The organism is Streptomyces flavovariabilis (assembly GCF_000725785.1).
Taxonomy (GTDB): domain Bacteria; phylum Actinomycetota; class Actinomycetes; order Streptomycetales; family Streptomycetaceae; genus Streptomyces; species Streptomyces hawaiiensis.
Window position 1 is genome coordinate 1 of record NZ_JNXD01000020.1, and the last position, 113,354, is coordinate 113,354.

The 113,354-nt window shown below is 70.8% G+C and carries 109 protein-coding genes and 2 pseudogenes (1 of these 111 running past the window's edge); 73 read left to right on the plus strand and 38 right to left on the minus strand.

Translation table 11 applies throughout. From position 1 onward, the window contains the following. Positions 1-109: 109 nt before the first annotated feature. From IO24_RS0129505 to IO24_RS0129540, 8 genes are all read left to right on the plus strand, one after another. Positions 110-754: an HAD family hydrolase gene (locus IO24_RS0129505; RefSeq protein WP_031140847.1), complete on the plus strand. Its 645-nt coding sequence runs from the start codon at positions 110-112 to the stop codon at positions 752-754. Between the two features lie 88 nt (positions 755-842). Continuing rightward, the gene (locus IO24_RS0129510) at positions 843-2,063 is read left to right on the plus strand and encodes an MFS transporter (RefSeq protein ID WP_031140850.1); all 1,221 of its coding nucleotides are present in this window, start codon (positions 843-845) and stop codon (positions 2,061-2,063) included. Then, positions 2,014-3,186 carry an acetoin utilization protein AcuC gene (locus tag IO24_RS0129515; protein ID WP_031140852.1) on the plus strand — a complete coding sequence of 391 codons (1,173 nt, stop codon included), beginning with the start codon at positions 2,014-2,016 and terminating at the stop codon, positions 3,184-3,186. The genes IO24_RS0129510 and IO24_RS0129515 overlap by 50 nt, the downstream gene beginning before the upstream one ends. A gap of 84 nt (positions 3,187-3,270) precedes the next feature. Beyond that, positions 3,271-4,086 (plus strand): phosphatase, encoded by an 816-nt coding sequence (locus IO24_RS0129520; RefSeq protein ID WP_031140854.1) that lies wholly within the window; start codon positions 3,271-3,273, stop codon positions 4,084-4,086. 129 nt (positions 4,087-4,215) lie between these two features. Then, positions 4,216-4,428: a helix-turn-helix domain-containing protein gene (locus IO24_RS0129525; protein WP_004984898.1), complete on the plus strand. Its 213-nt coding sequence runs from the start codon at positions 4,216-4,218 to the stop codon at positions 4,426-4,428. 155 nt (positions 4,429-4,583) lie between these two features. Continuing rightward, on the plus strand, positions 4,584-4,682 hold the full coding sequence (locus IO24_RS43515) for a 30S ribosomal protein bS22 (RefSeq protein WP_003948845.1): 99 nt from the start codon (positions 4,584-4,586) through the stop codon (positions 4,680-4,682). 201 nt (positions 4,683-4,883) lie between these two features. Next, positions 4,884-5,945, plus strand: coding sequence for an NAD-dependent epimerase/dehydratase family protein (locus IO24_RS0129535; protein ID WP_031140858.1), 1,062 nt, complete (start codon positions 4,884-4,886; stop codon positions 5,943-5,945). Between the two features lie 14 nt (positions 5,946-5,959). Beyond that, complete coding sequence (locus tag IO24_RS0129540; RefSeq protein WP_031140861.1) at positions 5,960-7,015, plus strand: lysophospholipid acyltransferase family protein; 1,056 nt, start codon at positions 5,960-5,962, stop codon at positions 7,013-7,015. A gap of 80 nt (positions 7,016-7,095) precedes the next feature. Here IO24_RS0129540 and IO24_RS0129545 read toward each other — a convergent pair whose 3' ends face one another. From IO24_RS0129545 to IO24_RS0129555, 3 genes are all read right to left on the minus strand, one after another. Continuing rightward, the gene (locus IO24_RS0129545; protein ID WP_031140864.1) at positions 7,096-8,340 is read right to left on the minus strand and encodes a DUF5667 domain-containing protein; all 1,245 of its coding nucleotides are present in this window, start codon (positions 8,338-8,340) and stop codon (positions 7,096-7,098) included. 236 nt (positions 8,341-8,576) lie between these two features. Beyond that, positions 8,577-9,347 carry an ECF subfamily RNA polymerase sigma factor, BldN family gene (locus IO24_RS0129550; RefSeq protein ID WP_031140866.1) on the minus strand — a complete coding sequence of 257 codons (771 nt, stop codon included), beginning with the start codon at positions 9,345-9,347 and terminating at the stop codon, positions 8,577-8,579. A 351-nt stretch (positions 9,348-9,698) separates the two neighbouring features. Beyond that, positions 9,699-10,616, minus strand: coding sequence for an HAD family hydrolase (locus IO24_RS0129555; RefSeq protein WP_078899468.1), 918 nt, complete (start codon positions 10,614-10,616; stop codon positions 9,699-9,701). A gap of 170 nt (positions 10,617-10,786) precedes the next feature. On the opposite strand from IO24_RS0129555, the gene IO24_RS0129560 reads away from it, so the two are divergent. The 5 genes from IO24_RS0129560 to IO24_RS0129580 all read left to right on the plus strand — a co-directional run bounded on the left by IO24_RS0129560 (position 10,787) and on the right by IO24_RS0129580 (position 16,588). Then, on the plus strand, positions 10,787-11,056 hold the full coding sequence (locus IO24_RS0129560; protein ID WP_031140870.1) for a glutaredoxin family protein: 270 nt from the start codon (positions 10,787-10,789) through the stop codon (positions 11,054-11,056). A gap of 312 nt (positions 11,057-11,368) precedes the next feature. After that, entirely contained in the window at positions 11,369-12,130 is a 762-nt protein-coding gene (locus IO24_RS0129565) for a redox-sensing transcriptional repressor Rex (protein WP_031140872.1), read from the plus strand. After that, positions 12,127-13,893 (plus strand): glutamyl-tRNA reductase, encoded by a 1,767-nt coding sequence (locus tag IO24_RS0129570; RefSeq protein ID WP_031140874.1) that lies wholly within the window; start codon positions 12,127-12,129, stop codon positions 13,891-13,893. Before IO24_RS0129565 ends, IO24_RS0129570 begins: the two co-directional genes overlap by 4 nt. Further along, positions 13,890-14,885, plus strand: coding sequence for a hydroxymethylbilane synthase (hemC, locus tag IO24_RS0129575; RefSeq protein WP_031140876.1), 996 nt, complete (start codon positions 13,890-13,892; stop codon positions 14,883-14,885). Before IO24_RS0129570 ends, hemC begins: the two co-directional genes overlap by 4 nt. Beyond that, a complete protein-coding gene (locus IO24_RS0129580; RefSeq protein ID WP_031140878.1) occupies positions 14,882-16,588 on the plus strand; it encodes a bifunctional uroporphyrinogen-III C-methyltransferase/uroporphyrinogen-III synthase in 1,707 nt (568 codons plus the stop codon). Before hemC ends, IO24_RS0129580 begins: the two co-directional genes overlap by 4 nt. 24 nt (positions 16,589-16,612) lie before the next feature. Here the strand turns inward: IO24_RS0129580 and IO24_RS0129585 are convergent, their stop codons facing one another. Then, on the minus strand, positions 16,613-18,001 hold the full coding sequence (locus tag IO24_RS0129585) for an FAD-binding oxidoreductase (RefSeq protein ID WP_031140880.1): 1,389 nt from the start codon (positions 17,999-18,001) through the stop codon (positions 16,613-16,615). A 269-nt stretch (positions 18,002-18,270) separates the two neighbouring features. Here IO24_RS0129585 and hemB point away from each other — a divergent pair, with 269 nt between their 5' ends. Further along, positions 18,271-19,269 (plus strand): porphobilinogen synthase, encoded by a 999-nt coding sequence (hemB, locus tag IO24_RS0129590; protein WP_031140882.1) that lies wholly within the window; start codon positions 18,271-18,273, stop codon positions 19,267-19,269. Here the strand turns inward: hemB and IO24_RS0129595 are convergent. After that, positions 19,263-19,964 (minus strand): DUF4232 domain-containing protein, encoded by a 702-nt coding sequence (locus tag IO24_RS0129595; protein ID WP_031140885.1) that lies wholly within the window; start codon positions 19,962-19,964, stop codon positions 19,263-19,265. The genes hemB and IO24_RS0129595 overlap by 7 nt on opposite strands. Before the next feature lie 228 nt (positions 19,965-20,192). Here IO24_RS0129595 and IO24_RS0129600 point away from each other — a divergent pair, with 228 nt between their 5' ends. From IO24_RS0129600 to IO24_RS0129610, 3 genes are all read left to right on the plus strand, one after another. Beyond that, positions 20,193-21,602, plus strand: coding sequence for a helix-turn-helix domain-containing protein (locus IO24_RS0129600; RefSeq protein ID WP_031140887.1), 1,410 nt, complete (start codon positions 20,193-20,195; stop codon positions 21,600-21,602). A gap of 156 nt (positions 21,603-21,758) precedes the next feature. After that, on the plus strand, positions 21,759-22,661 hold the full coding sequence (locus IO24_RS0129605; RefSeq protein ID WP_031140889.1) for an SAM-dependent methyltransferase: 903 nt from the start codon (positions 21,759-21,761) through the stop codon (positions 22,659-22,661). 133 nt (positions 22,662-22,794) lie between these two features. After that, positions 22,795-24,030, plus strand: a complete 1,236-nt coding sequence (locus IO24_RS0129610; protein ID WP_031140891.1) for an aminotransferase-like domain-containing protein — start codon at positions 22,795-22,797, stop codon at positions 24,028-24,030. Here IO24_RS0129610 and IO24_RS0129615 read toward each other — a convergent pair. Then, positions 23,996-24,781, minus strand: coding sequence for a DUF4253 domain-containing protein (locus tag IO24_RS0129615; RefSeq protein ID WP_031140893.1), 786 nt, complete (start codon positions 24,779-24,781; stop codon positions 23,996-23,998). The genes IO24_RS0129610 and IO24_RS0129615 overlap by 35 nt on opposite strands. A 96-nt stretch (positions 24,782-24,877) precedes the next feature. Between IO24_RS0129615 and IO24_RS0129620 the strand changes: the two genes are divergently transcribed. Next, a complete protein-coding gene (locus tag IO24_RS0129620) occupies positions 24,878-25,378 on the plus strand; it encodes a DinB family protein (protein ID WP_031140895.1) in 501 nt (166 codons plus the stop codon). A 130-nt stretch (positions 25,379-25,508) separates the two neighbouring features. Here IO24_RS0129620 and argS read toward each other — a convergent pair whose 3' ends face one another. After that, a complete protein-coding gene (argS, locus tag IO24_RS0129625; protein ID WP_031140897.1) occupies positions 25,509-27,281 on the minus strand; it encodes an arginine--tRNA ligase in 1,773 nt (590 codons plus the stop codon). A 149-nt stretch (positions 27,282-27,430) separates the two neighbouring features. Between argS and lysS the strand changes: the two genes are divergently transcribed. Next, the gene (gene lysS, locus IO24_RS0129630; protein WP_031140899.1) at positions 27,431-29,179 is read left to right on the plus strand and encodes a lysine--tRNA ligase; all 1,749 of its coding nucleotides are present in this window, start codon (positions 27,431-27,433) and stop codon (positions 29,177-29,179) included. Between the two features lie 77 nt (positions 29,180-29,256). On the opposite strand, the gene IO24_RS0129635 is transcribed toward lysS, so the two are convergent. From IO24_RS0129635 to IO24_RS0129645, 3 genes are all read right to left on the minus strand, one after another. Beyond that, the gene (locus tag IO24_RS0129635) at positions 29,257-30,537 is read right to left on the minus strand and encodes a DUF2637 domain-containing protein (protein WP_031140901.1); all 1,281 of its coding nucleotides are present in this window, start codon (positions 30,535-30,537) and stop codon (positions 29,257-29,259) included. Between the two features lie 115 nt (positions 30,538-30,652). Then, the gene (locus IO24_RS0129640) at positions 30,653-31,564 is read right to left on the minus strand and encodes a DUF3558 family protein (protein WP_031140902.1); all 912 of its coding nucleotides are present in this window, start codon (positions 31,562-31,564) and stop codon (positions 30,653-30,655) included. A 119-nt stretch (positions 31,565-31,683) separates the two neighbouring features. Next, positions 31,684-32,502, minus strand: coding sequence for a hypothetical protein (locus IO24_RS0129645; protein WP_031140905.1), 819 nt, complete (start codon positions 32,500-32,502; stop codon positions 31,684-31,686). Positions 32,503-32,673: 171 nt separating this feature from the next. Here IO24_RS0129645 and IO24_RS0129650 point away from each other — a divergent pair, with 171 nt between their 5' ends. Continuing rightward, the gene (locus IO24_RS0129650) at positions 32,674-33,867 is read left to right on the plus strand and encodes an RtcB family protein (RefSeq protein ID WP_031140907.1); all 1,194 of its coding nucleotides are present in this window, start codon (positions 32,674-32,676) and stop codon (positions 33,865-33,867) included. 10 nt (positions 33,868-33,877) lie between these two features. Here IO24_RS0129650 and IO24_RS0129655 read toward each other — a convergent pair whose 3' ends face one another. Further along, a complete protein-coding gene (locus IO24_RS0129655; protein ID WP_031140908.1) occupies positions 33,878-34,654 on the minus strand; it encodes an SDR family NAD(P)-dependent oxidoreductase in 777 nt (258 codons plus the stop codon). A 124-nt stretch (positions 34,655-34,778) separates the two neighbouring features. On the opposite strand from IO24_RS0129655, the gene IO24_RS0129660 reads away from it, so the two are divergent. Then, complete coding sequence (locus tag IO24_RS0129660) at positions 34,779-35,213, plus strand: ester cyclase (RefSeq protein WP_031140911.1); 435 nt, start codon at positions 34,779-34,781, stop codon at positions 35,211-35,213. A 16-nt stretch (positions 35,214-35,229) separates the two neighbouring features. Here IO24_RS0129660 and IO24_RS0129665 read toward each other — a convergent pair whose 3' ends face one another. Together IO24_RS0129665 and IO24_RS0129670 are read right to left on the minus strand one after the other, a co-directional pair. Continuing rightward, a complete protein-coding gene (locus tag IO24_RS0129665; RefSeq protein ID WP_031140913.1) occupies positions 35,230-35,565 on the minus strand; it encodes a YnfA family protein in 336 nt (111 codons plus the stop codon). Between the two features lie 111 nt (positions 35,566-35,676). Beyond that, complete coding sequence (locus IO24_RS0129670) at positions 35,677-36,501, minus strand: helix-turn-helix domain-containing protein (protein ID WP_031140915.1); 825 nt, start codon at positions 36,499-36,501, stop codon at positions 35,677-35,679. 62 nt (positions 36,502-36,563) lie between these two features. On the opposite strand from IO24_RS0129670, the gene IO24_RS0129675 reads away from it, so the two are divergent. The 5 genes from IO24_RS0129675 to IO24_RS0129695 all read left to right on the plus strand — a co-directional run bounded on the left by IO24_RS0129675 (position 36,564) and on the right by IO24_RS0129695 (position 41,847). Then, complete coding sequence (locus tag IO24_RS0129675) at positions 36,564-37,154, plus strand: TIGR03086 family metal-binding protein (protein ID WP_031140918.1); 591 nt, start codon at positions 36,564-36,566, stop codon at positions 37,152-37,154. A 64-nt stretch (positions 37,155-37,218) separates the two neighbouring features. Next, positions 37,219-38,295 carry an LLM class flavin-dependent oxidoreductase gene (locus IO24_RS0129680; RefSeq protein WP_031140921.1) on the plus strand — a complete coding sequence of 359 codons (1,077 nt, stop codon included), beginning with the start codon at positions 37,219-37,221 and terminating at the stop codon, positions 38,293-38,295. A 117-nt stretch (positions 38,296-38,412) separates the two neighbouring features. Beyond that, complete coding sequence (locus tag IO24_RS0129685; RefSeq protein WP_031140925.1) at positions 38,413-39,132, plus strand: response regulator transcription factor; 720 nt, start codon at positions 38,413-38,415, stop codon at positions 39,130-39,132. Then, entirely contained in the window at positions 39,133-40,572 is a 1,440-nt protein-coding gene (locus tag IO24_RS0129690; protein WP_031140928.1) for a sensor histidine kinase, read from the plus strand. It begins immediately after the preceding gene. Positions 40,573-41,487: 915 nt separating this feature from the next. After that, the gene (locus IO24_RS0129695; RefSeq protein WP_031140931.1) at positions 41,488-41,847 is read left to right on the plus strand and encodes a hypothetical protein; all 360 of its coding nucleotides are present in this window, start codon (positions 41,488-41,490) and stop codon (positions 41,845-41,847) included. Positions 41,848-41,952: 105 nt separating this feature from the next. Here IO24_RS0129695 and IO24_RS0129700 read toward each other — a convergent pair whose 3' ends face one another. Beyond that, entirely contained in the window at positions 41,953-42,387 is a 435-nt protein-coding gene (locus IO24_RS0129700) for an arsenate reductase ArsC (RefSeq protein ID WP_031140933.1), read from the minus strand. A gap of 75 nt (positions 42,388-42,462) precedes the next feature. Here IO24_RS0129700 and IO24_RS0129705 point away from each other — a divergent pair, with 75 nt between their 5' ends. Both IO24_RS0129705 and arsB read left to right on the plus strand, forming a co-directional pair. Next, on the plus strand, positions 42,463-42,771 hold the full coding sequence (locus IO24_RS0129705) for an ArsR/SmtB family transcription factor (RefSeq protein WP_031140935.1): 309 nt from the start codon (positions 42,463-42,465) through the stop codon (positions 42,769-42,771). Then, the gene (arsB, locus tag IO24_RS0129710; protein ID WP_031140937.1) at positions 42,768-43,856 is read left to right on the plus strand and encodes an ACR3 family arsenite efflux transporter; all 1,089 of its coding nucleotides are present in this window, start codon (positions 42,768-42,770) and stop codon (positions 43,854-43,856) included. Before IO24_RS0129705 ends, arsB begins: the two co-directional genes overlap by 4 nt. A gap of 28 nt (positions 43,857-43,884) precedes the next feature. Here the strand turns inward: arsB and IO24_RS0129715 are convergent, their stop codons facing one another. Beyond that, complete coding sequence (locus tag IO24_RS0129715; RefSeq protein WP_031140939.1) at positions 43,885-44,262, minus strand: ArsR/SmtB family transcription factor; 378 nt, start codon at positions 44,260-44,262, stop codon at positions 43,885-43,887. A 177-nt stretch (positions 44,263-44,439) separates the two neighbouring features. On the opposite strand from IO24_RS0129715, the gene IO24_RS0129720 reads away from it, so the two are divergent. After that, a complete protein-coding gene (locus IO24_RS0129720) occupies positions 44,440-45,813 on the plus strand; it encodes an FAD-dependent oxidoreductase (RefSeq protein WP_420823241.1) in 1,374 nt (457 codons plus the stop codon). A 75-nt stretch (positions 45,814-45,888) separates the two neighbouring features. Here IO24_RS0129720 and IO24_RS0129725 read toward each other — a convergent pair whose 3' ends face one another. The 7 genes from IO24_RS0129725 to IO24_RS0129755 form a co-directional block, all read right to left on the minus strand. Further along, positions 45,889-46,632 carry a cation efflux transmembrane domain-containing protein gene (locus IO24_RS0129725; RefSeq protein WP_031140942.1) on the minus strand — a complete coding sequence of 248 codons (744 nt, stop codon included), beginning with the start codon at positions 46,630-46,632 and terminating at the stop codon, positions 45,889-45,891. Next, on the minus strand, positions 46,632-46,967 hold the full coding sequence (locus IO24_RS0129730; RefSeq protein ID WP_031140944.1) for an ArsR/SmtB family transcription factor: 336 nt from the start codon (positions 46,965-46,967) through the stop codon (positions 46,632-46,634). The genes IO24_RS0129725 and IO24_RS0129730 overlap by 1 nt, the downstream gene beginning before the upstream one ends. 269 nt (positions 46,968-47,236) lie before the next feature. Further along, entirely contained in the window at positions 47,237-47,998 is a 762-nt protein-coding gene (locus tag IO24_RS0129735) for an SDR family NAD(P)-dependent oxidoreductase (RefSeq protein ID WP_031140946.1), read from the minus strand. Beyond that, entirely contained in the window at positions 47,995-48,417 is a 423-nt protein-coding gene (locus tag IO24_RS0129740; protein ID WP_031140948.1) for a VOC family protein, read from the minus strand. Before IO24_RS0129740 ends, IO24_RS0129735 begins: the two co-directional genes overlap by 4 nt. A 228-nt stretch (positions 48,418-48,645) precedes the next feature. Continuing rightward, a complete protein-coding gene (locus tag IO24_RS0129745; protein ID WP_031140950.1) occupies positions 48,646-49,107 on the minus strand; it encodes a GNAT family N-acetyltransferase in 462 nt (153 codons plus the stop codon). A gap of 52 nt (positions 49,108-49,159) precedes the next feature. After that, on the minus strand, positions 49,160-49,687 hold the full coding sequence (locus IO24_RS0129750) for a hypothetical protein (RefSeq protein ID WP_031140953.1): 528 nt from the start codon (positions 49,685-49,687) through the stop codon (positions 49,160-49,162). 135 nt (positions 49,688-49,822) lie between these two features. Next, positions 49,823-51,220 carry an MFS transporter gene (locus IO24_RS0129755; protein WP_031140955.1) on the minus strand — a complete coding sequence of 466 codons (1,398 nt, stop codon included), beginning with the start codon at positions 51,218-51,220 and terminating at the stop codon, positions 49,823-49,825. A gap of 105 nt (positions 51,221-51,325) precedes the next feature. Here IO24_RS0129755 and IO24_RS0129760 point away from each other — a divergent pair, with 105 nt between their 5' ends. The 4 genes from IO24_RS0129760 to IO24_RS0129775 all read left to right on the plus strand — a co-directional run bounded on the left by IO24_RS0129760 (position 51,326) and on the right by IO24_RS0129775 (position 53,914). Then, positions 51,326-51,940, plus strand: a complete 615-nt coding sequence (locus tag IO24_RS0129760) for a TetR/AcrR family transcriptional regulator (RefSeq protein ID WP_031140958.1) — start codon at positions 51,326-51,328, stop codon at positions 51,938-51,940. Between the two features lie 189 nt (positions 51,941-52,129). Further along, a complete protein-coding gene (locus tag IO24_RS0129765; RefSeq protein WP_031140960.1) occupies positions 52,130-52,516 on the plus strand; it encodes a DUF6153 family protein in 387 nt (128 codons plus the stop codon). A gap of 110 nt (positions 52,517-52,626) precedes the next feature. Then, positions 52,627-53,253, plus strand: coding sequence for a DUF305 domain-containing protein (locus IO24_RS0129770; RefSeq protein ID WP_031140962.1), 627 nt, complete (start codon positions 52,627-52,629; stop codon positions 53,251-53,253). 157 nt (positions 53,254-53,410) lie between these two features. Next, a complete protein-coding gene (locus IO24_RS0129775; protein WP_031140964.1) occupies positions 53,411-53,914 on the plus strand; it encodes a DUF4396 domain-containing protein in 504 nt (167 codons plus the stop codon). A 341-nt stretch (positions 53,915-54,255) separates the two neighbouring features. Here IO24_RS0129775 and IO24_RS46710 read toward each other — a convergent pair. Further along, a pseudogene (locus IO24_RS46710) lies at positions 54,256-54,501 on the minus strand (pyridine nucleotide-disulfide oxidoreductase); the annotation flags it as partial. A gap of 89 nt (positions 54,502-54,590) precedes the next feature. Beyond that, positions 54,591-55,028, minus strand: coding sequence for a hypothetical protein (locus IO24_RS0129780; RefSeq protein ID WP_003974483.1), 438 nt, complete (start codon positions 55,026-55,028; stop codon positions 54,591-54,593). Between the two features lie 508 nt (positions 55,029-55,536). Here IO24_RS0129780 and hemL point away from each other — a divergent pair. The 7 genes from hemL to ccsB all read left to right on the plus strand — a co-directional run bounded on the left by hemL (position 55,537) and on the right by ccsB (position 63,331). Further along, the gene (gene hemL / locus IO24_RS0129790; protein WP_031140969.1) at positions 55,537-56,853 is read left to right on the plus strand and encodes a glutamate-1-semialdehyde 2,1-aminomutase; all 1,317 of its coding nucleotides are present in this window, start codon (positions 55,537-55,539) and stop codon (positions 56,851-56,853) included. Next, positions 56,850-57,548, plus strand: coding sequence for a histidine phosphatase family protein (locus tag IO24_RS0129795; RefSeq protein WP_031140971.1), 699 nt, complete (start codon positions 56,850-56,852; stop codon positions 57,546-57,548). The genes hemL and IO24_RS0129795 overlap by 4 nt, the downstream gene beginning before the upstream one ends. Positions 57,549-57,721: 173 nt before the next feature. Beyond that, positions 57,722-59,020, plus strand: coding sequence for a polysaccharide deacetylase family protein (locus tag IO24_RS0129800; protein ID WP_031140972.1), 1,299 nt, complete (start codon positions 57,722-57,724; stop codon positions 59,018-59,020). A gap of 66 nt (positions 59,021-59,086) precedes the next feature. Next, positions 59,087-59,737, plus strand: coding sequence for a TlpA family protein disulfide reductase (locus tag IO24_RS0129805; RefSeq protein WP_031140973.1), 651 nt, complete (start codon positions 59,087-59,089; stop codon positions 59,735-59,737). A gap of 1 nt (position 59,738) precedes the next feature. Further along, positions 59,739-60,509, plus strand: coding sequence for a cytochrome c biogenesis CcdA family protein (locus tag IO24_RS0129810; RefSeq protein ID WP_031140974.1), 771 nt, complete (start codon positions 59,739-59,741; stop codon positions 60,507-60,509). Between the two features lie 3 nt (positions 60,510-60,512). Further along, positions 60,513-62,255, plus strand: a complete 1,743-nt coding sequence (gene resB / locus IO24_RS0129815; RefSeq protein ID WP_031140975.1) for a cytochrome c biogenesis protein ResB — start codon at positions 60,513-60,515, stop codon at positions 62,253-62,255. Next, on the plus strand, positions 62,252-63,331 hold the full coding sequence (gene ccsB, locus IO24_RS0129820) for a c-type cytochrome biogenesis protein CcsB (protein WP_031140976.1): 1,080 nt from the start codon (positions 62,252-62,254) through the stop codon (positions 63,329-63,331). Before resB ends, ccsB begins: the two co-directional genes overlap by 4 nt. Positions 63,332-63,346: 15 nt before the next feature. On the opposite strand, the gene IO24_RS0129825 is transcribed toward ccsB, so the two are convergent. After that, on the minus strand, positions 63,347-64,759 hold the full coding sequence (locus IO24_RS0129825) for a condensation domain-containing protein (RefSeq protein ID WP_031140977.1): 1,413 nt from the start codon (positions 64,757-64,759) through the stop codon (positions 63,347-63,349). Positions 64,760-64,894: 135 nt separating this feature from the next. Beyond that, on the minus strand, positions 64,895-65,347 hold the full coding sequence (locus IO24_RS0129830) for a nucleoside deaminase (RefSeq protein WP_234335335.1): 453 nt from the start codon (positions 65,345-65,347) through the stop codon (positions 64,895-64,897). Between the two features lie 94 nt (positions 65,348-65,441). On the opposite strand from IO24_RS0129830, the gene IO24_RS0129835 reads away from it, so the two are divergent. After that, entirely contained in the window at positions 65,442-66,209 is a 768-nt protein-coding gene (locus tag IO24_RS0129835; RefSeq protein ID WP_031140981.1) for a CDP-alcohol phosphatidyltransferase family protein, read from the plus strand. Positions 66,210-66,257: 48 nt separating this feature from the next. On the opposite strand, the gene IO24_RS47420 is transcribed toward IO24_RS0129835, so the two are convergent. Further along, positions 66,258-66,863 (minus strand): DUF7848 domain-containing protein, encoded by a 606-nt coding sequence (locus IO24_RS47420; RefSeq protein ID WP_031140983.1) that lies wholly within the window; start codon positions 66,861-66,863, stop codon positions 66,258-66,260. Between the two features lie 105 nt (positions 66,864-66,968). On the opposite strand from IO24_RS47420, the gene IO24_RS0129845 reads away from it, so the two are divergent. Both IO24_RS0129845 and IO24_RS46720 read left to right on the plus strand, forming a co-directional pair. Then, positions 66,969-67,928 carry a helix-turn-helix domain-containing protein gene (locus tag IO24_RS0129845; protein ID WP_031140985.1) on the plus strand — a complete coding sequence of 320 codons (960 nt, stop codon included), beginning with the start codon at positions 66,969-66,971 and terminating at the stop codon, positions 67,926-67,928. Then, the gene (locus IO24_RS46720) at positions 67,876-67,992 is read left to right on the plus strand and encodes a DUF397 domain-containing protein (RefSeq protein ID WP_244310226.1); all 117 of its coding nucleotides are present in this window, start codon (positions 67,876-67,878) and stop codon (positions 67,990-67,992) included. Before IO24_RS0129845 ends, IO24_RS46720 begins: the two co-directional genes overlap by 53 nt. A 15-nt stretch (positions 67,993-68,007) precedes the next feature. On the opposite strand, the gene IO24_RS46050 is transcribed toward IO24_RS46720, so the two are convergent. Further along, positions 68,008-68,217: a hypothetical protein gene (locus tag IO24_RS46050; protein WP_031140988.1), complete on the minus strand. Its 210-nt coding sequence runs from the start codon at positions 68,215-68,217 to the stop codon at positions 68,008-68,010. Between the two features lie 52 nt (positions 68,218-68,269). After that, complete coding sequence (locus IO24_RS0129855) at positions 68,270-68,569, minus strand: PLD nuclease N-terminal domain-containing protein (protein WP_031140991.1); 300 nt, start codon at positions 68,567-68,569, stop codon at positions 68,270-68,272. Positions 68,570-68,635: 66 nt separating this feature from the next. Here IO24_RS0129855 and IO24_RS0129860 point away from each other — a divergent pair, with 66 nt between their 5' ends. Then, complete coding sequence (locus tag IO24_RS0129860; protein WP_031140993.1) at positions 68,636-70,087, plus strand: menaquinone biosynthesis decarboxylase; 1,452 nt, start codon at positions 68,636-68,638, stop codon at positions 70,085-70,087. Continuing rightward, positions 70,084-70,986 carry a menaquinone biosynthesis prenyltransferase MqnP gene (gene mqnP, locus IO24_RS0129865; protein WP_031140995.1) on the plus strand — a complete coding sequence of 301 codons (903 nt, stop codon included), beginning with the start codon at positions 70,084-70,086 and terminating at the stop codon, positions 70,984-70,986. The genes IO24_RS0129860 and mqnP overlap by 4 nt, the downstream gene beginning before the upstream one ends. On the opposite strand, the gene IO24_RS0129870 is transcribed toward mqnP, so the two are convergent. After that, on the minus strand, positions 70,987-71,535 hold the full coding sequence (locus IO24_RS0129870) for a rhomboid family intramembrane serine protease (RefSeq protein WP_107063053.1): 549 nt from the start codon (positions 71,533-71,535) through the stop codon (positions 70,987-70,989). A gap of 175 nt (positions 71,536-71,710) precedes the next feature. On the opposite strand from IO24_RS0129870, the gene IO24_RS0129875 reads away from it, so the two are divergent. The 9 genes from IO24_RS0129875 to IO24_RS0129910 all read left to right on the plus strand — a co-directional run bounded on the left by IO24_RS0129875 (position 71,711) and on the right by IO24_RS0129910 (position 78,215). After that, entirely contained in the window at positions 71,711-72,373 is a 663-nt protein-coding gene (locus IO24_RS0129875; protein WP_031140998.1) for a UbiX family flavin prenyltransferase, read from the plus strand. A 57-nt stretch (positions 72,374-72,430) separates the two neighbouring features. Next, on the plus strand, positions 72,431-72,886 hold the full coding sequence (locus IO24_RS0129880; protein WP_031141000.1) for an Lrp/AsnC family transcriptional regulator: 456 nt from the start codon (positions 72,431-72,433) through the stop codon (positions 72,884-72,886). Between the two features lie 37 nt (positions 72,887-72,923). Continuing rightward, positions 72,924-74,087 (plus strand): aminofutalosine synthase MqnE, encoded by a 1,164-nt coding sequence (gene mqnE, locus IO24_RS0129885; RefSeq protein ID WP_031141002.1) that lies wholly within the window; start codon positions 72,924-72,926, stop codon positions 74,085-74,087. Between the two features lie 68 nt (positions 74,088-74,155). Beyond that, complete coding sequence (locus IO24_RS0129890; RefSeq protein WP_031141004.1) at positions 74,156-74,806, plus strand: UdgX family uracil-DNA binding protein; 651 nt, start codon at positions 74,156-74,158, stop codon at positions 74,804-74,806. 16 nt (positions 74,807-74,822) lie between these two features. Further along, entirely contained in the window at positions 74,823-75,347 is a 525-nt protein-coding gene (locus tag IO24_RS0129895) for a GNAT family N-acetyltransferase (protein ID WP_031141005.1), read from the plus strand. A 91-nt stretch (positions 75,348-75,438) separates the two neighbouring features. Then, positions 75,439-75,738: a DUF4229 domain-containing protein gene (locus IO24_RS0129900; protein ID WP_031141007.1), complete on the plus strand. Its 300-nt coding sequence runs from the start codon at positions 75,439-75,441 to the stop codon at positions 75,736-75,738. A 140-nt stretch (positions 75,739-75,878) separates the two neighbouring features. After that, positions 75,879-75,980, plus strand: coding sequence for a putative leader peptide (locus IO24_RS47425; RefSeq protein WP_329503596.1), 102 nt, complete (start codon positions 75,879-75,881; stop codon positions 75,978-75,980). A 68-nt stretch (positions 75,981-76,048) separates the two neighbouring features. After that, positions 76,049-77,359 (plus strand): dicarboxylate/amino acid:cation symporter, encoded by a 1,311-nt coding sequence (locus IO24_RS0129905; RefSeq protein WP_031141009.1) that lies wholly within the window; start codon positions 76,049-76,051, stop codon positions 77,357-77,359. Between the two features lie 190 nt (positions 77,360-77,549). Continuing rightward, positions 77,550-78,215, plus strand: coding sequence for a TetR/AcrR family transcriptional regulator (locus IO24_RS0129910; protein WP_031141011.1), 666 nt, complete (start codon positions 77,550-77,552; stop codon positions 78,213-78,215). Here the strand turns inward: IO24_RS0129910 and IO24_RS0129915 are convergent. Then, complete coding sequence (locus IO24_RS0129915; RefSeq protein ID WP_031141014.1) at positions 78,203-79,054, minus strand: MaoC family dehydratase; 852 nt, start codon at positions 79,052-79,054, stop codon at positions 78,203-78,205. The two genes, IO24_RS0129910 and IO24_RS0129915, sit on opposite strands and share 13 nt — an antisense overlap. Then, complete coding sequence (locus IO24_RS0129920) at positions 79,054-80,358, minus strand: 3-oxoacyl-ACP reductase (protein ID WP_031141016.1); 1,305 nt, start codon at positions 80,356-80,358, stop codon at positions 79,054-79,056. The genes IO24_RS0129915 and IO24_RS0129920 overlap by 1 nt, the downstream gene beginning before the upstream one ends. A 106-nt stretch (positions 80,359-80,464) precedes the next feature. On the opposite strand from IO24_RS0129920, the gene IO24_RS0129925 reads away from it, so the two are divergent. The 4 genes from IO24_RS0129925 (at position 80,465) to kstD (ending at position 87,011) form a co-directional block, all read left to right on the plus strand. Further along, positions 80,465-81,778, plus strand: a complete 1,314-nt coding sequence (locus IO24_RS0129925; RefSeq protein ID WP_031141018.1) for an acetyl-CoA C-acetyltransferase — start codon at positions 80,465-80,467, stop codon at positions 81,776-81,778. Between the two features lie 208 nt (positions 81,779-81,986). Continuing rightward, positions 81,987-83,906 carry an AMP-dependent synthetase/ligase gene (locus tag IO24_RS0129930; protein ID WP_031141020.1) on the plus strand — a complete coding sequence of 640 codons (1,920 nt, stop codon included), beginning with the start codon at positions 81,987-81,989 and terminating at the stop codon, positions 83,904-83,906. A gap of 107 nt (positions 83,907-84,013) precedes the next feature. Continuing rightward, positions 84,014-85,135: a sugar ABC transporter substrate-binding protein gene (locus tag IO24_RS0129935; RefSeq protein ID WP_031141022.1), complete on the plus strand. Its 1,122-nt coding sequence runs from the start codon at positions 84,014-84,016 to the stop codon at positions 85,133-85,135. A gap of 94 nt (positions 85,136-85,229) precedes the next feature. Continuing rightward, positions 85,230-87,011 (plus strand): 3-oxosteroid 1-dehydrogenase, encoded by a 1,782-nt coding sequence (kstD, locus tag IO24_RS0129940; RefSeq protein WP_045296922.1) that lies wholly within the window; start codon positions 85,230-85,232, stop codon positions 87,009-87,011. Between the two features lie 132 nt (positions 87,012-87,143). Here the strand turns inward: kstD and IO24_RS0129945 are convergent, their stop codons facing one another. The 3 genes from IO24_RS0129945 to IO24_RS0129955 all read right to left on the minus strand — a co-directional run bounded on the left by IO24_RS0129945 (position 87,144) and on the right by IO24_RS0129955 (position 88,469). Next, positions 87,144-87,806 (minus strand): class I SAM-dependent methyltransferase, encoded by a 663-nt coding sequence (locus IO24_RS0129945; RefSeq protein WP_031141026.1) that lies wholly within the window; start codon positions 87,804-87,806, stop codon positions 87,144-87,146. A gap of 97 nt (positions 87,807-87,903) precedes the next feature. Further along, positions 87,904-88,155 (minus strand): hypothetical protein, encoded by a 252-nt coding sequence (locus tag IO24_RS0129950; protein WP_031141028.1) that lies wholly within the window; start codon positions 88,153-88,155, stop codon positions 87,904-87,906. Positions 88,156-88,265: 110 nt separating this feature from the next. Next, positions 88,266-88,469, minus strand: coding sequence for a cold-shock protein (locus IO24_RS0129955; protein WP_003992177.1), 204 nt, complete (start codon positions 88,467-88,469; stop codon positions 88,266-88,268). 325 nt (positions 88,470-88,794) lie between these two features. On the opposite strand from IO24_RS0129955, the gene IO24_RS0129960 reads away from it, so the two are divergent. From IO24_RS0129960 to IO24_RS0129975, 4 genes are all read left to right on the plus strand, one after another. Then, complete coding sequence (locus IO24_RS0129960) at positions 88,795-89,643, plus strand: menaquinone biosynthetic enzyme MqnA/MqnD family protein (RefSeq protein WP_031141030.1); 849 nt, start codon at positions 88,795-88,797, stop codon at positions 89,641-89,643. A 92-nt stretch (positions 89,644-89,735) separates the two neighbouring features. Continuing rightward, entirely contained in the window at positions 89,736-91,622 is a 1,887-nt protein-coding gene (locus tag IO24_RS0129965; RefSeq protein ID WP_031141032.1) for a serine/threonine-protein kinase, read from the plus strand. A 156-nt stretch (positions 91,623-91,778) separates the two neighbouring features. Continuing rightward, on the plus strand, positions 91,779-94,178 hold the full coding sequence (locus tag IO24_RS0129970; RefSeq protein WP_031141034.1) for a serine/threonine-protein kinase: 2,400 nt from the start codon (positions 91,779-91,781) through the stop codon (positions 94,176-94,178). Positions 94,179-94,276: 98 nt separating this feature from the next. Further along, positions 94,277-98,758, plus strand: coding sequence for an FtsK/SpoIIIE domain-containing protein (locus IO24_RS0129975; protein ID WP_031141035.1), 4,482 nt, complete (start codon positions 94,277-94,279; stop codon positions 98,756-98,758). A gap of 702 nt (positions 98,759-99,460) precedes the next feature. Here IO24_RS0129975 and IO24_RS0129985 read toward each other — a convergent pair. Next, a complete protein-coding gene (locus IO24_RS0129985) occupies positions 99,461-99,721 on the minus strand; it encodes a WXG100 family type VII secretion target (protein WP_031141039.1) in 261 nt (86 codons plus the stop codon). Between the two features lie 204 nt (positions 99,722-99,925). On the opposite strand from IO24_RS0129985, the gene IO24_RS0129990 reads away from it, so the two are divergent. Beyond that, a complete protein-coding gene (locus IO24_RS0129990) occupies positions 99,926-100,186 on the plus strand; it encodes a hypothetical protein (protein ID WP_031141042.1) in 261 nt (86 codons plus the stop codon). Positions 100,187-100,225: 39 nt separating this feature from the next. Further along, complete coding sequence (locus IO24_RS0129995) at positions 100,226-101,065, plus strand: hypothetical protein (RefSeq protein ID WP_031141044.1); 840 nt, start codon at positions 100,226-100,228, stop codon at positions 101,063-101,065. A gap of 57 nt (positions 101,066-101,122) precedes the next feature. Here IO24_RS0129995 and IO24_RS0130000 read toward each other — a convergent pair whose 3' ends face one another. Next, complete coding sequence (locus IO24_RS0130000; protein WP_031141046.1) at positions 101,123-102,559, minus strand: hypothetical protein; 1,437 nt, start codon at positions 102,557-102,559, stop codon at positions 101,123-101,125. A gap of 180 nt (positions 102,560-102,739) precedes the next feature. Next, on the minus strand, positions 102,740-103,417 hold the full coding sequence (locus IO24_RS42200; RefSeq protein WP_051905981.1) for a hypothetical protein: 678 nt from the start codon (positions 103,415-103,417) through the stop codon (positions 102,740-102,742). Between the two features lie 124 nt (positions 103,418-103,541). Between IO24_RS42200 and IO24_RS43535 the strand changes: the two are divergent. From IO24_RS43535 to IO24_RS0130050, 9 genes and pseudogenes are all read left to right on the plus strand, one after another. After that, positions 103,542-103,709 (plus strand): annotated as a pseudogene (locus IO24_RS43535) (SIS domain-containing protein); the annotation flags it as partial. A gap of 432 nt (positions 103,710-104,141) precedes the next feature. Further along, positions 104,142-104,717, plus strand: coding sequence for a hypothetical protein (locus IO24_RS0130015; protein ID WP_031141050.1), 576 nt, complete (start codon positions 104,142-104,144; stop codon positions 104,715-104,717). Between the two features lie 63 nt (positions 104,718-104,780). After that, positions 104,781-105,956, plus strand: coding sequence for a hypothetical protein (locus IO24_RS0130020; protein ID WP_031141053.1), 1,176 nt, complete (start codon positions 104,781-104,783; stop codon positions 105,954-105,956). A gap of 47 nt (positions 105,957-106,003) precedes the next feature. Next, complete coding sequence (locus tag IO24_RS0130025; protein WP_031141055.1) at positions 106,004-106,582, plus strand: hypothetical protein; 579 nt, start codon at positions 106,004-106,006, stop codon at positions 106,580-106,582. Between the two features lie 59 nt (positions 106,583-106,641). Next, positions 106,642-107,481: a hypothetical protein gene (locus tag IO24_RS0130030; protein ID WP_031141057.1), complete on the plus strand. Its 840-nt coding sequence runs from the start codon at positions 106,642-106,644 to the stop codon at positions 107,479-107,481. Positions 107,482-108,025: 544 nt separating this feature from the next. Then, complete coding sequence (locus IO24_RS0130035) at positions 108,026-109,951, plus strand: bifunctional polysaccharide deacetylase/glycosyltransferase family 2 protein (protein WP_031141059.1); 1,926 nt, start codon at positions 108,026-108,028, stop codon at positions 109,949-109,951. Between the two features lie 35 nt (positions 109,952-109,986). Beyond that, complete coding sequence (locus tag IO24_RS0130040; protein ID WP_078899427.1) at positions 109,987-111,147, plus strand: LCP family protein; 1,161 nt, start codon at positions 109,987-109,989, stop codon at positions 111,145-111,147. 616 nt (positions 111,148-111,763) lie between these two features. Continuing rightward, a complete protein-coding gene (locus IO24_RS0130045; protein WP_031141062.1) occupies positions 111,764-112,492 on the plus strand; it encodes a hypothetical protein in 729 nt (242 codons plus the stop codon). A 17-nt stretch (positions 112,493-112,509) separates the two neighbouring features. Continuing rightward, positions 112,510-113,354 carry the 5' portion of a hypothetical protein gene (locus IO24_RS0130050; protein WP_031141065.1) on the plus strand. Its footprint extends 46 nt past the window's final position, so only the first 845 of its 891 coding nucleotides appear in the window; it begins with the start codon at positions 112,510-112,512; the stop codon falls past the right edge of the window.

Consider the following 113,354-nt stretch of genomic DNA (forward strand, 5'->3'; position numbering starts at 1 on the left):
ATGGTACTGCAGGGGGGACCCTGTGGGAGAGTAGGACGCCGCCGAACAATTTTTGGGAAAACCCCCGCATCTTCGGATGCGGGGGTTTTCTGCGTTTAGGCTCGAATCCATGCGCTACGACCTCGTGATCTTCGACAATGACGGTGTGCTCGTCGACAGTGAGCCCATCTCCAACCGGCTGCTCGCGGCGTACCTCACCGAACTGGGGCACCCCACCTCGTACGAGGAGTCCATCCGGGACTACATGGGATCCGCAATGCACCGGATTCATGAGCTGGTCCTCGAGCGGACCGGGCAGCGGTTGCCGGAAAGCTTCGACGACGTCTTTCACGCGCGGGTGTTCGCGGCGTTCGAGCAGGAACTGGTGGCCGTGGCCGGGGCGTCCGAAGTCCTGGAGAAGCTGGCCGCGGACGGGGTGCCGTACTGCGTGGCCTCCTCCGGGAGTCATGAGCGGATCCGGGTGGGGCATCGGACGACGGGGCTCGACCGGTGGTTCGACGACGGGCGGATCTTCAGCTCGCAGGACGTCGGTCGAGGCAAGCCGGCCCCCGATCTCTTCCTGTACGCCGCCGAGCGGATGAGGGTCCCACCGGAGCGGTGCGCCGTCGTCGAGGACAGTCCGCTGGGTGTGCAGGCCGCCGTCGCTGCGGGGATGGACGTCTACGGGTTCACCGCCATGACGCCGGCGGAGAAGCTGGCCGGGGCGGACAGGCTCTTCTCGGACATGGGGGAGCTGACCGGCCTCCTGGCGTGAGTCGCTCCCCTGGGCCCGCTGAAGCTGAGGCAAATTCATCTTTGGCTGGATCTACCCACGGGTAAGTCTGGGCCCTACGCTCGCCGCCATGACTGATGTGCTGCGGCGCGGCAGGGCCTCGCTGGCGTTCAGCTTCGTGGTGCAGGGTGTCGCCTTCGCCCTGCTCGTGACGAGGATTCCCGCCATCCAGGACCGCTACGGGGTCTCCGACGCGCTGCTGCCCGCGTTTCTGGCCGCCGTGCCGATCCTCGCCGGGGTCGGCAGCGTGACGACCGAGCGGCTGGTGAAGCGCGTGCGGCCGAGCCGCCTGCTGCGGTGGTCCCAGCCCGTGGTGCTGCTGGCGCTGCTCGGGGTCGGGGCCGGGGAGCGGATGGTGGAGCTGGGCGTCGCGCTGGCGGCGTTCGGGCTCGCCGTCGGTGTGCTGGACGCGTCGATGAACATGCTCGGGGTGAGCCTGCAACGGTCGTACGGGCGCAGCATCATGCTCAGTTTCCACGCGGCCTACAGCCTGGGTGGGATCGTCGGGGCGTCGCTGGCGTGGGTGGGTGCGCACTGGCATCTGGCGTTGTGGGTGTCGTATCTGCCGGTCGTGCTGGTGCTGCTGCCGGCTGTGCTGGTGGGCAGCCGGTGGTATGCCGACGATCGGGGCGGTGCGGCGGCCGAGGCGGAGGAGACGGCGGGGGAGGGACGGGCGGTCCGCTTCAAGTGGCTGCTGCCGCTGTGCCTGGTGATGACGGTCGCGTACATCGGTGACTCGACGGTTTCCAACTGGAGCGCCAAGTACTTGCAGGACGTGCTCGGATCCTCGGAGCAGATGGCGACGGTGCCGTACAACGTGTACATGGTCACCACGCTGCTGGGGCGGGCGATCGGGGACCTCGGGGTGCGGCGGTTCGGGGCGGTCGCCGTGGTGCGGGGCGGGGCGCTGGTGGCGGCGGGCGGGTTCGCGGTGGTGGCCGCGGCGCCCGGGGCGTGGGTGGGCATGCTGGGGTTCACTCTGCTGGGGCTGGGGTTGTGTGTGCTGGTGCCGCAGACCTTCGCTGCGGCCGGCAGGCTGTTCCCGGGGGCTTCGGATGCGGCCGTCGCGCGGCTGAATGTCTTCAACTATGTGGGGTTTTTGATCGGTTCGCCGTTGGTCGGGGCGCTCGGGGATCTGTGGAGCTATCGCGGGGCCATGCTTGTGCCGATGGTGTTGGTGCTGGTGACGCTGGTGTACGCCCGGTCGTTCGAGGCTCAACCGGACCGATACGGTGGCGGGCATGAGCGGCCGCGCACAGCTGATGTGGGACGAGGCAGTAACGGGCTATGACTTCGGTCCGGGGCATCCGATGGACCCGGTCCGGCTCGCCCTGACCCGGAAGCTGGTCGAGTCCTTCGGACTGGACCGTGAGGTGGACGTGGTCGCCGCGAAGGCGGCCGGGGAGTCGACGCTGCGGCTCGTGCACCGACAGGACTACATCGGGGCGGTGAAGGCCGCGTCGGTGGATCCGGCGGCGGCAGACCAGTCGTACGGGCTGGGGACGATGGACGATCCGGCGTTCGCCGGGATGCACGAGGTGTCGTCGCTGATCGCCGGGCAGTCGGTCGGGGCGGCGGAGGCGGTGTGGCGCGGTGGGGCGCTGCACGCGGTGAATTTCGCGGGCGGGCTGCACCACGCGATGCCGGGCGGTGCGTCCGGTTTCTGCATCTACAACGACGCCTCGCTGGCCATCGCGCGACTGCTGGAGCTCGGGGCGGAGCGGGTCGCGTACGTCGACGTCGACGTGCATCACGGGGACGGGGTCCAGGCGGCGTTCTGGGAGGACCCGCGGGTGCTGACGATCTCGCTGCACGAGCATCCCCGGACGCTGTTCCCGCAGACCGGGTGGCCGGAGGAGACCGGGGCGGACTGCGCGGAGGGCTCCGCGGTGAACGTGGCGCTGCCGGCCGGGACCGGGGACGCGGGATGGCTGCGGGCGTTCCACGCGGTGGTGCCGGAGCTGATCGCGGACTTCCGGCCGCAGGTGCTGGTGACGCAGCACGGGGCCGACACGCACTTCGAGGATCCGCTGGCGCATCTGGCGGTGTCGCTGGACGCGCAGCGGGCGGTGCAGGTGGCCTGTCACGACCTGGCGCACGAGTACGCCGACGGGCGGTGGATCGCCCTCGGCGGGGGTGGCTACGCGGTGGTCGACGTCGTGCCGCGCTCGTGGACGCATCTGGTCGCGATCGCGGCGGGCCGGGCCGTGGAGCCCGAGGCGATGATCCCCGAAAGCTGGCGGCAGGAAGTGTTCGCGAAGACGCGGCAGTTGGCCCCGGCCCGGATGACGGACGGGCGCTGGCCCGTCGCCTGGAGCGGCTGGGAGGAGGGCTACGACCCGGCGGACCGGCTGGACCAGGCGGTGCTGGCGGCCCGGCGGGCGGTGTTCCCGCTGCGGGGTCTGCTGGCGTGAGGGGATGTCGTCGGGCGTAGGCCGACCGTGCGGTGTTCGCCGGTTCCCGGGACAGGCGGAGTGCCGATCACGCACGATCTGCGTGTGCTGACCACCGAAGCCCTCCGTGCGCACCTGGTGGGCGCGCGGCTCGCCGGGACCGTCGCGACCTCTCGTGAGGTCAGCCTGCGCAGTTACCGGCTCTTCGCCGCCCGGGACCCCCGCGTGCTGCTCGGCATCGATCCGGAAGGTGCGTGGAAGCAGCGGGAGTTGATCGAGCTGATGGCGGACCGGTGTGGTGTTTCAGCCGATTCCCGGCAGGTTTCCGGTCAGGACGTGATCGATCCAGAGCGGACCCTGGCGGCGCTGGACGCCTTCGCGGAACGCCTCGCCGAGGCCGCCGGACGCTGTGCTCCGGTGCTTCTCGGCACCGGGCATCCACACCGGCTGCTCGGTTTCTACGGCGCTCTGGCAGACGCGCTGTCGGCGGCGGGATGTGCCGTCCTCACCCCCGCGCAGGGTCGTCGTATCGACATAACGACCCGGTTCGGCCTACGCACGTACAACCTCGACTACGTACGAGGAGTCGCGCTGGTGCGGACCCCGGGCACGGAACGCCCCGGTTGTGAGCCCGGCGCACATACGCACTCACCTCTCCCGGTTCGTACCGTACTGGCCGCTTGTGCGGAGGCCGGCGGGCCCCTCCCCGAGCTGGTGATCGGGGACCACGGATGGGTCTGCGGGGCAGGTCAGCTGGGGTTCGAGGCGATCGGGCCGGCCGACACGGACGACCCGGCGCTGTTCGTGGGGGAGGCCGAGGGGTCCGTGTCCGTCGTCGTTCCACTTGATGACGGCGTGCGGTCTGATTACTACCTGCCGCTTACCCGCTACGTACTCAATCGGGCGTGTCTGTCACAGTAGGCCGCCGATGGGTGCACCTCTTCCCCACTCGCATCACTGGCCCCTACATTGGGGAGTGAGCACGCAACGACGAAGAGTCACCGGAAGGGGAAGCCGGTGGCCGTCGAGTGCGGAAGGTTCAGGTGTGTCATGGCTGCAGCTGGCGAGAGGCCTCTGAACGAGGTTCAGTTCCTTACCGTGGCGGAAGTCGCCTCGGTGATGCGAGTGTCGAAGATGACCGTGTACCGGTTGGTGCACAGCGGTCATCTGCCCGCGATCCGTGTGGGGCGGTCCTTCCGCGTCCCGGAGCAAGCGGTGCACGAGTACCTCCGCGAGAGCTATGTGGGGGTGGAAACCGCCTGACGGCAGGGTCGGGGCGATCCCCACAGGGCACTTCCGGATCTCCCCGGCCTCCTCGATTACGACCTCAGCGCTCGGACGGGTAGGCTGGCCCCTCGTAGGTCGTATGGGCCCATGGCGCCCAAACACCGAGTGATGAGAAGTGAGCGAGGGTAGTCGTGGGCTCTGTTATCAAGAAGCGGCGCAAGCGGATGGCGAAGAAGAAGCACCGCAAGCTGCTCAAGCGCACGCGCGTTCAGCGTCGCAACAAGAAGTAAGTTCGCGACGCGGACGCCGCGAGAGCGTTGCTGTGGCCCCCCACCCACCGGTGGGGGGCCACACGCATATCCGCTCCTGCGTCCGGCCGGCTTCGGTCACTTCGCGCTCCGGGCGGTCATCACAGCGCAACGACAACCCGCTAAGTTGGCCCCACGGGGGAACGCGGCGGGGCAAGAGGTTCTGGAAGGAAGGCGCTGATCTTGGGCAAGGTCGTGCTCGTGACCGGAGTGGCCCGCCAGCTGGGGGGCCGGTTCGTCAGGCGGATCCAGCGGGACCCCGAGGTGGATCGGGTCGTCGCCGTGGACGCGGTGCCGCCCGAGCACCATCTGGGCGGTGCGGACTTCGTCCAGGCCGACATCCGGCAGCCCGGAATCGCGCGGGTGCTCGCCGAGACGGGCGCCGACACGATCGTCCACCTGGACGTGACGGGCACGCCGCTGGGCAGCGGCAACCGGACCTCCCTGAAGGAGACCAACGTCATCGGCACCATGCAGCTGCTCGGTGCCTGCCAGAAATCCCCGTCCGTGCAGCGGCTGGTCGTGAAGTCCAGCACCAACGTCTACGGCTCCGCGCCCCGTGACCCGGCCGTGTTCACCGAGACGACCCCGCCCAAGTCCCTGCCCAGCGGCGGCTTCGCCAAGGACACCGTCGAGGTCGAGGGCTACGTCCGCGGCTTCGCGCGCCGCCGGCCCGATGTCGCCGTCTGCGTGCTGCGGTTCGCCAACATCCTCGGCCCGACCGCGGACACGCCGCTCGCCTCGTACTTCGCGCTGCCGGTCCTGCCGACCGTGTTCGGCTACGACCCGCGGCTGCAGTTCGTGCACGAGGACGACGTGATCGAGGTGCTGCGGATCGGCTCCCACGAACCCCGGCGGGGCACGCTCAACAGCGGCACCTTCAACATCGCCGGCGACGGCGTGCTGCTGCTCTCCCAGTGCTCCCGGCGCCTGGGGCGGCCCACCGTGCCCCTGCTGCTCCCGGCCGTCACCTGGGCGGGCTCGCTGGTGCGTACGCTGGGGATGACGGACTTCTCGCCCGAGCAGATCCGGCTGCTCACCCACGGCCGGGTGGTGGCCACGGGCCAGATGCGCGAGACGCTGGGATTCCAGCCCAAGTACACGACCGCGGAGACGTTCGCCGACTTCGCCCGCAGTCAGGGTCCCGGACTTCTTCCGCCGCAGGCCCTTGCGGGGGCCGTCGACAGGATCGCCGACCTGCCCCTCGCGGGCGGCGGACACTCCCCGACGCAGAGCGCCAACTGAGGAGCGCATCAACGATGGCGGACGCCAAGGTCATTCCGTTCGACGACGACCGGTCCCGGGGGAGCGCCGCTCAGCGTCCCCAGCGGCGCCGGAGCGCCGGGAACCGCCGCCCGGGCACGGAGTCCGTGCCGGTCCGTGAGGTGCAGCCCCTGCCCACCAGGGCTGCTGCGCAGGATGATGTTCCTGTGACTTCTGAGGAACAGCCGCCGGAGCCTTCCCGGGACGGCGAGGGCGGGCTCGAACGGCGGATCGCGGGCGGCCTGGCCTTCCTGCGCCGCCGCCTCACCGGGGACTACGAGGTCGACGACTTCGGCTACGACGAGGAGCTCACCGACCAGGTCCTGATGTCCCTGCTGCGCCCGCTGTACGACACGTACTTCCGGGTCGAGGTGAAGGGCGTCGAGAACATCCCGTCCGAGGGCGGCGCGCTGATCGTCGCCAACCACTCCGGCACGCTGCCGATGGACGGCCTGATGATGCAGGTCGCCGTGCACGACAACCATCCGGCGGGCCGGCATCTGCGGCTGCTCGCCGCGGATCTGGTGTTCATGCTGCCGGTGGTCAACGAGCTGGCCCGCAAGCTCGGTCACACCCTGGCGTGCGCCGAGGACGCGTCCCGGCTGCTGGAGCAGGGCGAACTGGTCGGGGTGATGCCGGAGGGCTTCAAGGGCCTCGGCAAGCCCTTCTCGGACCGCTACAAGCTGCAGCGCTTCGGCCGCGGCGGTTTCGTCTCGACGGCTCTGCGCGCGGGGACGCCGATCGTGCCCTGCTCGATCGTCGGGGCGGAGGAGATCTATCCGATGATCGGCAACGCCAAGACCGTCGCGCGGCTGCTGGGCTTCCCGTACTTCCCGATCACGCCCACGTTCCCGTGGCTCGGGCCGCTCGGGGCGATTCCGCTGCCGACCAAGTGGACGATCCAGTTCGGCGAGCCGATCCCCACGGACGGCTATCCGCCGGAGGCGGCCGAGGACCCGATGCTGATGTTCAACCTGACCGACCAGGTCAGGGAGCAGATCCAGCACACCCTGTACAAGCTGCTGGTGCAGCGGCGGTCGGTGTTCTTCTGACGCCGACGTTCGCAACAGCCCGCCGGTCGCGTACGACGATGGGGGCGCCCCTTGTCCGGAGGCGCCCCCATCGTCGCCTTCTAGTCCGCGTCCTCGCTGTCGATGCCCAGCCCGGGCAGCAGACCGGGCAGGAGCGGCGGGAGCGTCACGTCCGGCTCGGGGAACGGCGTGTTGCCCTCTGCCGACGGGGAGGTGCTCGCCTCGCTGTCCTTGTCCTTCGGCGGGTCGAGCAGGCCGCCGGTGTTGCCGCCGAGCAGGCCGTCGCCGTCGATGCCGGAGCCGGCCGAGCGGCTGGGGCTGCCACTGCCGGTGCTGCCTTCGTCGCTGTGCCTGCCGCCGCTGTCGCTGGGGCGGGTCGAGCGGTCGGTGCCGGAGGAGCCGCTGGGAGCCGACTCGGTAGCGCCCTGCCGCTTGCCGTCGCGGCCGCTGGTGGCCGGAGGCTCGGGCAGCAGGGACCGCAGCGGGGCGACGTCCTCCTCTATGGCGTCGAACACCGAGGAGACCTCCTCGCTGACGTCCCCCAGCTGGACGGGCAGTCGCTCGCGCAGTTCGCCCCAGGCCTCGCGGTGGGAGCGGGAGAACGCGGACAGGGCCTGGATGGGGCCGAGTGAGTCCGGATCGCGCTTGTACGCCTCGCTCAGCAACCGATGGCCCTCGGACGCGTCGTGCCGCATGCCGGACAGGGCGCGGCGGACCTCGCCGAGGGACTCGTGGTCCAGGGGGCCGCTGCGGCCGCGCTCCATCAGGCGGCGGGCTTCGCTGAGCCGGGTGGAGGCGTGGTCCAGGTAGACCCGGCCGCGCTCGTCCGCCCCGTCGGCGAGGCCGAGCTTGACGTCCTCGATGCCGCGTTTGAGGCCGTAGAGCGAGTCGCCGGGCAGGGCGTCCGAGCTGGCGGCGGAGACTCCGCCGAAGGCGCTCGCGGCCACCCCGACACTGAGTCCGCCCGCGGTGAGGCCCTTGGCGAGCCGGGAACGCGGTCGGAACTTCTTCAGCGAACTCGCGCGGTGCGCGCCGCGGGCCCGCTGCTCGGGGACCGCACGGTCCGTCGCCCCGCCGCCCGCGGTGCCCTCCTGCAGCATGGCCTCGAACGCGGCCACCAGCTGGGCCCGCTGGACGACCTTGACCTCCGGGTCGAGCTCCGGCTTGGGCAGCGCGCCGAGACCCGAGGCGAGCGCCAGATGGCGGGCCTGTTCGCTCGGTTCCGCGACTGCCGGGGCCGGTGCCGATCCTTCGGGCTGCTCGGCCGCCGTGCCCTGCTCGGACTGCTCCTCCAGGGCCTGGGCGAAGGCGTTCGCCCGCCGGTGCGCCGATACGTTCGCGATCACTGGCGGCACCTCCTCTCGTCATGACGGTCGACTCCCCAGGGGGTCCTGAGGGTTGCACACCCTGACCACGACCACACGATCGAGTGATCGGAGACGGTCAGGGGGTGACCACAGGGAGCCTGCATCCCGCACAACGAGTGGCGTGGCACTTGGGTTACGGACGCCGGATGATCGGATGCCGAAGTCAACGGACTTTCACGGACAGTGAGTTGGGTGTCGCCGAGCGTGCGGGGCGGTCAGCGGGCGTCTTCCGGGAGGAGCCGGGCGAGGGTGCGGACGGCCCGGTACTGGAGGGTCTTGATGGCGCCCTCGTTCTTGCCCATCACCCGGGCGGTCTCGGCGACGGAGAGGCCTTGGAGGAAGCGGAGCGTCACACACTCCTGCTGCTGGGGGTTGAGCCGCCGTACGGCCTCGAGCAGGGCGGCGTTGGAGAGGGACTCCAGGACGGAGTCCTCGGGGGAGCGCTCGACCTCGTTGGCGTCGAGCATCTCGCCGGTGGTGACCTCGAGGCGGAAGCGGCTGGACTTGAAGTGGTCCGCGACGAGGTTGCGGGCGATGGTGACGAGCCAGGCGCCGAAGTCTCGGCCCTGCCAGGTGAAGGTGCCGATGCGGCGCAGGGCACGCAGAAAGGTCTCGCTGGTGAGGTCCTCGGCTGTGGCCTTTCCTCCGACCCGGTAGTAGATGTACCGGTAGACGGTGTCGCTGTACTGGTCGTAGAGGCGGCCGAAGGCATCGGACTCGCCGGCCTGGGCACGCTCCACGAGGTCCATCATCCGGGCGCTGTCGCTGTCCGCCGCCGGTCGGCGGGCGGTGGCCGCCCCGGACGGGCGGCCTCGTCTGCCGACCGCAGCGCTGCCGTCGGCCAGTGCGTAGCACGGGCCGACGGGCGCGGCGGTGGCGAATGCGGGGACGGCGTACGCGGTGGGGACGAAGCCGCGCAACAGGTCTTGGACCGTTGCGCGCAGCGTAGCCAGGCCCGAGGCGTCAACCCCGACGTGTGGGTACACGGGACTCCCAGAGGCAGAGCTTCCATCACGTGCAGTGCGGGACCTTTCACCCGTCGTAGCGACGGAGGGGTACCGGATTGCGTCTGAGGAGAATAACGCTTCGTGCAGGCACTGCTACACCGAGTTGCTCAAATCATCGATTACGTCGCTTCCGTAACCGATTGGCGCCCTATCAAGTGCCAGAGTGTGAACGGTTGTTGATCAGAATGGTTCGGATTGCGGCCGGGTCCGGGGCGTGTTGTGGCCGTGTCCAGCCAAGAGGACTGGATACGAGGTTGTGGGGGTACGCCAGTTGGATTTACGGGGGTTGTCATCCCGCAAGCGAAGGTGTCCCGGATTGATCAGGTGAGGTCAGCGGCGCCGGCGGTGCAGGGCGATGGCCGCTGCCGTGCCGCCCGCCACCGCGCCCACTCCGGCCGCCGCCGGGATGCCGACCTTGGCCGCCTTGCGGCCGGTGCGGTAGTCGCGCAGGCGCCAGTCCAGCTTGCGGGCGTGCTTGCGCAGCTTGGAGTCCGGGTTGATGGCGTAGGGGTGGCCGACCAGCGAGAGCATCGGGATGTCGTTGTGCGAGTCGCTGTAGGCGGCACAGCGGCCGAGGTCCAGGCCCTCGGCGGCGGCCAGGGCGCGGACCGCCTCGGCCTTCGCGGGGCCGTGCAGCGGTTCGCCGACGAGTTTGCCGGTGTAGACGCCGTCGACGGACTCGGCGACCGTGCCGAGGGCGCCGGTCAGGCCGAGGCGGCGGGCGATGACCGTGGCGATCTCGACGGGGGCGGCCGTCACCAGCCAGACCTTCTGGCCCGCGTCCAGGTGGGCCTGGGCGAGGGCGCGGGTACCGGGCCAGATGCGCTCGGCCATGTACTCGTCGTAGATCTCCTCGCCGATCGACTGCAGTTCGGCGACGCGGTGGCCCTGGACGATCGACAGGGCCGACTCGCGGGCCTCCTGCATGTGCTCGGGATCCTCGACCCCGGCGAGCCGGAACCACGCCTGCTGCCAGGCGAACTTCGCGAGGTCGCGCGTCTCGAAGAACTTCCGCTTGTACAGGCCCCGCCCGAAGTGGAAGATCGCGGCACCCTGCATGACGGTGTTGTCCAGGTCGAAGAAGGCGGCGGCCTGGTCGTCGCCGTGCACCGGGAACTGCGGTTCCTCGGTCGTGCCGGCGGCTTCCTGGGTGGATTTGCGCGCTGCCTCCGCCGAGGCCTCGCCTGCCAAAACGCTCCGCGCCGTGGCGGAGCGCCTACGGGGAGTGAGCCATCCTAGAGCGGCCATGGCGTGAGCATAGCCAGTTTGTTCGGGGGTTCCGGAGTCGAGAGGTCGGGACGCTGTGAACTCTCGGCGAGCGTTCGTCGAAGATGCCGCGCGGGACGGACGCGGCCGGCGTGTCTCCCTGGCGCTTTCGCGAGCGTTCCCCTGCCGGCGGGCGCGCGACAATGGCCGACATGAGTCCCCTATTCCGTCGCAGGCCCCCTCAGGACCGGCTCGTCACCCTGATCCGGAAGCCCGGCTGTCATCTGTGTGATGACGCACAGGTCGTTGTGGAGAAGGTGTGCGGTGATCTCGGAGTCCCCTGGGAGCAGAAGGACATCACCGAGGATCGGGAACTGCACGACCAGTACTGGGAGCAGATCCCGGTCGTGCTGGTGGACGGCGTGCAGCACACGTTCTGGCGCGTGAACGAGGACCGCCTGCGCAAGGCGCTGACCGACTGATCCCGCCCGGTGAGCGACTGACCGACCAGTCCAAAGTGCCCGCCGGGTCGCTTAGGATCGACGGTGACTTGGTCTCGGGGGCGGGATTCACTGAGGAGAGTGTGCGTTTTGCCCCCAGAAGACAAGGGACGGCGGCGCCTGTGCGCCGGTTCCCTGGGCGTGCGCCGGGGGCGCGTGAGCCCGGTCACGTTGGGCGGGCAAAACGGACACCATCTTTGTGCACGCGTTCACAAAGACATAGCCTGCATTCGACGGGGCGGTCATGTAGGGACGTATGACCGCCTACAGCCCCGCTCTACCCGCAGGAGCACCGTGGCAACTGGCCGAACTCACCGACCGGCGACCCGCAGCCGAGGGATTCCCGAGGCCACCGTCGCCCGGCTTCCGCTGTACCTCCGCGCTCTGACCGCGTTGTCGGAGCGCTCGGTTCCCACGGTCTCCTCCGAGGAGCTCGCGGCCGCGGCGGGGGTCAACTCCGCGAAGCTGCGCAAGGACTTCTCCTACCTCGGGTCGTACGGGACCAGGGGCGTCGGCTACGACGTCGAGTATCTCGTGTACCAGATCTCCCGCGAACTGGGGCTCACCCAGGACTGGCCGGTCGTGATCGTCGGTATCGGCAACCTCGGCGCCGCCCTCGCCAACTACGGCGGTTTCGCCTCCCGCGGGTTCCGGGTCGCCGCGCTGATCGACGCCGACCCGGCCATGGCCGGCAAGCCCGTCGCCGGGATCCCGGTGCAGCACTCCGACGACCTGGAGAAGATCATCCAGGACAACGGCGTGTCCATCGGTGTCATCGCCACCCCGGCCGGTGCCGCCCAGGCCGTCTGCGAGCGGCTCGTGGCCGCCGGTGTCACCTCCATCCTGAACTTCGCGCCGACCGTGCTGTCCGTCCCCGAAGGCGTCGACGTGCGCAAGGTCGACCTCTCCATCGAGCTGCAGATCCTCGCCTTCCACGAGCAGCGCAAGGCCGGAGAGGGAGCCGCCTCCGACGGGGGCGTCCCGGCCGCCGCCGCCCGGAGCGAGTCCGCCGACCAGGGGCCTGACGGGGACATGCCCGCCGTGATGCCGGCATGAGCCTCCTCGTCGTCGGACTCAGCCACCGCAGCGCCCCGGTCAGCGTGCTGGAGCGGGCCTCGCTGAGCGCGGACGCGCAGATCAAGCTGCTCCAGGACACGGTCGCCGCCGAACCGGCCACCGAGGCCGCGGTGCTCGCCACCTGCAACCGCATCGAGCTCTACGCCGACGTGGACAAGTTCCACGCCGGTGTCGCCGAACTGTCCACGCTGCTCGCCCAGCACAGCGGGGTCGGCCTGGAGGAGCTCACTCCCTATCTCTACGTGCACTACGAGGACCGGGCCGTCCACCACCTGTTCTCGGTGGCCTGCGGACTGGACTCCATGGTCGTCGGCGAGGGGCAGATCCTCGGCCAGATCAAGGACTCCCTGGCCCGCGCGCAGGAGCTGAACTCCGCGGGCCGGCTGCTGAACGACCTGTTCCAGCAGGCCCTCAGGGTCGGCAAGCGCGCCCACTCCGAGACCGGCATCGACCGCGCCGGCCAGTCCCTGGTCACCTTCGGCCTTGAGCAGCTGGCCCGGGGCGGGGACGTACAGCAATGGGCGCGGGGCAAGAAGGCCCTGGTCATCGGGGCCGGGTCGATGTCCTCCCTGGCCGCCGCCACGCTCGCGCGGGCCGGTGTCACCGAGATCGTCGTGGCCAACCGCACCTTCGACCGCGCCGAGCGCCTCGCCCAGATCCTCATGGAGGGCGACGACACGGACGTGGCGGCCCGCGCGGTACCGATGGAGTCGGTGCCGGCCGAGCTGACACGTGCCGACGTCACCGTCTCCTGCACCGGCGCGACGGGCCTGGTCCTGACGGCCGAGTCGGTCGCCGAGGCGATCGAGGGCCGTACTCCGCCGTCGGCGGTGCACGGCGAGGACGGGCCGACGGCGCCGGGCGGCGACTCCGCCCGTACGGCCGGGGCGCAGCGCAGCGGTCCGTCGGGCACCAGCCTCGGCAGCGAGGACGGCTGCCCGCTGGAGCTGTCCTCGGTGCAGGGCACCGCCGGATTCTCCGTACTGGGCGACGCCGCCGTGGCCGGAATGGCCGCCGCCGAGCTGGAGCAGCACGCGGCGTGGGTGGACAAGGGCACGGTGGGCGACGCCCAGCGTGCGGCGGGCGCTGCGGCCCGGCCGGGAACGGCCGGCACGCTCGACCCCGCCGCGGACACCGACGCCATCGCCGCGCTCGCCGCGACCGCCGCGACCGTGGGGCGGATCCCGGAGCGGCGCCGGCCCGAGCCGGTCGAGGAGCCGCAGCGGCCCGAGCCCGTGCTCTTCCTGCTGGACCTGGCGATGCCGCGTGACATCGACGCGGCCGCGCACCGGCTGTCCGGGGTGCGGCTGGTGGACATCGAGTCGCTCGCCGAGGCCTCCGCGGGCGCTCCGATGGCTGCCGATGTGGACCAGGTCCGGCGTATCGTCTCCGACGAGGTCGCGGCTTTCGGGGCAGCACTGCGGGCCGCGCACATCACACCGACCGTGGTCGCCCTGCGCACCATGGCCGCCGATGTCGTGGCCGGCGAGATCGCCCGGCTGGACGGGCGGCTGCCCGGTCTCGACGACAAACACCGAGCGGAGATCACCCAGACCGTGCGGCGCGTGGTCGACAAACTGCTCCACGCGCCGACCGTGCGGGTCAAGCAACTCGCGGCCGAACCCGGCGGCGCCGGGTACGCGGACGCGCTGCGGACCCTGTTCGACCTCGACCCCGAGACGGTGGCCGCCGTCTCCCGGGCCGAGGACAGCACCACCGAGAAAGACCGAGGGCCGGCATGAACGACAAGGCGCTACGGCTCGGCACCCGGCGCAGCAAGCTCGCCATGGCCCAGTCCGGCCAGGTGGCCAAAGCCGTGAGCCAGGTGACCGGGCGGCCCGTCGAGCTCGTCGAGATCACCACGCACGGCGATGTCTCGCGTGAGGCGCTCACCCAGATCGGCGGCACCGGCGTGTTCGTGACCGCCCTGCGCGACGCGCTCCTCAGGGGCGAGGTCGACTTCGCGGTGCACTCGCTGAAGGACCTGCCGACCACGCAGCCCGACGAACTGGTCGTGGCCGCCGTGCCGGTGCGCGAGGACCCGCGCGACGTGATCGTCGCCCGGGACGAGCTGAAGTTGACCGACCTGCCCTCCGGGGCCCGCATCGGTACGGGTTCGCCGCGCCGCATGGCACAGCTCAACGCGTACGCCCGCAGCCACGGCCTGGACATAGCGACGGTCCCGATCCGCGGCAACGTCGACACCCGCATCGGGTTCGTGCGCAGCGGTGAGCTCGACGCCGTCGTGCTGGCCGCCGCCGGACTGAACCGGATCGGCCGGGGCGACGAAGTGACCGACTTCCTGTCGGTCGACACGGTTTTGCCCGCCCCCGGCCAGGGGGCTCTGGCGATCGAGTGTGCCGCGGTCAACGCGGACCTCATCGCCCTGCTCGCCGAACTCGACGACCCGTACACGCGGATCGCCGTAACGGCCGAGCGATCACTGCTCGCCGCCCTGGAGGCCGGTTGCAGCGCACCTGTGGGCGCGCTGGCCGACCTTCCCCCACTCTCGGCTCCGCTCGAGCGGGGGGGCTCCCAGGCCGACGGGCAGATTGTCAAGGAAATGCGCCTGCGCGGCGTCGTCGGTACGACCGACGGCACGCGCATGGTGCAGCTGTCCACCACCGGTCCCGCGCCCGAGACGCACGACGGGGCAATGGCGCTCGGTCGCGAACTCGCGGCCGAGATGCTCGCCCAGGGCGCGGCCGGTCTGATGGGGGAGCGAGCGCAGTGAGCCCCACCACCCTTTCCGCCGGTCCTGAACACGGGCACGTCACCTTCCTGGGTGCCGGACCCGGAGATCCGGGACTGCTTACTCTGCGCGCCGTGGAGGCGCTGGCGCACGCGGACGTCCTCGTCGCCGAGCACGAGGTGCTCGACGTCGTGCGTCAGCACGCCAGGCAGGGCGTCTCCGAAGTGCACACGGACCCGGATCCCTCCCAGGACCCGGCGCCGGGCACAGGAACGCCCCAGCTGACGGTAGTTGACGGCACGTCAACCGCCGCAGCCGCCCCCGCCGTGCGGGATGCCGCACATCTTGTCATGGAGGCCGCGCGGGGCGGCAGGCGGGTCGTGCGTGCGGTGTCCGGGGACCCGGGCCTCGACACGTACGCCGCCGAGGAGATGCTGGCGTGCGCCGCCGCCGGGGTGCCCTTCGAGGTCGTCCCCGGCATCGCGAGCGCCGTCGGCGTGCCCGCGTACGCCGGTGTGCCGTTGCGGGACGCGCAGGGCGCGGACGTGCGGTTCGTGGACGCGCGCACGGCGTCGGACCGGTGCTGGACGGAGGTCGGGGCGTCAGACGGCACGGTCGTCGTGTCCACGACGCTGGACTCCGTCGCCGCGGCGGCCGGTGAGCTCGTCTCCGCCGGGCGCAAGCCGGACACCCCGATGACGGTCACCGTCGCCGGTACGACCACCCGGCAGCGCACCTGGACCGCCACGCTCGGCACGATCGCGCAGACGCTGAAGCAGGCCAAGGTGCTGCCCTCGCCCGACGGCGGCCGGCCGGTGATAGCCGTGGTCGGGGAGCGTTCCTCCGCCGCCCAGCGCGACCAGCTCGCGTGGTTCGAGTCCAAGCCGCTGTTCGGCTGGAAGGTGCTCGTGCCGCGCACGAAGGAGCAGGCGGTGTCGCTCTCCGACCAGCTGCGGTCGTACGGGGCCGTGCCGCACGAGGTGCCGACGATCGCCGTCGAGCCGCCGCGCACGCCCCAGCAGATGGAGCGCGCGGTCAAGGGCCTGGTGACGGGCCGCTACGAGTGGATCGCCTTCACGTCGGTGAACGCGGTCAAGGCCGTGCGGGAGAAGTTCGAGGAGTACGGGCTCGACGCGCGTGCCTTCGCGGGCATCAAGGTCGCGGCCGTCGGCGAGCAGACGGCGAAGGCGCTGATCGCGTTCGGCGTGAAGCCGGACCTGGTGCCGAGCGGTGAGCAGTCGGCCGCCGGTCTGCTGGAGGACTGGCCGCCCTACGACCCGGTTTTCGACCCGATCGACAGAGTGTTCCTGCCGCGTGCCGACATCGCCACCGAGACGCTGGTGGCCGGGCTGATCGAGCTCGGCTGGGAGGTCGACGACGTCACGGCCTACCGGACCGTGCGGGCCTCGCCGCCGCCGGCGGAGACCCGTGAGGCGATCAAGGGCGGCGGCTTCGACGCCGTTCTCTTCACGTCGTCCTCCACGGTGCGGAACCTGGTCGGCATCGCCGGCAAGCCGCACAACGTCACCGTGATCGCCTGCATCGGCCCGGCCACGGCCAAGACCGCCGAGGAGCACGGACTCCGGGTGGACGTCATGGCTCCGGAGCCGTCCGTCCACAAGCTGGCGGAAGCCCTGGCCGACTTCGGCGCGAAGCGCCGGGCGGCGGCTGTGGAGGCCGGGGACCCGGTGACGCGGCCGAGTGAACGGCGGCCGGGGGCACGGCGCAGGCGGTCCACGACGTAATCGCGTCCGGTCCTGTCGCTGCGGCTACGCGGGAGTCACCGCGTGGCCGTAGCGCAGGAGGTTCGACGGGTCGTAGACGGCCTTGTCGTGGCGTAGCCGTTCGTAGACCTCCGGGGTCCAGGCTCGGGCGCGGTCCTGTTCGTCGCCCGGGGTGCCGTGGATGTTGACCATGGTGCGGCCCGTGCCGTACGGGGCCATGGCGGTGTAGAGGCGGCGGGTCGCCTGTTCGACGGCCTCGGCCACGGGTGGGGCGGGCATGATCCCGACCGACTCCATGAAGTAACGGGCGTCGCGGGCGCAGACGGCGTCCTCGACGGCGGACGGGCGGGACAGCGCGCCGCCCATGTGGCGCAGTGAGGCGACCAGCAGAGGGTGCTCGACGCCGGCCCCGGGGCCGACCTGCTCCAGGAACGTGCCGATGGCGTCCGGGGTCAGGTCGCGCAGCAGCATGCAGCACTCCCGTGCCGGGAGCGGGTCCTGGGGTTCCATGTGGATGCGGTCCAGGGCCGCGTGCTCCATCTCCTCGACCGTGTCGACGGCCACGGGGGCCGCCTCGCGCAGGGGCGCGATCATGGCCTGGCCCTCGGCCGGGTCGCCCGGCCAGGCGATCGCCACCCGGGCCCAGAAACCGCCGCGCAGGGGCTCCGGGATCTGGGGGATGGGCGGCAGGCGCAGGACCGAGAACATGCTGCACATCTCGTCCGGGACGGTGCGGGTCCAGTCCGTCCACGTCCGGAACAGCGTCTCCGTGTGTTCGGCGTGGCAGTGGATGCCACCGCCGTAGAGCCGGGGCAGGGGCAGCAGTTCGGTGACGAGCGAGGTGACGATGCCTACGTTGCCCTTGCCGCCGCGCAGGGCCCAGAACAGTTCCGGTTCGTGCTGGGGGTCCGCCTCGCGCAGGTGCCCGTCCGGGGTGACGAGGTGGAAGGAGCGGACCAGGTCGGCGGCGTAGCCGTAGGCACGGCCGAGGACCGGGAGTCCGCCGCCGAGGGTGTAGCCGATGACGCCCGCGTCGGTCGAGGTGCCGCAGAGGCCTGCCAGGCCGTGGGGGGCGGCAGCGGCCATGACGTGGCTCCACTTCGCGCCGGCGGCGATGGTGGCCGTGCGGGTGGTGGGATCCACCTGTACGTCCGTCATGCGGGACGTGTTGATCAGCAGCCCCTGGTCGATCGGGAAGTTCGCGCCGTGGCCGGTGGCCTGGACGGCGACGGGGGTGCGGGTGGCGCCGGCCCAGCGCATGGCGGCGACGATGTCGTCGGGGCCGGTTGCTCCTATGGCCACGTCCGGGGTGTGCAGCGCGGCCAGGTTGAAGCCGGTGACTTCGTCGGCGTAGGCGGGTTCGCCGGGGCGTACGACGGGGCCGTTGATCTCCGACAGGGCGAAGAGGTCGGGCATGTGGTGGGGGGCGGTCATCGCGTCCTCCGTGGGGGCGGGTACGGAGGGACGGCGGCGGCGGGGGGTGGGCCGTCGGGGTCCATGTCCTTGGTGTCGATTTCAGGATGGACCCGGGTGCGTGGGGGCGCATTGTGGGGCCGGTGAGCCTCCCCGCGGCTGAGCCGACCGGCTGTGGCCGGGCGGGGCGGCGGGGTGCTTCGTACGCGTGACCGACCCGGTTTCGTGCCGCGTGTGCACCGACATCGCGTCGGCATCGGAGCTTTTCGGGCGGGCGTAGCGTAGAGGGCATGACGACGTACGGATCATTTCCCGGTACTCGGCCGCGGCGGTTGCGCACCAACCCCGTGATGCGTCGGATGGTTGCCGAGACCCGGTTGCACCCTGCCAATCTCATCCTTCCGGCCTTCGTGCGGGAGGGCATCAGCGAGCCGGTGCCGATCAGCACCATGCCGGGAGTCGTGCAGCACACCCGGGACAGTCTGCGGAAGGCCGCCGCGGAAGCGGTCGCGGCGGGGGTCTCCGGGATCATGCTGTTCGGCGTGCCGGAGGAGTCGAAGAAGGACGCGCTGGGGACGCCGGGAACCGATCCGGACGGGATCCTCCAGGTCGCCCTCCGGGATGTGCGGGCCGAGGTCGGCGACGATCTGCTCGTCATGTCCGACGTGTGCCTCGACGAGACCATCGATCACGGGCACTGCGGGGTGCTGGACGCCGAGGGACGGGTCGACAACGACGCGACCCTGGAGCGGTACGCCGAGATGGCCCAGGTGCAGGCCGACGCAGGCGCCCATGTCGTGGGGCCCAGCGGGATGATGGACGGTCAGGTCGGGGTCATCCGTGACGCCCTCGATCAGATCGGGCGGGAGGACGTCGGCATCCTCGCCTACACCGTCAAGTACGCCTCCGCGTTCTACGGGCCCTTCCGGGAGGCCGTCGCCTCGTCCCTGCGGGGGGACCGGAAGACCTACCAGCAGGACCCCGCGAACGCCCGGGAGGCGCTGCGCGAGCTCGCCCTCGATCTCGAGGAGGGCGCCGACATGGTGATGGTCAAGCCCGCCGGCCCCTACCTGGACATCGTCGCCCGGGTCGCGGACGCCGCGGACGTGCCCGTCGCCGCCTATCAGATCTCCGGCGAGTACGCGATGATCGAGGCCGCCGCCGAGAAGGGCTGGATCGACCGGGACCAGGCGATCCTGGAGGCCCTGACCGGCATCCGGCGGGCCGGCGCGAGCAGCATCCTCACCTACTGGGCCACCGAAGTGGCCCTGAAGCTCAAGGATCAGTAGGTCAGCGCGGTGTCCCTGTCGCGCAGCCAGTAGGTGACCGTCAGGGTGCTGTCGTAGTACACGCCCTTGGCCGGCAGGGTCGGGATCGCCAAGGGGCCGCCGTCGCTGTTCGGCGTGCGGCCCTGGAAGCCGATCGTGAGCTTGTGGCTGGTGGTGCCCCACTCGCCGCTGCCGTCGGCCGCCGACAGTGAGACGCCCGCGTAGCCGGACTCGCCGGGGGCCAGGGTCGTCACCGCCTGCGGCTTGGAGTCCTTGATCGGCTGCGGGACCCACTGCATCTCGTCGAAGCGCAGTACGGGGTAGTAGGTGAGGTCGCACGTCTTCGAGCCGGTGTTCTTCACCGTGATCAGCATGTGGTTGACGGGGCGGCGGACCGGCTGGGCCGTGACGGTGGTGTTGGAGCCGTTACAGGAGACGCGGGTCGGGGTCGTGCCCTTCGGGGCCTCCTTGGCCTTCGCGCCCTGCGTGCCCGGCGCACTGCCCGTGCCTTGAGTGCCGCTCACGCTCGTCGCGCCGTTCGTGCCGTTGGTGTCCTTCCCGCTGTTCCCGTCCTCGGCCGGGTGCGTCGCCGTGACCGTCGCCGAGGCCTGCCCGGACTGGGCGGCGCCCTCGTCCTTCGTGCCCGTGCCGTCCTGGCACGCGGTGAGGGCGAGGGCGGCCAGGAGGGCGACGGGGAGGGAGCGGTACGTGCGCATGGCTGCGTTTCCTTTCGGACAAAGGCGGCTGGGAAGCACGCCCATGTGGGTCGCGCTGCCGGTGGGCCGGGAGCGGCGTGCTTGGATGACCAGAGCTTGTGCGGTGATCCGTCCCGGCCGCCAGACCCGGCGGACGATCAGGGACGTTGGAATGCCCGCACATGCCGTGACCAGGGAGAACAGTCATTCCCTGGAACGGGGGAACGGGACACGGGGCATGGAGGAACAGTGTCGGAAGGCACGACTGCGGCTGATTTCGCCGCGCTGCTGGGGGAGTTGAAGGAGCGCTCGGGGCTGAGCTACGGGGTGCTCGCCAAGCGGCTCCACATGAGTACGTCGACGCTGCACCGGTACTGCAACGGGGATGCCGTGCCGACCGACTACGCGCCGGTGGAGCGGCTCGCCCGGCTGTGCAAGGCGTCGCCGGGGGAGCTCGTCGAGCTGCACCGGCGGTGGGTACTGGCGGATGCCGGGCGAGTGCGCAAGGGGAGTGGCGGTACGGGAAGCGGTGGTTCGAGGGATGGGGGTACCGGGGAGGGCTCTGCGGCGGTGGCCGCTCCGGAGGTGGCCGTCCCGGGGGTGGCCGTTCCTGAGGTGAGCGCTCCAGGGGCCGGCGTTGACGCGTCGGAGGCCGGATCCGAGGATGCCGACGTTCCTGCGGCGGAGGGGCCCGTGGGCCGGCGCCCTCGCCGTGCGCTGCTCGCCGGCATCGCCGCGGCCGTGGTCCTCGGTGGGGTCGGTCTCGCCGTGGCCGTTCCGTCGGGCGGGACGGACGGCGAGGGGCGGCGCGGTGCGGCGGCGGTCTCCGGAGGTGCCGGCGGGCAGGAGGGGGCGGGCCCGGCGGCTTCCGTGTCGCCCTCGGCCGGTTCGTCCTCCGCGGGCAGCAAAGACAAGAACAAGGGGAAAGACAGGGACAAGGACGAGGGGCCTGCCTCCGCGTCCCCCACCTCGGCCTCCTCAGGCGACGGCAACGGCACCGGCACTGGCACCGGCGGCGACCGCCCCGGGCGGGTGACCGCCTCCGACGCCGCTCCCCTCACCGTGGACACGGAGCCGCACGCCTGGGACAGCCCGTGCTCCCAGCGCTATCTGGTGAATCTGCCGCCGGGCCGGGTCGGGCCGCCGCCGCCGGAGCAGGACGCGCCCGGCTGGGTGGCGGCGATGGGGGCCGTGCCGTCGGGGAACCAGTTCCTGAAGCTGACCGTGCAGGGGACGGGGGAGGAGACCGTGGTCGTCAAGAAGCTCACGGTCCGTATGGCCGGCAAGCGTGCGCCCCTCGCCTGGAACGACTACGCCATGGGCTATCCGGGCGTCGGCTGCGGCGGTGGCGTGCCGACCCGGTTCTTCACGGTCGCCCTGGACGCCGCGCGCCCCGGGCTCGTGCCCGAGGCGGGGCACGCGGACTTCCCGTTCAAGGTGAGTGAGAGCGACCCGGAGGCGTACTACATCCGGGCCGACGCCTCCGCGTACGACGTCAGCTGGTATCTGGAGCTGACCTGGTCCAGCGGCAACCGGACGGGCACCCTGACCGTGGACGATCATGGCCGGCCCTTCCGTACGAGCGGCAACAACGGGCGTCCGGCGTACGAGTTCCCGCTGGGCGGCGAGAAGTGGGTCAAGGAGGGGACCACGGTCTAGCACCAGACCCCGTTTCCCGGGGCCGGTGGGGCGGCGCCAGGGGGTGTCGTGGTCCGGTGGTCTCTCTGCGCGGGCACCATCAAATCTGTTGAACCGTTAGGTTGTTGACCGTCGTAGTGGTTGCTGATTGAACTACCTACTTTCAGGGAGACGTCGATGTCCGGTGACGCCCTCAGCCAGGACCCCGCCGAGCTGCAGAGGAGGATCGACAGCAGCAAGGCGCACCCCGCCCGGGTCTACGACGTCTTCCTCGGCGGCAAGGACCACTACCCCGCCGACAGGGACGCCGCCGCCGCCGCGCTGGCCGCCAACCCGCGCGGGTACCTCGACGTACGGCACAACCGCGACTTCCTCCGGCGCGCGGTGACCACGCTCGTGGAGCAGGACGGCATCCGGCAGTTCCTCGACATCGGGACCGGGCTGCCCACCGCCGAGAACGTGCACCAGATCGCGCAGCGCATCACGCCCGAGTCGCGGGTCGTGTACGTCGACAACGACCCCGTGGTGCTCGCGCACGCGCGCGCCCTGCTGACCAGCGGCCCCGAGGGGCGTACGGACTACATCGACGCCGACCTGCGGGACCCGGCCCGCATTCTCGAACAGGCCGCCAAGACCCTGGACTTCGACCGGCCGGTCGCGCTCTGCCTGGTCGCGATCCTGCACTTCGTCGCGGACGAGGAGGCGTATCCGCTGGTGAGCGGGCTGCTCGACGAGCTGCCCGACGGCAGCCGCCTGGTGCTGAGCCACCTCACCGAGGACCTCAACCCCGAGAACATCCGCGCGGTCCAACGCACGTACACCGAGCGCGGGTTCACCTTCGTGCTGCGCTCCCGGGCCGACGTCGAGCGGTTCTTCACCGGGAACGGGCTGGAGATCGCCGACCCGGGGGTCGTCCCCGCGCACCGCTGGCGGCCCGACCACGCCGCCCCCGTCCCCGAGCAGCCGGAGGAGTCCTTCCTCGCTGGACTGGAAGAGATCGAGAGGGTGCGGTACCGCGACATCAACGACGTCACCGACGCGGACATCAACGTGTACGCGGCGATCGGCACCAAGGGATGAACCGCGGGTCCGGGGTCCGGGGTCCGCGCCCGTACGCGCCCGGCGTCCGGATCCCGGAAACCTGCTTGTAGACGGCACCTACTTCCTTAGGCTGCGGGGCACCAGGCGTCACCGCAGTCGAAGGAGCCGTGTCATGACCGTCGCCGAGCCGCCCCTGCCCACCCACTCCCCGGTGCCGCCGCTCGCCGCACGGGCGCGGGCCGTCGGCGGCTCTCCCGTACGGGACATCCTCGCCGTCACCGCCCGCCCCGAGGTGATCAACTTCGCGGGCGGGCTCCCCGCACCGGAGCTGTTCGACGCCAAGGGCATCGCCGCCGCGTACGAGGCGGTGCTCGCCGAGGCGCCCGCGCGGGCGCTGCAGTACTCCACGACCGAGGGCGAACCCGCACTGCGGGACGCGCTCGCCGCCCGCACCACCGCGCGCGGCCTGCCGACCGGGCCCGACGACCTGCTCGTCACCACCGGCAGCCAGCAGGCCCTCTCCCTCCTGGCCACCGCGCTCCTCGAACCCGGCGACACCGTCCTCGTCGAGAACCCCTGCTATCTGGCGGCACTTCAGGCCTTCGGCTTCGCCGGGGCGCGGATCGTGGCCGTGCCCGGCGACGAGCACGGCGTCGATCCCCGGGCACTGGAGGAACTCGTCGCGCGCGAGCGGCCCAAGCTGCTCTACACCGTGCCCACCTTCCAGAACCCCACCGGACGGACACTGCCCGCCGGGCGGCGCGCCGCCGTGGCCGCCGTCGCCGCCCGGCGCGGACTGTGGATCGTCGAGGACGACCCCTACGGGGAGCTGCGCTACGACGGTGAGCGTCTGCCCTGGATCGCCGCCCACCCGGGCGCCGAGGACCGGACGGTGCTGCTCGGCAGCTTCTCCAAGGTCATGGCGCCCGGGCTGCGGCTGGGCTGGCTGCGGGCACCCGGAGAGCTGCGGCGCGCCTGCGCCGTCGCCAAGCAGGCCGCCGACCTGCACACCCCGACCGTCAACCAGCTCGCCACGGCCCGCTACCTCGCCGACAACGACCTCGACGCCCATGTCGCCCGCGTCGCCGGCGTGTACCGCGAACGCCGCGACGCGATGCTCTCCGGGCTCGCCGGTGCGCTGCCCGCGGGGTCGGTCTGGAACCGGCCCGAGGGCGGCATGTTCCTCTGGGCGCGCCTGCCGGAGCCGTACGACACGACGGCCCTGCTGCCGCAGGTGGTCCGGCAGAACGTGGCCTACGTCCCCGGCGCCCCCTTCTACGCGGGCACGCCCGACCGGACGACCCTGCGGCTGTGTTTCGTGACGCAGACCCCGACGGAGATCGAGGAGGGGCTGCGCAGGCTGGGGGAGGGGATCAGTCCCACCAGAAGTGCCAGGTCCGCTGATTGAGGACCTGGTGCTCGGCGTAGGCCCGCAAGGCCGGGTCCGTGCCCCGCCTGATGTTGTCCGGGCAGAACGCGAAGTGCTCGGCGGCGACGGCTTGCGCCGCGGACGCGGTGGTGGGCGGGGCGGCCACGGACAGCAGCAGGTGGTCGAAGCCGAGGGCGAGGAGACGTATGCCGAAGCGGTCCTCCCAGGAGCGCAGCACCGCGCTGAGGCGGGCCGTGTCGTCCTCGTGGTGCGCCGGGCCCGTCCAGCCGATCGCCGTCGGGATGTCCGCGCTGCGGCGGGCCGGGACGAGGGCGAGACGGGGATCCTTGAACGGGCCGCCGTCGTCGAGCAGGGCGTCCACGACGCCGATGGCCACGGAGTCCGGGTCCCGGCCCTCGGGAAGAGGCTCGGCCGGGCCGGGCCATGCCTCACCCCGCGCGGCGTGCTCCTCCCAGTACTCCGCCAGGACCTCTTCGGCGTCGTGGTCCCCGGCGTAGGACACCTCGCCGGGCAGCAACTCCCAGCGGTCCGGGCCGCCATGACCGTCGCCCGTCTCCAGGACGACCGGCAGGAGTCCCGCCCTGCGGGCCGGCCCCAGCGCCGCCCAGCCGCCCGGGAGGGCCCGGCCGTCCGCGCACCACAGCAACGGCTCGTGCCAGGGGCCCTCGTCGGTGATGTCGACGAGCGCCCCGGCGGGGAGTTGAAGACCGAGCGAACGGCCGCTCGGGTCTGCGGCCAGCTTCGGCAGCGGGTTGGGAAGAGTCGCCATGGTGGTGACTGTAAAGCCGGCCACTGACAAGCCGAACGGCCCGGCGGTCCTCCACAGCGGACAGCAGCTGACCTAATGGCTCCCTACCGTGCGGACATGACCACTTCCTCGGAGAAGACGGACCTGCTGGCGGCGTTCGCCGAGCAGCGCGAGTTGCTCCTGATCACCGTGCGCGGACTCACCGACGCGCAGGCCACGCGGTCCACGACCGTGAGTGAGCTGACCCTCGGCGGAATCGTGAAGCACCTGGCCCAGGGAGAAGAGGTGTGGACGCAGATCATGGTCAAGGGCGACGGCGAACTGCCCGACGGCATGCTCGACATGGGGCAGTACCGCATGGCCGGGGGCGACACCCTGCCCGCGCTGCTGGAGCGTTACGCACGGGCCGCGCGGGCCACCGAAGAGGCGGTGGCCGCGCTGGTGGACCTGGACGTCAGCGTGCCGCTGCCGAGGACGCCCTGGTCGCCGCCGGAGCCCGAGTACTGGTCCGTGCGCCGGATCCTGCTGCATCTGATCAGGGAGACCGCCCAGCACGCCGGGCACGCGGACATCATCCGGGAGGCCCTGGACGGCGCGAGCACCACCGCCCAGCGCTGATCCGGCGCGGCATCAGACACCGGCGTCGAAGCACCCGCGGCCTTCACCCCGCACGGGGCGGCGGACCGCAACGCCCGAGGGCGGCACTCGGGGGAGTGCCGCCCTCGGGCGTTGCCGGAGAAACCCGGGCTCAGAGTCGCTCAGGAGTGCGGATGCCCAGCAGGCTCATGCCCTGGTGCAGCGTGCGGGCCGTGATGTCGCAGAAGAACAGACGGTTCTCGATCTGCTCCTGCGTCTCGGCCTTCAGCACGGGGCACTTGTCGTAGAACGTCGTGTACAGCGACGCCAGCTGGTACAGGTACGCCGCCAGCTTGTGCGGGGCGTACTCCGCCGCCGCCTCCGCGACCGTCGCCGCGAACGAGTCCGCGTGCAGGCCCAGCGCGCGCTCCGCCTCGTGCAGCTCCAGCTCGGGGTGCGCGGCGGGGCGGGAGGCCCCGGCCTTGCGCAGGATCGACTGGATACGGGCGTAGGCGTACTGGAGGTAGACGGAGGTGTCACCGTTCAGCGAGACCATCTGGTCCAGGTCGAACTTGTAGTCGCGGTTCGCCGACGTCGACAGGTCGGCGTACTTCACCGCGCCGACGCCCACCTGGGTGCCCCGCTCGGCGATCTCCGCCTCGGAGAGGTCCTGGGCCTTCTCGCGGACGACCGCCGAGGCACGGTCGATCGCCTCGTCGAGGAGGTCGACCAGACGGACCGTCTCGCCCTCACGGGTCTTGAACGGCTTGCCGTCCTTGCCGAGGACCGTGCCGAAGGCGAGCTGCACCGCCTCGACGTCGTCGTTCAGCCAGCCGGCGCGGCGGGCCGTCTCGAAGACCATCTTGAAGTGCAGCGACTGGCGGGCGTCCACCACGTACAGGAGCGTGTTCGCCTTGATGGCGAAGACACGGTCGCGGATCGCCGACAGGTCGGTCGCCGCGTAGCCGTAGCCGCCGTCCGACTTCTGCACGATCAGCGGGACCGGGTTGCCGTCCGGGCCCTTGATGTCGTCGAAGAAGACGCAGAGGGCTCCCTCGGAGCGGACCGCGACGCCCGACTCCTCCAGGAGGCGGCAGGTCTCGGCGAGCATGTCGTTGTAACCCGACTCGCCGACGATGTCCTCGTCGCGGATGTCCATGTCGAGCTTCTCGAAGACGGAGAAGAAGTAGATCTTCGACTCGTCGACGAACTTCTGCCACGTGGCGAGGGTCTGCGGGTCGCCCGCCTGGAGGTCCACCACCCGGCGCCGGGCCCGGGTCTTGAACTCCTCGTCGGAGTCGAAGAACTTGCGGGCGGCCTTGTAGAGGCGGTCCAGGTTCGACATCGCCTGCTCGCCGGAGGCCTGGAGGTTCTCGCCGTCGCCGTGGTCCAGCTCGTGCGGGTGCTCCTCCAGGTACTGGATGAGCATGCCGAACTGGGTGCCCCAGTCGCCGATGTGGTGACGCCGGACCACGTTCTCGCCGGTGAACTCCAGCAGTTGCACCATCGCGTCGCCGATCACCGCGGAGCGCAGGTGGCCGACGTGCATCTCCTTCGCCACGTTCGGCTGGGCGTAGTCGATGACCGTGGTGCCCGGCTGCTGCGCGTGCGGGACGCCGAGGCGGCCGGTGTCGTCCGCGTAGCGCGCGGCGAGGTTCTGGGTGATCGCGCGGTCGGTGAGGGTGACGTTGAGGAAGCCCGGCCCGGAGACCTCGACGTCCTTGATCAGCTCACCCGACTCGACCCCGGAGACGACCTGCGCGGCCAGCTCCCGCGGGTTGGCCTTCTCCTTCTTGGCGAGGGCCAGGATCCCGTTGGCCTGGAAGTCGGCCCGGTCGCTTCGTCGCAGCAGCGGGTCCGCGGAACCGGCCTGCGGCAGAGCCGCCGACAGGGCCGCCGCGAGGCGCTGGTGGACGGAGTCGCTGAGGGACGTGACCGAGGCCATAGGTAAGGGTGCCGTTCTCCTCGAGGGAATCGATAGACACGGCCAGTATCCCATGGGGGGAAAGCCGTTTTTCCGGGCGCGAGGGGGTCTGGGACAATGGTGCGGTCAGCCGTGCGACCGTACCGGCTGCCCGATGCAGAAAGAAGGACGTGCCGATCGTGGCTCAGAGCACCGAGACCACCGACTGGGTCTCCCGTTTCGCGGATGAGGTCATCGAGGAGTCGGAGCGTCGGGCCCCGGGCAAACCCGTCGTCGTCGCGTCCGGACTCTCACCGTCCGGCCCCATCCACCTCGGGAACCTGCGCGAGGTCATGACCCCGCACCTCGTCGCCGACGAGATCCGCCGCCGGGGACACCAGGTGCGGCACCTGATCTCGTGGGACGACTACGACCGGTACCGGAAGGTGCCCGAGGGCATCGCCGGTGTCGACAAGAAGGCCTGGGAGGAGCACATCGGCAAGCCGCTGACGTCCGTCCCGGCGCCGAAGGGCTCCTCGTACCCGAACTGGGCCGAGCACTTCAAGGCCGCGATGATCGAGTCGCTGGCCGAGCTGGGCGTGGAGTTCGACGGGATCAGCCAGACCGAGCAGTACACCTCCGGCGTGTACCGCGAGCAGATCCTGCACGCCATCAAGCACCGCGGTGACATCGACGCGATCCTCGACCAGTACCGCACGAAGAAGGCCCCGGCCAAGAAGCAGCAGGGACAGAAGCCGGTCGACGAGGCCGAGCTGGTGGCCGCCGAGGGCTCCGGCGCGGCCGGTGAGGACGACGGCAGCTCCGGCACCGCCGGGTACTTCCCGTACAAGCCGTACTGCGGCAACTGCGAGAAGGACCTCACCACCGTCACGTCCTACGACGACGACTCCACCGAGCTGACGTACGCCTGCACCGCGTGCGGCTTCTCGGAGACGGTCCGGCTCAGCGAGTTCAACCGCGGCAAGCTGGTCTGGAAGGTCGACTGGCCGATGCGCTGGGCCTACGAGGGGGTCGTCTTCGAGCCGTCCGGTGTCGACCACTCCTCGCCGGGGTCCTCCTTCCAGGTCGGCGGCCAGATCGTCGGCATCTTCGGCGGCAAGCAGCCCATCGGGCCGATGTACGCCTTCGTCGGCATCTCCGGCATGGCGAAGATGTCCTCCTCGAAGGGCGGCGTGCCCACCCCGGCCGACGCCCTGCAGATCATGGAGCCGCAGCTGCTGCGCTGGCTCTACGCCCGCCGCAGGCCCAACCAGTCCTTCAAGGTCGCCTTCGACCAGGAGATCCAGCGGCTCTACGACGAGTGGGACCGGCTGGACGCCAAGGTCGCCGACGGCAGCGCCCTGCCGGCCGACGTGGCCGCGCACGCGCGTGCGGTGGGCACGGCCGCCGGTGAGCTGCCGCGCACGCCCCGGCCGCTGCCGTACCGGACACTGGCGTCCGTCGCGGACATCACCGCCGGGCACGAGGACCAGGCGCTGCGCATCCTCAGCGAGCTGGACCCGGATCAGCCGCTGACCTCGCTCGACGAGGCGCGGCCGCGGTACGACAAGGCCGAGGCCTGGATCAACACGCACGTCCCCGCCGACCAGCGGACGATCGTGCGGGACGAGCCCGACGCCGAACTGCTGAAGTCGCTCGACGAGCCGGGCCGCGAGTCGCTGCGGCTGCTGCTCGACGGGCTGGCCGACCACTGGTCGCTGGACGGTCTGACGCACCTCGTCTACGGCGTGCCGAAGGTGCAGGCCGGATTCTCCGCCGACGCCACCCCGAAGGAGCTGCCGCCGGAGATCAAGACCGCCCAGCGGTCCTTCTTCGCGCTGCTGTACCACCTGCTCGTCGGCCGGGACACCGGGCCGCGGCTGCCCACGCTGCTGCTGGCGGTGGGACAGGACCGGGTCCGGGCTCTGCTCGCGGCGTAGGAGCAGCAGCAGGGAAGCGGCTTCGCCGCGGTGAAAGGAAAGGGGCCCTCCGGTGAGGGCCCCTTTCCTTGTGCGGATCAGGCGATGTGCTCGTCCGTCAGCTCTGCGTTGAGACGGTTGGAGAAACGCTTCACCATGCGCTTCCCCTCGGCCTCGTCCAGGGAGACGCCGTACGTCGCCTCGACGTCGGAGATGAACCCGCGCGGTGTGGGCGCTCCGTTCCCGCCCTTGGTCGACTCTCGGAAGACCTGGTAGTAGTCCTCCTCCGTCGGCTCCGGCGGGCCGCCGCCGTCGCCCAGTTCACGCGTGCGGTTCGGGCCCACCGGAATGGGGAAACTGCCGGTGTCCTCCGGGGACGCCTCCCGGTCGTCCTGGAGCTGGTACCGCTCGGCCTCTTGGGGTTCCGCGATCCACCGGGCGTACCCGTCAGGGTCGTAAGCCGGGTCGTAACCGCCCTGGTACTCGACCTCGCGAGGGGTGTTGAACCAAGGACTCTGGTCGGGCTCGGGCTCGGGCTCGGGCTCCGCCTCCACGTACTCGGCGAGGGGGGCACTGTCCAGCTCCGGACGCTGCTCGCCGGAAGGGGCCGCCCGCTGCGGCACGGGCGCCGCCCCGGCGGCACGACCGCCCGCGGCCTGGGCGGGTGCGGCCGCCGTGTCCAGAGCCTGCCTGGGGGCCGGCGGGATCAGCGCGGGCTCGATGCCCGCCGCCGCCAGCCCCGCCGGAGCTGTCTCCGCCAACGGCACCCCGTACTTCGCCAGCCGCAGCGGCATCAGGGACTCCACCGGAGCCTTCCTGCGCCACGTCCGCCCGAACCGCGACCGCAGCCGCGCCCGGTAGACCAGCCGCTCCTGCTCCAGCTTGATGACCTGGTCGTAGGAGCGGAGCTCCCACAGCTTCATACGGCGCCAGAGGAGGAAGGTGGGGACCGGGGAGAGGAGCCAGCGGGTGAGGCGGACGCCCTCCATGTGCTTGTCGGCCGTGATGTCGGCGATACGGCCGATCGCGTGCCGGGCCGCCTCGACCGAGACCACGAACAGGATCGGGATCACCGCGTGCATGCCCACGCCGAGCGGATCCGGCCACGCGGCCGCGCCGTTGAAGGCGATCGTCGCCGCCGTCAGCAGCCAGGCCGTCTGACGCAGGAGGGGGAACGGGATCCTGATCCAGGTGAGGAGCAGATCCAGGGCCAGCAGCACGCAGATACCCGCGTCGATGCCGATCGGGAAGACGTAGGAGAAGTTCCCGAAGCCCTTCTTGAGGGCCAACTCGCGGACCGCCGCGTACGAACCGGCGAAGCCGATGCCGGCGATGACCACGGCACCGGCCACGACCACGCCGATGAGAACGCGGTGCATCCGAGTCAGCTGCATTGGCGCGGCCACCCGTACTCCCCTCCCCTTGCATGTTGTTGCGCGCAACAGGGTGGCACATGTGTGCGGAGAACGGGTGGCCGGTTCCGGTTGGGACGGTTCAGCTCTGCGACGCGGGCTTCTTGGTCGGCGAGGCCGAGGCGCCCTTCGAGGGCTTGTCCGACGCCCCCTTGGAAGGCGACTTGGACGACGAGTCGGAAGACGACTTCGACGGCGACTTCGACGCCGCCTCGGACGGGGCGCCGCCCGCCTTGCCGTCACCCTTGCCGTTCGCCTCGGACACGGCGGCGACCGCCTCCTTGGCGGCCTTCTCCGCGTCCTTCAGCATGTCGTCGCTGCTCGGCGTCTTGTCGCCGGCCAGGCCCGCGCCGTTGTAGTCGAGCGTGACCACGACGTTCTCGACACGCGCCACGATCGTCTGCTGCTTGAAGGTGCCTTCCTTCTTCTTCAGCTCGTAGCGCACGGCCGTCGCCTGGTCGCCCGTACCGGCCACCGGCTCCGTCTTGACGCTCTTGGCGCCCTCGACGGCCTGGGCCTCCTGAACCTGCTTGTCGAAGTACTCCCGGGCCAGCTTGTCGGCCGGGCCACGGGTGACGTCCGACTCGAAGCGCAGCATCGACACGTTCAGCCAGCGGAACTGCGAACCCTTCACGCCATTGTTGTCGAGGCTGTTCCAGGAACAGCTGCCACGCGTCGAGATGTCGTCCGACTTGCCCTCCTTGCCGGACTTGCTCTTCGGTGCGAGGTCCTTCAGCGTCTTCTTCGAGACCGCCTTGCACGGCTCCGGAAGCTTGCCGTACGCCGCCGCCTGCACGGTCGGAGACGGGCTCGCGGAGGCCGCGGCCTTCTCGGCCTTGTCCGTGCTGTCGCCGGAGCCGGAGTCCGAGGAGCAGCCGGCGGCGACCAGCATCACGGGGACGGCGGCCGCGCAGACAAGGAGGCGGTTGAGGCGCTTCGCTCGCTGGTCTCGCTCTTCTCGCTGTGCTCGTCGCTGCATGGTTCCTTCACTCATGACGCTCGTGGTTCCCTGCGGTCGGAACGGGTCCGAGTGGTCACGGTACGCGGTGAGGCAACGGTGTGTTCTTCCTTCGCGCGCTTTGCGGGCAGGCGTGAAGGGGCCGTGAAGGGGCCTCAGTCGCCCAGCGAATCCGCCAGCTGCGAGGCCAGTTTCCGCGCCCTGTCCTGCATTTCCTTGCTGTCCGGGACCGCGCCGACAGTCGTCGGCTGCTCCGCGTACTCGATGGTCACGATGACGTTGGACGTGCGGAACGCCACAGTCACCGTCCGCTGCTTGGCCGTCGAACCGGAACTGCTCAGCCCGTCGTCGAGGAAGGCCTCGTCGCCGAGGTCCTCCAGCACCCGGGGCTGCAGCTCGGTCGGGGGAGCGGACACCGACGCCGAGGGCGAGGAAGAGCCGGACGCAGTGGGCGAGCCGCTCGGGGACGCGGACGGACCGTTCGCCGGAGCACTGCCGGTGGCCGCCGCCCCGGTGACCGTCGGCTCGGGCAGATGGGCCGACGCCTCCTGCTCCGCGAAGAGCTGCTCGGCCTGATTGTCGTCGCTGACGGCGTTGTCGTAGGACACGACCCGCTCGAAGTCGATCAGCAGATGGTCGGTGGCCGCCGGGGAGTCCACCTTCCAGCGGCAGCCGACCTTGCGGTCGGTGTCGAACGTGGTCTTCGGCTCGCCCTCGTAGGCCTTCTCGCGCTGCTCCTCGTCGCGGATCTGCCGGATGCCGGGGAGCAGTTCGTCGAGCGTGCTCTCGCCGACCTCGGCGCACGGGTCGGGGAGCGTGCGGTAGCGGCCGGGCTCGGCGGCGGGCGATGCCGTGCCGGTGCCGTCCGGGTTGGAGTCGTCCGTCGAGCCCCCGTCGCCCGACCCGCCGGTGCAGCCGGCCAGTACCGCCGCGAGGAGCGCTGCGATACCGGGTACACACGCCTTCCGTTGCACGTGGCGGCTCCTCTCGAGACGGATATTGGCTTGCCGCCGTGAGGCGGGCGATGAACACAATGTGTATCGCACGCACTGCCGTGGACGCCGGTCCGATTTCCCTTTCGTCGACCTTGGCTCCGGTATTTGCTGTTGAAGACTTCTGTTCGTTCATGGGGGATTGAGGACGTTATGTCGTATGTAGAGATACCGGGCGCGAAGGTGCCGATCCGGATGTGGGCCGACCCGGCCTCGGTCGAGGGCTCGGCGCTCCAGCAGCTCCAGAACGTCGCCACGCTGCCGTGGATCAAGGGCCTGGCGGTCATGCCCGACGTGCACTACGGCAAGGGTGCGACGGTCGGCTCGGTCATCGCGATGCAGGGTGCGGTGTGCCCGGCGGCGGTGGGCGTCGACATCGGCTGCGGAATGTCGGCGGTGAAGACGTCCCTGACGGCGAACGACCTGCCCGGCGACCTGTCCCGGCTGCGGTCGAGGATCGAGCAGGTGATTCCGGTGGGGCGGGGGATGCACGACGACCCCGTGGATCCGGGGCGTTTCCACGGACTGGCCACCGCCGGCTGGGACGACTTCTGGAAGCGGTTCGGCGGGGTGGCGGAGGCGGTCAAATTCCGTCAGGAACGTGCCACCAAGCAGATGGGAACGCTCGGCGGCGGCAACCACTTCGTCGAAGTCTGCACGGACACGACCGGTTCCGTCTGGCTGATGCTGCACTCCGGTTCCCGGAACATCGGCAAGGAACTGGCCGAACATCACATCGGCGTGGCTCAGAAGCTCCCGCACAACCAGGGCCTGGTCGACCGCGACCTCGCGGTGTTCGTCGCGGACACCCCGCAGATGGCGGCGTACCGCAACGACCTGTTCTGGGCGCAGGAGTACGCGAAGCACAACCGCTCGATCATGATGGCGCTCCTGAAGGACGTGGTCCGCAAGGAGTTCAAGAAGGCCAAGCCCACCTTCGAGCCGGAGATCAGCGCACACCACAACTACGTGGCCGAGGAGCGCTACGACGGGATGGACCTGCTCGTGACCCGCAAGGGCGCGATCCGGGCCGGCTCCGGCGAGTACGGGATCATCCCCGGCTCCATGGGCACGGGTTCGTACATCGTGAAGGGCCTCGGCAACGCCAAGTCCTTCAACTCGGCCTCGCACGGCGCGGGCCGGCGCATGAGCCGCACCGCGGCCAAGCGCCGGTTCACCACGAAGGACCTGGAGCAGCAGACCCAGGGGGTGGAGTGCCGCAAGGACTCCGGTGTCGTCGACGAGATCCCCGGCGCCTACAAGCCCATCGAGCAGGTCATCGACCAGCAGCGCGACCTGGTGGAGGTCGTGGCGCAGATCAAGCAGGTCGTCTGCGTGAAGGGCTGACGGGCCGGCTCTACGCCTCCCGGTGCACCTTCGTGTTGGACGCCTGGGCGCGGGGGCGCAGGACCAGGAGGTCGACGTTGACGTGGGCGGGGCGGGTGACCGCCCACGTGATCGTCTCGGCGACGTCGTCGGCCGTGAGGGGTTCGGCGACGCCCTGGTAGACCTTGGCCGCCTTGTCCTCGTCGCCGCCGAAGCGGGTCAGGGCGAACTCGTCGGTCTTGACCATGCCGGGGGCGATCTCGATGACGCGGACCGGCTGCCCGACGATCTCCAGGCGCAGGGTCTCGGCGAGGACGTGGGCGCCGTGCTTGGCGGCGACGTAGCCTCCGCCGCCCTCGTAGGTGCCGTGGCCGGCGGTGGAGGAGACGACCACGACCGTGCCGTCGCCGCTCGCGATCAGCTGGGGCAGCAGGGCCTGGGTGAGGTTGAGGGTGCCGATGACGTTCGTCTCGTACATCTGGCGCCAGTCGGCCGGGTCGCCGGTCGCGACCGGGTCGGCGCCGAGCGCGCCGCCCGCGTTGTTGACCAGCACGCCGATCGTCTTGAACGCCGTGGCGAACTCGTCGACCGCCGCGCGGTCCGTGACGTCGAGGGCGTATGCCGTGGCCTGGTGGCCCGCCCGGCCGATCTCCTCGGCCAGGGCCTCGATGCGGTCCTTGCGGCGCGCGGTCAGGACGACGCGGTAGCCCGCCGCGGCGAGTTGCCGGGCCGTGGCGGCGCCGATTCCGCTGCTCGCACCCGTGACGACGGCGATGCGGGAGGCTGCGGGCGGGGCTGCGGTGGCCATGGGGTGCTCCTCGGGTCCTCGGGCGTGGCGGGCCGGCGCACGCGCCGGGCGTGCGGCCAGGATAGGCGGGCCCTTCGGTGGGAGAATGAGACCGGGTGGTCCCCTGTTCTCCCGGAGGTGGATCATGGGCGAGGCACGTGAGGTCATGGACCGGCTCACGGACGCGGTCACCACACACGCCGATCTGAAGGTCCTGGGCGAGCTCTACGCGGAGGACGCGGTCGCCTTCACTCCCGACGAGGGTGAGCTGCGCGGGCGCGACGCGATCGTCGAGTACTGGCGGTCGATGACCGAGGCGGTCCCCGAGGCGACGTTCGAGGTGCTGCATTCCTACGAGGCCGGTGACACGGCCATCGACGAGGGCGTATACCGCGGGCGGAACACCGGGCCGCTGGAGCTGCCCAACGGTGAGACGCTGCCGCCGACGCAGAAGGAGGTCCGGATCCGCGGGGTGGACATCGCCACCGTGCGGGAGGGGCGGATCGTCGACTACCGGCTGTATTTCGACGAGATGGACTTCCTCGGGCAGTTGGGGCTGCTGCCCGACGAGTCGTTCTGAGACCCGAGGGCCCCGGTCAGTTCCCCCGCGGGGCGTACATGATGACGGCCATGCCCGCGAGGCAGACCAGCGCGCCCGTGATGTCCCAGCGGTCCGGGCGGTAGCCGTCCGCGACCACGCCCCACAGGATCGAACCGGCGACGAAGATCCCGCCGTACGCGGCGAGGACGCGGCCGAAGTGGGCGTCGGGCTGGAACGTCGCGACGAAGCCGTAGGCGCCGAGCGCGAGGACGCCGCCGGCCGCCCAGAGCCAGCCCTTGTGCTCGCGCACGCCCTGCCAGACGAGCCAGGCGCCGCCGATCTCGAGGAGGGCGGCGAGGACGAAGAGGGCGGCGGAGCGGAGCACGGACATGGCGGTCACTTTCCCATGTCCTCGTCGTGACGCCGCCGCCAGGAGGCCGGGGCGGGGGCGGACACGACGAGCTCGCGCCGCTGGGCCGGGACGTCGCGCCCGGCTGGAGGGTCAGCGTCCGGCCCGGGTCTCCGCGGCGTACGCCGTGGGGGGTACGCCCACGGTCGCGGTGAAGTCCCGTACCAGGTGGGCCTGGTCGGCGTAGCCGAGGTCGGCGGCGAGGGCGGCCCAGTCGATGTCGTCGCGGGTGCCGGCCTGTTCCAGGGCCTCGTGGATGCGGTAGCGGAGGACGACCCATTTGGGGCTCACTCCCACGTAGGCGTTGAACAGCCGTTGCAGGGCCCGCACCGACAGGCCCTGGGTGTGGGCGAAGTCACCGACGCGGCGCACGGTGCGGTCGGCGCGGATGCGGCGGACGAGTTCGATCGCGAGGTCGGCCTGCGGGTCGGGGGCGCAGGGCAGGGAGAGCAGGAAGGCGTCGAGGGCGGCCACCCGGGCGCGGTCGCCGGCGGCGGTGACGACCGAGCGGGCCGTGTCGCCGGTGATCTGCCCGAACACTTCCCGCGCGGGCAGCGCGCGGCCCGTCCAGCGGGAGGCGGGCGCCTCGGGCGTGTACGGCCGGAAGCCGCCGGGGCGGAACTTCGCCCCGCAGACGCGGCCCCGTCCGGTCAGCTTGCGGGTGTACAGGCCCAGTGCGACGCCGGTGACCTCGGCGTACGGGGGGCCTTCGTCCTCGTCCCACTGGAAGGTGAGGTTGACGGAGGGGTGCGGGACGATGTGGGAGGCGTAGGGCGCGGGCAGGTCCCAGTCGATGAGCCAGTACCACTCGACGTACCGGCGCAGGGGCTCGGCGGGCTCGTGGCGGCGGAATCGCACGCGGTCCAGCAGCCCGGACGGGTCGACGATCCCGCGGGTGTCGTGGCGGGGTGCCTCCATGGCCGGATCGTACGTCGCGTTTCTTCAAGATGGGCGGCCTCGGGCCTGTCTACGGTCGGGGTATGGAGACGAACGCGGTGAGGACCTACGGCATCGGTGAGCTGCTGGATCTGGCGAGGGAGCGGGCGGTGCCGGTGGTGCGGGGCATTCCGGACGCGGCGCTCGCCGCTGCCACGCCCTGTGCCGAGTACGACGTGCGGGCGCTGGTCGATCACCTTTTCCAGGTGGTCGTGCAGTTCCAGCGGCTGGCGGCGAAGGAGGCGTCGGACTTCGGCGGGACGGTCGGTGTGGTCGCCGAGGACCCCGGGTGGCGTGAGCGGTTCGCGCGGGAGGCGGACCGGCTGGTGGCGGCGTGGTCCGCGCCCGGTGCCGAGGAGGGCACGACCGGGGGGATGAGCATGCCCGCGCGGCTGGTCGGCGCGATGGTGCTGCTCGATCTCACGGTGCATGTGTGGGACCTGGCGCGGGCGACGGGCCAGGATTTCCCGGGTGCCGACGAGGCTGTCGTGGCGGAGCTGGCCGGCGCGGTGGACGAGCTGGCGCCGACGGCCAGGAAGATGGGTGTGTTCGGGGAGCCGGTGCCGGAGGGGGAGGACGCGTCGGCGTTCGAGCGGCTGCTCGCGCGCACCGGCAGGGACCCGCAGTGGGAATAGCCCCCTGTGGGCCCCGGTTGTCCAGGTATGGTTGAACAGTAAACAACCTGGAGGGTGAGCGAGCATGCAGTTCGGGATCTTCAGCGTCGGCGACGTCACGCCCGACCCCACCACCGGCCGGACGCCCACGGAGCGCGAGCGGATCAAGGCCATGGTGGCCATCGCGCTGAAGGCCGAGGAGGTGGGCCTCGACGTCTTCGCGACCGGCGAGCACCACAACCCGCCGTTCGTGCCCTCGTCGCCCACCACGATGCTCGGCTACATCGCGGCCCGCACCGAGCGGCTGATCCTCTCCACGGCCACGACCCTGATCACCACCAACGACCCGGTGAAGATCGCCGAGGACTTCGCGATGCTCCAGCACCTGGCCGACGGCCGGGTGGACCTGATGCTGGGGCGCGGGAACACCGGCCCGGTCTACCCCTGGTTCGGGCAGGACATCCGGCAGGGCATCAACCTCGCCGTCGAGAACTACGCCCTGCTGCACCGCCTGTGGCGCGAGGACGTCGTCGACTGGGAGGGGAAGTTCCGTACGCCCCTGGAGGGCTTCACGGCCACGCCCCGCCCGCTGGACGGCGTGCCGCCCTTCGTCTGGCACGGCTCGATCCGCTCCCCGGAGATCGCCGAGCAGGCCGCGTTCTACGGCGACGGCTTCTTCCACAACAACATCTTCTGGCCGGCCGACCACACCAAGCGCATGGTCGAGCTGTACCGGACGCGGTACGCCCACTACGGGCACGGCACGCCCGAGCAGGCGATCGTCGGGCTCGGCGGGCATGTGTTCATGCGGAAGAACGCGCAGGACGCGGTGCGGGAGTTCCGGCCGTACTTCGACGTCGCACCGGTGTACGGGCACGGGCCCTCGCTGGAGGACTTCACGGAGCAGACGCCGCTGACCGTCGGCTCCCCGCAGCAGGTCATCGAGAAGACCCTGGCCTTCCGCGAGTACGCCGGCGACTACCAGCGCCAGCTGTTCCTCGTCGACCACGCCGGGCTGCCGCTGAAGACCGTGCTGGAGCAGATCGACCTGCTGGGCGAGGAGGTCGTGCCGGTGCTGCGCAAGGAGTTCGCCGTGGACCGCCCGGCGGACGTGCCGGACGCCCCGACCCACGCGGCCCGGCTCGCCCGGGACCGAGGGTGAGGGGACGGTAGGGCCCGCCTCCAGGGTTGCCCGGCCCCTGGTGAGAGGGCAGTAAGAAGGACGCTCCGGCGCAGCGCGGACGGTCCCGGCAGGCGGGCGGCTTGGCACACTGGACGCGTGCCCAACACCGTGCTGCTCGCCGAAGACGACCGCGCCATCCGCAACGCCCTGGAGCGTGCCCTGACCCTGGAGGGCTACCGGGTCATGGCGGTCGCCGACGGTGTCGAGGCACTCGCGCAGGCCCACCGCAACCGTCCGGACGTGCTCGTCCTGGACGTGATGATGCCCGGCATCGACGGGCTCCAGGTGTGCCGGGTGCTGCGCGCCGAGGGCGACCGCACGCCGGTGCTCATGCTGACGGCCCTCGTGGAGACCGCCGACCGCATCGCCGGCCTGGACGCGGGCGCCGACGACTACGTGGTGAAGCCGTTCGACGTGGAGGAGGTCTTCGCCCGGCTGCGCGCCCTGCTGCGCCGCACCAGCCCGGTGAGCACCGGGAGCGCACCGGCGGCCGAGGCGCCCAGGCCGCTCCCGGAGCGGTTCGTCGAGGCCGCCGGCATCCGCATGGACCCGCAGGCGCGCCGGGCCTGGCGGGGCGCTCGTGAGCTGGAGCTGACCCGCACCGAGTTCGAGCTGCTGGAACTGCTGGTGCGCAACGCCGGCATCGTCCTCGACCACTCGACGATCTACGACCGCATCTGGGGCTACGACTTCGGGCCCGGCTCGAAGAACCTCGCCGTCTACGTCGGCTATCTGCGCCGCAAGCTCGACGAGCCGGACGCACCGCAGCTGATCCACACGGTCCGGGGCGTGGGTTACGTGCTGCGGGAGGACTGAGTGGGCCGCCTGCGCGGGCTGCTGGCCGGGCGGCGGCCGAAGCTGGTCTCGCTGCGCACCACCTTCGCGGTGTCGTTCGCGGCGGTGACGGCGGCCGTGACGATCCTCGTCGGCATCCTGTCGTACAGCGCCGCCGCGCGGCTGGTGCGGGTGGACCAGCAGACGGTGTTCGACGAGGTCGTGCAGGACCTGCGCGACGAGGTGCGGCAGAACCACATGACGCCCGGCGACTTCTCGTCCGCCGCACCGGGCCACGACCTGGTGCGCCCGGCCCGGACGGATGTGCAGGTGCTCGGCCCGGACGGGCACGTCGTCGACCGGGGCAGCCCGGGGCTGCCGGTCACCGGCGCCGACACGCGGATCGCGGCCGCCGGCCTGTCCGGGGAGGTGGCCCAGCACAAGGACGTCGACGTGGGCGACGACGTCTACCGCGTCGCCACCGTCTCCCTCGGCGGCGGCCGGGGTGCGGTGCAGGTCGCGCAGGAGTTCAGCGACGTCGAGGACCTGCTGCGGGCACTCCAGCAGCGGACGCTGCTGCTGATGGCCGCCGTGGTGCTCGGCGCCGGGCTGTTCGGCTGGTGGCTGGCCCGGCGGATCACGCGCCGCCTGGTCGTGCTGACCGACGCCGCCGAGGACGTCGCCCGCACCCGCCGGCTGGGCATCCAGGTGCCGGTGGCCGGTCATGACGAGGTGGGCCGCCTCGGCCGGGCCTTCGACCGCATGCTGGGCCGGCTCGCACAGTCCGAGGAGGACCAGCGCCGCCTGGTCCAGGACGCGGGCCACGAGCTGCGCACACCGCTGACCTCGCTGCGGACGAACATCTCCCTGCTGCGCCGGATCGGCGAACTCCCGCCGGAGGCCCGCGAGGAACTGGTCGCCGACCTGGGCCAGGAGGCCCGGGAGCTGACCGACCTGGTCAACGAGCTGGTGGATCTCGCGGCCGGGCAGTCCGACACCGAGCCGCCGCGGCGGGTGGACGTGGCGGACATCGCCGAGGAAGTGGCGGGAGTGGCCCGGCGCCGCAGCGGCCGGGAGATCCTGCTGCGCGCGAGCGGCGACACCACGACCGACGGGCGGCCCGGGATGCTGACCCGGGCGCTGTCCAACCTCGTCGAGAACGCGGTGAAGTTCGACCAGGGCGGCCGGGCCCCCATCGAGATCGTCGTCTCGGGGCCCGCACGGCCCGGCACGATCCGGGTCGAGGTCCTCGACCGCGGCCCGGGCATCACCGACAGCGACCTCACCCGGGTCTTCGACCGCTTCTACCGGGCCGCCGACGCCCGCTCCCTGCCGGGTTCCGGCCTGGGCCTGTCCATTGTCCGCGAGGTGGCCCTCGCACACGGGGGAGCGCCGTTCGCGTTCCGGCGGGACGGGGGCGGGACGGTGACCGGGTTCACGGTCGGCGGGCGGCCGGGGGGAGGCGGTCGCGAGGTGGGGTGAGGAGGCGCCGGGGGAGCCGCCGTGCACCGGCAGGCCATGCGGAATTCTGGCCGGCATCGTCCGCCGCCTCCCGGAGGCCGGCTCCTCGGCAGGCCGATCAGTCCCTGAGGGGAGTAGAGCCGCATCGGGGAGCCGAGACGTTGGGCCGGAACCCGATCCGCGGGCACACGGGCGCTCAGGCGGCCGTCGACGGCCGGGGAGAACCGCAGGCGCGGTGCTGTTCGGAGCCGGTGGCGGCAGGAGCGGCGGGGGCCGCCCGGCGCGGTGTGATCGGTCGCGTCTCGCCGATGGCACGAGTACGCGTCGAGGGGCCCCGGCGCCGTACGGCACCGGGGCCCCGAAGGAACTGCAACACCATCTGCCGGCCCTAGAACCTCGCCGGCCTTCTGTTTCCGCACTGTCGCCCGATACTCCGGCGAGGGTGCGGGGATCGCGGATGCGTGACCGGAGACCACCTGCCTATCGATGTCCTGCGGTACCCGGGCTGATGTCTTTCGCCCGGGCGATCCTGATGGCGCTCGAGTCCTCCGTTCTTCCCTCTGAACCGATCACTTGCCGAAGGGGAACTGCGTACTGCTGGTGGCAGCCCCTCATTGCGCGGGCCGCCCGGTCCGGTCGTCAGTCCCGTCGCCGTCGTGCAACCACCTGGCTTCGAAACTCCACCACCGCACCGTCATGCGGGTACTGCTGCCCGGCAGTTCGTGTCTGCCGGGCCTCGCTCGATCTCGGCTACAAGAAAGACCATAAGCACTCGAGCCGAGAATGTCTACTCCGGCAAGAGTAGATTTTGCTCTGCTCGGCGGTGAGATATCTTCTGGGGATGCGGCCGCCCACGGCATCGGGGGGCGCCCGTCCCGTCTCCTTCGGTGCCACCGCCTGGGGCACCCGGACGGGCGGTGCATAGAATCCGATCCCATGCCGAAGCCTGACGAGCTGATCGTTGACATCGCTGCCCTTGTGGAGTCCGGGCAGAGCAACCAGATGTCCCTGACCGTGGTCGCCGATGGTGCTGTCATCACCGGTCGGCTGGCTCCAGAATCCGTGTGGAGGCAGAGGGTGTCGGAGGTGCTGACGAACTCGGCCCGACTGGGAGAGTTCTCCACCGTCTTCGACTCCCCCGTGAAGAGGGACGGGCCGCCCACACATCTGCACTTCCACGTCGCCCGCATCCTGCAGGGCGCGGTGGGCATCCCGGAGACGGGTGGGATGTACCGCGTCGCCATCGAGAATGTCAGCGCCTGGACCGTGGGGGATTTCAGCTACTCCGACCACTGACCCACCGACGACGAGGGCGGGGCCCGAAGCCCCGCCACCACCCCGCAGAACAGCCGGTGCGAGAAGTCCTGCCGACGACGTCGGCCTCGCGTGTGCCGGTGTCGGTCACCGAGGTCCCGCTCCCGTCTCCTGCCTGGCGTCGATCTCGGCGATCAGGGCCTCGATGCGGGTCCTGATCTCGTCGCGGATGGGGCGGACGGCCTCGACGCCTTTGCCGGCCGGGTCTTCCAGGGCCCAGTCGAGGTACTTCTTACCGGGGAAGACGGGGCAGGCGTCGCCGCAGCCCATGGTGATGACGTAGTCGGACGCCTGGACGGCCTCGGTGGTGAGGATCTTCGGCTCGGATCCGGCGATGTCGACGCCGACCTCCTTCATCGCCTCGACGGCGGAGGGGTTGACCCGGTCGCCGGGGACGGAGCCGGCGGAGCGGACCTCGATCCGGTCGCCCGCGAGGTGGGAGAGGAATCCGGCAGCCATCTGCGAACGCCCGGCGTTGTGGACGCAGACGAACAGCACGGAGGCGAGCGGGCTGGAGGGCATCGGTTCTTCCTTCGAAGAGGGCGAGGCATCAGCCCCGGCTGGTATCAGTCTGGACTGATGTGAAAGTATCAGCCCATGCTGACGTCAGTCGACACTGATCTGATCCGGGTTCTGGCCGATCCGCTCAGGCTTCACATCGTGACCTTGCTGGCCAGAGAGACGCTGTGCACCACCCACCTGGTGGAGGAGACCGGCGCCCGGCAGACCAACCTCTCCAACCACCTGAGGGTGCTGCGCGAGGCCGGGGTCGTCGATACGGAGCCGTGCGGCCGGTACACGTACTACAGGCTGCGCCCGGACGTCATCGCCCAGCTCGCCGGCCGGTTCGCCGACCTGGCCGAGTCCGCCCGCAACGCCGCCGCCAACAAGAGGGCCTGCCCGTGACCCGCACCGAAGCGTCCGCGACCGCCGAGGAGCCCTCGGTCGTCGCGAAGCTCTCGACGCTCGACCGTTTCCTCGCCGTGTGGATCCTGCTCGCCATGGCCGTCGGCCTCGGCCTGGGCCGCGCCGTCCCGGGCCTCGGCGACGCCCTGGCGAAGGTCGAGATCGGCGGCATCTCCCTGCCGATCGCCATCGGCCTGCTGATCATGATGTACCCGGTGCTGGCCAAGGTCCGCTACGACCAACTCGACGCCGTCACCGGCGACCGGCGGCTCATGGCCTCGTCGCTGGCCGTCAACTGGATCGTCGGCCCGGCGGTCATGTTCGCGCTCGCCTGGATCTTCCTGCCGGACCTGCCCGAGTACCGCACCGGCCTGATCATCGTCGGCCTCGCCCGCTGCATCGCCATGGTCATCATCTGGAACGATCTCGCCTGCGGCGACCGCGAGGCCGCCGCCGTACTCGTGGCCCTGAACTCGGTCTTCCAGGTCCTGGCGTTCGGCCTGCTCGGCTGGTTCTACCTCGACCTGCTGCCCGGCCGGCTGGGCCTCGGCGACGGCGAACACCTCGACATCTCCATGTGGAAGATCGCCCTGAACGTCGTCGTCTTCCTCGGCGTCCCCCTGCTGGCCGGGTTCCTCACCCGCCGCATCGGCGAACAGAAGCTGGGCCGCGAGAAGTACGAGTCGCGCTTCCTGCCGAAGATCGGCCCGTGGGCGCTGTACGGCCTGCTCTTCACGATCGTCATCCTCTTCGCCCTGCAGGGGAAGACCATCACCTCGCAGCCGCTGGACGTCGCCCGTATCGCGCTTCCGCTGCTGGTGTACTTCGCCGTCATGTGGTTCGGCACGTTCGCCCTCGGCAAGGTCATCGGCCTGGCCTACGACCGCACCGCCACGCTCGCCTTCACCGCGGCGGGCAACAACTTCGAACTGGCCATCGCGGTCGCCATCGCCACCTTCGGAGTGACCTCCGGCCAAGCACTGTCGGGCGTGGTCGGCCCGCTGATCGAGGTCCCGGTGCTGGTGGCTCTGGTGTACGTCTCCCTGGCCTGGCGGCGGAAGTTCGGTGCCGGCCGGTTGAACTGACGGCCTCGCCCGGGATTCCGGAGGCGGGTCAGGCCGGGGCCGGCGCGATGGTCAGCAGCTTGCCCATCGCGGCCAGTACGGACGGCTCGACGCGGTAGTAGACCCAGGTGCCGCGCCGCTCGGAGGTCAGCAGCCCGGCCTCCTTCAGCTTCTTCAGGTGGTGGCTCACCGTGGGCTGGGAGACCCCGACATCGGAGATGTCGCACACGCACGCCTCGCCGCCCTCGTGCGAGGCCACCGCCGAGAACAGCCGCAGCCGCACCGGGTCACCCAGGGCCTTGAACATCCGCGCGGCCGTTTCGGCCTCCTCGGCCGTGAACGGACGTTCGGTGAGCGGCGGGCAGCACGGCGCCGCTGCCTCGGGGGCCTCGGCGTCCAGCAGCGGCAGCACCTTCGTATTCGACATGCATCTATGTTGACATACGTCGAACCATGCTGGGCCGGGCGGGGGTGACCGGCTGCATGCCGACATCCAGGAGAGTACTAGTTCGATAGATACCTATGTTGACGATCGTCGAATCAGGTGTCATGCTGGCAACGGAAGCCATCGACGAATGTCGAAGCAAAGGGGAATATCGTGGCCGTGTCCATCAACAGCCTGCCCGCCGCCGACCAGCTGCCCGTCGTGGTCATCGGGGCAGGTCCGGTCGGCCTGGCCGCCGCGGCCCACCTCGTCGAGCGCGGCATCGAACCGCTGGTCCTGGAAGCCGGACCGTCGGCCGGCACCGCCGTACGCGACTGGGCGCATGTGCGGCTGTTCTCCCCCTGGTCGGAGATCACCGACCCGGCCGCCGAGAAGCTGCTCGCCCCGACCGGCTGGACCCGCCCCGACGGCTCCGCGTACCCGACCGGCGGTGACTGGGCCGAGCAGTACCTGCAGCCCCTCGCCGACGTCCTCGCCGGCAAGGTCCGCTACGGGGCGACCGTGGCCGGTGTCGCCCGCGCCGGACGCGACCGCATCGTCGACTCAGGACGCGACGAGCAGCCCTTCACCGTGCACCTCGCGTCGGCCGACGGCCGCGAGGAACGGATCAGCGCCCGCGCGGTCATCGACGCCTCCGGTACCTGGTCCACCCCCGGCCCGATGGGCGCCGACGGCCTGCCCGCCCTCGGCGAGAGGTCCGCCGTCGGCCGCATCTCCTACCGCGTCCCCGACCTGGGCGACCCGGCCGTACGTGCCCGGTACGCGGGCAAGCGCACCGCCGTGGTCGGCTCCGGTGCCTCCGCCTTCACCGCCCTCGCCTCCCTCGCGGACCTGGCCGAGGACGCGCCGGGCACCCACGCGGTGTGGATCCTGCGCCGCGGTGTCACCGGCTCCACCTTCGGCGGCGGCGCGGCCGACCAGCTGCCCGCCCGCGGCGCCCTGGGTCTGCGCGCCAAGGCCGCCGTCGAAGCCGGCCACGCCGGCACGGCGACCGGATTCCGTACACAGGCTGTGGAGCGCGACGGGGACCGGCTCGTCCTCGTGGACGAGGACGGCCGCCGCCTCGAACCGGTCGACGAAGTCATCGTCCTGACCGGTTTCCGTCCGGACCTGACCTTCCTCTCCGAGATCCGCCTCGGCCTCGACGAACGCCTCCAGGCCCCGACCGCACTCGCCCCGCTCATCGACCCCAACGTCCACTCCTGCGGCACGGTCTACCCGCACGGCGTCAACGAGCTCTCCCACCCCGAACAGGGCGTCTACCTGGTCGGCATGAAGAGCTACGGCCGCGCGCCGACGTTCCTCGCCATGACCGGCTACGAGCAGGTCCGCTCCATCACCGCGGCCATCGCCGGAGACCGCGAGGCCGCCGAGCGCGTCGAGCTGACCCTCCCGGAGACCGGCGTGTGCGGTGGCGCCGGCCTGTTCGACGAGCCCGACGCCGCCCCGAACAGCGAGAGCGGTGGGTGCTGCGCCGCCCCGGCCACCCTGCAGATCGGCGCCGGCGCCCCGGCCTCGACCGGCGGCTGCTGACGCCCCCCTCACGAGGAGGTCCGGGTCGGGGAAGCCCGAGTCGCCGGTGCGGCGTTCCGGTGCCAGGCCGTCCGGTCATCGGGCGTCGGCCACCTCGGCCGGGGCGCGGCAGGCGCAGCCCTGAGCGCAGCCGCAGCCGCGCTGGCTCGCCGCCTTGTCCGTCACCGTCGCGATGGGCGCTGCGCAGCAGTTGTCGCCGCGCCATGCCGCACGCCCCTCCTTGATCGCGACGGCGGCGATCACCAGGGCGGCGATCGGGTCGGCCCAGCTCCAGCCGAACAGGGAGTTGGCGAGCAGGCCGACGAGGAGGACCGCCGAGAGGTAGGTGCACAGCAGGGTCTGCTTGGAGTCGGCGACCGCGGAGGCGGAGCCGAGTTCGCGGCCCGCGCGGCGCTGGGCGGCGGACAGGAAGGGCATGACCGCCAGGGAGAGGACGGCCAGCACGATGCCCGCAGTGGAGTGCTCGGCCTCGCCCGAACCCGTCAGCGCTCGCACGGAGTCGACGGCGACGTACGCGGCGAGGGCGAAGAAGGAGAGCGCGATGACGCGCAGGGCGGTCTTCTCTCGGGCCTCACGGGCAGCGTGCTCACGCGCCGAGAACTGCCAGGCCACCGCGGCCGCGGAGGACACCTCGATGACCGAGTCCAGGCCGAAGCCGACCAGGGCGGTGGAGGAGGCCATGGTGCCGGCGGTGATGGCGACGATTGCCTCGCCGACGTTGTAGGCGATGGTGGCAGCGACCAGCAGGCGTATGCGACGGGCCAGCCGGGCGTGTCGGGCCGACGTGGGGCCGGGTGATGTCGGGGTCGCGGTCGCCATCAGCAGCAGCCCTTCTCGTCGGCGTCCGCGCAGGTGCGGTCGGTCTCGACGGCGAGGACGGCGCCGCGCAGGTCGTCCAGGGCGTGGCCGAGTCGGGCGTCGGACAGTTCGTAGCGCATGCGCCGGCCTTCTGGGACGGCGACGACGATGCCGCAGTCGCGCAGACAGGCGAGGTGGTTCGACAGCCGCGTGCGGGAGATCTCCAGCTTGTCCGCCAGGTCGGCCGGGTGAGCGGGGGCCTCGCACAGGGCGAGCAGGATGCGGCAGCGGATCGGGTCGGCGAGCGCGCGGCCGAAACGGGCCAGGGCGTCGATGTCGGAGGCGATGCTCAGCATGCCCTGACAGTACAGAGATTCATGGATTCAGGAAAGCCTGAACAATGAGGTGGTCGGCTGTCGCCTCCCCGCACATGACAAAGGCGGGACCCGAAAGCCATCGCGTCAGGGCCGTCGGACGACGCCGGGCTGCTGCCTCCCCGCGCCGTACGGCGCCCCCCATCCGCCAGGGCCTGTCCGGTGTTCACTCCCCGCCGACCGGCCAGGCCCTGGTCCCTCCGCAGAAGCCCGACGCGGTTCGCAGGCCTGGACCCGAGGCTGCGGTGGAGTCAGGTACGCAAGTAGGACGCGCCGTTGAGGTCGACGACGGTTCCCGACGCCCATGCCGCTGCCGGGGACGCCAGGAAGTGCACGGCGGCAGCGATCTCTGCCGGGGTGCCCACCCTGCCGAACGGGCTCTCCGCCCTCAGGCGCTCGCCCTCGGGGCCGGACAGTTTGGCCGTCTGCCGCTCAGTGGCAACGAATCCCGGCGCGACGGAGGTGACCGCGATGCTGTGCGGGGCCAGTGCCACTGCCAGTGACTGGCCGAGAGCGTGCAGCGCGGCCTTGGTCGCGCCATAGGCCGGGAAGTCCGGTTCCCCGCGGAACGCGCCGCGTGAGCCGACGTTCACGATGGCGCCGCCGGCGCCTCGTTCGATGAGGTGGTGGGCCATGGCCCAGCACAGGTCGGCTGCTCCGAGGAGGTTGACGTCCACCATCCGCCGCCAGGCCCGCTGCCAGTGCGCCAGCGGCGTCTGTGCGATCGGATGCCGGGTCTCCGACGTGGGCGCCACGGCCGCGTTGTTCACCAGCACGTCCACTGTGCCGAGTGCGGCTACCGCCTCGGCCACTGCTCGCTCGGCCGCGCCGGGTTCGCCCAAGTCGGCCTGGAGCAGCGTGTGTCCGGCGCCGGGCAGTTGCCGCAGAGTCTCTTCGGCGTCCGCACGGCGGCCGGCGTACTGCACCGCGACCCGGTCACCGCCTGCGGCGAAGGCCATCGCGACGGCGCGGCCGATGCCGCGCGATCCGCCGGTGACCAGTACGCCCCTCATCGGGCGAACACCATCGACTCGTCACGGAAGGCCTTGAACTCCAGAGCGTTGCCCGCGGGGTCACGGAAGAACATGGTCCACTGCTCGCCGGGCTCGCCGGGAAAACGGCGATGCGGCTCGATGTCGAATCGCAGCCCGGCGGCTCGCAGCCGCTCGGCGAGCCGGTGAAAGTGCTGCTCGTCCAGCAGCAGGCCGAAGTGCGGGATCGGCACCGGGTGCTGTCCCACCAGGCTGGTGCCGGCCGGCTGCGGCGCGGTCGGCACCAAGTGGGTCACCAGCTGGTGACCCTCGAGGTTCCAGTCCACCCAGTGGTCGGTGCTCCGCCCCTCGGGCAGGCCCAGTACCTCTCCGTAAAAGCTGCGGGCTGCGACCAGGTCGTCGACCGGGATGGCCAGGTGAACAGCGGGTCGGCGAGACATCGGCGGTCCTTTCGAGCGGACTCGGTGACCGGAGCAGGGTGACTGAGGCGATGCCTCAATGTCAACATGAAGACATTCGTTGACTCGCACATCGGGCCCGGGCTGGCGTTCGTCCGGGTGTCGACATCGGATCCATGTCATCCGTACTGCCGAAGGCTGCCCGGCGTGGGCTGGCCGACGAAACCGGGCGCCTCGGTGGACGCGGTGTTCGCCCACATCACGTTCCGCCTATCGGCCCCCTCGTGATCCTCTGAACCCTGAGCCTGCGCCCAGCACGCGGTACATGCCGATCGAGTCGTGCGCGGCGGTGTCGGCGAAGCCGAACTTCTCGTAGAGGGAGCGGGCGGGGCCGTCGGCGATCAGGGAGACGTAGGCGGTGGCGGGTGCCCGGCGCTCCAGTTCCTCGGTGAGGGCGGCCATGATGCGCTTGCCGAGGCCGCGTCCTTGGTGTGCGGGGTGGACGCAGACGTCGACGATCTGGAACGCCGTACCGCCGTCCCCGATGACCCGCCCCATGCCGACGGGTTCTCCCTCGTGGTGGACGACCACCGCGTGCCAGGTGTTGGGCAGGGCGAGCGCGACCGCTTCCGGGCTTTTGTCCGAGAGGCCGGCATCGGTGCGCAGGCGGCGGAAGACGTGGGCGGAGGGTACGCCCACGCTCAGTTCGTACGGGTCGTACAAGTCATCCACTCCGATCGTGAGGTGTGCGCCTGATGGTCCTCCGCGGTGCTCGTGCCGTAGGTCAGTGGCCGGATTCGGCGTGATCGCCGTGGTCGCTGAGCTGTGCTTCGAACCAGGCGTGCAGGGCGTCGACCAGGGTGGGTTCTTCGGTGGTGTAGGTGAGGGTGGCGCCGTCGACACGTTCCCGGTAGTGCACCTCGATGCGTTTGTAGCCGTCTTCCAGTTCCGCCAGGCCCGGCATGCTGGCGCCGTGTATCTGGGCGGGGTCGCCGAAGTCTCCCTGGCTGAACGCCTTTGCCTCCTGCTGGAGGTGGGTGCGTATGAGGTTGACCTGCGTGGCGTCGTCGGGCTGGTCGGCGACAACGTCCTGGACGCCGCCCGCCTTGGTCGGGGTGAAGTGATGGGTGGTCTCTTCGAGGTCGAAGGGCATCACGGTCCGGCCGCGCTCGGCGACCGCTTCCTGCCGACCGGTCTTCCCGTTGTCACCCTCTTGCTGCGTGCTGCTGATCAGGAGAGCTATGCCCAGTGCCGCGCCGACGCTTGCCGCTGCGATTCCGGCTGTCAGCAGTCGGCGTTTGCCTTGCTTCATCGAGTGCCTCCATGAGCACTTTGAGGGCGTGCGGTACGCCCGTTCCGCTGTGGGTGGGATCGCTGCGGTGCCGTGGCCGACAGGGGTGCATGGGGCGGGTCTACGGCTGCGGCTGTGCCGGCCTTGGGCGTGGGCCTACTGCTGCTTGGCGGGGATCAGCCACATGACGATGACGGCGGAAACCGCAGCAATGCTGGTGGCGACGAGGAACGCGTCGTCGAAGCCGGAGGCGCTCTGTGCGCTGGCGTGGGCGGCGATGCTCGTGGCGGCGGCGCTGGAGACGGCCGCGGCGCCGGCCGAGGCGCCGAACTCGTGGAAGGTGCTGACGAGGCCCGACGCCACACCGGCCTCGTGGGGAGCGACGCTGGCGAGTGCGGTGGCGGAGGCGACGACGAACAGGGCGCCCAGTCCCGCCGCGGCGACGCTCACGCCGATGACCATCGCGGTCGTTCCGGACCACAGGACCGGAACTAGGAACCCGGCGGCCGCGATGGCCAGGGCGAGCACAGCCAGCAGCCGTGCTCCCAGACGGCCGATCACGCGGCCGGAGGCTGCTGCGGCGGCCATGGTCAGCAGCGCCACCGGCAAGAACAGCACGCCCGTGATCAGGGCACTGTGGCCCTGGCGGTTCTGGAGGTAGAAGGAGCCGAGGAAGAAGGCCCCCACCATCAGCGCCGTCGTCACAGCGATCACGAAGGTGCCCGCCACCACCGGGCGCCGGCCCAGCAGACGCAGATCCATCAGCGGTGCCGCCGCCCGGCGCTGCCAGAGGGCGAAAGCCGCGTAGGCGGCTGCCGACGCGGCGACCAGAGCAACGGTGACGATGTTCAGCCAGCCGTGGTCGCCGGCACGGATCAGCGCGTAGATGAGGGCGCCCGTCGCAGCGGCGACCAGAGCAGCGCCGGGTACGTCGAGGGAACCGCTGGCCGCGCGGGGCAGGCTCGGCAGGATCCGGGCGAGCGAGACGAGGACGCCCAGGCCGACGGGGACGTTGACGAAGAAGACCCATGCCCAGCCCGGACCTGCCGTGATCAGCCCGCCCAGCAGTACGCCGAGGGCGGCGCCCCCGCCGCCGAGCGCCGACCAGATGCCCAGCGCGCGGTTGCGCTCGTTGCCGTCGAACAGCCGCACCACCACGGACAGAGCGGCGGGTGAGAGCATCGCGGCGCCCACCCCTTGGGCGATTCGTGCGGCGAGCAGCAGCGGGGCGCCGGTGGCGAGTCCGGCGGCCAGGGACGCGGCGGTGAACACGGCGAGCCCGGCCAGGACGACCCGTTTCGGGCCGAACAGGTCTGCGGCACGGCCGCCGAGCAGCATCAGGCTGCCGAACGTGAGGGCGTATCCGCTGACCACCCAGGTCAAGGCCGCACGGCCCAGGTTCAGTTCCACGCCCATGTCAGGCAGGGCGATCGCGACGACGGTGATGTCGAGGATCAGCATCAGCTGGGCCAGCCCCAGCAGTCCCAGGGCTGTCCAGCGCAGCGGATGCGGTGCATCCGGTGCGCGTGTGGTGGTGGTCTCCGTGTCGCTCATGACGCTCACCCCTAGCTCGCTAAGTCGTACAACACTGTTCACGTTATACGCCCGGGGGGTATAAGCCAAACAGGGCTGTACGACTTGCTGGGGTATGGTGGGCGCATGGGCAGCAAGAACTCCACGGCGACCAAGCGCGCCGACGCTCTGCGCAGCATCGACGCGATCGTGCAGGCCGCGGCCGAATGCCTCGGACGCAACCCGGAGGCGAGCCTGAGCGAGATCGCGCGGGCCGCGGGCGTGGGCCGGGTGACGCTTTATGCGCACTTCAACTCCCGGGCAGAGGTCGTCGACGCGGCGATGAGCCGCGCCATCGACCGGGGCAACGAGGTACTGGACGCGATCGACCTGACCGGCGACCCGCTGCTCGCCCTGGCCCGGTACATCGAGGCCGGCTGGCACCTGGTGGACCAGGCGCGCGCCCTGCTCGCCGCCGCGCAACGGGAGCTGTCCGCAGGGCGCATCCGCGAGCTGCATGCCGGGCCCGCCGCCCGGGTCGAGACGCTGGTCGCCCGAGGCCGCGCCGGGGGAGCCTTCCGTACGGACCTGCCGATCGCCTGGATGGTCAATGTCCTGCACACGGTCATGCACAGCGCGGCAGAGGAAATCCGCGCCGGCCGCCTCACCTCCGAGCATGCCGCCGACCACATCACCGCCACGGTGCTCGCCGCCTTCACACCCCCGGGCGCACCGGTACCCGAGACCGGAGGCGGGGCGTAACACCGACAGCCCACGACGAAGAGTTTCGCGACGGGAGGGGCCGCAGGCGGCCGAGGCAGGGTGGCACGGGCAAGTGGGCCTACTCAGCACGGGACGCCTCACGCGATGAGTCCGTGCCCGCCAGCAGCCAGGCACGCGAGGGTCCCGTCAACGTCACGCTGTTGCGTGTGTATCCGTACGATGGCGGGCATGACCAGCAGTCGAACGAGCCGCCGCCCCGCTGGGCCGCTTTTCGCGCTGCTGGTGCTCACGGTGCTGGCCGGGCTCCTGGGCATGCACGCACTGGCTCCCGGCGGAGCGCCGGCACCCGATCACGCCATGACCATGGCCCATGCTCCTGCCACGGAGCTGGCCGGCGCAGCATGCTCGCACACCGATGGCGGCTCCGGGCACCTCGCACACGCCGACGGTACGTGCGCGGCGGCCGGTACCGGCTCCGCATACGCGCCGCCCGCCTTGGCCGGCGCCCTGTCCGACGCCCGGGCCGCTGCCGGTGTTCCGATCGCCGCGCCGACGTCGGCCGTGCAGGGCCGGGCGCCGCCCGACCTGTCCGAACTGCAACTCCTGCGGATCTAGAGCGGCCCGCACGGCGCCCCCGCACGCCCTGCGGGCGCCGTGTTTTCGCCTGCTCTCATCCCCTGATCCCGCGCGCCCGAGACGGGCGCGCGTCAAGGAGTTGCACCACCATGATCCGCAAGCGTTCCCTGATCCGCCGCGGCACCGCCGTGGCCGCCGTCGGCACGGCCGCTCTCGTCCTGGCCGCATGCGGCGGCAGCGGCGACAGCGCGGCCGGGCACAACGGCCACACCGCGACCTCTGCATCCGCTTCGGCCTCCGCCTCGCAGGGCCGGCACAACGCCGCCGACACCACCTTCGCCCAGGGGATGATCCCCCACCACCGCCAGGCAGTGGAGATGGCCGGCCTCGCCCCGTCCCGCGCCGAGTCGGCCGAGGTGAAGAAGCTCGCCGCACAGATCAAGAAGGCCCAGGCCCCGGAGATCAAAACCCTGTCCGGGTGGCTGACCTCGTGGGGCGAGGAAGTGCCCGCCGAGGGCGCCATGGACCACTCCGCCCACGGCACGGGCGGGATGATGACGGGCGAGGAGATGGACCAACTGGAGAAGGCATCCGGCAAGGCGTTCGACACCGCCTTCATGGAGATGATGATCAAGCACCACGAAGGCGCGGTGGCGATGGCCGAGACCGAGAAGACCGACGGCTCCTTCCCCGACGCGAAGAAGATGGCCGACGCCATCATCACCTCGCAGACCGCCGAGATCACCCAGATGAACGACCTCCTCGGCAAGAGCTGACCCACTCCAGCAGTGGGGGTGTCGAGCGCCGGCGCGGGCCCGCACACCCCCACTCTCGTCACGTTCCACCCCTTCCCGGAAATACCCCCTAGGGGTATATGGTTAGGACGTGGGACACGGGAACGGGTCACACTGGACGGGAATGGGGATGACGGTCATGGACCACACCGCACACCACACCAGCACCGCTCACGACCACGCCGCACACCCGACGCACGGTGGGCATGGCGGCGCGTCCTGGGGAACAGCGGCGAAGGCGACGCTGCACTGCCTGACCGGATGCGCGATCGGCGAGATCCTCGGCATGGTCATCGGCACCGCCCTGCTGTGGGGCAACGTGCCCACCATGGTCCTGGCGATCACCCTGGCGTTCGTCTTCGGCTACTCCTTCACCCTGTTCGCCCTCCGCAGGGCGGGCCTGGACTTCAAGAGCGCCGTCAAGGTGGCGCTGGCCGCGGACACCGTCTCCATCGCGATCATGGAACTCGTCGACAACGGCGTCATCGCCCTCAGCGGCGCGATGGACGCCCATTTGTCCGACACCCTGTTCTGGACCGCGCTGCTCGGAGGCTTCGCCGTCGCCTTCGTGATCACGACCCCGGTCAACAAGTGGATGATCGGCCGCGGCAAGGGCCACGCCGTCGTCCACGCCTACCACTGACCTCGCACACTCAAGCGGGCCCGGGTGCACCCCCAGAGGGTGCACCCGGGCGCCTTTGCGCTGCAGCGGTTCAACTGGCGATGCCCAGCGACCGACCGGCCCGGGAGAGATGTTCAGTGCGGCAGGAGATTCTGCTCGCGCCGGCGGCGGCGACCGTAGCGGGTCACCCTGGACGGACTGCGCCCAATTCTCTGACCTTGCAAGACGGGTGCGCCGCGCAAAGGCACTGACGCGATCAGACAGCAGGGTTGTGGGGCGCCTCGGAGCGTGGGGTGGGAACTGCGGTCGGCTCGCGTAATTGGTCCGGGAGCTCTTCGGCCTTCAGCGCGGAAGGTCATGGTCTGCTGGGCGGCTTCGCGGGCCGTCCGGCCGACGCCGATGAGGGTGGCCGAGGCGGGCCCGGTCCCAACTCCGTAGCCGAGCAGGTGCAGGCGCGGTTCGTCCACGGACCGGGTGCCGGCGGTGGCGATGTGGCCGCGTCGGCCGCGCAGTTGCAGCGGTGCGAGGTGGGAGAGGGCGGGGCGGAAGCCGGTGCACCAGATGATCGCGTCGGCCTCGGCACGGGTGCCGTCGGCCCATTCTGCTCCCCAATGTGCCCTGGCCGCGTGACGGCCCCTCCCCGGCACGCAAAAGGGCGAGGCCCGAAGACCCCGCCCGCCCCTCACGAAACCCCAGCTCAGGGCCACACCAGGCAGTAAGGCTGATGCCCCGCCTCGTGCAACCGATGCGAGAAGTCCTGCCACTCGTGCAGCAGTTGGTAGACGTTGAACGCGTCCCGGGGACCGCCGCGGTCCGGGACCGTCGACCAGATGAAGGCCGCCGCGCCCACCGCCTCCTCGCCGATGCCGCGCAGGGGGTCGACGACCGTCATGGGGAGTTTGACCACCGCGTAGTCGGGGTGCAGGACGACGAGTTCCAGGGGCGGCACCTTGTGCAGGGGGACGCCTTCGATGCCCGTGAGGACCATGGCCGCCATGGTCTCGGGCTTGATCTTCGTGAACATGCCGTTCATGCCGAGCTCGTCGCCGCCGAGCTCCTCGGGGCGCATCGAGATCGGGACGCGGGCCGCGGTCGCGCCGTCGGGCGCGCCGAAGTACTTGTACGTCACCCCCACCCGACCACCATTCCCGCTGCTCCCGGCCCGAAGATCGTCCACCCGACGTTCAGTACGTCCGGCGGCCCGCTCCGGTTCACTCGGCCGACCCTGTGTCTGACGCGGTTCCTGAGCGTCCTCCGCCTCGCGCCGGTGCCTGCCCCGCCGGGCACGTCGAGGACCCAGGTCATCAGTCCCCTCGCCCAGTCCGCCACCGCGATGCATATCTCCACCCGACTGCTTTTCTAGGACGCGTCGCCCCCGCCGCGCAACCCGATCATCGTGTCAGTGACCTCCCCCACGGCCGCCCGCCGAAACGTGCGCCGAAACATCCGGCCGCAGGATCTCCGCAGCCTGCGACCACCCCGGGCCGTTTGAGCTGTGGGTATCAGGGTCCAGTCTCGCAGACGACGGGAGCCGGGGGGCCGGTTGTCCCACGCCCCGTCACCCCACGCCCCTGGCCTACCCTGAACAGGTCACTGGCACCCGGAGCCCGACAGCGTCGGAGAAGGTCGGAGAGTCGCAGGTCATGAGTGAACTGGCATATCCGTATGAAGCCCCGGCCTCGCAGGCTCTTTTCGACCGCGCGGCGGCCGTCACGCCCGGCGGCGTGAACTCACCGGTGCGGGCCTTCCGAGCCGTCGGCGGCACGCCGCGGTTCATGGTGTCCGGCACCGGCCCCTATCTGACCGATGCCGACGGCAGGGAGTACGTCGACCTCGTGTGCTCCTGGGGGCCCATGATCCTCGGGCACTCCCACCCCGAGGTCATCGCCGCCGTGCAGGACGCCGTCTCCCACGGCACGTCCTTCGGTACGCCCGGTGAGGGCGAGGTCGCGCTCGCCGAGGAGATGACCGCCCGGGTCGCGCCGCTGGAGCAGGTGCGGCTCGTGTCCAGCGGGACCGAGGCGACCATGTCCGCGATCCGGCTCGCGCGCGGGTTCACGCAGCGCACCAAGGTGATCAAGTTCGCCGGGTGCTACCACGGGCACGTCGACTCGCTGCTCGCCGCGGCCGGCAGCGGTGTCGCCACCTTCGCGCTGCCCGACACCCCGGGCGTCACCGGCGCCCAGGCCGGTGACACCATCGTCCTGCCGTACAACGACCTCGACGCCGTGCGCGAGGCCTTCCGGGCCCACCCCGGCGAGGTCGCCTGCGTGATCACCGAGGCCTCCCCGGGCAACATGGGCGTCGTACCGCCCGCCGCCGGGTTCAACCAGGGCCTGAAGGACCTGTGCGCCGAGAACGGTGCCCTCTACGTCTCCGACGAGGTCATGACCGGCTTCCGGACCAGCCGCGCCGGTTGGTTCGGCGTCGACGGCGTGGTCCCCGACCTGATGACCTTCGGCAAGGTCATGGGCGGCGGCTTCCCCGCGGCGGCCTTCGGCGGACGCGCGGACGTCATGGCCCACCTCGCCCCCGCCGGGCCCGTCTACCAGGCAGGCACCCTCTCCGGTAACCCCGTCGCCACCGCCGCCGGGCTCGCCCAGCTGCGGCTCCTCGACGACGCCGCGTACGCCAGGGTCGACGCCGTGTCGAAGGAGATCCAGGGGCTCGTCACCGAGGCGCTGGCCAAGGAGGGCGTCGCGCACCGGCTGCAGACCGCCTCCAACATGTTCTCCGTGTTCTTCACCGACCGGCCGGTGCGGAACTACGAGGACGCCAAGGCGCAGGAGTCCTTCCGCTTCACCGCGTTCTTCCACTCGCTGCTGGCGAACGGCGTCTACCTGCCGCCGTCCTCCTTCGAGTCCTGGTTCGTGTCCACCGCGCACGACGAGCGGGCCGTGCAGCGGATCGCCGACGCCCTTCCGGCGGCGGCCCGGGCGGCCGCGGAGGCGACGGCATGAGCGGTCGGCAGGACCACGGCGCCGAGGACATCACGGTCGTCCACCTCATGCGGCACGGCGAGGTGGCCAACCCCGACGGCATCCTCTACGGCCGCCTCCCCGGCTACCACCTGTCCGACCTGGGCCGCCGCATGGCCGACCGGGTCGCCGAGCACCTGGCCGGCCGTGATGTGACGCACGTCGTCGCCTCGCCGCTGGAGCGGGCGCAGGAGACGGCCGAGCCGATCGCCAAGGCGCACGGACTCGGTCTCGCCACGGACGAGCGGCTGATCGAGGCCGACAACATCTTCCAGGGCAAGACGTTCGGCGTCGGGGACGGGGCGCTGCGCAAGCCCGGCAACTGGAAGCACCTGGTCAACCCGTTCCGGCCGTCCTGGGGCGAGCCGTACGTCGACCAGGTCGTCCGCATGATGAGCGCGCTGGGCGCGGCGAAGGACAAGGCCCGCGGGCATGAGGCGGTCGTGGTCAGCCACCAGCTGCCCATCTGGATCGTCCGGTCGTACGTCGAGCGCCGCCGCCTCTGGCACGACCCGCGCAAGCGGCAGTGCACGCTCGCCTCGCTGACGACGTTCACGTACCAGGGCGACCGCATCGTCTCCGTCGGCTACACCGAGCCGGCCCGCGACCTGGTCCCCGCCCATCTCCTCGCGGGTGCGAAGCCGGTGAAGGGCCAGGACAAGGCGTTCGGAGCGTAGGTCCGCGAACCTGGGTGAGGGGGCGCTCGGAAGGCGCGTGAGCGCCTTTCGTTCGCCCCCTTCTGATCGCTTACGACTGCTTCGTTACTGAATCTGCGCATATCAGCGGAACCTCCTCGTTCGTCACGACCTCTGACCGGGTGACCAGCACGACGTGACGAATCGGGGATGCCATGCGCGCTCTCTCCCGCAGGGGAATGCTCGGACTCGGCGCGGGAGCCGCCGCCGCTGTCTCGCTCGCCGGATGCGGCGGCCTCACGGGCTCGGACGACTCGGGCCACGCTGACGGTTCCGGCGGCGACTCCGCACAGGGTGGATCGAAGCCCAAGCCCGAGCCCACCGCCCGTCCCATCGGCGACGGCTCCACCGCCCACACCGGCAAGCAGCCCCACCAGCCCGGCAGGCCCGAGCCGCTGGAGCCGGGTCAGACCCCGCCGCAGTTCGTCGTGTTCTCCTGGGACGGCGCCGGCGAGGTCGGCAACGGGCTCTTCCCGCGCTTCCTGGACCTGGCCAAGGAGCACGGCGCGAGCATGACCTTCTTCCTGTCCGGGCTGTACCTGCTGCCCGAGTCGAAGAAGCGCCTCTACAACCCGCCGAACAACCCGCGCGGCGCCTCCGACATCGGCTACCTCACCGACGCGCACGTCCAGGACACCCTGAAGAACGTCCACCGCGCCTGGCTGGAAGGCCACGAGATCGGCACCCACTTCAACGGGCACTTCTGCGGCGAGTCCCACGGCTCGGTCAAGAACTGGACGCCGCGGCAGTGGCGCAGCGAGATCGACCAGGCGAAGTCCTTCGTCAAGGAGTGGCGCACCAACACCGGCTGGACCGACCTGCCGTCGCTGCCGTTCGACTACGACAAGGAACTCGTCGGCGGCCGTACGCCCTGCCTGCTCGGCCAGGACAACCTGCTGCCCACCGCCCGCGAGCTCGGCTGGCGCTACGACGCCTCCTCGCCGGGCGGCCTCCAGGTCTGGCCCCGCAAGCGCCAGGGCATATGGGACCTGCCCCTGCAGCAGATACCTTTCCCCGGCCGCGGCTTCGAGGTCCTGTCGATGGACTACAACATGCTGGCCAACCAGTCCCTCAACTCCACGAAGGCCCCGGCCCACAACTACCCGGGCTGGCGGAAGCAGTCGGCGCAGGCGTACATCCAGGGATTCAAGAGGGCATACGAGACAAACCGGGCACCCTTCTTCATCGGCAACCACTTCGAGCAGTGGAACGGCGGCATCTACATGGACGCCGTCGAGGAGGCCTTCCAGCACATCGCGCGCGAGAAGGAGAAGGGCGCGGATGTGCGCCTCGTCTCCTTCCGGCAGTTCACCGACTGGCTCGACGTGCAGAAGCCCGAGGTGCTCGACAGGCTCCGCACGCTCGGCGTCGGGCAGCAGCCGGCCGGTGGCTGGCGGGAGTTCACCGGCCCGGCCTCCACACCGAGCGGAGACGCCTCGCAGAACGCCGCCTGAAATGCGGTTTTCCGCCCGCAAGGGGGGTGGGCGAGATTCCCGGAACGGACATGCGAAACTTTTCACATGAGTGCCGCCAGCCGCGCCCCCCTGCGCTCGGACCGCACGACCCGTGCCGCCGAGCGCACCCGCCGTGTCCGCCGTAGCGCCGCCCTGACCGCCGCTCTCGCCGCGACCGCGCTGCTCGTCTCCGCGTGCGGTTCCGGCGGCACCTCGGGCGGGGGCGGCAACACCAACTTCGTCACCGGCACCGACGGCGTCGCCACGGTCGCCCAGGGCAAGCGCACCCCGGCGCCCGACCTGTCCGGCAAGACCATCGCCGGCAAGACCCTCGACGTCGCCGACTACAAGGGCAAGGTCGTCGTCCTCAACGTGTGGGGTTCCTGGTGCAACCCCTGCCGCGCCGAGGCCAAGTACTTCGCGAAGGTCTCCAAGGCGTACGCCGGCAAGGGCGTGCAGTTCGTCGGCATCAACACCCGGGACACCTCCACCGGCGCGGCCCTCGCCTTCGAGAAGGACTGGGGCATCACCTACCCCAGCCTCTACGACCCCACCGGCAAGCTGCTGCTGCGCTTCAAGAAGGGCACGCTCAACCCGCAGGCGATCCCCTCCACGCTCATCCTCGACCGGGACGGCAAGGTCGCGGCCCGATCGCTGTCCGCGCTCAGCGAGGAACGGCTGCTGAAGATGCTCAAGCCGGTCGTCGCGGAGAAGTGACGTGAGCGCGCTCACCCTCGCCGCGGTCGCGGACCCCAACGGCACGGTGCTCAAGGGCGCCCTGCTGGCGGCCCTTCCCATCGCGCTGCTCGGCGGACTGGTCTCCTTCTTCTCGCCGTGTGTCCTGCCGCTCGTCCCCGGTTACCTGTCCTACGTCACCGGGGTCGCCGGCACCGACCTGGCCGAGGCGCGGCGTGGCCGGATGGTCGCCGGCGCCTCCCTGTTCGTGCTCGGCTTCACCGCGGTGTTCGTCTCCTCCGGGGCGCTGTTCGGCTACTTCGGCGCCACGCTCCAGGAGCACAGCGACGTCCTGTCCAAGGTGCTCGGCGTGCTCATGATCCTCATGGGCGTCTTCTTCATGGGACTCATGCCCTGGTTCACCCAGCGCGAGTTCCGCCTCCACCGCAAGCCGGTAGCCGGGCTGGCCGGCGCGCCCCTGCTCGGCGCGCTCTTCGGCATAGGCTGGACACCCTGCATCGGCCCCACCCTCGCCTCCGTGCTCGCCCTCTCCTCCGACCAGGGCAGCGCCGGACGCGGAGCCGTCCTGACCGTCGCGTACTGTCTGGGCCTGGGCGTGCCCTTCGTGCTCGCCGCGGTCGCCTTCCGCAAGGCCCTCGGAGCCTTCGGCTGGATCAAGCGCCACTACGTCTGGGTGATGCGGGTCGGCGGCACCATGATGATCGTGACCGGTCTGCTGCTGCTGACCGGCGCGTGGGACCGCATCGTGCAGGAGATGCAGGTCTGGTCCGACGGCTTCACTGTGGGGATCTGATCGATGAGCAAGACCACCGCCTCCGACCCGGCCCCGTCCGCCGCCGAGGACCGGGAGCTGGGCGCCGCCGGATCCCAGCTGTCCACCGCCCCCAAGGAGGACGCGCCCAACCTGCCCGCCCTGGGCGTCATCGGCTGGATCCGCTGGTTCTGGCGGCAGCTGACCTCCATGCGGGTCGCCCTGCTGCTGCTCCTGCTGCTCTCCCTCGGCGCGATCCCCGGCTCGCTCATCCCGCAGTCCGGCCAGGACGAGACGAAGGTCGCCGACTTCCGCAAGGCCCACCCGGCCCTCTCGGACGTCTACGACAAGCTCGGCATGTTCCACGTCTACAGCTCGGTGTGGTTCTCGGCGATCTACATCCTGCTGTTCGTCTCCCTCATCGGCTGCATCGTGCCCCGCACCTGGCAGTTCGTCGGCCAGCTGCGCGGCCTCCCGCCCGGCGCGCCCCGGCGGCTGAACCGGCTGCCCGCCCACACCACCTGGCGCACCACGGCCGAACCCGAGCAGGTCCACCGGGCCGCCCTGGCCCTGCTGAAGAAGCGCCGCTTCCGCACCCACCTCACCGGGGACGCCGTCGCCGCCGAGAAGGGCTACCTGCGCGAGACGGGCAACCTCGTCTTCCACATCGCCCTCATCGTGATGCTGACCGCCTTCGCCTGGGGCCAGCTCTACAAGTCCGAGGGCAACAAGCTCGTCGTCGAGGGCAACGGCTTCTCCAACACCCTCACCCAGTACGACGACTTCAAGTCCGGCAACCTCTTCACGTCCGACGATCTGGTGCCGTTCAGCTTCAACCTGAAGAAGTTCACCGGCACCTACGAGCGCACCGGCCCCAACAAGGGCACCCCGCGCGTCTACCAGGCCGACATCACCTACAGCGCGGGCGCCTACGGCAAGGACGAGAACGACACCGTCGAGGTGAACCACCCGCTGGAGATCGGCGACTCCAAGGTCTACCTCGTCAGCCACGGCTACGCGCCCGTCATCACCGTCCGGGACGCCAAGGGCAAGGTCGTCTTCGACGACGCCGTGCCGCTGCTGCCGCTGGACGCCAACGTCACCTCCTCCGGTGTCGTCAAGGTCCTCGACGGCTACCGCAACGCCCAGGGCAAGAAGGAACAGCTCGGCTTCAACGCGTTCTTCGTGCCGACCTTCGGGGGCTCCGCCAGCGGCACGATGCTGTCGCAGTTCCCCGCGCTGGACAGCCCGCTGCTCGCACTGTCCGCCTACCACGGTGACCTGGGGGCCGACTCGGGCATCCCGCAGAGCGTGTACCAGATGGACCGGACCAACATGAAGGAGTTCAAGGACTCCAAGGGCAAGCTGTTCAAGAAGCTGCTGAAGCCCGGCGAGACCATGAAGCTCCCGAACGGCGCCGGTTCGGTCACCTTCGGCAAGGACATCAGGGAGTGGGCCGGCTTCCAGGTCGTCCAGCAGCCCGGCAGCGGCTGGGCCCTCGCCGGTGCCCTCGCCGCGATCGGCGGCCTCGCCGCCTCCCTGTTCATCCAGCGCCGCCGCGTCTGGGTGCGAGCGGTCAGGGACGCCGACGGCGTCACCGTCGTCGAGATGGCCGGCCTCGGCCGCAGCGAGTCCGCCAAGGTTCCCGAGGAGCTGGGGCACCTCGCCGGCGACCTCTACGAGCAGGCACCGGGCGCCCCCGGCCCCGACGACCCCGCAGATTCCCCCGACCCCGACCAGGAGCCGGGTACCGAAACCCCCGTACCTGCCGAAGGGGCTGAGAAGTGACTCTCGCCGCCGCCACCAACGAAAACCTCGCGCAGATCAGCAATGTGCTGATCTACTCCGCGATGGCCGTCTACACCCTGGCTTTCTTCGCGTACATCGCCGAATGGCTCTTCGGCAGCCGCAGCAAGGTCGCCCGGACCGCCGCCGCGCTCACCACCCGGCCCGACGCCAAGAAGGCACCGGCCGTCACCGTGAACCAGGCCGGCGGCACCGCCGTGCTGGAGCGGCCGAAGGTCACCGTGCGGGCCGCCGCCGGTCAGCGTGACGTGCCGGACGGCCCCGGGGCGCACGGCGGGGACGAGCAGGGTGACCTGTACGGCCGGATCGCCATCTCCCTCACGGTGCTCGCCTTCCTGGTCGAGTTCGGCGGTGTCCTGACCCGCGCCCTGTCGGTGGAGCGCGCCCCGTGGGGCAACATGTACGAGTTCAACATCACGTTCTCCACGGTCGCGGTCGGCGTGTACCTCGGGCTGCTGGCCCTGAAGAAGAACGTGCGCTGGCTCGGCCTGTTCCTGATCACCTCGGTCCTGCTCGACCTGGGCCTGGCGGTGACGGTCCTGTACACCGCCAGCGACCAGCTGGTCCCGGCGCTGCACTCGTACTGGCTGTACATCCACGTCTCGACGGCGATCTTCTGCGGCGCGGTCTTCTACGTCGGCGCGGTCGGCACGATCCTGTACCTCTTCAAGGACTCCTACGAGAGCAAGCTCGCGAGCGGCGGAACGCCCGGCACCTTCGCGACGTCCGTGCTGGAGCGGCTGCCCTCCTCCGCCTCCCTCGACAAGTTCTCCTACCGCGTCAACGCGGCCGTCTTCCCGCTGTGGACGTTCACGATCATCGCGGGTGCCATCTGGGCCGGTGACGCCTGGGGCCGCTACTGGGGCTGGGACCCGAAGGAGACCTGGTCCTTCATCACCTGGGTCGCCTACGCCTGCTACCTGCACGCCCGCGCCACCGCCGGCTGGAAGGGCCGCAAGGCCGCCTACCTGGCCCTCATCGCCTTCGGGTGCTGGCTGTTCAACTACTACGGCGTGAACATCTTCGTCTCCGGCAAGCACTCCTACGCGGGCGTGTAGGACCCGCCGGGGCACTCACCTCCGCGGGGCGGGGGCGTGGTCCGCGACCGACACGATGATGTCGCGCAGCCGGTCGGTGTACAGCCGCAGGTTCTTGTGCGCGACATCGGTGTCCGGGTAGCGGGCCGCGAACCACAGGCCCTCGTGGAGCCGGGTGACCCAGGCGCAGACCTGGTCGCCGTACGACACCCGGATCAGGCCGTAGGCGTTGCGCTCGGTCCAGAGCTCGGAGTCCGGGATGCCCCGGGCGTCGGCGAAGGACACGATGGAGTACATGTCAGGGGACGTGGGCCGGAAGTCCGCGCCGAGCAGCCGCAGCACCCGGGCCAGCGGCATGCGGGCCAGCGGCCGGGTGGCGTGCAGCGCGGCGCGCACGGTCTTCAGGGCGGCGGGGAAGTCGGGCGCCTCCGCCACGGGTACCTCGATCGGCGCGCCGCCGACGTACCAGCCCACCGAGTCCGAGTACGCGGACTTCGCCCGGGTGTGGAAGGGCACCACCGTCCGGTAGACCGGCTCACCGCCGATCTCGTGGACGATCAGGGCCGTGGCCGCGAGGAGCCCGACCAGGGAACCGCCGTGAGGCCGGCAGTACGCCTCGAAGGCGGCGGCGGCGTCCGCGTCCACCAGCATCTCGCGCATGAGCTTCTGGGTCGGCAGTCCGCCGCCGGGATCCAGTCCGAGGTCGATGGGGAAGCTCGGCAGCCGCCCGTCGCAGCGGTGGATGAACGTCCGCCAGCGGGCGACGATCTCGTGGTCCGCGTCGATCCGGTCCGCGTCCGCCCGCTCGGCCTCGCAGAAGTCGACGTAGCTGCTGACCGGGGGCTGATCCGGGGTGCGGCCGGTGACGTGGCCGGTGTACAGCTCGTGGATCTCGGCCGGGATGCGGTAGATGGAGAACGCGTCGACGTTGCTGTGGTCGAAGGCCATGTAGACGCTGGTGCAGTCGTCCCGGACGACGGCCGTGTAGATGAGGTTCGGCCAGCGCAGCGCGTCCGCCGTGGTGTCGAAGCGGTCCTGGAGGTGCTGGGCCAGGGCCGACGGGTCGGTGAACTCGCCGGCGTCCTCGCGGTGCAGGGCCACGGCGTCGGCGTCGAGCGTGAACCGGCGGATCGAGTCGCCGGGCCCGCCCGCCCAGCGGAAGCCGCTGCGCAGGGTCTCGTGCCGCAGGGTCCAGCCGCGCAGCGCCTCGCCGAGCGCGTCCAGGTCGACCCGCCCCGGGATGTCGAACGCCGCGCCGAGCCACGTCGGCACGAACAGACCGTCCTCGCGCACGGACCGTGCCGTCCGCAGATGGGACTCCTGGATGTAGGCGGGCGGCCTGGTGTCCTCCGGCAGGGCCTTCGCCGTCGCGACGGTCGCCGGGCTGAGCGTCCATTCGACGAGTCGCCCAGGTCGCACCTCGCAGCGCTGGATGTCAGTCATTCGCACAGGGCGTCTCCGTTCGCAGGTGGGATAGACCCGACCAAAGGAATGGCGAACCCGCTACCGGCGACACCGGGTGTCGCCACATTTCAATGGAACGGATGGCATCCCGAACGGTGATGCGAGTGCTGACAGGTGCGCTCAGTTGACGCCGATGTCCTCGTGCCACAGAGCCGGGTTGCTCGCGATGAAGCCCCGCATCAGGCTGATGCACTCGCTGTCGTCCAGCAGCACGATCTTCACACCGTGCTCGGCGAGCCAGTCGTGGCCGCCGTGGAACGTCGCCGCCTCGCCGATCAGGACGCGGGAGATGCCGAACTGCCGGACCAGGCCGGAGCAGTACCAGCAGGGGGACAGGGTCGTCACCATCGTCGTGCCCCGGTAGCTGCGCTGCCGCCCGGCCGCGCGGAAGGCCGCGGTCTCCGCGTGCAGGGACGGATCGCCGTCCTGGACGCGCCGGTTGTGGCCGCGGCCCAGCAGGGTGCCGTCGGCTCCGTACAGCGCGGCACCGATCGGGATACCGCCCTCGGCGAGCCCGGTCCGGGCCTCCTCGACGGCGGTCGTGAGCCATGAGCGTGCCTGTGCCTGGTCCATGACCTCATCCATGACCTCACCCCGCCCCTCTGTAACCTGGCCCGATCATCGCCGCGCGGGCGGCGTTCGGGTCCCCTGGTGTGGAGGAACGGTCATGGGTGCTGCCCCGGTTCTCGAGGAGCTGCGGGAGGTCTGCCAGCCGCAGGCGAAGCTGGCGAGCCGCAACGGCGAGCACTGGGCGGGCCGGCTGTACATGCGGAGCATCTCCCTGCGGTTCACCCGGCAGTTGGTGCGCACCCCCGTCACCCCGGACCAGCTCACCTGGACCATGGTGGTGTGCGGAGTGGCGTCCGGCGCCGCCCTGATGATCCCGGGCCTGACGGGTGCGGTGCTGGCCGTCGTCCTGATGCAGCTGTTCCTCCTCTTCGACTGCGTGGACGGCGAAGTCGCCCGCTGGAAGGGCCAGAACAGCGCGTCCGGCATCTACGTCGACCGTCTCGGCGCCTACCTCGCCGACGCGGCACTCATGGCCGGAGCCGGTTACCGCGCCGCCGAGTCGGGCGTCGGCGGCTGGCTGTCGGTCGGCATCGCCACCGCGCTCGGCGTGGTCCTGCTGAAGGCCTCCACCGACCTCGTGGACGTCGCCCGGGCCCGGCGCGGCCTGACGGTCGTCGACGACGAGGCGACCCGCCCGCGCTCCCAGGGCGTGGCCACGGTCCGCCGCGTCGCCGCCGCCTTCAAGATCCACCGCGTGACGAACGGCATCGAGGCGTCCCTGGTCCTCCTCGCCGCGGCCGTCGCCGACCAGCTGACCGGCGGCATCGAGCCGACCCGCTGGGCGCTGGGCGCGCTGGCCCTCATCACCTGGCTGATGGTCCCGGCCCATCTGCTGTCGATCCTGTCGTCGTCCCGGCTGCGGTGAGCCCTCCCCACCGCTCCAGTCGCTGAGAGCGCCGCCGACGCTGCCGTGTCAGCCCTGCCTCTCCAGCACCGCGTAGTCGGCGAAACTGCGGCGGTAGCGCAGGTGCCTCGTCTCCTGCGTGTGCCTGCGCTGCCACTCCTCGACCTCGCCGGGCCCCTGACACCGACCCGAACTCGCCCCGCAGTCCTCCTCCTCGCCGGAGACGCAGCACGCCTCGTACTCGGGCAGGGCCGACGCGTCCTGCACGATCGAGTACGGCACGTACCGGAAGGCCCTGCGACCGGTCGATTCCCCACCGTGCTCCGCGCGCTGGTGCTGGCGCAGCAGGACGTTCGCGTCCGTCACCGCACTCGCGTCGAACGCCGCCCGCGCCCTGTCCCGCCGGAGCGCCAGCTCCTCGCATGCCGCGCACCCCGGCACCGGGGCCGGGGGCTGGTGCGGATCGGCCGACCACGCCTGACTGGAACGGTCGTTGAGTGCGCGGACGCCCGCGCTGAGCCGTTCGTCCAGGGTCGCCTCGCGGATCCGCGCCGGGTCCGCCTGCCACTCCCGGCCGCCGCCGACCGGGCGCAGCATCACATACGGGCCGGTCCTGTCCTGGTACTCGCCGACCTTGCACGTCTGCGGGTCGTAGACGAGCGTTCCCGGTTCCATTTCGCGCACCTCCGTCACTCTGGGTGTATCGAGCGTTGCGCACGGGAACAGTCCGGATCAATGCTTGGCGTGTGACACCGGTGCACTGTCACGGAGGGGAAAGCCGTGAGCCGACGGAACGGCGGAGCGGAGTCGGGGGCGAGCACGGCCGCCGTGTTCGGGGAGGTGCTGCGGCACTTCCGCGAGGCCGCGCTGCTCACGCAGGAGGGACTGGCCAGGCAGATCCCCTGCGACCGTTCGCATGTGGCGCGGGTGGAGGCCGGTACGAGGGTTCCGCAGGACACGTTCGCCAAGACCTGTGACGAACTGTTGGGCACGGGTGGGGTGTTGGCGCGGCTGTGGGGGCGGATCGACTGGTATCCGCAGGTGGAGCATCCGGATTGGTTCCGGCGGCGGGCGGAGATGGACGAGGTGGCCATCTCCCTGCGGGAGTACCAAGAGCGTCTTATCCCAGGCTTGTTGCAGACCGGCGACTACGTCCGCGCGCTGTTCGCGCGGGTCGCCAGCGGGGATGAGGTCGAGGAACGCGCCCGCGCCCGGCTGAGTCGGCAGCGACGGTTCCTGGCGGAGGGTGGCCCGCTGTACATCGTCGTCCTCGACGAAAGCTGCCTGCGTAACGTGGTGGGCAGCCCGGCGATCATGCGGGACCAGTGCGCCCATCTGCTGAGCGTCGGGCAGCGCCCCAACGTCCGTGTCCAGGTGGCTCCGGCGAGATTCTCGGACCTCCTGCGGCCCAACGTTTCCATGTCTCTGATCGAGCTGCCAGACGGGCACCGATGGGTGTACTCGGAGTCCCTGGATCGTGGCCACTTCACGGACGATCCGACCGTCTACACACGTCATAGCCACGCCTATGATGTGCTCAGGGCAGACGCTCTGTCCGTCCGCGAGTCGGTCGCCCTGATCAGCGACGCGATGGAAGGGTACGAGCAGCATGAAGAGGCACGAACTCTGCGCGGCGATCTGGATCAAAAGCAGCTACAGCGGCGAAAACGGCGGCAACTGCATAGAAATAGCCCCCGGCTTCCCCGAAACCGTCCCCGTCCGCGACAGCAAGAACCCTGACGGACCGGTACTCCTGGTCACCCGGTCCGCCTGGTCCGCGTTCCTCTCCGGCGTTCGCCGCTGAACGAAGAGGGAGAGCTCAGGCGTTCCAGAGCCCCTGCCGGGCAGCGGCCCGGGCGTAGTCGGCGAAGTCCCGTGGGGCACGGCCCAGCGAACGCTGAACACCGTCACTGAGTGTGGCAAGGCCACCGGAGCCGACGTACTCGTACAGGCCGACGGACAGCTGTACCCACTCCTCGGGTACGCCCTGGGCGCAGGAACACGGCGTCAGCCCGAGCGAATACCGCACGCGCGCGACACGGACGCAAACCTGACGCCGCCCCCGGGACCGGCTGCGGCCCTCAGGCCTCGTCGGGCCTGGGGTCGTCGTCCTTGCGCTTGTCCTCGTCGAGGGACTTCAGAAAGTCGGGGTTGTCGTCGGGCGCCACCCACTGCCGGGGACGGCCGCCCCCTGCGGCAGCGCTCCGCTTCTTGCCGGCGATCAGCCAGGAGATCGACCCCACGAGCGGAAACAGCAGGACGAGGAGCGCCCACAGCGGCTTGGGCATGTGGCGGATCTCGTCGTCCTTCGTGCTGATGCAGTCGATGAACGCGTACACGCTGAGGGCCAGCGGCACGAGGAACATCAGTACCCGGAGCATGCGGCCTCTCAGCGAAAGCGGTGGGCGGTTCCAGGCCAGGGTAGCGGCTCGGGGATACTGGACCCCATGGCTTACGACGATCTTCGCTCCCTGCTCAGGGCGCTGGAGCGCGAGGGTGACCTCAAGCGCATCAAGGCCGAGGTCGACCCGTATCTGGAGGTCGGGGAGATCGTCGACCGGGTGCAGAAGTCCGGCGGTCCAGCCCTGCTCTTCGAGAACGTGCGCGGGTCGAGCATGCCCCTCGCGATGAACGTGTTCGGCACGGACCGGCGGCTGCTGAAGGCCCTGGGCCTGAAGTCGTACGCCGAGATCTCCGAGCGGATCGGCGGGCTGCTCAAGCCCGAACTGCCGCACGGGTTCGTCGGCGTGCGCGAGGCGTTCGGCAAGCTCGGCGCGATGACGCACGTGCCGCCGAAGAAGGTGAAGGACGGCCCCGTGCAGGAAGTCGTCCTCACCGGGGACGACGTCGACCTCGACCAGCTGCCCGCCCTCTTCACCTGGCCGAAGGACGGCGGATCGTTCTTCAACCTGGGACTGACCCACACCAAGGACCCGGAGAGCGGCATCCGCAATCTCGGGCTGTACCGGCTCCAGCGGCACGACAAGCGCACCATCGGCATGCACTGGCAGATCCACAAGGACAGCCGGAACCACTACCAGGTGGCCGCGCGCAGGGGTGAGCGGCTGCCCGTCGCGATCGCCTTCGGATGCCCGCCCGCGGTGACGTACGCCTCCACCGCCCCGCTGCCCGGGGACATCGACGAGTACCTGTTCGCCGGGTTCCTCGCGGGCAAGCGGATCGAGATGGTCGACTGCAAGACCGTGCCGCTCCAGGTGCCGGCGCAGGCCGAGGTCGTGATCGAGGGCTGGCTGGAGCCGGGCGAGATGCTGCCCGAGGGCCCCTTCGGCGACCACACCGGCTTCTACACGCCTCAGGAGCCCTTCCCCGCGCTGAAGATCGACTGCGTGACGATGCGCAAGCGGCCCCTGCTCCAGTCGATCGTCGTGGGCAGGCCCCCGACGGAGGACGGGCCCCTGGGGCGGGCGACGGAACGCTTCTTCCTGCCGCTGCTGAAGATCATCGTGCCGGACATCGTGGACTACCACCTGCCGGAGGCGGGCGGCTTCCACAACTGCGCGATCGTCTCGATCGACAAGAAGTACCCGAAGCACGCGCAGAAGGTCATGCACGCCGTCTGGGGCGCGCACATGATGTCCCTGACCAAGCTGATCGTGGTCGTCGACTCCGACTGCGACGTGCACGACCTGCACGAGGTCGCCTGGCGGGCGCTGGGCAACACGGACTACGCCCGCGACCTGTCGATCGTGGAGGGGCCGGTCGACCACCTCGACCACGCCTCCTACCAGCAGTTCTGGGGCGGCAAGGCCGGTATCGACGCGACGAAGAAGTGGCCCGAGGAGGGCTACACGCGCGACGGCGGCTGGCCCGACATGGTGGAGTCCGATCCGGAGACCGCGGCGAAGGTGGACCGCCGCTGGAAGGAGTACGGTCTGTGAGCTCCGCATCCGCCGCGATCCCGCAGCCGGGACGCACCAAGGCCTTCCTCCGGCTGGTGATGATCGAGCACTCGGTCTTCGCGCTGCCCTTCGCCTACATCGCCGCGCTCACGGCGATGTTCCAGTGGGACGAGAACATCCACTGGGGCAAGCTGCTGCTGGTCACCGTCTGCATGGTGGGCCTGCGCACCTTCGCCATGGCGGTCAACCGGATCATCGACCGGGAGATCGACGCGAGGAACCCGCGCACGGCGCAGCGCGAGCTGGTGACGGGCGCGATGTCGGTGAAGCACGCGTGGACGGGTGCGCTGATCGCCCTGGCCGTGTTCCTGGGCGCGGCGGCCCTGCTGAACCCGCTGTGCCTGGCGCTGGCCCCCATCGCGGTGATCCCGATGGTGCTGTACCCGTACGGCAAGCGGTTCACGAACTTCCCGCAGGCCATCCTCGGCCTCGCCCAGGCGATGGGCCCGGTCGGCGGCTGGCTGGCGATCTCGGGCTCCTGGTCATGGGACGCGGTCATCCTCGGTCTCGCCGTGGGCATCTGGATCGGCGGCTTCGACCTGATCTACGCCTGTCAGGACGTGGAGACCGACCGCGAGATCGGCGTCATGTCCGTCCCGGCACGCTTCGGCATCCCGGCGGCCATCTGGGGAGCGCGGGTCTGCCACACGGTGACGACGGCCCTGTTCGTCTGGTACGCCCTCGCCACGGACGCCGGCGCCTTCTTCTGGCTGGGTCTGCTGATCGTGGCGGGTGCGTTCCTGTACGAGCACTCGATCGTCCGCCCCCATGACCTGTCCCGCGTGAACCGCGCGTTCTTCAGCGTCAACGGCTTCATCGGGATCGCCCTGTTCGTGTGCGCGCTGCTCGATCTGCTGGTTCGGGGCCTGACCGTCTGATCACGGGGCGGTGAGCGCACGGCTCGGTTCCGGGCGGCGGCGGAAGACGAACGCCGCCGCCACACCCGCCGCCAGCCCTATCAGGTGGCCCTGCCAGCTCACGCCCGCCTGGGTCGGGGCCAGGCCCGTGAGGATGGAGCCGCCCCAGATCGCGGCGATCAGGACTCCGGCCAGGACACCCAGGGCGCGGCGCTCCACGAAGCCACTCACCAGGAGGAAGCCGAAGAGGCCGAAGATCACGCCGGAGGCGCCCGCGGTGTTGGTGCGGTCCGGGGCTATGAGCCAGACGCCCAGGCCGTCCACGACGATGATCAGCGCGCAGACGAGCAGGAACCGGCGCAGGCCCGTGAGCGCGGCGAGGAACCCCAGGACCAGGAGCGGCACGGTGTTCGCCGCCAGATGAGCGAAGCCGAAGTGGATGAAGGACGAGGGCACGACATCGACCAGCTCGGAGGGGGCGCGCGGGGTGACACCGAAGCCGTCCAGCGCGTGGCCCGTGGCCACGTCCACCACTTCCAGCAGCCACAGCAGCGCCACCCAGGCCAGCATCAGCTTGCCCGCGGCCAGCGCACGAGCGCTCTGTGACCATCCTGCTTCCGGACCCGACACGGCGACCCCCAGTGCTCGCTCGTCCCCTCCGTGCAACGGCCCGCACCCCTTGGCCGGTTCCCACCCTGCGACGCCGGATAGGCTCGGTGTTGTGAACCCAGCCAAGCCAGGCGAGATGCCGCGTACGCCTTGGATCGTAGGGGTGTCCGGGGCCTCCGGCACCCCGTATGCCGCTGCCGTGCTGCGGGCCCTTCTCGCCGCCGGCGAGAGCGTCGATCTCGTGGTGTCCCGGGCCTCGCGGCTCACCCTGCTGGACGAGACCGGGATCTCCTTCCGGGACGCGCACTGGCAGGCCGACCTGCGGGAATGGCTGTCCCGGGGCGCCGACGGCAAGCCGGACACGTTCTCCGTCGACATCGACGCCGTCCGGCACTGGAGCGCCGGCGACCTGGCCGCCGGGCCCTCCTCGGGGTCGTACCCCACCAGGGGCATGCTCATCGTGCCCGCTTCGACGGCGAGCGTGGCCGGGGTCGCGCTCGGTCTGTCGAAGGACCTGCTGCAGCGGGCGGCGAGCGTGACCCTCAAAGAGGGACGCAAGCTGATCGTGGCCGTGCGCGAGACCCCGCTGAACGGCCAGACCCTGCGGCACCTGGTCACCCTCGACGACGCGGGCGCGACGGTCGTGCCCGCCTCACCCGCCTTCTACGCGGGCGCGACGCACATCCAGGACCTGGTGGACTTCGTCGCCGGACGCGTACTCGACGCGGCGGGCGTGCCGCACGGCCTCTACCGCCGTTGGCAGGGTGAACTCGGCGGCGGCGCACGCCACGACGGCTGAACAGCACCCGAACCTCATCGGACTCAACGACAACTTCAGCGGAAGGCTTCGATCGCAATGGACGCGGTGGACAGGCAGCTCATCCAGGCCCTGAGGGAGAACGGCCGGGCCTCCTACGCGGAGCTGGGGCGCCTCGTCGGACTGTCGGGACCCAGCGTCACCGACCGCATCAACCGGCTGGAGGCGGCCGGTGTCATCACCGGCTACCGGGCCACCGTCGACGCCGCCTCGCTCGGCCTCGGCGTCACCGCCCTGATCGGCATCTCACTGTCCGACGCCACCGACCACGAGGACGTGGCGCAGCGCCTCAAGGACCTCTCGGAGATCGAGGACTGCTGGTTCATCGCCGGCGAGGACTCGTACATGCTCAAGGTGCGGGCGGCGGACGTGGACGGGCTGGAGAAGATGATCCGGCGGCTCAGCGGCATCGAGGGCGTCTCCCGGACGCGTACGACGATCGTGCTCTCCACGAAGTGGGAGAACCGGGTCGGAGAGCTGCCGGAAGAGGAGTAGTCGTACGGTTGGGGCGTTGTCGATGAAAGGTGTGGGCATGGATCTCGGGCTCAAGCGCGAGCTGGAGGAGAAGGTCAGGGCCGGTGAGCGCCTGACCCGTGAGGACGGCATCGCGCTGTACGAGTCGGACGACCTGGCCTGGCTCGGCGGCCTGGCGCACGAGGTGCGGACGCGTAAGAACGGCGACGTCGTGCACTTCAACGTCAACCGGCACCTCAACATGACGAACGTGTGCACGGCCTCCTGCGCGTACTGCTCCTTCCAGCGCAAGCCGGGGGAGAAGGACGCGTACACGATGCGGATCGAGGAGGCCGTGAAGCTCGCGACGGCGATGGAGTCGGAGAACCTCACCGAACTGCACATCGTCAACGGGCTGCACCCGAACCTGCCGTGGCGGTACTACCCGCGGTCGCTGCGCGAACTGAAGGCCGCGCTGCCGGACGTCTCCCTGAAGGCGTTCACGGCGACGGAGATCCACCACTTCGAGACCATCTCGGGCATGTCGGCGTCGGAGATCCTCGACGAGCTCATCGACGCGGGGCTGGAGTCCCTCACCGGTGGCGGCGCGGAGATCTTCGACTGGGAGGTCCGGCAGCACATCGTGGACCACCGCACCCACTGGGAGGACTGGTCCCGCATCCACCGGCTCGCGCACGAGAAGGGTCTGAAGACCCCGTGCACGATGCTGTACGGGCACATCGAGGAGCCCCGTCACCGGGTGGACCACGTGCTGCGGCTGCGTGAGCTGCAGGACGAGACCGGCGGCTTCCAGGTCTTCATCCCGCTGCGGTACCAGCACGACTTCGTCGACATGCAGGACGGCAAGGTGCGGAACCGGCTTCAGGCGCGGACGCAGATGGCGACGGGTGCCGAGGCGCTGAAGACCTTCGCCGTGTCGCGACTGCTCTTCGACAACGTGCCGCACGTCAAGGTCTTCTGGGTGATGCACGGGGTGCAGACCGCGCAGCTCGCGTTGCAGCACGGTGCGGATGACATGGACGGGTCCGTCGTCGAGTACAAGATCACGCATGACGCGGACAACTACGGGACGCCGAACAAGCTGACGCGTGAGGATCTGCTGGATCTGATTCGCGATGCCGGGTTCCGGCCCGTGGAGCGGAACACTCGCTACGAGATCATTCGGGAGTATGACGGGCCCGACCCCTCGCTTCGCGAATCGCCGCAGCCCATGCGGGTTTGATCGCGTCCTCCCGTCCGCGGGGTTGCTCGCGCAGTTCCCCGCGCCCCCAAGTCGGGTACCCGGGGGGCATGGGCAGGACCCAGGCACCTGAGGATGCCTATACCGCTGAACCCTTTGTTCCTGGTCGGGGTGGTCTTCCCGCTCTGCGGGAGGCCGCTGCCGGGTGCCGGGGGTGTCCGTTGCACCGGGACGCCACCCAGACCGTGTTCGGGGACGGGAGCAAGGACGCCCGGGTGATGCTCGTGGGGGAGCAGCCCGGGGACCAGGAGGACCGGCAGGGGAAGCCGTTCGTCGGGCCGGCCGGGAAGCTGCTGGACCGGGCCCTTGAGGAAGCCGGCATCGATCCCTCCGAGGCCTACGTCACCAACGCCGTGAAGCACTTCAAGTTCACCCAGGCCGAGCCCCGCAAGCGGCGGATCCACAAGGCGCCCAACCTGCGGGAGATGACCGCGTGCGGGCCGTGGCTGGCCGCGGAGCTCGCGGTCGTGGAGCCGGAGCTGATCGTCGTACTGGGGGCCACCGCCGGGAAGGCGCTGCTCGGGTCGTCCTTCCGGGTCACGCAGGTGCGGGGGACGGTGCTGGAGGAGGAGATCCACGGGCGGCCGGAACGGCTGGTGCCGACCGTGCATCCGTCGTCGGTGCTGCGGTCCGACGACCGGGAGGCTGCGTACCGGGGACTGGTGTCGGACCTCGAAGTGGCGGCGGACGCCCTGTCGTAATAGCTACAATCCCTCCATGCCCCTTACCTTCACGCTCGAACCCGCCGTCACCCCCGAGCTGCGTGACGGCCTGCTCGATCTGTGGACCGATGTCTCCAACGCCGGCGGCGCCGTCGGGTACGTGCCTCCGGTGACGCGGGAGGAGATCCGCCCCGCGCTGGTGCAGCACTTCGCGTCGATGGCGGACGGGCGGGTCAAACTCCTCGTCGGGCACGACGAGGAGGGGCGGGTCGCGGCGACCGCGTTCCTGACGTTCAACACCCACCATCTGATGACGCACTGGCTGTGGCTGTACACGGTGATGGTGCACCCTCGGCACCAGGGGAAGGGGTACGGGCGGGATCTGCTGGATGCCGCCGCGGACGCGGCCCGGAGGATGGACGGGATCGAGGCGATCCGGCTGACCTGCCGGGGCGGACTGGGCCTGGAGCGGTTCTACGCGTCCTGCGGATACAAGGAGGTCGGACGCATCCCCGGGGCGATCCGGGTGGCGCCGGGCGACGACCGGGACGACGTCATCATGCTGCTGCCGCTCGACTGACCCCCCTGCAAGATCGGCCGTTCGGCGTGCTTCACTGGACGGTGCCCCTTTGGGTGCGTTCTGGCCGTTCGAACCGGAAGAGTGGATTGAGATGCTCCGCTACACGCTGATGCGCCTCGGAATCTTCGTGGGCTGCCTCGTGGTCGTCTGGGGCGCTGTCTACTCCGGCATCGCCCCGCGCGGGCTCGGCGACAGCAACGGACTGTGGGTCGTGCTGCTCGCCCTGCTGATCTCCGCACCGATCAGCTTCGTCGTGCTGCGCAAGGAGCGGGACCGGGCGTCCGTGCAGGTCGCGCAGCGCGTCGACCGGATGAAGGCCACCATGGACGCCAACCGCAGCCAGGAGGACGTGGCCGACGACACCGCCCGCGCCCAGGGGCAGACCTCGTAAGGTCCCTCGCACGCGTTCCAGCGCCCCGTTTCCGTACATGCTCGGAAACGGGGCGCTTTGCGTTGTATGGGTGTGTGTGCGTCGTCACCTATCAAAGCCAGGCTTTGAGGTCCCCAAAGCTCAGGTGTTAAGGTCGTTGTATGAAGTCAGCAGTCGCGCCCCACTCGCCCCTGAGCGTTCCGCTCGTGGCGCGCCTGCACGTGGATCTCTGTCGGTGCGCGTCCGCTTTCTGTCGTCCCTGACGTAGCGCAACCCCCTCCGCCGTCTCCCACGTCAGTTCCCCTACGCGTCCCCCCAACGGAGTCAGTCCGTGTCCTCACACACGAAGTCCTTCAAGGTGCCCTTCTGGGCCCAGATAATCGCCGGCCTCGTTCTGGGTGTGCTGCTCGGCTGGCTCGCCCGCAGCCAGGACGTGTCCTGGCTGGTCACGACCCTGGAGAAGGTCGGTGACCTCTTCATCGGCCTGCTGAAGCTGGCCGTCGCCCCGCTCGTCTTCTTCGCGATCCTGGTCTCGATCACCAACCTGCGGAAGGTCAACAACGCGGCCCGCCTGGCCTCGCGCACCCTCCTCTGGTTCATGATCACCTCGCTGATCGCGGTCAGCATCGGCCTGATCATCGGCCTGGTCACCAACCCCGGCGCCGGAACCGGCCTCACGCCCAAGGACGGCGCGAAGCCCGAGAGCACCGGCTCCTGGATCGACTTCCTCACGGGCATCGTCCCGACCGACGTCATCACGCCGTTCACCGAGCTGAACGTGCTGCAGATCGTCTTCATGGCCGCCGTCGCCGGTATCGCCGCGCTCCAGCTCGGTGAGAAGGCCCAGCCGATCCTCACCCTGAGCGAGTCCGTGCTCAGCCTGCTCCAGAAGGCGCTGTGGTGGGTCATCCGGCTCGCCCCGATCGGCACGGTCGGCCTCATCGGCCACGCCATCGCCACCTACGGCTGGGACCTGATCGGCAAGTACGCGACGTTCACCGCCGACATCTACGTCGGCTGCCTCATGGTGCTGTTCGGCGTCTACCCGACGCTGCTCGCCACCGTCGCCAAGGTCAACCCGATCCAGTTCTTCAAGGGTGCCTGGCCCGCGATCCAGCTGGCCTTCGTCTCCCGCTCGTCCGTGGGCACCATGCCGCTGACGCAGAAGGTCACCGAGCGGCTCGGCGTGCCGAAGGAGTACGCCTCCTTCGCGGTGCCGTTCGGCGCCACGACCAAGATGGACGGCTGCGCCGCGATCTACCCGGCGATCGCCGCGATCTTCGTCGCCCAGATCTTCGACATCCAGCTGAACGTCGGCGACTACCTGCTGATCGCCTTCGTCTCCGTGGTGGGCTCCGCCGCCACGGCCGGTCTCACCGGCGCGACGGTCATGCTGACCCTCACCCTCTCCACCCTCGGCCTGCCGATGGAGGGCGTGGGTCTGCTCCTCGCGATCGACCCGATCCTGGACATGATCCGCACCGCGACCAACGTCGCCGGGCAGGCGCTGATCCCGGTGCTGGTCTCGGCCCGCGAGAACCTGCTCGACCGCGACGCGTACGCCACGGCCGACGGCTCCTCCCTGGACGAGCCGCTCGACGAGCCGCGCGACAAGGCCGAGCCGGTCCCCGCGGCCGCCTGACCGGCCGACCGGCCGCACGAGTTGACGGGCCTCCTGGGCGGTCCTTCCCCGGCTTCCGGGGCGGGGGCCGTCCAGGGCCTATCGTTTGGATCAGGTCGGCTGTGAGGCTCGGCTCCTGTCAGCCGACCCGAGCCCCGCGACGCCGGGATGATCCAAACGACGGGCCCTAGGGGCCCGTACGCTAAGCGGTATGGGTGCCGTGAAGACCAAGCGGATGCCGCGCGCGGTCCGTGAACAGCAGATGCTGGACGCCGCCGTGCAGATCTTCGGCCAACGCGGCTACATGGCCGCGTCGATGGACGAGATAGCGGAACTGGCAGGCGTGTCCAAGCCGTTGGTCTACCTGTATCTCAACTCGAAGGAAGACCTCTTCACCGCCTGCATCCGCCGGGAGGCGGGGGCCCTCGTCGAGGCGGTACGGGCCGGGGTCCGCCGCGACCTGCCCGCCGACCGGCAACTCTGGGAAGGCCTCGGAGCCTTCTTCACGCACACCGGTGAGCACCCGGACGCGTGGTCGGTCCTGCACCTCCAGGCCCGTACGCACGGCGAGCCGTTCGCCTCCGAGGTCACCGCGATGCGCGAGGAGATCGTCGCGTTCGTGACGCAGCTGATCCTCGCCGGTGCCCGTGAGGCGCACCGCGACCCCGACCTGCCGGAGCGCGAGGTGGCCGGGCTCGCCGAGGCCCTGGTCGGCGCCGCCGAGTCGCTCGCCGCCTGGGCCAACGCCACCCAGGGCGTCACGGCCCGCCAGGCCGCGGCCACCCTGATGAACTTCGCCTGGGCGGGCCTCGGCGACCTCATGGCGGGACGGCCCTGGGCGCCTCCGGAGGGGCAGCCGGGCTCTCACACCGGGTAGACGTCCCCCGTCGCATGGATCCGGTCCTCCCGGCCGCGCAGCTCGAACCGGCCGTCCCGCGCCGCGTACGTCACCGTCCCGGGCAGCAGGACCGGTGCCCTGAACTCGGCGCGCAGATGGCAGGACTCCGGGACGCCGTGCGCGGCGAGACAGCGGGCCACCGTCCACATGCCGTGGGCGATGGCCCGGGGGAAACCGAACAGCCGGGCCGTGAGCGGGTGCAGGTGGATCGGGTTGCGGTCCCCGGACGCGGCCCCGTAGCGGCGCCCGACGTCCCCGGCGAGCCGCCATTCGGCGACCTCGGGCAGCGGCTTGCGTGCCTCCGTCTCCCGGGCGGTCCCGCCCAGGTGGTGTGTGCGGTGCCGGGCCAGGTACGTGCTCCTCGACTCCCACACGACATCCCTGCCGCCGCGCACCTCGGTGACGACCGTGGCCTGCGTGCCGCGCCGGTGGGGGGCCAACCCCTCGATGTACACGGAGAGTTCGTACGCGTCGCTCGCCGGCATCCGGGCGTGACGCGTGACGGTGACCGACGTGTGGACGAGACCGAGCAGCGGCAGCGGGAAGTCCCGGCCGCTCATCAGCCGCATGGCCAGGGGGAACCCGAGCACGTGCGGATACGTCACCGGCAGCGCGTTCTCCCCGGTCGGGAACCCGCAGACCCGCTCGTACGCCGCGAGCCGCGCGAGGTCGACGCGCAGGCCGGGCAGGACGAGCCGGGTACGGGGGAACTCCGCGTCGGGGCCGGGGCGTTTGAAGGGGGACAGCAGGGCGCCGCGGGCGAGGAGCGGGGCGAGGGAGGGGGGCCGGGTGAGCGCGAGATCGGTGGGGCCGGCCATCACGCCCCCAGCAGGCTCTGGCCGCAGACGCGGACGACCTGGCCGTTGACCGCGCCGGAGGCCGGCTGGGCCAGCCAGGCGGTGGTCTCGGCGACGTCGGCCGGAAGGCCGCCCTGGGCGAGGGAGTTCATGCGGCGGCCCGCCTCGCGGATGAACAGGGGGACGGCCGCCGTCATCTTCGTCTCGATGAAGCCGGGCGCGACCGCGTTGACCGTCACGCCGTGCTCCTCGAGCGCGCGCGGCGCGAGGGAGCGGACCAGACCGACGACGCCCGCCTTGCTCGCGGCGTAGTTGGTCTGGCCGGCGTTACCGGCGATCCCCGCGATCGAGGCGGTGGCGACGATCCGGCCGCCGCGCTTCAGCGTCCCGTCCTTGAGCAGGGCGTCCGTGGTGCGCAGCACGCTCGCCAGATTCACTTCCAGGACGGAGATCCAGCGTTCGGCGGGCATGTTCACCAGGCGCCGGTCGCGGGTGATGCCCGCGTTGTGGATCAGCAGGTCCAGGCCCCCGGGCAGGGTCTCGGCGATCCGGGCGGCCGCGTCGGCGGACGTCATGTCGAGCAGCAGCGCGGTGCCGCCGAGCCGCTCGGCGACGCGCCGGGCGTCCTGCCCGGCCTGCGGCACATCGAGCACCACGACCCGGGCACCGTCCCGGGCGAGGGTCTCGGCGACCGCCTCGCCGATGCCCCGGGCGGCACCGGTGACGAGAGCGGTGCGGCCGGCCAGGGGGCGGTCCCGGTCGGCGGGAGCGGTCTCCTGGGGTGCGCCCACCTCGATCACCTGCCCGCTCACATACGCCGACTTGGGCGACAGCAGGAAGCGGAGGGTGGACTCCGCGGCGGTGGCGTCCGTGAGCCGGACCAGGTTCACGGTCCGGCCCCGGCCGATCTCCTTGCCGAGGGAGCGCGTGAACCCCTCCAGGGCCTGCTGGGCCGCGGCCTGGTGGTGGTCGGCGGGGTCGAGCGGCGCGCCGAGCACGACCACGCGTCCGCTCGCGGCCACCGGCCGCAGGACGGGGTGCAGGGCCGCGTGCATCTCCGCCAGCCCCTCGACGTCCCGCACGCCGGTCGCGTCCAGGACGACGGCGGCCGCGCGGCCGGAGCCGGCCGGGCCGATCCCGGTGCGGGCGAGGACAGGCGCCAGGTCGAGCCCGGACCGGCCGGCGGTGAGGTGCAGCAGGCCGCCGTCCAGGGCGGGCCGCCCGGGGGACCAGCGGGTCAGCGCCGCGGGCTGCGGTAGCCCCAGCCGGCGGGTGAGGAAGCGGCCGGGCGCGGTACCGGTGAAGCGCAGATAGCGGTCGGCCATGACAACTCCCAGTTCCCGACGACGGCTCACGGAAGCCCCACTCCTGCTTACTCTGGAGTAAGGTTACCGGAGGTAAGGCTACGTCACGGACGAGGAGCAGGTCGAGATGAGCCCCCAGCAACTGTCGCCGTCGGTGCGGCGCGTGGCGATCGTCGGCGGAGCGCGCATCCCCTTCGCCCGCTCCGACGGCGCCTACGCCACCGCCTCCAACCAGCAGATGCTCACCGCCGCCGTCGACGGCCTCGTCGAGCGGTACGGGCTCCAGGAGCCCGGCGCGGTCGGCGAGCTCGTCGCCGGGGCCGTGCTCAAGCACAGCCGCGACTTCAACCTCGCCCGCGAGACCGTCCTCGGCTCGAAACTGCACCCCCGCACCCCCGCCTACGACATCCAGCAGGCCTGCGGCACCGGACTCCAGGCCGTCATCGCCGCCGCCAACAAGATCGCCCTCGGCCAGACCGAGTCGGCGATCGCGGGCGGCGCCGACACGGCCAGCGACGCACCCCTCGGCGTCAACGACTCCCTGCGCCGCATCCTGCTGGAAGCCCGCAGGGCGAAGTCCCTCGGCGGGCGCGTGAAGGCCCTGGCGAAGGTGCGCCCCGCCCACCTCGTCCCCGACATCCCGCGCAACGCCGAGCCGCGCACCGGCCTGTCCATGGGCGAACACGCCGCCGTCACCGCCCGCGCCCGGGGCGTCGCCCGCGAAGCGCAGGACGAACTCGCGGCCACCAGTCACCAGCGGCTGGCGGCGGCGTACGAACGCGGCTTCTTCCAGGACCTGGTCGTCCCCTTCCGCGGCCTGGCCCGCGACCAGAACCTGCGCCCCGGCTCGACGGTGGAGAAACTCGCGTCCCTGAAGCCGGTGTTCGGGCTCGACCACCCCGACCCGACCATGACGGCCGGGAACTCCACCCCGCTGACGGACGGCGCCGCGACCGTCCTGCTGGCGAGCGAGGAGTGGGCCCGCGAGCGCGGCCTGGAGCCGCTCGCGTACCTCACCGCGTACGAGACGTCGGCCGTCGACTTCGTGGGCGGCGATGTGGCCGGCGGTGAGGACGGCCTGCTCATGGCGCCCGCCCACGCCGTCCCGCGGATGCTGGAGCGGGCCGGGCTGGGCCTGGACGACTTCGACCTCGTCGAGATCCACGAGGCGTTCGCCTCCCAGGTGCTGGCGACGCTCGCCGCCTGGGAGAAGCGGGGCCTGGGTACCGTGGACCGCGCCCGGCTGAACGTCGCCGGCTCGTCCCTCGCCACCGGCCACCCCTTCGCCGCCACCGGCGCCCGCATCGTCGCCACCCTGGCCAAGCTCCTCGCCGAACGGGACGCCCCCGCCCGCGGGCTGATCTCCGTCTGCGCGGCGGGCGGGCAGGGGGTGACGGCGATCCTGGAGCGGGCCGGAGCGTGGGGGGCCCACCGAACCTGACAGGCCCTCACGTAATCCCCGAGCATGCACAGGCCTGGCTCCGGATCATCCCCGAACCCGCACGAACTCGCCACGTCGGCACCGTACGATCCCGTTCCTACCGTCAATAACCCCTTTCTGGGGGTTCAGCCGGTTGAGCGCCTCGGCGTGCGAGGCACGTACGTCATGCAGCAAGCAGTTTCTTCGCTGCACGCCCCAGGAGCCGCCCGTGTCCACTGCGTATCCCTCCTCCGCCTACGGCGACGCCCACGGAGGACCGGTGCTGGTCGAGCCCGAGGTACGGCGGCTGGACGGGGCGGTGCGGGAAGCCTCCGTACCGCCGCTGGCCCCGCCGTGGACGCACGGGTCGCTCGCCGACCTGCCCTTCGACAACGCGAGCGCGGACCCGGGTGCCGTGGCGCTCAGCCGCAAGGACGCCGACGGGCGCTGGAGCGACGTCACGGCGGCGCGGTTCGCCGACCAGGTGAGAGCCGTGGCGAAGGGCCTGATCGCCGAGGGCCTGATGCCGGGCGACCGGGTCGCCGTGATGGCCCGCACCATCTACGAGTGGACCGTCCTGGACTTCGCCGCCTGGGCGGCCGGACTGGTCACCGTCCCCGTCTACCCCACCTCCTCCGTCTTCCAGGCCCGCTGGATCCTCCAGGACTCCGGCGCGGTCGCCCTGGTCACCGAGACCGCCGCGCAGGCCGCCGCCCTCGGCCCCGAGCGCGAACGCCTGCCCGACCTCAAGCACCTCTGGGTCGTCGAGAAGGGCCACGTGGACCGGCTCGCGGAAGCCGGGGCTCACCTGGCCGACCAGGAGGTCGAGGTGCGGCGCGGCATGCTCGGCCCGGACACCCTCGCCACCCTCGTCTACACCTCGGGCACCACCGGCCGCCCCAAGGGCTGCGCGCTCACCCACCGCAACTTCTTCGCCGAGGTCGACAACGCCATCGAGCTGCTCTACCCCGTCTTCCGGGCGAAGACCAGCGAAGAGGCCTCGGTCCTGCTGTTCCTGCCGATGTCCCACGTCTTCGGCCGCATGGTGGCCATCGCCTGCGTCCGGGCCCGGGTCCGGCTGGGCCACGCGCCCAGCATCAAGGCCGAGCGTCTGCTCCCGGACCTGGCCGGCTTCCGGCCGACCTGTCTGCTGGCCATCCCGTACATGCTGGAGAAGGTCTTCAACTCGGCCCGCGCCAAGGCCGAGGCGGGCGGCCGGGCCTCGTCGTTCGACCGCGCGGTGGCGGTGGCGCAGCGCTACGGAGAGGCCCTGGAGGCCCAGCAGACCGGCACCGGCCCCGGCCCCTCCCGCGCCCTCAGGACCGCTCGCGCCTTCTACGACCCCCTGGTCTACCGCCGCATCCGCAACGCCATGGGCGGCAGAGTCCGCTACGCCATCTGCGGCGGCTCCCCGCTCGGCCGCCGCCTCGCCGCGTTCTACGCCGGTGCCGGCATCGAGATCTTCGAGGGCTACGGCCTGACGGAGACCACCGGCGCGAGCACCGTCACCCCGCCCCTGAAACCCCGGCTGGGCACCGTCGGCTGGCCGCTGCCCGGCACCCGCGTCCGGATCGCCGCCGACGGGGAGATCCTCGTCGCCGGCGACCACGTGCTGCGCGGCTACTGGGACCCGCAGGCCGGCGGCGTCGCCCCCGCCGCCCCCGACGGCTGGCTCGCCACCGGCGACCTCGGTGAACTGGACGACGAGGGCTACCTGACGATCACCGGCCGCAAGAAGGAACTGCTCATCACCGCGGGCGGCAAGTCCGTCGCCCCGGCCCCCCTGGAGAACTGGCTGCGCTCGCACCCGCTGATCTCCCAGTGCCTCGTCCTGGGCGACGGCCGCCCCTTCGTCTCGGCGCTGATCACCCTCGACCCGGACGGCATCACCCACTGGCGCCAGATGAACGGCAAGCACCCCGTACCGCCGGGGCTCCTCGTCGACGACGAGGAACTGCGCGCCGTCCTCCAGCGCGCCGTCGACGAGGCCAACAAGATGGTCTCCCGCCCGGAGTCCATCCGCCGCTTCGCCGTCCTCCCCGAGGACTTCACGGAGGAGGCGGGCCATCTGACCCCCTCGATGAAGCTCCGCCGCGAGGCCGTGCTGCGCGCGTACGCCGCGGAAGTGGAGGGTCTGTACACGCGGTGAGCCACCTTTGCGATCTCTTCACACGTGGTTCTTGACGACGCCGGGCGTCTGCCCGTTGGCTTTCGACCACCTCGTCACGATGCTCCCCCCATCGGAAGGCACCACCAGTGATAGCGCGCAACCCCCGCCAGGCCGCCGTGCGGCGTCTCTCCATAGCCCTGGCGGTCTCCGTGTCGGCCCTGTCCCTCGCCGCCTGCGGTGACGGCGGGAGTGACGACACCGCCGCGAAGAAGGGCAACGACATCACGGTGGGCCTTCTGCTGCCCGACCGGGACACCGCACGCTTCGAGAAGTTCGACTACCCGCTGATCAAGCAGGAGGTCGCGTCCCTCACGGAGAACAAGGGCACGGTCCGCTACGCCAACGCCGAGGCCAGCGTCACCAGACAGAGCGAGCAGTTCCAGAAGATGATCGACGACAAGGTGGACGTCATCCTCGTCGACGCCCTGAACTCCAAGACCATCGCCACGGACGTGCAGAAGGCCAAGGACGCCGGCATCCCGGTCATCGCCTACGACCGGCTCGCCGAGGGCCCCATCGACGCCTACGTCTCCCACGACAACGAACTCGTCGGCCAGGTCCAGGGCCGCGCCATCGTCGGAGAACTCGGCGACAAGGCCCAGAAGAGCAAGGTCGTCATGATGAACGGCGACCCCGCCGACCCCAACACCGCACGCTTCAAGGACGGCGCGCTCAGCGAACTCCAGGGCCAGGTCGACATCGTCGAGCAGTACGACACCAAGGAGTGGAAGCCCGCGATCGCCAAGGAGCACATGAAGGAGGCGATCCAGGCCGTCGGGCTGAACAACATCGCCGCCGTCTACTCGGCCAACGACGGCATGGCGGGCGCCGTCATCGAGGCGATGCAGGAGGCGGGCGCCACCAAGATGCCGCCGGTGACCGGACAGGACGCCAACCTCGACGCGGTACAGCGGATCGTGTCCGGCGAGCAGTACATGACCGTCTACAAGTCCTTCCTGCTGGAGGCGACCAACGCCGCGAAGATCGCGGTGGCCAAGGTCCAGGGCCGCTCGATCGAGTTCGCGGCGCTGACCCAGGGGACGGTCGACAGCCCGACGCAGAAGAACATCCCGGCGATGCTGGTCCCGGTGGTCGCCCTCACCAAGGACAACATCAAGGAGACGGTGATCACGGACGGCGTGTACACCGTCAAGGACATCTGCACCGCGAAGTACAAGGCGGACTGCGCGGCCATCGGCCTCGACTAGCGGACGCGCGGTGGGCCCGCACGGGTCTTGACTTCGCAAGACCCCCGCGCGACATTCCCCACCCCCTTCGCGTTCTCCTCGGGCTGGAGCGGCCATGACCACACACACGGACACCGCGGAAACTGCCCAGGCCCCGTCCCGAAGACGACTGCTGGCCGGGGCCGCCGGTGCCGGCCTCGCGGTCGCCACGGGCGTTCACCAGGGCGCCCGGGCGGCCGACTTACCCCCGCTCGGCACGTACGACGTCGTCGTCATCGGCTCCGGCGCCGCCGGTATGACCGCCGCGCTGACCGCCGCGCGCCAGGGCCTGAGCTGTGTGGTCGTGGAGAAGGCACCGACCTTCGGCGGCTCGGCCGCCCGCTCCGGCGCCGGGATCTGGATCCCCAACAACTCCGTCATCCTCGCGGCCGGGGTCCCGGACACCCCCGCGAAGGCCGCCGCCTACCTCGCCGCGGTCGTCGGCCCGGACGTCCCCGCCGACCGGCAGCGGGCCTTCCTCACCCACGGCCCGGCGACGATCTCCTTCGTCATGGCGAACAGCCCCCTCCGGTTCCGCTGGATGGAGGGCTACAGCGACTACTACCCCGAGCTGCCCGGCGGCCTGCCGAACGGCCGCTCCATCGAGCCGGACCAGTTCGACGGCAATCTCCTGGGCGCCGAGCTGGCGCACCTGAACCCGCCGTACATGGACGTCCCCGCCGGCATGGTCGTCTTCAGCGCCGACTACAAGTGGGTCGCCCTGGCCGCCGTGAACGCCCGGGGCGCGGCCGTCGCCGCCCAGTGCCTGGCCCGCGGCGCGAAAGCGGCGACGCTCGGCCAGAAACCCCTGACGATGGGCCAGGCACTGGCGGCGGGCCTGCGCGCGGGTCTGCGCTCGGCCGGAGTCCCGGTATGGCTCAACACGCCCCTGACGGACCTGCACGTCGAGAACGGCACGGTGACGGGAGCCGTCGTCACCCGCGACGGCGCTCCCGGCCTGCTCCGCGCCCGCCGGGGCGTGATCGTCGGCTCGGGCGGCTTCGAGCACAACGCGGCGATGCGCCAGCGCTTCCAGCGGCAGCCCATCGGCACGGAGTGGACCGTCGGCGCCAAGGAGAACACCGGCGACGGCATCCGGGCGGGGGAGCGGCTGGGCGCAGCGCTCGACCTGATGGAGGACGCCTGGTGGGGCCCGGCGATCCCGATCCCCGGCGAGCCGTACTTCTGCCTCGCCGAACGCACCCTGCCCGGCGGGCTGCTGGTGAACGGCGCGGGCCGGCGCTTCGTCAACGAGGCCGCGCCCTACAGCGACGTCGTCCACACCATGTACGACGTCCACGACACCGACCCGGCCATCCCGTGCTGGCTCGTCGTCGATCAGAACTACCGCAACCGGTACCTCTTCAAGGACGTCCTGCCGACGCTGCCCTTCCCCGACGCCTGGTACGACTCCGGGGTGGTGCACAAGGAGTGGACCCTGGACGCGCTGGCCGCCTCGATCGGCGTCCCCGCGGCGGCCCTGCGCACCAGCGTCAACCGCTTCAACGCCCAGGCGCGGCAGGGCGAGGACCCCGACTTCCACCGGGGCGACAGCGCCTACGACCACTACTACACGGACCCGTCGGTCCACCCCAACCCCTGCCTCGCCCCCCTCTGGTTCCCCCCGTACCACGCCTTCCGCATCGTCCCCGGCGACCTCGGCACGAAGGGCGGCCTGCGCACGGACGCCCGGGCCCGGGTGCTGCGGGAGGACGGCTCGGTGATCCCCGGCCTGTACGCGGCGGGGAACGCCAGCGCGGCCGTGATGGGCCACAGCTACGCGGGCGCGGGGTCGACGATCGGCCCGGCGATGACGTTCGGATACATCGCGGCGAGGGATGCCGCGGGGGTGCCGTAGGGCCGCCGGCCGGTGCCGGAGGATCGCCGGTCCGGCAGCGCCACCGGGCGTCGCACGTGAGGCTGGGGCGACGCCCAGGAGGGTGGACCCCTGGGCGGCTGGTGCGATGCCCAGGGGGTGCCGCCGGGGCCCCTAGGCTGCTGCCCCGGTCGGCTTGCGGGCCACGAGGGACGCCTGGGCGACCGGCTCGCCGCCGGCCTCGTCCGGCTCGCGCACCGTCCGGGCGCGAAGGGTGAAACCGGCGGCTTCCAGCAGGGCCGCGACGCGCTCCGGCCGCCGTCGGCGGAAGGTCAGGGACACCGGGTGGCCGAAGGCCTCCTCGTAACGGCGGGGCTCGTCACCGGACTGGAAGCCGAGGAGCAGATGGCCGCCGGGGCGCAGGACGCGGTGGAAACCGGCGAAGAGGGCGGGCAGGTGCTCCTCCGGGGTGTGGATGATCGAGTACCAGGACACGACGCCGTCGAGCGAGCCGTCCGGCAGGTCCAGCTCCAGCATCGAGCCCCGCACGAACCGCAGGCCCGGGTTCTCACGGCGGGCGATCGCGAGCATCGACTCCGACAGGTCCAGCCCGAACACCGACAGCCCCCGGGACGCCAGGTACGCCGTCACCCGCCCGGGCCCGCACCCCAGGTCGGCGACCTCACCCCCCTCACCCACGAGCTCCGCGAAACCGTGCAGCACGCCCCGGTCCAGGGGCGTCCCCGGGCGCAGATCACTGAAGCGGGCGGCGTACTCCTCGGCCACGGTGTCGTAGAACACGCGGGTCTCGGTCACGAAGTCAGCGGCGTCGGTCATGGCCGGAGACCCTAGCGCGACGCTCGTTCCGTCCGGGTGCCCGTCAGCCACCTTCGAACCCCGGCACTCCGATCCGCCTCGCGCCCGTGTTTGCCGCCTAGTTTTCGCCCTGCTCCCCGTCCCCCTGATTCCCCCGTGCCCGGGCCGCGCCGATGCCCGCGCCCGCTCCGATCGCCGTGCCGAAGCCGAGACCCAGCGCCAGGCCCAGGGCGAGGTTGTCGAAGACGGTCATACCGAGCACGAGTCCTATGGCCGTGCCGAGGGACAGGCCGACCGACAGGCCTGTTGTCAGGGACGGGTCGGCGGGAGCGCCACCGGCCTCCCCACTGTTCTCCGGATCTTTCCGCATGCGCTCATCGTCCCATGGCCGGAATTCGCCGGGAATTCATCGGGCAGAGGGGCCCGGAAAGGGCAGGAGCCCCGTCGCCTTGCGGCGCGGGGCTCCTTGGGTACTACAAATCAGACCGGCGTGACGTTCTCAGCCTGCGGGCCCTTCGGACCCTGCGTGACGTCGAAAGACACCTGCTGGTTCTCCTCGAGCGAGCGGAAGCCACTCGCATTGATCGCGGAGTAGTGGACGAAGACGTCGGGGCCGCCGCCCTCTTGGGCGATGAAACCAAAGCCCTTTTCGGCGTTGAACCACTTCACGGTTCCGGTAGCCATAAGCCCTCCTTGGGCCCAAAAGGGTTGCCCTGCTCCAGAACCAGCAAGTGTGAAGATGAATTCCGCACAAGTGCATATGTCTGAGAATGACGAGAGCCCGCGGTCACATGCTCCGCAGGCTCTGTACTGCAAGGGAAACCAAACTGCAACTTGCGATGAGCCTAGCACGCAGGCTCCGGAATGCAATAGGGGTCAAGATCACGTCACCCGAATGTTTGAACATCCCCCCGCCGACTGGCCGTGGGGGGGGGGCGCCCACGGCCGGCCACGCCCCGGCGGCGGGGCCGCGCGCCGGTCCGTACGCCATGAGGGCTAGCCTCACGATGTGGACAATCCTCGCACCCGGCCGCGTGTCGGCCACATCCAGTTCCTGAACTGCCTGCCCCTGTACTGGGGGCTCGCGAGAACGGGCACGCTCCTCGACTTCGAGCTCTCCAAGGACACCCCGGAGAAGCTCAGCGAGAAGCTGGTGCAGGGCGAGCTCGACATCGGTCCGATCACCCTCGTCGAGTTCCTCCGGCACGCCGACGACCTGGTCGCCTTCCCCGACATCGCCGTCGGCTGCGACGGCCCGGTGATGTCCTGCGTGATCGTCTCGCAGGTCCCGCTGGACCGGCTCGACGGCGCCCGCGTCGCCCTCGGGTCGACCTCCCGCACCTCCGTCCGCCTCGCCCAGCTGCTCCTCGCCGAGCGCTACGGCGTCCAGCCGGACTACTACACCTGCCCGCCCGACCTGAGCCTGATGATGCGGGAGGCCGACGCCGCCGTCCTCATCGGTGACGCGGCGCTGCGCGCGTACATGCTCGACGGACCGCGCTTCGGCCTGGACGTGCACGACCTGGGCGCGCTGTGGAAGGAGTGGACGGGCCTGCCGTTCGTCTTCGCGGTCTGGGCGGCCCGCCGCGACTACCTGGAGCGCGAGCCGGTCATCACCCGCCGGGTGCACGAGGCCTTCCTCGACTCCCGCAACCTCTCCCTGGAGGAGGTCGGCAAGGTCGCCGAGCAGGCCGCCCGCTGGGAGGCCTTCGACGAGGAGACCCTCGCCCGCTACTTCACGACCCTCGACTTCCGCTTCGGCAGTCCGCAGCTGGCGGCGGTCGCCGAGTTCGCCCGGCGGGTCGGCCCGACGACCGGCTTCCCGGCGGACGTGAAGGTGGACCTGCTCCAGCCGTGAGCCGGGCGGTGCTCCCGCACTACTCTGCTGGGAGTGCAGGCGTACCGGGACCGGAGCCGTCCCCGCTTGCCTACGGGGGAGGGGTGACGCCCATGCGGCCGCTCGACGTCGACGAACCCACCGTGGTGGGGCCCTACCGGCTGCTCGGCCGGCTGGGTTCCGGCGGCATGGGCCGGGTCTACCTGGGCCGCAGCGCCGGTGGCCGTACGGTCGCCGTGAAGATCGTGCATCCGCACTTCGCTCTGGACGAGGAGTTCCGGGCGCGTTTCCGGCGCGAGGTCGAGGCCGCGCGCCGGGTGGGCGGCGCCTGGACGGCGCCCGTCCTGGACGCGGACCCCGGGGCGCGGGTGCCGTGGGTGGCGACCGCGTACGCCGCAGGTCCGTCGCTGTCGGCCGCGGTCGCCGACGGCGGGCCCCTGCCGGCCCACACCGTACGAGCCCTGGGCGCGGGACTCGCCGAGGCGCTGGCGGCGGTGCACGAGCTGGGCCTGGTGCACCGGGACGTGAAGCCGTCGAACGTCCTGCTGACCCTCGACGGCCCCCTGCTGATCGACTTCGGGATCGCCCGGGCCACGGACGGCACGGCGTCCCTCACCTCCACCGGCGTGTCCATCGGCTCGCCCGGCTACATGTCGCCCGAGCAGATCCTGGGCAAGGCCGTCTCGGGTGCGGCCGACGTCTTCTCACTGGGCGCGGTCCTCACGTACGCGGCGACCGGCCAACAGCCCTTCCCCGGGGACTCCTCCGCCGCCCTGCTCTACAAGGTCGTCCACGAGGAGCCGGAACTCGGCCTGCTGGACGGGGAGTTGCGGGGCCTGACGGCGGCCTGCCTCGCGAAGGACCCGGACGCGCGGCCCACCCCCACGGAGGTGGCCCGCCGGCTGGCCCCCGAGGGCGCGGCCCGGCTGGTCGCGGGCGGGTGGCTGCCGGGAGCACTGGTGGAGCAGGTGAGCCGCAGTGCCGTGCGGCTGCTGAATCTGGAGGCGACCGGGCCGGGGCCGGGAGCCGGGGGGCCGTCCGGGCCGGTCGGGTTCAGCAGCCCTTCGGTGGGGGTGCCGGAAGCGGCCGGGGGTGCGGGCACCGGCGCGGCGATGGGGGTGTTCGGACCGCCTCCGGTGATGCCGTCGGGGGACATGCCGCCGCCGGTCGTGCCGCCGCCGGTTCTGCCCGCGCAGAGCGGGGGGTCCGCGCAGGCCGGGGCGTCCGCGCAGACGGGGGCGTCCGCGGGGGCCGGGGCGTCCGTGCAGGCCGGAGGGACCGGGCAGGCCGATGGTTCCGCGCCGACCGGAGGGTCCGCGCCGGCCGGAGGGTCCGCGCACCTCTTCGCAGTCGCACCCGGACCCCGGGACGGCGACCGCCCGCAGGACACCGCCCCGGGGTCCGGGCGCCGCCCCGGCAGGGTCTCCGTCTCCGTGGCGGCGGCGTCCACGCCGGAGGGCGGCGGGCGGGTGCGGAGGCTGAGCTGCTCCGTGGTGCTGGCGGTCGCGGGGGCGATGGCGGCCGTGACGATCGGATCGGTGTTCGTGTTCGACCTGCTGCCGGGCCGGGGCGGCGGCCAGGACGACGCGGACTCGGGCAGCGGGTCCGACTCACCTCCGGCGGCGACCGCGAGCTCCGCTCCGTCCGGTACGGTGCCCGCCGCGTACCTCGGCACCTGGGAGGGCCAGGGTGTCGCCCTCGACGGCAGACTGCCCCTCGGCACGTTCCGCATCACCGTCCAACAGGCCGCTGTCGGCGAGGAGTTGGGCAAGCTCCGCCAGACCGACCAGATCGGCGGCGTCTGCGTCGACGTCCTCACGCTGAAGCAGGTGACGAAGAAGGAGCTCGTCGCCACGTCGGTCGGCGCGAAGACCAACCACAGCGGCTGCAACCCGGCGAAGACGACCGTCCACCTCAAGCCGGTGGGCGACGACCTCCAGTACCGGTCGGAGAGCGAGGAGTCGGGCCGGCCGCAGGCCCGGATGTCGAAGGCGGAGTAGGGGCCGCCCTGCGGCCGAGCCCGAGCGGCTGCGCCGAACCACCGCCCATGGCCCCTCACTCTCCGCCTGTTCAGGCCCTTACTACTGTGTCTGCGACAGCGAACGTCATCGGAAACGACCGACGCAGCACAAGCGTTGATGCCGGAAGGGCCCACCATGGAGACACTGCAGCCCGACGATCCGCAGGAGTTGGGCACCTACCGTCTCCTGCGACGACTCGGCGCCGGCGGCATGGGCCGCGTCTACCTGGCCCGTTCGCCCGGTGGCCGCACCGTGGCTGTGAAGGTCGTACGTCCGGACCTGGCCGCGGACGGCGACTTCCGTGACCGCTTCCGGCACGAAGTCGAGATAGCCAGGGCAGTCTCCGGACGCTTCACCGCCCCCGTCGTGGACGCCGACCCGGACGCGCCGCTGCCGTGGCTGGCGACCTCGTTCGTGCTCGGCCCGGACCTCACGGACGTGGTCGCCGCGCATGGCGCGCTGCCGGAACGTACCGTCCGAGCACTGGCCGCAGGCCTCGCCGCCGCCCTCCAGGAGGTACACGCGGCGGAGTTGATCCACCGCGACCTGAAGCCTTCGAACGTCCTGCTGGCGGCGGACGGTCCGCGCGTCATCGACTTCGGGATCGCGCGGGCGGTCGACGGAAGCCGTATGACGCAGACCGGAGTCGTGGTCGGCTCGCCCGGCTACATGTCACCGGAGCAGGCGCTCGGCAAGGATGTCGGCACGACGAGCGACGTCTTCTCGCTCGGAGCCGTGCTCGCGTTCGCGGCGACCGGCCGGGGCACCTTCGGCCACGGCGCCGTCTCGCACGCCTCGCTGCTCTACCAGGTCGTGCACGGTGAGCCCGACCTTGACGGCGTACCGCAGCAACTCCTGGGCCTCGTCCGCGCGTGTCTCGCGAAGGACCCGGCGCACCGGCCGGTGCCGTCCGAGATCGTGACGGCGCTCGCACCGCAGGGCGTCGAGGGCGTCCTCAGCGACTGGCTGCCGTCGGCGGTGGCATCGACGATCGCCACACACGCGGCCGGAATCCTGGACCTGGAGGCACCGCAGCAGCCCCAGCCACCGGCCGCCGCGTCCTTCGGGCCCGCACCGGCGATGACGGACGGGACACCGCGGCCAACGGGCACCCCCACGCCGGGCTACGGGTATCCGCAGGCCCCGGGGTACGGCGGCCCCTCTGCGGCTGCCTACGCGCCCCCGGCGCCCGGCTACGCCACACCGCCGGGCGGCGCGCCCACCCCGGGATACGGGACGCCTCCGCCAGGTCATGGCGCTCACGAACAGCCTGGCGCAGGGGGACCGGCCTCCACTGTGACCACCGCCTCCACCGCTCCCTCCTCCCGCCGCCGCGTCCTCGGTCTCGCCCTCGGCGGTGCCGCCGCCGTCGCGGCCGCGGGCGGGGGCGCCGCTTGGTGGCTCGGGCAGGACGGTGACACCTCCGGCGCGGCGAACGGCACGACCGGCGCCGGCGGTTCCGCACAGCCCGTCGAGGAGACCTTCACCACCCCGCCGGCCGGAGTCGCCCCCCAGCCCCTGTGGCACGAGACGGCGGCCGAGGACAGCACCAGCACCGGCGTACCGCTCCTCATCCATGACGGCCTGCTCCTGATCAGCGGCGACCCCCTGGTGGCGTACGACGTGAAGACCAGCGACGCCCGCTGGTCGAAGCCCGACGTCTGCGCCCCCGGCTCCCGGCTTCTGTTCCACGACGGCAAGGTGTTCCTGACCGACGGCGGCATCGAGGGAGTCCTCGTCGCGCGGGACGGGAAGACCGGCGAGGAGGTGTGGCGCAGCCGCCTCGGCAAGAAGATCGGCATCGAGGGCACCATCGCCATCGACGCCAAGAACGTCTACGTCACGGCGACCGACTACGCCCAGTCCACCAGCGCCACCAAGTACCGCACCGCCATCGCCGCCATCAGCCACAGCACCGGGAAGAAGGTGTGGCTGCAGCACCGCGACTGGGGCACGAAGGACTACGACGCCCAGGGCACGGTCTCCGGCAAGTACCTCGTCTACGCCGACTCCAACCAGAACCTCACCGTGCGCGACACCGCGACGGGTGACCAGTTGTGGACGCAGAAGATCGGCGACGACTGGGCCTGGCAGCCCACGGTCGCGAACGGCCTCGTCTTCCTGCCCGGCGAGAAGCTGACGGCGGTCGACGCGGAGACCGGTAGGACCCGCTGGACTCTCTCCCCCAAGGGCCGACGCGGCTTCAACAACCCGGCCGTCATCGACGGCGTGCTTTACGTCAGCGACTACGACCGCGGTATCTGGGCCGTCGACGTCAAGACGCACCAGCGGATCTGGCTCTGCGAGGACCAGGACCGCGGCGCGGCGGAGTCGTTCGTGCGGGTCGGCGCGACGCTGTACTGCGCCGCCGGGCCCCTGTCGGGGGGTGTCGTCGCCCTCGAGGCCAAGACGGGCACAGTGCGCTGGACCTGGACGGACGACAAGGACTCCGGAGCCCCCTGGCAGATCGCACCGGCAGGAAACCGGCTGTTGGTGACGAACGGGCCGGAGATCTACGCGCTGCCCGCGGTGTGACACCGGGGCGCCGGGGCGCCGTACCGGGGACTGCCATAGTCTCCGTTAGCTGAAGTTAATGAACGTGGCCACAGGGGCCGACGGGGAGGTTGACCAACATGCGGATGCTGGTCACGGTCGTACGCGAAGGCGGTGAGCCGGAGGACGTCGTCGTCACCACCGACGACACCGCCACGACGGCCGATGTCGCGGAAGTGCTGGCGCAGACCACCGGGCTCAGCGCCGCCGCACTTGGGGGCGGGGCGGGGAACGTCGTGGCCATGCCCGGCACCTCACTGGCTTCGCTGCCCGGCTACGGGGCGGCGGCCACCGGAACACCGGCGCTGTGGGCCGACGGTGAGCTGTGCGATCCGGCGTCACCGGCGGCCGGAGTCCTGCGGGACGGCATGCGGGTCTCCGTCGACCGTTCGATAGGGCCGCTGCTGCGCAAGGGCGAGCCCGTCGGACAGTACGAACTGCGGGTGTCCGGCGGTCCGGGGTCCGGGCGGGTGGTCCGGCTGGGCGTCGGCGCGGCGACCGCCGGATCGGCGCCGACCTGTTCGCTCCCCTTGCCGGACGCCTCACTGCCGCCGGTCGCCCTCCGGCTGACGATCGACCTCCAGAGCAACGTCACCCTCACCCCGGAAGCCGGGGCCGGCGTCCGGCTGAACGACGACGCGGTGACGGCCGGGACTCCCTGGCCGCTCGGCGGTGTCGTACGGGTCGGTGACTCGCTGCTGGTGCTCGACAAGGTCGCCGAGCCGGACGCGCACCTGTCCGCGATGAGCGAGGGCGGCCTCGCCTACAACCGTCCCCCTCGGCTGTCGCCGCTGCGGCCCCGGCGCCGGCTGGCCGTGCCGGTGCCCCCCTCCAAGGGGGAACGGGCGCGTTTCCAGTTCATCATGGCGTTCATGCCCATGCTGTTCGGGCTGTCCATGTACTTCATCACCAAGCAGATCTACATGCTGCTGTTCTGCCTGATGAGCCCGCTCATGATGCTGGGCCAGTGGATCAGTGAGAACCGCGAGGGCAAGAAGAAGCACAGGACGTCCCTCAAGCAGTACAAGAAGGACCTCGCGGCGCACGAGGCCGAACTCGTCACCCTCAGCAAGGAAGAACAGCGCGCCCGCCGCGAGGACAACCCCGACCCGGCCGAGATCCTCCTCTTCGCGACCGGCCCCCGCCGCCGCCTGTGGGAGCGCCGACTCACCGACCCGGACGCCATGCAGCTGCGCATCGGCGTCGGCGCCCTGCCGTCCGACGTGGAACTCGTCTTCGCTCGCGGGGGCACGGCACACGACGAGGAGCCCCCGGAGCCTCCGACCCTTCCGGACGTCCCCGTCACCCTGCCCCTGGCCCGGCTCGGCGTGGTCGGCATCGCGGGTGATCGTGCCCGGGCCCTCGCCACCGCGCGCTGGCTGAGCGTGCAGGCCGCCGTGTTGCACAGCCCCCGGGACCTGTCACTGGTGTCCCTCGCCGCGTCGCCCGCCGCCGGCGCCGAGTGGCACTGGGCGCACTGGCTGCCGCACACCAACCCCGACGAGGGCCAGGACTGCGTCGCCCTGGTCGGGTTCGACTCGGAGGGCATCAGCCGCAGGGTCAACGAACTCCTCAACGAGCTGGCTCGACGCAAGGCGGCCCGCGAGCAGCACAACATGACGGGCCAGCTGTATCCGGACGCCAACGTGCTCGTGATACTCGACGGGGCGCGGCTGCTGCGCCGCGTACCCGGCGTCCCGCAACTCCTGACCGAGGGCCCGCAGTACGGCATCTTCGCCCTCTGCATCGACGAGGACGAGCGGCTCCTCCCCGAGGAGTGCAAGGCCGTCGTGGCCTGGTCGCCGGACGCGGCCCACCACGTCCGGGTGCGTGGCTACGGCCTGGAGGCCGTCGGAGACGTCCTGGCCGACCAGGTCCCCTACGAATGGTGCGAGCTCCTGGCCCGCTCCCTCGCCCCCGTCCGCGACGTCAGCCGCGACGACGCCGATTCCGCCCTGCCCACCTCCGCCCGGCTGTTGAACCTGCTGAACATGCCCAACCCGGCGGGTGCCGACGTGGAACGCATCTGGCAGGCGGGCGGTTCGACGACATCCGCACCGATCGGTCTCGCCGCCGACGGCGCTTTCGTCCTGGACATCCGCCGTGACGGGCCGCACGCGCTGGTCGCCGGTACGACGGGTGCCGGTAAGTCCGAGCTCCTGCAGACGATCATCGCCTCGCTGGCGGTGGCGAACCGCCCCGACGCCCTGAACTACGTCCTCATCGACTACAAGGGCGGCAGCGCGTTCATGGACTGCGCCCGCCTGCCCCACACCGTCGGCATGGTCAGCGACCTCGACGCCCACCTGACCGAGCGTGCCCTCGCCTCACTCGCGGCAGAGCTGCACCGGCGGGAGCGGATCCTCTTCGACGCCGCCGCCAAGGACATCGAGGACTACAACGACACCCGCAAGCTTCGTCCTGAACTCGAACCGATGCCGCGGCTGGTCCTGGTCATCGACGAGTTCGCTTCCCTGGTGGCGGAACTGCCCGACTTCATCGCGGGACTTGTCGACATCGCACGCCGAGGGCGCTCCCTCGGTGTGCACCTGATCCTCGCCACGCAGCGTCCCGCAGGTGTGGTCAGCGCCGACATCCGCGCCAACACCAACCTCCGCATCGCCCTGCGGGTGACCGACGCCGCCGAGTCGATGGACGTGATCGACGCACCGGACTCCGGCGCGATCTCGAAGTCGACTCCGGGCCGCATGTACGTCCGCTCCGGCGCCCAGTCCCTGGTGGGCGTGCAGTCGGCGCGTATCGGTGGCCGTCGCCCTGCCACCGGCCAGACGGGCCCGAAGGCCACGCTCGTTCCCCTGCCCTGGAACGCCTACGCCCGCCCGCTGCCCAAGCGGGAGGAGGCCGAGGACGACGGCACGATGGTCACCGACCTGGCCGTCCTCGTCGACGCGGTACGCGACGGCGCGCAGCGGATTTGCTTCGGCGAACAGCGCAGCCCGTGGCTGCCGCCCCTGGCGGAGTCCGTCACGCTGGACGAACTGTCCAGGTACGGCGGCACACCCGCCGGCGCCCCGGGCGACGACGTGGCCCCGATCCCGTACGGCCTGGTCGACCTGCCGGCGAAGCAGAGCCGTGAGCCGGTGTCCCTGGACCTCGTGCACGGCGAGCACACACTGCTGCTCGGCGGTGCCCGTTCCGGCCGTTCGACGGCGCTGCGAACCCTGGCCGGGTCCCTGGCCCGCAACACCTCCCCGCTGGACGTGCACGTCTACGGCATCGACTGCGGCTCCAACGCCCTGCTGCCGCTGGTGCGTCTGCCGCACGTGGGCGCCATCGTGACCCGCGACGAGCCGGACCGGGTGCGCCGGCTGATCCAGCGCCTCCAGGTGGAGGTCGCCCGCCGTCAGCAGCTGCTGGCGATGGAGGGTGCCTCCAGTGCTGCGGAACAGCGCGCGGGAGCGTCCCCGGAGGAGCGCCTGCCCTGGATGGTCCTGCTCCTCGACAGCTGGGAAGGCTTCGCGTCGACCTTCGAGAACTACAACTACGGTCAGTTGCTGGAAGCGGCCCAGCGCCTCTTCCGCGAAGGTGCCGCAGCCGGTCTGAAGGTCGTCATGACGGCCGACCGCAGTGGTCTGAGCGGTCACGTCTCCTCGGCCTTCGCCGACCGCCTCGTCATGCGCTTCGCCGACCCGAACGACTACTCCACGGCCGGTCTGCAGGCCCGCGAGGTCCCGAAGAACATGCCGCCCGGGCGCGCCCTGCGCATCGCGGACACCGGTGTGGACGAGACGCAGATCGGTCTGCTGGCGCAGGACCCCGCCGGCCAGGCCCAGGTCCGGGCGCTCCGTGAGATCGCCGAGGAGGCGCGAACCCGCTACGGCCGGGTCCCGGCCGGCCGCCGCCCCCTGCGAGTCGATGCTCTGCCGACGCGCATCACGGCGTCGGAGGCGATGGCCCTGGACCCCGACTTCGCCCCGCCGTCGCCCCTGTGGGCGCTGCTCGCCGTGGGCGGCGACGAACTCCACCCCATCGGCATCGACCTGGAGGAGAACGGACCTGGCTTCGTCATCGCGGGCCCGCCGAAGTCCGGCCGCTCCACGGCACTGCTCTGCGCCGCCGAGTCCCTTCTGCGCGCAGGCACTCCTCTGGTCGTCGTGACACCTCGCCGCTCTCCGCTGCGGGAGCTGGAAGGCCGGGAAGGGGTCCTCGGAGTCCTCAACGCGGAAAGCTCCGGTGACGACCTGGAGGAGCTTCAGGACCAGCTCGGCGGGCGGCCGTACGTGGTCGTGGTCGACGACGCCGAACTCCTCTACGACACATCGCTGGACGAGCCCCTGGAAGGGGTCATCCGCAAGGGAGCCGATGGCGGTGTGGGCCTGCTCGCCGCCGGCACGACGGACTCCCTGTCCGGCCAGTACCGGGGCTTCGCGGTCGAGGCCCGCAAGTCCCGCAACGGCATGCTGCTGACACCGCAGAGCTCCTCGGACGGAGAACTGTTCGGCATCCGGCTGCCCGCGAACAGCGGGGGCGGGGCGGCGGGCAGCGGATTGTTCGTGGCCGGCGGGGCGTTCGTACCGGTGCAGGCCGTGACGCACGGCTGAACCGCGAGGGGCTCCCGCTCACTGAGCGGGAGCCCCTCGGCGCTGCTTTCCTGTTCCTGCGAGCTATGACTTCGTGTGGCGAAGGCTCTCGTCACTCGGCTCCTTGCCACCCGCCGATGAGGATGGGGACTCTTCCGGGCCGAACGTGCGAAGAATCCGGAGACGGCGCCAGACCACTGCCGTGGTGAGGCCGAGGCAGATGACCGCCAGAGCCGAAGTGCCGTAGGCCGGCAGGTTCGATGGCGGGTCCGCTACCCAGCCCTGAGTGAGGACCCGGGAGGGGGCCTCAGGGTCGTATGTGACGATCACGGAAGCGCCCGTTTCCGTTTCGGGAAGCATGCCGGCGTATTCCGAAACCGTGGCAGCGGCACTCACCCCGCGGGACCGCAGGTCCTGAACCAAGGAGCGCGAGGGGAGCAAGAAGAACAGGGCCATCCCTACGCACAACAGAAAGAGGCCGAACCCCGCCAGAATCACGCGGCGTTGCGGCAGCGGGGGGGGGGTCTATGCCTTTGCCTTGGCGACGCCCTGGCGGTCTCTTTCGACGTGAGGCGGGAGTTGATACTGCTCCGCAGGGCGTCTTCTTCTCTTCTTAGTCATGCAAGGTCCGCCGGGTCGCGCAGCCGGGGCACCCCGTTCGAGGTTCGACAACCTCGAAGGAATACCCCGGCAGGCCGCAGCGATCGTGCGTTCCGCGTCCGTTCAGGTCGCGCGCTCGATGTTGTCGGCGCTGGTGTTGGCCGACTTGCTCGCCTCGTTCAGCGTGTCGACCCACTTGTCGAACGTCGGCTTGATGTCGTGCCAGTCGTTCCGGAAGCGGTCGGCCTTGGGCCCCTTCCAGTACCCCGAGCTGTGGCTGGTGGCGGACTCCAGAGCCTTGATGAGGCCCTGGAGGTCGGTGGCCTTCTTGCCGAAGAGCTTGGACAGCTCCCGAAGCTGAGTGAGATCTGCACCGCGATCCATGGCGATCCTCCCCGTGTCACACACGTAAACGGACTATCCGTTTGCAACAAGGGACGCTACCGCACCAGACGTAGTTGCAATCCAGCACCTTCGGAGATGGGGGTTTCATGTGAACGAGTGGTGTTGGCGCGGGTCAGAAGGCTTATGAAGGTCTACACGCGGCGCCAGTATGCTGGGGCTCCTGGGACAGCGGGGGAGGCTGCTATGGCAAATCCAGACATTCAGGAACTCAACCAGCGGGCCGGCCAGCTGAGGTCGCTGGCCGACCACATCGACTCACTTGTCGATGCGGCCAAGAAGCACAGCACCATTGGTATGAAGACCTGGTCGGGTCCGAACGCGGAGGACGTGCGCGGGCGGCTCAAGACGTGGCACACGACGTGCGGCACGGTCGCCAAGGCGCTGCGCGACGAAGCGCACCAGTGCGCGCAGGACGCCAAGGACCTGAAGGACGAGAAGAAGTAGCAGGGGCTGCCCCTGTTGCGGCGAGAGGAATTCGCACCAGTGCCCTCGTACGACAGCTCCCGGGCCCGCTTCCGGCTGGCCGATCGTCACATCGCCGTGTTCGCGCACCTCTTGGACGGCGAGACGCCCCCCGAGGAGCTGTGGGAGTCGCTGGTCGAGCTCCAGCGCATCGGCCTGGTCGGTGAGGAGGGAGAACTGGCTCCCGTTCTCCGCCGGCCGCTCGGCGTCCTGGCCGACCCGATGGTCATGGTCCAGGTGGAGATCACAGGCGAGCACGGCGTGGTCAACCACGGTGTGATCGTGGGCCAGGAGGCCGTGATCTCACACGACGGCTGGCCGGGGGAGGAGGAGTCCGAGTACGTCTCCATCGAGCCGAACACCCTCGTGTGGGAACTGGCCCGCAAGGTCAACCTGCACCGGACGGAGAAGCCGGAGGAAGGCGCTCCCGAGGTCCGTGTCGAGACGACCATGGGTGCTCTGGACGCCGCGTTCGTCGCCCTGGAAGAGCCCGGCGCCGATGACGACACGACCCGCGACCTTGTTCGCAAGGCACTCGTCGAGGCGGACACCAGCCTCACGGATCCGGCCCTGGGCCGGCTCCTGGACCTGGTCGTCTCCTTGAACGCCACCTGGCGCATCACCACCGCCTGGGACGGCGAACACGAGGGTCGGCGCTCCACCATGGTCCGCGCCCTGGCCGCCTGGGACTGCGGGCCGCTCGGCTACTGGATCCGCGAGCAGCCCGAAGAACCGATCATGCCGGGCCAGGTCGGCCCGGACAGCGCACTCGTCCTGGTGAAGTCCGACTCCGCCGAAGTGTGGAAGAAGATCACGGATCTGCTGCCGGACAAGGATGAACTGCTGATCGCGGACGAGTAGCCCCTGGAGTCCCGTACGTGACCGAGGTGTCATCACCCTCAGTCCCTGAGCCGTGAGTCAGAACCAGTTCATCGGATTCGCCTTGGATTCGGCGATGCTCTTCCCCAAGTCCTTGGCCTTGTCGCCGGCCCAGCCGGCCGCCTTGCCCGCGCCCTCCTTGATGTCGTCCCAGTGCTGGACGACCTTCGCACCGCCGTAGACCAGACCCGTCCCGACCGCCAGGCCGATGGTGACCGGGTTCGGGGCGACCATGGCGGCCGTGAGAGAGGCGTTGAAACCGACCTCGGCGACGTCGGCGACGTAAGCCGCACCCTTCTTCTTGAAGGCGTCGACGGGGTTGCCCTGAGAAATGACGTTGGCGGCGCTGAAGCCGGTCGACAGGACACCGCCCACGATGCCGGCGCCGCGCAGGAACCCTGCGGTCTTGGCGGCGGCGCCGAGGCCGGTTCGGAGGGCCCCGGCGCCCCGCGCGGCGTTGGTGGCCTCCGCCACGGAGTTGGCGAACCGCTGGCTGTTCGCGGCCTTGGTGAACACCTTGATCAGGCTCGCGTTGCCGGCGCGGGCGACAGCCTGGCCGGAGTGCGTGAAACCGCCGTACATCTTGGCCGCCTGGTCGGAGCCGACCAGGAAGTCGATGACGCCGTTGGCGCGGAGGGTGTTCATCAAAGGCGTGGCGCGCGCCCAGTTGTAGCCCTGGCCGATCAGGTCTCCGCGAATGCCGCTGGTGAGGGGGATGCGGGAGAGGCTCTGATAGGTGGTGCTCCGGCCGAAGAGCGAGCCGAGCTGACCGGGCAGCCAACTGCCCGGCGCGCTCAGTGAACGCAGTTTCGGAGTCCACTTGACCAGGCCGTTGCCTGCGGACCGTATGAGCCCGCTCTCGGAGCCGCGCAGGACCACGCCGAGCCGCGTCTTCCAGGTCCGAAGGGCGCCCGCCTTCAGGGAGTTGCCCAGCAGTACCTTGGTCAGTGAGGTGCCCTGGAGGGTGACGACGGCCGTGGCGGCGGTCACCGAACCCCAGTCGCCGTACAGGCCGATCATGGAGGCGATCGTCTCTTCGTGCGGCTGGAGCCCGGGGATCCGGGCGATGGCGTGGGCCTCCAGCCGCTCGATCCAGTCCGCCAGCGACTCGTCGGGCTGTCGCTTGAACTTGTAGGCGTTCGGATCGTCGCTGGCCGCCACGGAGTTGGCCAGCACGAGGGCGTCGGGGCCGAGGCCCTGGCTCTTGTACTTCTCGATCTCCTTGGGGCTGAACCCGGCCCACATGAGTCCGGCCTGCGGGTCCCCGCTCTCCAGCCGGGCGAAGACGGCCCGCTTACGCAAGTCCGGTGCGGTGTCCTTGACCCAGCCGCGCAAGGGCTTGAGCGTGGTCAGCTTGCTCGTCACGCCGAGCCTGGACGCCCTGGTGAATGCTTCATCCACTTTGTCCTGGACCCCGCCGCGCCCGTCGAGCAGCTTCGCGAGCTGGTCAAGGTCGTCCGGATTCACATTCCGCATGCCCACGTTTCAGATCCCCAGAGCCGTGTTCCGGAACCAGCCGGTCAAGGCTGTGAAGTCGCTGACCCATTTTACGGACGAGGGTTCCCGCGAGACCGTTGGATCACCGTCTCTTTACCGTGTGCATACGCACTCTTGAGGGAGATCACAGCCTCTGCATCGCACGTTCCGGGGTCGCCCTCACCCCGTACGCAGGAGTGCGTATGCGAAGACCAGGCGTCGATCCAGCCACGCGGCCCGAACCAGGAACCTGAGGTCGCCCTCGGAGGTCAGGACGAGTTCGTCACCGGCTTTCCATTCGAGGACCCGCGACTTGGCCGGTTGGTCACCGCCTTCCGCGCCCATGTCGGCGACGGCCTGGACGACGCCCAGCAGCAGCTTGCCGGCACCGCGCTGGACCATTTCCCTGGGGCCGCCCTGCGCCCACTCCGCGCTGCTCACGATCTCGGGGTGCCCCGGTTGGGCGATGCGCCACGTCGGCTTCAGGGCGTGCTTCAGCGGAGCGATGCGCTGGATGGTTCCGATGGCCTCTCCCCGCTCGTCGCGCACCATGTGGTGGCGCCGGCCCTCGACGTCCTGCGGCTCGTCGAGCGAGCAGATCAGCCTGCCGCCCTCGGCGTCCTCGTACAGGCGCCGAGCCTCCGCAGCCGAGGACTGCGGAGGAAAGAAGGCACAGGGGGCGTTGACACGTCGGCCTCCCGAACTGTGCGGGACCCTGAACGCACGGACGCCGGGCGCGGCACGCTTGCGCTGTTCCGCGGCAGGCCGTTCCTCGTCGGTGATGGCGAACTCCCAAGCGTCCGTCCACGGGACGACAGGGACGGGAGGTTCGTCGACGTGCCTGTTCTTGCCGAACACGGTGCCTCTCCGGGGCGCTTCGGGGATGGGTTCCGACCCTAACCCCAGCCGGTGAGGTCGCTCGATGGGGAGGCCGAGCTGTGCACTCCTGCGCGTGCTACGCGCTTGTCCGCTTCATCCGCACGACCTCACCGACGTCCTCGTCGTCACCGTCAGCCAGTCGGGCGGCTCCCCGGACCTGGTCGCCTCGACCCGGGCCGCCCGCGAGGCCGGCGCGATCACGCTCGCCGTCACCAACAACCCGGACTCACCTCTCGCCGGCGTCTCCGAGTACCACATCGACATGCCCGCTTCTTCAACTCGGCTGCGTCATCGCCCGGCGTGGGCCCCACGTTCTCTTCCTCCCCGTTTGCTGCTGGTGCCTGCCGCGCTCGCGCATTGGCCCACAGCATCGCTGGGGAAGCATACGGGGGCGGTGCTCGGCCATCCGAAGGCGTTGAAAATCTCCCCGACCGTCACATGGTCGCCACAATCCATAAGGCCCTCTCATTACGAGCACCCGCTGATCGCGCCGAGAGGGACTGCGCCTGCTCTGGTCCGACAACATCCGCTATGCCCGGAAGTCCCTGCATGGTGCCGATGGTCCCCGGGTATCTTGGCTCCCGGCCTTGCGATTACCTTGGCTTTGCAGTGGCTTTGCGTGCGCCGCTTCGGTCGGCTCGCTGTCGTGGGCGGTGGGTAGCCTGACCGGATCGGAAGGCAAGCGGAACGTAAGGGGACCATCGTGGGCGGCGCGGACGGTCATGGAGCGGGTGCATCGACAGGGCCGTACGGGCAGGCGGTGGTATATGAGGAGAAGCTGCCGAGGCGCTGGACGATCGTTACCACGATGGTGATAGCCGGCTGGGTCGCTTATCAGGCCGGCATCCTGCTTCCTGAGGACAGCACGGTTTGGTTCGTCATTCTCGGTTTCTCGACGCTTATCGCGCTCGTATTCAATGCCGTTCCGATTTCAAAGCGCATCTATCATCGAGTCCATGTCCGAAGCGGGCAGCTGACCGTGGGACGGGAGACGATTCCGGTGGAGTCGTTGACAGTCGACTCACTTCGGGAGGCTCGTGATCAGCCGTCGGACACGGAGTGGGCAGCGTCCCTGGCCTCGCGGTCGCGTGAGGAGCTCGCGGAGTTGCGACGGAGGAGCCGTGCGGCCGAGCCGCCCCGGATCATGGGTGGGGGATGGTCCGTGCCGACGGGCATGGACCAGATCGTGGTCGAGACCGCACAGGGCGAGTCGTTGCTGATCGCCACCCACCACCGCGAGGCACTGCTGGACGCACTCATGCGAGCCCGGCAGACCTGAAGCCGAGGCCCGGCTCCTGGGCCCAACGACCAAGGAGCCGAATTGATCACCTGAAGGAGCTTTGTGACCGGTAAGCCGAACAGAGTGGTGAACCCGCAAGACCTGGAGCAACTGGCCAAGTTGCTCGATGGGCGGGGAGGAGTCGGGGACAAACTCGGCGAGGCGTTCACGCGGGCCTCGGCGCTCGGAGTGTCCGGCAAACTGACTGCGATACGCCCGATGCATTCCTGGCTGTCGGAAACGGCGCCCGAACTCCGCAGGAAGGCGGCCTATGCTCGCCTTGAGGACGGCGACCCGCTGGCCGGACTGTTGCTTGCCGGATTCACCCCTGAGCAGCTCAAGAACAAGGATCTGCCACCGGACGTCCTGTTGGTGGCCAATGCGACCGCGTCCGACGGCGAGGTCGACGACGGCTGGCTCAAGAAGAAGGACGGCGAGACCCTCGACGACTGGCTCGTCAGGGTGCAGGGCGACGCCGTCACTCAGCTCACCGGCAACGAGAAACTGGGTAAGGCGGTCGCGACGTACATCGAGGGGGCCGCCAACCTGTCGGCCTTCTTCACGTCGTCGACCACGGCGCTGCTGGGCGGCAAGTCCCTCATCTCGTACTTCAAGAGCTCCAAAGTGCTCAATGCGCCGGGCACCCTCACCGCCCGCCTCATCAACGGTCACTGGGACAAACTGTCCAGGATCCCCAGGGCGGGGAGCTGGCTCAGCCGAGTGCCCGTCAGCGTGCTCTCCGGCTCCGATGAGGCGGCGATGCTCGCCGGATACATGCGCAAGGGCGCCTTCTACATGCCCACCTCCACCGAGGCCAACCTGCTCCGCGTCGCTCAGCGCGGTGGTCTCGCCAACGCGGCCAAGGCCGCCGGATGGATGCGCGGCGCCGGCATCGTCGGTTCCGTCGGTGCCACCGCCTGGGGCGTCGCGAACCTGGCGACCATGGATCACGGCAAGGCGTGGAAGGAGGACAAGGCCAAGTACCTCTCCAACTGGACCGGTACGGCCTTCAACGCCTCGCTCACCGCCGCTATGGTCGCCCCCAACCCGGTCACCGTCGGTCTGGCTGTCGGCACCGGCCTGGCCTATGCCGGAACACTGGTATGGGACAACTGGGACAGCATCAGCGATGGTGCGGAGGAGGCCGCGGACTGGGTCGGTGACAAGGCCGACAAGGCCGGCGAGGCCATCTCCGACGGTGCCAAGGCACTGGGTAGCGCCCTCAACCCGTTCGACTGATGCCGACCGTGGCACAACCGCGCCGAGCGGCGCGAGGGGAAGGAACCATGCAGCAGCACACGTACACGCTCGACCACTGGGAGGACCGTTCAGGTCATCGGCTGGCCTGGAAGTTCGGGTACCGGGGCACGGCAGGGGAGTTCGGCAGGATCGAGGTGGTCTACCCGGCGAGCAGGCGCGGCGACCGTCATGTGACCGAGGTCAAAGGCGACACGGTGCCGGTCACCTCCTTCATGGGCTGGGCCTACGGACGAAAGCCCTCGCTCTACATGGCGGAGCTCAGTGTCGGCGGGGCCGGAGTCCGGCTCAAGCGCAACCGCTGGGCGCAGACCAGAGCCGGACGCGCGGTGCGGATGCAGGTTGCCGGGCGGGAGTATCGCTATCTGGCGACCAGCGCACGGCACCGCGACCGGGCCCTGACCCGGAACGGGGTGGAGGTCCGGATCCGTCGCCACGGCAGCGGTGCGCGGAAGAAGGCCACCTTCACCGTCCTGGGCCCGGCCGACGCCACCGACCTCGCCCTGGCCGCCGTGATGTGCGGCGTCAACACCCGAAACCTCACCAGAGGCGGGGCCGTTCGGGCCTTCTTCGGCAGGTCGATGCAGTGGCTGGACGTCTTCCAGTGACCCCCATGAACTCCCTGAGCCATCCCGGCAAACGTTTCCGCTGACGAAAGCGACACCCAATGCCCTCGTATGACAGCACGCGGGGTCGGTTCCGGCTTGCCGAGAACCACCTGGCCGTCCTCGGTCACCGTATCGAAGGGGAGGAGGTGTCCTCGGAGCTGGCCGAGGCCGAACGCGAACTGCGCGAGGCCGGCCTGACCGACCAGGCCGGAAACCTCGACTTCGCGCTGAGCCCGCTGGTCAGCACCTTGCGGGCTCCCACCGTCGTCCTCCACGTGGAGGCGCTCGGTGAGCATGGCACCCTCCACCACGGCGTCACCATCGGCGACGGCTACGTCTACTCCCATGAGTCCTGGCCGGGCTACGCGGAGTCGGAGTATGTCCGGCTGGAGCCGAACATGCTCGTCTGGGCGCTGGCGCGGATGGTCAACCTCCAGGGGGATGACCAGGTGGACGTGGCCACGCCCGAGATCGATGCCACGATGGCCGTCCTCGACGCGGGGCTCGCCACCCTGGACCGCCTCCAGGGTCTGACGGCCGAGGAGGGCACCGACCGGATAGCAGAGGCGCTGAAGGGCGCCGGGCTCACCCGGAAGTCACAGCTCAGCACCCTTGCCAAGTTGATCGCCGGGATGCGTTCCAGCTGGCGGATGACCGCTGCCTGGCAGGGGCACGATGAAGGGTCCCCTGCCCGGCAGGTGCGCGGATTCGCGGTGTGGGACTGCGGCCCCCTCGGCTACTGGCACCGAGAACTACCCGCCGAGCCGATCCTGCCCGGCCAGGTGGATGAGAACACTCCGCTCAGGCTGGTCCGGGTCGATGCCAAGAAGGTCTGGCAGCTGATCACCGATCTGCTCCCGGCCGCGGAGGAGTTCGCGACGGCGCCGCACCCAGGGTGAGTGGGGCCTGCCCGGAATCATGCCGGGCCGTGCCGCGCAGCGGCAAAAGTGTCCGCCGCGCGGCACGGCTTGGTCCAGTCTGTGAGAGGCCCCAGCGGCTGACGGCTTGGACTTCCTGAACGGTGACGTCCTGGGCGTTGCCGGAGGCGCCGTTCCGGCGCGCGAACCCGCCAGCCTGTGAAGGTCGCCGTTCCACCCGTACGGCCCGGCCGCCGAAACTACACTCGCGCCCCATGCGCAACTCCCGCAGCACCACGGCGAATACGGCACCCCGAGCATCCGGCGCGTTCAACCGACGCGTGTGGAGAAGACAGCCCGCCGAGGGCGCGGGAGCAGGGCGCTGGCCGGAGCCCGGGGGCGGTGACGTCCCCTGAACCCCGCCGCGTCCAAAGCCCGGGCCCGTCACAAACAATCCCGCGACCCCCGAGCCCACTGGCTCCTGCTCGCCCTCACCCTCCCCCTCGTCTTCGCCCTGCTGCTCTTCGAAGGCTGGACCTCGCACGAGGTCGACGCCGCGAAGGCGCGGTCGCCCTGTACGGCACCCGTGCCGGAGGCCGTCGCGAAGGGCGGGCCCGTGATCGGGATCAACGGGGACGGGATACGGACCGCGTCGATGCCCGCCCGGACCGTGGCGCTCACCTTCGACGGGGGGCCCGACCCCGTCTGGACACCCCGGTTGCTCGGCCTGCTGCGCAGGAACGACGCCCGGGCGACCTTCTTCGTGCACGGTGCCCAGGCCGCCCGGCATCCGGAGTTGATCCGGCGGATCCGGGCCGAGGGGCACGAGATCGGGTCGAACACGTACACCGGGGCCGTGCTGGGGGAGTCGTCCGGGCCCCGCTTCCAGGCCGAACTGGAGCTGACGCAGAGCGTCCTCGCGGGGACCACCGGCGTACGGACCAATCTGCTGCGGATGCCGCGGACCACGTCCCCCGACACCCTGTGCGGACGGGAGTGGCAGGCCGCACGGCAGGCAACCGGGTACGGGTACGTGCTCGTCGCCGCCGACAAGGGTTCGCGAAGGCCGGCACAGGGGATCGTCCGGCAGCTCAGCCAGACGGAGAGCGCCTATCAGGAGGCGCGCAGGCTTTTGAGGAATGGGACCGTCGACCGGTTCACCACCGTGTCGGAGGGGATCGGGCTCGTGCCCTACACGTCCCCGTCCCTGGTCGAGCGGTGGGCCGGGCAGGGGCTGATCCGGATCACCGGCCTCGGGCAGGTCTTCTCCACCGCCATGATCTGGATCCTCGGCGTCGCCGGTGGCCTCGGCGTGCTGCGGCTGTTGCTGCTCGCGCTCTTCGCCCGGGCCCATGTGCGGCGGCTGGAGCGTTTCCGGACCGGTGCGCCCTGGATGCGGGACACGTCCGGGCCCGTGACCGTGCTCGTCCCGGCGTACAACGAGGAGGCCGGGATCGGGTCGACCCTGCGGTCGCTGCTCGAGTCCACCCACCGGGAACTCCAGATCATCGTGATCGACGACGGGTCCTCCGACCGGACCGCCGACATCGCCGAGAACATGGGGGATGCGCGGGTGGAGGTCGTACGGCAGGCCAATGCCGGGAAGGCTGCGGCCCTCAACACCGGGCTCGCTCACGCCCGCCACGACATCGTCGTGATGGTCGACGCCGACACGGTCTTCGAGCCCGACGCCGTCGAGCGGATCGTGCAGCCGCTCGCGCACCCGGCCGTGGGCGCCGTCAGCGGCAACACCAAGGTCGGCAACCGGCGCAGCCTGCTCGCACGGTGGCAGCATCTGGAGTACGTGTTCGGGTTCAACCTCGACCGGCGCATGTTCGAGGTGCTGGAGTGCATGCCGACCGTGCCGGGTGCCATCGGGGCGTTCCGCCGGGACGCGGTGATCGGTGTCGGCGGGGTCAGCGAGGACACCCTCGCCGAGGACACCGACCTGACGATGGCCCTGTGGCGTTCCGGCTGGCGGGTGCTGTACGAGGAGTCCGCCGTCGCATGGACCGAAGTGCCCACCACCGTCCGGCAGTTGTGGCGGCAGCGGTACCGGTGGTGCTACGGCACGCTGCAGGCCATGTGGAAGCACCGCGGAGCCCTGCTCGGCACCGGTCCCGCCGGGCGGTTCGGGCGGCGCGGGCTGACGTATCTCGCGCTCTTCCAGGTCGCGCTGCCGCTGCTCGCGCCCGTCATCGACGTCTACGCCCTCTACGGCGTGCTGTTCCGCGACCCGTGGGAGTCGGCCGCCGTCTGGTTCGCGTTCCTCGGCGGGCAGATCGTCTGCTCCGGTTACGCCTTGAGGCTCGACGGCGAGCCGGTGCGGGCCCTGTGGTCGATGCCGTTCCAGATCGTCGTCTACCGGCAGTTGATGTATCTCGTCGTCATCCAGTCGCTGGTCGCGCTGCTGCTCGGCAGCCGGCTGCGGTGGCAGCGGATGCAGCGGTCCGGGACGGCCGCTGAACAGATCGGTGGGCCCGTCCCGTATAGGAGTGTGCCGATGCGCTGACCCGAGAGCCCCCCCACAGCACCTTCGAGGCGTCGATGAGCGACTGGACCGACCGCCCGGGTACATCCCCGCCGGAGTGGACCCCACGGCGGGAACCCCTGGCCCCGCCACCCTCGACCCGCACCGCCCCGCTGCCCGGCATGCCCTCGCCCGCCGCACCCGGACGCTACGACAGCGGCCCTCATCCGCGTGGCGGCCGGGGCAGCAGGAACCGGCGCCGGCCCAGCCGTCGCCGCCGGTACCTGCGGACGGCGGCCGTCCTGTCGTCCGTGCTGCTGCTCGGCGGCGCCGGTACGTACGTCTGGGCCGACACCCGGCTCGACCAGCAGGTCGACCTGGGTGCGCTCGGCGGCAGGGTGCCGCCGGGCAAGGGCACCACCTACCTGGTCGTCGGCTCCGACAGCCGCGAGGGACTGTCGGAGCAGGACCGCAAGGACCTCAACACCGGATCGGCCGAGGGCCGCCGTACCGACTCGGTGATCCTGCTGCACACCGGCGCGAACGGCACCACGATGCTCAGCCTGCCGCGCGACTCCTGGGTGACCCTCCCGCCCTACGTCGACCCGGGCACCGGCCGCGGCTACCGGGCCGCGCCGAACAAGCTGAACGCCGCGTTCTCGCTGGGCGGCCCCGGCCTGCTGGTGCGGGCCGTGGAACGCAACACCGGCCTGCGCATCGACCACTACGCGGAGATCGGCTTCGCCGGCTTCGTGGGCGTGGTGGACGCGGTCGGCGGCGTCGACCTGTGCCTGGGCCGGCCCGTGCGGGACGAGGACTCCGGAGCGAACCTGCCCGCCGGCTGCCAGACCCTCGACGGCGCCGAGGCGCTGGCCTTCGTACGGCAGCGCAAACAGGAGGACCAAGGGGACCTGGGCCGCACCCGCAACCAGCAGAAGTTCCTCGCCGCCCTCGCCCGGAAGGCGGCCGACCCGGCCACTCTCGCCGACCCGTCGAAGTCGTTCCCGACCCTGAGCGCGGGACTCGACACGCTCATCGTCGACGACGGTACCGAACTGCCCGACCTCATGGCGCTGTTCGAGGCCCTGCGCAAGGCAACGGGCGGCGGTGGCCGCCAGCTCAACGTGCCCGTGGCCGACCCGGACCTGCGCACCTCCAAGGGCAGCGCGGTGAAGTGGGACGACCGGCGGGCCCGCGCCCTGTTCAGGGCCCTGCGCGAGGACCGGCCGCCCGGCTGATCAACGAGCCCTGCCGAGCCCGGCCGACGGGGACGTCAGCGGGCCGTACCCGCTCGCCGCCCACGCGCTCCGCCCGGCCGGAACCTCGAAACAGGGCACCGTGCGGCCGTTCTCGTCCGTGCCACTCTGCTTGGATCTTCACGACCGCTACAGGCCGTACCTGTCCACGCCCTTGGACGCTGACGGTCGTCGCCCCCACGAGGGCGGAGTTGCGCGACGCCTCGGCCCGGCTTCGTGTGTGAATCGTGCAGGCATGATGGCCGAAAGGTGACGAACCCGCCGACCGACAAGGGCAGTTGGCGCCCGCGGCGATTCGCTGGTGCACAGGTGCCACCGTCATGTGGGGCTGGTCCCGGCAGGGTTGAACGGGCGCGACATTGCAGATGGATAACAGGCCGCACCCTGTGGCCGGTGGGGCCGGACGCGCCTTGAGGGGCTTATGTGCGGCTGATACGGTGCGATGGCTTGACACTCACCCCCAGTGCCGGCCATTCGCCCAGGTCGGGCGGGTACGTCCGGCTCGTCCCGTACTTCTTCGTGCGGGCCGACGCGGGTGAAGTGTCCGAATTTGAAGGCACATGACAGACATCTTCTTGGGTGTACGGGGAGCGGTTGCGTGAAGATCCAAGAGCGTACGGGGGCGGGCGCCGGTCGCTCCGCCGCTCCGGCTCAGCCGTCGGTCGGTGACCGGCTTCCCACCCCGCCTCGCGAGCGCAAACCGGCACTGGCCGCGCTCGCGGTGCTGCTGATCCTGGTGGGTGCCCTGGGCGCGACCATGCTCGTGCTCCAGGCCGGTGAGCGCATCGAGGTCGTCAAGGTCACCCAGGCGATCCCCGCGGGCGGCTCGGTCAACACGTCGAACGCGACCCCCGTCATGGTCGCCAAGGACGACAGCATCCACTACATCGAGTGGACGCAGCTGGACCAGCTGAAGAAGCTGAAGGCCGTCAACGCCATCCCCGCCGGAGTCGTCGCGGTCGGCGAGATGTTCGGCGACGAAGCGGGTGTCGCCGCCGGCAAGGCCACCGTGGGCCTGTCCCTCAAGGCCGGCCAGTACCCGACCGGCATCAAGCAGGGCGACACCGTCGCGGCCTACCGCGTCAACTCCGCCTCCGGCTCGAGCAACAGCAACTCCTCGTCGTCGGCGACCAACAGCTCCGTCATCGTCGACAACGCCCGCGTCACCTACGTTCCGGGCCCGAAGGACGGCGGCGACGAAATCGTCGGCAGCACCAACCTGGCGGTCACCCTGACCGTCGACAGCGACAAGGCCGCCGACCTGGCCCAGGCCGCCTCCAACGGCGAGGTCGCTCTCGTCCAGGTCCCCGGTAACTCCGGCAACTAGAAGGCGGCACTCGACCCATGGCGCTCATCGCTCTCGCCGCCGACAAGGGTTCCCCCGGCGTCACCACCGCGGCCGTCGCTCTCGCGGCGGTCTGGCCGCGGCGTGTCCTGCTCGCCGAGGCGGACCCGGCGGGCGGTGACCTCGTCTACCGCAGTGCCGCCGCGCACGGCGGACCGCTCAACCCCAACACCGGCATGCTGTCCATCGCCGCGACCGCGCGCCGCGGCCTCGTACCGGACCAGCTCTGGGACCACGTACAGCCGCTGAGCGGAGGACTGGAAGTCCTCGTGGGGCTCGGCATCGCCGAACAGGCCGCCGGACTCGCGGGGCTGTGGCCGACCCTCGGGCACGCCTTCAACTCCCTCGCCGACTCCCCGAACGCCGCCGCCGACGTCATCGCCGACTGCGGACGCATCAGCGGCGACACCCCCGCCGTGGAGCTGTTCCCGCACGCCGCGCTCGTGCTGCTCGTCTCGCGCACCGAACCGGAGGCCATCGCCCGCGTCCGCGACCGTGCCGCCGCCCTCGCGGGCAAGCTGCACGGCGGGCCCCGCGGCGCCGCGAGCATCGCCACCCCGATGATCGGCGTCGTCCTGATCGCCGACACCGGCACGGCCGGCAAGCTCGCCTCGCAGGTCAACGACATGCTGGTGCACGCCCAGACCGGCGCCCGCGTGGTCGGCACCATCGCCGACGACCCGGCCGGCGCCGACCAGCTGGCCGGCCGCAAGCGCGGCCGCCTCGACAAGTCGCTGCTGATCCGCTCGGCCCGCAAGGTCGCAGCCGACCTCTACCAGCAGTACGGCGCCGCCTGGGCCGCCTCCGCCCAGGCCAACCAGGCACCCCAGGCCCACCACGCCCC

Coding starts and splice junctions, on each gene's coding strand:
- IO24_RS0129505 (WP_031140847.1), top strand. CDS start 110: ATGCGCTACGACCTCGTGATCTTCGACAATGACGGTGTGCTCGTCGAC.
- IO24_RS0129510 (WP_031140850.1), top strand. CDS start 843: ATGACTGATGTGCTGCGGCGCGGCAGGGCCTCGCTGGCGTTCAGCTTC.
- IO24_RS0129515 (WP_031140852.1), top strand. CDS start 2,014: ATGAGCGGCCGCGCACAGCTGATGTGGGACGAGGCAGTAACGGGCTAT.
- IO24_RS0129525 (WP_004984898.1), top strand. CDS start 4,216: ATGGCTGCAGCTGGCGAGAGGCCTCTGAACGAGGTTCAGTTCCTTACC.
- IO24_RS0129540 (WP_031140861.1), top strand. CDS start 5,960: ATGGCGGACGCCAAGGTCATTCCGTTCGACGACGACCGGTCCCGGGGG.
- IO24_RS0129555 (WP_078899468.1), bottom strand. CDS start 10,616: ATGGCCGCTCTAGGATGGCTCACTCCCCGTAGGCGCTCCGCCACGGCG.
- IO24_RS0129560 (WP_031140870.1), top strand. CDS start 10,787: ATGAGTCCCCTATTCCGTCGCAGGCCCCCTCAGGACCGGCTCGTCACC.
- IO24_RS0129570 (WP_031140874.1), top strand. CDS start 12,127: ATGAGCCTCCTCGTCGTCGGACTCAGCCACCGCAGCGCCCCGGTCAGC.
- hemC (WP_031140876.1), top strand. CDS start 13,890: ATGAACGACAAGGCGCTACGGCTCGGCACCCGGCGCAGCAAGCTCGCC.
- IO24_RS0129585 (WP_031140880.1), bottom strand. CDS start 18,001: ATGACCGCCCCCCACCACATGCCCGACCTCTTCGCCCTGTCGGAGATC.
- hemB (WP_031140882.1), top strand. CDS start 18,271: ATGACGACGTACGGATCATTTCCCGGTACTCGGCCGCGGCGGTTGCGC.
- IO24_RS0129595 (WP_031140885.1), bottom strand. CDS start 19,964: ATGCGCACGTACCGCTCCCTCCCCGTCGCCCTCCTGGCCGCCCTCGCC.
- IO24_RS0129605 (WP_031140889.1), top strand. CDS start 21,759: ATGTCCGGTGACGCCCTCAGCCAGGACCCCGCCGAGCTGCAGAGGAGG.
- IO24_RS0129610 (WP_031140891.1), top strand. CDS start 22,795: ATGACCGTCGCCGAGCCGCCCCTGCCCACCCACTCCCCGGTGCCGCCG.
- IO24_RS0129615 (WP_031140893.1), bottom strand. CDS start 24,781: ATGGCGACTCTTCCCAACCCGCTGCCGAAGCTGGCCGCAGACCCGAGC.
- IO24_RS0129620 (WP_031140895.1), top strand. CDS start 24,878: ATGACCACTTCCTCGGAGAAGACGGACCTGCTGGCGGCGTTCGCCGAG.
- argS (WP_031140897.1), bottom strand. CDS start 27,281: ATGGCCTCGGTCACGTCCCTCAGCGACTCCGTCCACCAGCGCCTCGCG.
- IO24_RS0129635 (WP_031140901.1), bottom strand. CDS start 30,537: ATGCACCGCGTTCTCATCGGCGTGGTCGTGGCCGGTGCCGTGGTCATC.
- IO24_RS0129640 (WP_031140902.1), bottom strand. CDS start 31,564: ATGAGTGAAGGAACCATGCAGCGACGAGCACAGCGAGAAGAGCGAGAC.
- IO24_RS0129650 (WP_031140907.1), top strand. CDS start 32,674: ATGTCGTATGTAGAGATACCGGGCGCGAAGGTGCCGATCCGGATGTGG.
- IO24_RS0129655 (WP_031140908.1), bottom strand. CDS start 34,654: ATGGCCACCGCAGCCCCGCCCGCAGCCTCCCGCATCGCCGTCGTCACG.
- IO24_RS0129660 (WP_031140911.1), top strand. CDS start 34,779: ATGGGCGAGGCACGTGAGGTCATGGACCGGCTCACGGACGCGGTCACC.
- IO24_RS0129665 (WP_031140913.1), bottom strand. CDS start 35,565: ATGTCCGTGCTCCGCTCCGCCGCCCTCTTCGTCCTCGCCGCCCTCCTC.
- IO24_RS0129670 (WP_031140915.1), bottom strand. CDS start 36,501: ATGGAGGCACCCCGCCACGACACCCGCGGGATCGTCGACCCGTCCGGG.
- IO24_RS0129675 (WP_031140918.1), top strand. CDS start 36,564: ATGGAGACGAACGCGGTGAGGACCTACGGCATCGGTGAGCTGCTGGAT.
- IO24_RS0129680 (WP_031140921.1), top strand. CDS start 37,219: ATGCAGTTCGGGATCTTCAGCGTCGGCGACGTCACGCCCGACCCCACC.
- IO24_RS0129695 (WP_031140931.1), top strand. CDS start 41,488: ATGCCGAAGCCTGACGAGCTGATCGTTGACATCGCTGCCCTTGTGGAG.
- IO24_RS0129700 (WP_031140933.1), bottom strand. CDS start 42,387: ATGCCCTCCAGCCCGCTCGCCTCCGTGCTGTTCGTCTGCGTCCACAAC.
- IO24_RS0129705 (WP_031140935.1), top strand. CDS start 42,463: ATGCTGACGTCAGTCGACACTGATCTGATCCGGGTTCTGGCCGATCCG.
- IO24_RS0129715 (WP_031140939.1), bottom strand. CDS start 44,262: ATGTCGAATACGAAGGTGCTGCCGCTGCTGGACGCCGAGGCCCCCGAG.
- IO24_RS0129725 (WP_031140942.1), bottom strand. CDS start 46,632: ATGGCGACCGCGACCCCGACATCACCCGGCCCCACGTCGGCCCGACAC.
- IO24_RS0129730 (WP_031140944.1), bottom strand. CDS start 46,967: ATGCTGAGCATCGCCTCCGACATCGACGCCCTGGCCCGTTTCGGCCGC.
- IO24_RS0129735 (WP_031140946.1), bottom strand. CDS start 47,998: ATGAGGGGCGTACTGGTCACCGGCGGATCGCGCGGCATCGGCCGCGCC.
- IO24_RS0129740 (WP_031140948.1), bottom strand. CDS start 48,417: ATGTCTCGCCGACCCGCTGTTCACCTGGCCATCCCGGTCGACGACCTG.
- IO24_RS0129750 (WP_031140953.1), bottom strand. CDS start 49,687: ATGAAGCAAGGCAAACGCCGACTGCTGACAGCCGGAATCGCAGCGGCA.
- IO24_RS0129755 (WP_031140955.1), bottom strand. CDS start 51,220: ATGAGCGACACGGAGACCACCACCACACGCGCACCGGATGCACCGCAT.
- IO24_RS0129760 (WP_031140958.1), top strand. CDS start 51,326: ATGGGCAGCAAGAACTCCACGGCGACCAAGCGCGCCGACGCTCTGCGC.
- IO24_RS0129765 (WP_031140960.1), top strand. CDS start 52,130: ATGACCAGCAGTCGAACGAGCCGCCGCCCCGCTGGGCCGCTTTTCGCG.
- IO24_RS0129770 (WP_031140962.1), top strand. CDS start 52,627: ATGATCCGCAAGCGTTCCCTGATCCGCCGCGGCACCGCCGTGGCCGCC.
- IO24_RS0129775 (WP_031140964.1), top strand. CDS start 53,411: ATGGACCACACCGCACACCACACCAGCACCGCTCACGACCACGCCGCA.
- hemL (WP_031140969.1), top strand. CDS start 55,537: ATGAGTGAACTGGCATATCCGTATGAAGCCCCGGCCTCGCAGGCTCTT.
- IO24_RS0129795 (WP_031140971.1), top strand. CDS start 56,850: ATGAGCGGTCGGCAGGACCACGGCGCCGAGGACATCACGGTCGTCCAC.
- IO24_RS0129800 (WP_031140972.1), top strand. CDS start 57,722: ATGCGCGCTCTCTCCCGCAGGGGAATGCTCGGACTCGGCGCGGGAGCC.
- IO24_RS0129805 (WP_031140973.1), top strand. CDS start 59,087: ATGAGTGCCGCCAGCCGCGCCCCCCTGCGCTCGGACCGCACGACCCGT.
- resB (WP_031140975.1), top strand. CDS start 60,513: ATGAGCAAGACCACCGCCTCCGACCCGGCCCCGTCCGCCGCCGAGGAC.
- IO24_RS0129830 (WP_234335335.1), bottom strand. CDS start 65,347: ATGGACCAGGCACAGGCACGCTCATGGCTCACGACCGCCGTCGAGGAG.
- IO24_RS0129835 (WP_031140981.1), top strand. CDS start 65,442: ATGGGTGCTGCCCCGGTTCTCGAGGAGCTGCGGGAGGTCTGCCAGCCG.
- IO24_RS47420 (WP_031140983.1), bottom strand. CDS start 66,863: ATGGAACCGGGAACGCTCGTCTACGACCCGCAGACGTGCAAGGTCGGC.
- IO24_RS0129855 (WP_031140991.1), bottom strand. CDS start 68,569: ATGCTCCGGGTACTGATGTTCCTCGTGCCGCTGGCCCTCAGCGTGTAC.
- IO24_RS0129860 (WP_031140993.1), top strand. CDS start 68,636: ATGGCTTACGACGATCTTCGCTCCCTGCTCAGGGCGCTGGAGCGCGAG.
- IO24_RS0129870 (WP_107063053.1), bottom strand. CDS start 71,535: ATGCTGGCCTGGGTGGCGCTGCTGTGGCTGCTGGAAGTGGTGGACGTG.
- IO24_RS0129875 (WP_031140998.1), top strand. CDS start 71,711: ATGCCGCGTACGCCTTGGATCGTAGGGGTGTCCGGGGCCTCCGGCACC.
- IO24_RS0129880 (WP_031141000.1), top strand. CDS start 72,431: ATGGACGCGGTGGACAGGCAGCTCATCCAGGCCCTGAGGGAGAACGGC.
- mqnE (WP_031141002.1), top strand. CDS start 72,924: ATGGATCTCGGGCTCAAGCGCGAGCTGGAGGAGAAGGTCAGGGCCGGT.
- IO24_RS0129890 (WP_031141004.1), top strand. CDS start 74,156: ATGGGCAGGACCCAGGCACCTGAGGATGCCTATACCGCTGAACCCTTT.
- IO24_RS0129895 (WP_031141005.1), top strand. CDS start 74,823: ATGCCCCTTACCTTCACGCTCGAACCCGCCGTCACCCCCGAGCTGCGT.
- IO24_RS0129900 (WP_031141007.1), top strand. CDS start 75,439: ATGCTCCGCTACACGCTGATGCGCCTCGGAATCTTCGTGGGCTGCCTC.
- IO24_RS47425 (WP_329503596.1), top strand. CDS start 75,879: ATGAAGTCAGCAGTCGCGCCCCACTCGCCCCTGAGCGTTCCGCTCGTG.
- IO24_RS0129910 (WP_031141011.1), top strand. CDS start 77,550: ATGGGTGCCGTGAAGACCAAGCGGATGCCGCGCGCGGTCCGTGAACAG.
- IO24_RS0129915 (WP_031141014.1), bottom strand. CDS start 79,054: ATGGCCGGCCCCACCGATCTCGCGCTCACCCGGCCCCCCTCCCTCGCC.
- IO24_RS0129920 (WP_031141016.1), bottom strand. CDS start 80,358: ATGGCCGACCGCTATCTGCGCTTCACCGGTACCGCGCCCGGCCGCTTC.
- IO24_RS0129925 (WP_031141018.1), top strand. CDS start 80,465: ATGAGCCCCCAGCAACTGTCGCCGTCGGTGCGGCGCGTGGCGATCGTC.
- kstD (WP_045296922.1), top strand. CDS start 85,230: ATGACCACACACACGGACACCGCGGAAACTGCCCAGGCCCCGTCCCGA.
- IO24_RS0129945 (WP_031141026.1), bottom strand. CDS start 87,806: ATGACCGACGCCGCTGACTTCGTGACCGAGACCCGCGTGTTCTACGAC.
- IO24_RS0129950 (WP_031141028.1), bottom strand. CDS start 88,155: ATGCGGAAAGATCCGGAGAACAGTGGGGAGGCCGGTGGCGCTCCCGCC.
- IO24_RS0129955 (WP_003992177.1), bottom strand. CDS start 88,469: ATGGCTACCGGAACCGTGAAGTGGTTCAACGCCGAAAAGGGCTTTGGT.
- IO24_RS0129965 (WP_031141032.1), top strand. CDS start 89,736: ATGCGGCCGCTCGACGTCGACGAACCCACCGTGGTGGGGCCCTACCGG.
- IO24_RS0129970 (WP_031141034.1), top strand. CDS start 91,779: ATGGAGACACTGCAGCCCGACGATCCGCAGGAGTTGGGCACCTACCGT.
- IO24_RS0129975 (WP_031141035.1), top strand. CDS start 94,277: ATGCGGATGCTGGTCACGGTCGTACGCGAAGGCGGTGAGCCGGAGGAC.
- IO24_RS0129985 (WP_031141039.1), bottom strand. CDS start 99,721: ATGGATCGCGGTGCAGATCTCACTCAGCTTCGGGAGCTGTCCAAGCTC.
- IO24_RS0129990 (WP_031141042.1), top strand. CDS start 99,926: ATGGCAAATCCAGACATTCAGGAACTCAACCAGCGGGCCGGCCAGCTG.
- IO24_RS0130000 (WP_031141046.1), bottom strand. CDS start 102,559: ATGCGGAATGTGAATCCGGACGACCTTGACCAGCTCGCGAAGCTGCTC.
- IO24_RS0130025 (WP_031141055.1), top strand. CDS start 106,004: ATGCAGCAGCACACGTACACGCTCGACCACTGGGAGGACCGTTCAGGT.
- IO24_RS0130030 (WP_031141057.1), top strand. CDS start 106,642: ATGCCCTCGTATGACAGCACGCGGGGTCGGTTCCGGCTTGCCGAGAAC.
- IO24_RS0130040 (WP_078899427.1), top strand. CDS start 109,987: ATGAGCGACTGGACCGACCGCCCGGGTACATCCCCGCCGGAGTGGACC.